We start from the raw sequence: 115,343 nt of genomic DNA on the forward strand, positions 1-115,343 counted from the left end.
CAATCCTTTGCATACCACTTCGCCAAGTGCATTGCAGACTTTTGATAGAGTGGTGGCAAATCCGCCTTTTAGCCTTGATAAGTGGGGTGAGGAAGTCGCGCAAAATGACGCGTTTTCTCGTTTCAAATTTGGGATTCCGCCAAAAAGCAAGGGAGATTATGCCTTTGTGTTGCAAATGCTTGCTTCGCTAAATGAGAGTGGCACTATGGGCGTAATCCTCCCGCACGGCGTGTTATTTCGCGGGGCAAGTGAGGGCAAAATCCGCCAAAACCTAATCGATAGCAATTTGCTTCATTGCGTAATCGGGCTACCTAGCAATCTATTTTTTGGCACGAGTATCCCCGCGTGTATTTTGATTTTTAAAAAGCAAAGGCAAGATAGAAGTGTGCTATTTATAGACGCGTCCAAAGACTACGAAAAAGGCAAAAATCAAAACAAACTCACCCCCGCCCACATAGCCAAAATCCTAGACGCTTACAAAAAACGCCAAAATATCGCCAAATACGCCCATCTAGCCACTTATGAGGAAATCAAAGCAAATGAGTATAATCTCAACATTCCGCGCTATGTGGATAGCTTTGATGAGGAGGAGATTATCGATTTGGGCGCGACAAAGGAAGAAATAGCACGACTTGAAGCGGAATTAGCACGAATCCAAAAGGAAATGAATGGCTACTTAGAGGAGCTAGGGCTGTGAGAGGGATTATCGTGTCATTGCGAGATTTTTTGTGTGCGAAGCGCGTGAAATCGTGGCAATCCACAAGGTAGCATAGGACAAAAAGCACAATAAAAAGGATAGAATTATGAAAATATATAGAAGTCAAAATCAAGCAGGACTAAATCAAAATAGCCCAAAGCGTCCTCCCCGCAAGGGAGCACCCGCTATTCATAGCGGTAAGACCTTTGGGCTTAGATTGGCAATTATAATATAAAAAACTTAAAGGAATTATGCAAAAATGAAAAATCTCATTTCACAAAACGCCGATTTCAAGCACTTCGTAGAGGAAATCAAATCCAAAATCCACTCCGCCCACGCATTCGCACTAAAAGCGGTAAATAAAGAACTCATCGCCCTTTATAGCGACATAGGCAAAATCATTGTCCAAAGGCAAGAGAAATTTGGCTGGGGCAAAAGTGTGGTGGAAAGTCTATCAAAAGAATTGCAAAGCGAGATTGAGGGATTAAGCGGATTTAGCCCTCAAAATTTATGGAATATGCGACAATACTATCTTACTTACAAAGATAATGAAATTCTCCAGACACTGTCTAGAGAAATCTCGTGGTCGCACAATGTGCTTATTTTTCAAAAATGCAAAGATGATTTGCAAAAAGAATTCTACATAAAATCCACGCTCAAATACGCTTGGAGCTATCGTATGCTAGATAATCACATAGATAATCAAACTTACGAAAAATCCCTTTTATCACAAAATAACTTCAAATCCACACTACCACAAAATCTATCCGCCAAAGCTACTCTTATCTTAAAAGATGAATATACATTTAACTTTTTGTCCCTAAATGACGAGTATAGTGAGCGTGAGCTAGAACTCGCCCTTATAAAGCAAGTGCGTGAGTTTCTCACACAAATGGGAAGTGAATACGCCTTTATGGGCAATCAATACAAGCTAGAAGCAGATGGGCAGGAGTTTTTCATCGATTTGCTTTTATATCACAGAGGGCTAAAATCTCTAATCGCCATAGAGCTAAAAATAGGCGCATTTAAGCCAGAATACGCAGGAAAGATGAACTTTTATCTATCTTTGCTAAACGACAAAGTGCGCCTAAATGACGAAAATCCCAGCATAGGCATAATCATCTGCAAAGATAAAAGTAAAACCATAGTCGAATATGCGCTAAAAAACACTACTCAACCCATAGGCGTAGCCACCTACACACTTACAAAAACTCTGCCAAAAGATTTAGCCAAGCGACTGCCTACACCAAAAGAGATAGAAAAGAAATTGCAAGGATTTTTTGATGAATGAAAAACACATAAATAAAAGTCTTTGCGAGAGCGATTCGACCAAAAAACCCCTCCCTTGCGAAGTGGAATCCCAAATAAGCCCCCTTTTGCGTGAAGCAGAATCCAAAAGCCCCCTCCCTTGCGGAGGGGGTTTGGGGGTGGGTATAATCCCGCAAGGCTACAAGCAAACAAGCATTGGCATTATCCCGCAGGATTGGGAAGTGGTGCGCTTGGGGGAAGTTTGCAGAACCACTATGAATCAAATGCGAAAATCCGTCATTGCGAGGCAGTGGCAAAGCCACAACGAAGCAATCCACAAATCAGCTAATATAGATTTGCAATGATAAATTAAGGTATTAAAATGAATCAATACTCAAAAATTAAATTTAGTGAAATTGCAAAATTAAGATATGGCAAAGAGCATAAAAATCTCAAGAATGGTGCAATTAAAGCATTTGGTAGTGGTGGAGTGATAAGATTTGTAGATTCCTATATTTATGATAAAGAATCTGTTTTGATTCCAAGAAAAGGCAGTTTAAATAATATTTTTTATAGCGACAAACCTTTTTGGGTTGTTGATACTATGTTTTACACAGAAATAAACTCGCAAAAATGCTTTCCAAAATATCTTTACTATTATTTTACAACCATTGATTTTTTGTCTTTAAATTCATCTTCGGCAATTCCTAGCTTGACAGCACAAATTATCAATGAAATCCAAATCCCCCTCCCGCCATTAAAAGAGCAGGAGAAAATCGCGCGGATTTTGGGCGTGTGGGATAGTGCGCTTACCACACTTGCAAATCTCATCAAAGCAAAGCGCAAATACAAAACCGCTCTTATGCAACGCCTCCTCACCCCACCTCGTTATACCGCCTCTTGTCATACTGAGGGCGTAGCCCGAAGTATCCAAAAAGATGATTTGCAAGGCAACGATATTTGTTTGGATTCTTCGCTTTCTACGAAAGCTCAGAATGACAAAGAGAAAAATGCCGAGAATAGCAGAGAAATAAGCTCACAAAATGACAAGGAAAATACGCATAACGACAAAAAGAAGATTCGCGAATCGTCCTTGCGTTTTGCTGGATTTGGCGATAAATGGCAAGAATTTCGACTTGGGGATTTATTAAAGGAAAAAAATATAAGAAATGCAAATAATGTAAATTTGGTTCTTAGCGTTACAAATAAGCAAGGTTTTGTAGCGCAAAAAGATTATTTTGAACAAGAAGTTGCAAGTAATGATACAAGCAATTATAAAGTAGTTTGTAGGGGTGAATTTGCATATAATCCTGCTCGTATAAATGTAGGCTCTATTGCAATGCTTGAAAATTTTGAAAATGGAATTTTAAGCCCTATGTATATTGTTTTTGAATGTTTAGAAAAAATCAATAAAGATTTTTTTAGGTATTGGTTAGAAAGCCATAATTTTAGAGGAATTTTGGGTAGATATTTATCTGGTAGCGTGAGAGAAACTTTGTCATTTAACGATATGAAAACGATGAAAATTTTTATCCCCACACTTGCCGAGCAAAAGAAAATCGCACAAGTGCTAAGCGCGTGTGATAAAGAAATAGAAACTTTAAATTTAAAGTTTGAGTGCCTAAAAGCGCAAAAAAGGGGACTTATGCAGCAACTCCTAAGCGGAAAGGTAAGGGTAAAAATATGATTACAAAGATTGCACTGCAAAATGTGGCAAGTTACAAGGAAATAGCCGTTTTAGAAACAAATAAATCTATCAATTTGATTTATGGCTTAAATGGTGCAGGAAAAACGCAAATTGCTAATTTTTTGCAAAATCAAATGGAGGAGCAAAAGAAACAAGGGTTTGAGGATTGTGCATTAGAGGGGTTAAATAATGAAAAAATTTTAGTTTATAATCAAAACTTTGTTGAAGCAAATTTTTATGCAAAAGATAAACAAAAGGGTATTTTTACTTTGGCAAAGGAAAATGTCGAAGCGGAAAAGGAATTGGAGCAAAAGCAAAAGATTTACGAAAATTTAACAAAACAATTACAGGCCAAAAATGATGAAATAGAGAAATATAATAATGATTTATTGACTGATAAAAGTAAGATTATTGATAAAGTTTGGGAAATAAAAACAAAATATCAAAGTGATTTTGAGCAGTTTTTTAAAGGACATATTGGAAGCAAAGAAGTCTTTGCTGATTATTTTATGGATACAATTTTTTCAAATAATGATTACAAGCAAGAATCGAGCGTAGCCATTGATGAACTTAAAGATACATATAAAAAGCTAAGCGATAAGAAAGTGAGCAAATTTGAACATATACCATTAGTAAATATAGATGAAATTTTGGCAGTAGAGAGGGAAAATATTTTTGGTGAAGCGATAGTTGGAAATGATGATAGTGTTTTGGCTAGTCTTATAAATCAGCTGGGCAATGCTGATTGGGTAAAGCAAGGGGAGCGATATATAGAACACTCTAATAATAAATGTCCATTTTGTCAAAATGATATTACAGATGATTTTAAGGGATATTTGAAAGAATTTTTTAATGATGAATATGAGAAAAATATTGACAGATTAAAAGAATTACAAGGAAAATATAATGAGTTATTAGGGAAAATTCCATCTATGGATACATTTTTTAGAGGAGATATTTTAGAAGCAAATAATAGCGAATTTAAACTTTTGTATGAAAATTTGATACAAAATATCAAAAACAATGTGAATGTGATTGCCGATAAAATAAGAGAACCAAAAGAGCAAAAGAATCTTATTTTATCAAAAGAAGCACTAGATAAACTCAACCAATTTTTATCAAACAAACAACAAGAAATTGAAAAAGTTAACAAAATGATAGATGATAGAAAGAATGAAATAAAAAATATGGAAAAACCATTTTGGCAAAATGTATGTTTTGAGTTTAAAGGATATGTGGAATCGTTTTATACAAATAAAGAAAAAATAGAGAAAAATAAAGCGAATCTAAACAAAGCAAAAAATGAAGTACAAGAAAAAATCAATAAGACAAATGATAATATCGTAGAGCTACAACAAAAAAGCGTAAATATAGATAGAGCAATCGAAACAATCAATGAATATTTAAGAGATCTTGGCATTGTAGATTTTTATGTCAAAAAAGATGAACAAAGCGATGATTGTGCGATTGTAAGAAGTGAAGATGATAAGCCTTGTTTTAAAACTTTGAGTGAGGGTGAAAAAACACTTATTGCTTTTCTTTATTTTTTGCAACTTTGTCAAGGCAAAGAGAGTAAAAATGAAACGGACTTTAAAAAAATCATTGTCATAGATGACCCTATTTCAAGTCTGTCTTATAATTATGTCTTTGATATAGCCCAACTTATCAAAAATATATTTTTTGAAAAAACAAAAGAATATGTCGAGCAGATTTTTATACTTACTCATCATTTATACTTTTTTCACGAACTTATAGGATACAAGGAAAGCTATAAGGACAAGATTAGAATGTTTAGAATTTACAAAGGAGAAAATAATCAGTCTTGTATAGAAACGATAGGAAAGGAAAGTGTAGTTAATGAATATGAGGCATATTGGCAGATTTTGAGAGACTATAAAAAGAATGGCGCAAACAAATATATTATCCCAAATGTGATGAGAAATATTTTGGAGTATTTTTTGGGATTTGTAAGAAAATCTAAAATTGATATAGTTAAAGAGTTGGCAGAAAGTCAAGATAGTGCGAGATATAAAGCCTTTTATAGATATATAAATCGAGAATCGCATTCTTTCATAAGTAATATAATTTATGAAAAAGATTTTGATGAAAATATATTTTTTGAGGCATTTGAAAAAGTTTTTGAGTTAATGGGGCATAAAGAGCATTATGATAAAATGATAATTCAACAAGCAGGAGAGCAAAATGCCACAGAGTAAAGAATCTCAAAGCGTAGAATTTAAGCGGATTTGGAAAGATGAGTATATCAAGTGGATAAGTGCTTTTGCTAATAGCGAGGGTGGCACACTCTATGTAGGGCGTGATGATAGTGGCGAAGTGCTAGGAATCAGCAATGCCAAAGATTTGCTAAGCACAATCCCAAATAAAGTCCAAAGTCTGCTAGGCGTAGTGCCAAGTGTGAAATTGCATAAAGAAAAAGGCAAAGAATATCTAGCCATAAGCGTGGAGCACTATCCATATCCTGTGAGCTATAAAGGAGGGTATTTTGTCCGTAGTGGCAGTAGTGTGCAGGAGCTAAAGGGCAGTGCGCTTGATAAGTTTTTGCTAACCAAACAGGGCAAAAGGTGGGATAGTGTGCCAAATGTGCATTTAAAATTTAAAGATTTGGATAGCTTGGCGTTTGGGGTGTTTAGAGATAGAGCAAGTAAGAGAAAAAGGCTAAATGATGGGTTAGTAGATGAAAGCGATGAGGGACTGATAGAGAAGCTACACTTAAAAGATGGCGAGTATTTCAAACAAGCTGCTACGCTACTTTTTGCCAAAGAACCGCAGAAATATATCACAGGAAGCACGATAAAAATAGGCTTTTTTGAGTCAAATAGTGAGCTACTCTACCAAGATATTGTCGAGGGAAATTTATTTGCACAAGTGGATAAGACAATGGAGCTGGTATTTAGCAAGTATCTTAAGGCGATGATTTCGTATGAGGGAGTGCAACGAATCGAACGCTACCCTGTGTCTGAACTAGCATTTAGAGAGGCTCTCACAAATGCGGTGGTGCATAAAGACTATGCTTTGGGCTTTGACATACAAATAAGCGTATATAATGATAGGCTTATGATATGGAATGCTGGGGATTTGCCACCGCATTGGGATATACAGACACTTTTGCAAAAGCACTCATCACAGCCATACAATCCTACGATAGCTTATCCGTTTTTCTTAGCTGGGTATATAGAATCGTGGGGAAGGGGCATAGAAAAAATCATCGATGAATCTAAGAGATTTAATGGCATTATCCCGCAATTTAGGTGGCAAAATGGGCTTTGGGTGGAATTTGTGTTTAATGAAAAAATGGATATTGGGTTGGTTGATGGGTTGGGTGATAAGTTGGGTGATAAGTTGGGTGATGTGCAAAAAAATATCATCAATCTTATGTCAAAAAACCCAAAAACTTCCATTACAGCCCTTGCAAAAGAGCTAGATATAAGCACCACAGCGATAGAAAATCATATAAAAGCACTCAAAAATCAAGGGCTTATCAAGCGAGTAGGTAATGCCAAAAGCGGACATTGGGAGATAGTGCGATGAGAAGTCAGCTAGACATCACAAGTGAAAATGCCTTGCAAAGCCAATGTATAGAGCTTTTTAAGGCTATGGGGTATGAGTATATCCCTCCACAAAAAGCACTAAGTATGCGGGGCGATGACACAAGCGAAGTGCTTTTGCGCGAGATACTAGAGGAGCGACTAGGCGCGATAAATAGCTTTGAAGTGCGCGGGGAAAGGCATAGATTTAGCCCCGCAAATATCACTAAGGCGATAAATGAGCTAAGGGCTGGGTTTGGTAGCGAACTGCTACGCATAAATGAAAAATTAAGCGATAAACTCACTCTTGGCACTAGCTTTGAGGAGAGCATAGAGGGTGTGAAAAAGAGCTTTTCACTGCGCTATATAGACTTTGAAAATCCTAGTAATAATGTATTTAGCGTGAGTGATGAATTTAGCGTTAGGCGATGCAAGAGCGATAAGATAGGCGATGATGAGAAGCATAGACGCGCTGATATAGTGCTATTTATAAACGGAATCCCGCTTGTAATCATCGAGCTAAAAAAGTCCTCACGCAGCTATGAGCTAGGCATAAAACAGCTTGAAATGTATCAAAATGAGATTCCAAGCCTTTTTGCCACTGCGCAGATATGTATAGCGGGGAGCTATGAGGCAAAATATGGCACGATAAAGACGCCACGCAAATTTTATAGCCTGTGGCGTGAGGAGGATTCTAATCTAGATTCGCAAGGTGGTTTGAATCGCGAATCTAGAGAAAATCTAAGCAAAGATTCTAATCTAGATTCGAGAGGTGATTTGCAAAGTGGGCTAAAAGAAAATTTGCAAGAGAATTTCGATTTTAGCATAAAGCGCAAAATCCACGCACTTATCCCGCATAGAATCCCCACAAAACTAGATGAGACTTTGATAGCTCTGTGCAATAGAGAGCGAATCTTGGAGCTAATGAAGCACTACATACTTTTTGATAAAGGGATAAAAAAGATTTGTCGCTATCAGCAGTTTTTTGCGATTAAGCGGATTTTGGCTCGGGTAGGGGTGCTAAGCGAGGGTAAGCGCAAAGGTGGGCTTATCTGGCACACGCAAGGTAGTGGCAAAAGCCTAACGATGATAATGCTTACAAAGCTACTCAAAAGCACATATCCGCAATGTAAGGTTATCGTGGTAAGTGATAGGGTGGATTTGGATAGGCAAATCACCAATACATTTGCAAACACGCAAATCAAAGTCGCCCAAGCCAAAAGCTCAAAAGACTTGCTAGATAAGCTAAAAGGTGGCGCAAGTGTGATAACCACACTCGTGCATAAATTTGAAAAGCTAAAATATGCTAATGGTGGTGGCAATGCAAGTGCGGATATTTTTGTGCTTGTCGATGAGTCGCACCGCACACAAAGTGGGGAGCTACACCGAGCGATGAAAAAGACTCTGCCAAATGCGTGCTATGTGGGATTTACAGGCACGCCTTTGATGAAAAGTGAGAAAAACAGCTTTGCGAAATTTGGCGGGGAAATCCACCGCTACACAATCCAAGAAGCGATAAATGATGAAGCGGTGCTACCGCTAATGTATGAAAGTAGGCTTGTAGAGCAGGATATAAGTGATAAGGACGCGCTAAATTTGCGATTTGACATCATCGCGCGAAATCTTAGTGATGAGCAAAAAGCGGATTTGCAACGCAAATGGGTGCAATTCCAAAAAATCGCTTCAAGTGAGAATCGACTATTTCTAATCGCCCAAGACATAGCACAACATTTTCACCAAAATCTGCAAGGGCAGGGCTTTAAGGCGATTTTGGCGACAAACTCCAAGTATGAAGCAATGCGCTACTATGAGATATTTGAGGAATACACCGAGCTAAAAAGCGCACCTATCATATCAAGCAATGAGCAAGAGGGATTTGAAAACGAGCGCAAAGACTTCGTAGCAAAGTCTTGGAAGCGCGTGGTAGAAAAATATGCAAGTGATGAGGAGCGATATATCAGCTATGCCAAAGATGAGTTTATCTGTGGCGATGAGGTGGAGCTACTCATAGTCGTAGATAAGCTACTTACAGGCTTTGATGCGCCACACGCAAAGGTGCTATACATTGACAAAAGCCTAAAAGAGCATAATCTACTCCAAGCCATAGCGCGGGTAAATCGCCTTTGCGAGGGCAAGGATAGTGGTATAATTATTGATTATCGTGGATTGTTAGGGGATTTGGATAAGGCTTTGAGTGATTATAATCCCTTGAATGGCTTTGATGAGGGGGATTTGACAAATGCGGTGATTGACATAAAAGAAGCACTAAATACGCTAAAACGCGCTTATGATGAGCTGACTAGGATTTTTGCGGGGGCTAATGAGGGGGACAAAGAAAGCTATATCGAGATTTTAAAAGATAGCGAGAATCGAGCGAAGTTTAGGGAGAATCTTTGTGAGTTTTCACGCGCACTTTCTATGGCACTAGGTAGTGAGCAAATCACTCAAATGCTTAGTGAGAGTAAAATCGTGCATTATAAAGCAAAGATAAGGTTTTATAACGAGCTACGCAAGGAAATCAGCATAAGGCTTTGTGAAGCGTGTGATTTTGGTGAGTTTGAAGCGCAAATGCAAAATCTGCTTGATAAATTTGTAAGTGCTAGGGGGATTAACAAACTTGGAAATATACCAAATATCTTTGATGATGACTTTGAAAAGCAAGTAACAAAGCTACTAAATAATGATGACATAAAAGCAAGGGCAGATAGTCTGCTAAGTGCGATTTCTAATGCGATAGAAGAGAAGCTAAAAACCAATCCAGCCTTTTATGCAAGTCTAGCCCACCAAATAGAATCCATACTCAAAGACTATAAAGAAAAGCGAATAAATGATGAGCAAAAGCTAAATCTAGCAAGGCAAATGCACCAAAAACTACTAAGCAAATCTATACAGCAATCCTACCCCGAAAAAATCGCACAAAAAGAAAGCCTAGTGGCTTTTTATGATAATCTCTATGAGCTTTTGAGTGGGGCATTTGAAAGTGTGCCAAAAGAGAAGTGTAGCCAAGATGAGTTTATAGAAGTGATAGAAAATCTAAGCCTAAAAGCTGATGAAATCTACACAAGGTTTTGCAAAAAACCGCAGTGGTTTGATAGCAGTGAAGTCAAAAATAGCATAGAGAGTGAGCTAGAAGACATCGTGTGGGGGATAGAGGATAGATTCGGCGTGAAAATAGAGGACTTTGGCAAAATCTGTGAAGTGCTAAGAAATATCGCGGTGGATAAGTATGCTAGCATTTTGTAGATTTTATGGACACTTTGACACAGCGCAAATGGCAAAAAGCGTAAAAATCTCTAATAAATAAATTTGATTGTCTAAGATTTGCAAGTGTTGATTGTGCTTTGATAGAAACATATCATTTTAAAAAGAGATTATCTTAAGCCTATATAAATTTTTAAGATTTTGTGAATTTTTGTTGATTGTTTTGGTAAAAAGCCTATAATCGTATATACGATTTTGTGTTTTCGCGCATTTACGCGCTAAAAAAAAGTTTGCTTTGAATACAAAACTAAGGGGTAAAAGATGCTAACTAAAAATCAAGGAAGTGGCTATAAGCAAAAGCAGCAAATGAGCAAGGGCATTGCTAGAAGCCTTGTTTTTTGGGTGTTTATTGGCATATTTTTGGGCGTGGTGTTTGGAAGTATCGGTAGCTTTTATGAGCCAAACGCACAAAATAGCGCATTTATCACATTTTTCCACGATTTTAGCATAGCAAGCAAAGCCTACACCATAGACCCCTTTATCAAAGGGCTAAAGCTCCTTATGGGACCTATCATATTCCTCACTATCATCACGGGAATCACGCGTCTAGAGGACTTAAAGACGCTAGGGAGCTTGGGACTAAAGACACTGATTTATTTTGAGGTGGTTAGCACTTTCGCGCTTGTGATTGGCGTGCTTTTTGGCGAGCTGATTAAGCCCGGACACGGAATGCACCTCAAAGTAGAATCTCTTGATTCTGGAGATGTGGCTGGATATATCGCGCAAGGAGAGGGTATGCCAAGTAGTGCGAGTGGCGAGATTTTGCACATTTTAAAAACAGCCATTCCCCACGACCCTATCACGCCATTTGTTGAGGGCAAAATCCTGCAGGTTTTGGTTATGGCGTTGTGCGTGGCAATTGTGCTAAGTTTCACAAGCCCTGCGATAAAAGAAAAGGCTTTAGGCTATCTAGAATCTATGCAGGAGACATTTTTCAAAGTCCTAACCGCGCTTATTTGGTATTCGCCATTAGCGACATTTGGGGCTATGGCATTCCTCATCGCAAAGTTTGGGTTTGCCTCCATAAGCGGTATGGCTCAATTACTTCTCACTATGGCAGCAGCGGTGCTTGTGTTTATATTTGTGATTTTGGGGTTTATCTGCCTGCTTGGCAAAATCAACATATTTAAGCTAATGCGCTTTGTGTATAGGGAGGTGCTAGTTGTGTTTGCCACAAGCTCTAGCGAGACAGCACTCGCCCCGCTTATGCGCAAGCTCGAGCACGCGGGAATCCAAAAAGCAAGCGTGGGGCTAGTGATGCCTGTGGGGTATAGCTTTAATTTGGACGCGACAAATATTTACCTAAGCCTAGCTGTGATTTTCCTCTCCCAAGCCTTTGACATTCCTATCACTATCGAGCAAACTATCACGCTCATCATAATCCTAATGATAAGCTCAAAAGGCGCGGTGGGCGTAACGGGCAGTGGGTTTATCGTGCTTGCAGGCACACTCTCTGCGCTGACTATGGGTGATGGCTCACACATTATCCCCGCTGTAACGGTGGCTGCGATTTTGGGAATCGATAAGTTTTTAAGCGAAATGCGAAGTGTGGGCAATCTCTGCGGGAATGTCGTAGCGTGCGTAATGGTGAGTATCTGGGATAAACGCGTGGATATGGAGAAGTTTAAATACGCGCTGGATAATCCTAACGAGTTTAGGGTGTTTTAAGGGAGTGGCTAGATTTTTTGGGTTTTATACAGTCAAAGTTTTTCACACAAAATCTTTTGTGCGAAATCATAAAAAGCAAAATCTGCAAGCACTTCACACACTGCAAATACACTCCAAATGCTACTAAATTTCGCGCAAAAATATCTAAGCAAACGCATAATAAGCAAGCAGGGTAGATAAAATCTATATATTTGGTTTTTGTGGGTAGAATATGCCTTTTGCTTTTCCTACAAATCTTATAAACACAGAAAAATACCCCAAAAATCAAAAAAAAGAGAAAAAATGCTTAGTGATTTTGTGAGAAAATCTGCTAGAGATTTTTCGTGCGGAGTTTTGGCTAGATTTATTAGCATAGCTAGGATTTTGCTACTATTTTTTGGCTTTGCTAGTGCGAGCTTTGGTGCGGTGGGAGAGAGGCTAGCTTGGGCAAATGGACTTACACTGCTGGGGTTTTTTGAGCAAAACCTTATCCCTATAAAACTTTACTACAATCTCCCCGCGCAAGATAAAGAGCTAACCGCAGAAGTCAAAGCAGGTGCGATATACTACACGCTTAGAAATGATGAGGGGGATTTGCTCCACGCGCTTATCCCTATAAGCAATAGCGCGCAAATCCATATCTACAAACAAAAAGATGAATTTAGGCTAGATTTTATCCCCATAGTTTCTTTCAAAAAAGAGCAGATTTTGACACTCAAGGTGCAAGTATCGCCCTACATAGACATCATAGAAGCTACCAAAGACAAAGTCCTAGCGGGCGAGTTTTCTAACATTTTTGCGAGAAGCCCTGCTACGATTATGCACAAAGATGATAAGCTCTCTATTTTGTATGAGCGAGATTATCGCTTGGGTGAGACATTTGGTAGCCCTGATATTCGCGCAAGTATGATAGAGGTGGCAAAAAAACCGCTTTTTGTGTTTCAATACACCAATGGCAACTACTATGATTCAAACGGCAAGGAAATGGCTGGATTTCACTTTATGCCACCTGTGAGCTATACGCGCATTTCTTCGCGCTTCTCACTAGGGAGGAAGCACCCTGTGCTAAAGATTGTCCGACCGCATTATGGGGTGGACTATGTGGCGAGTGCTGGCACGCCTGTGCGAGCGACAGCAGCGGGCAGGGTAGTGTTTGCAGGGGTGCGCGGAGGCTATGGCAAAGTCATAGAAATCGCCCATAACGGCGGAATCAAATCCCTATACGCACACCTAAGCTCCATAAACATACGCACAGGAGCGCAAGTAAAAGCTGGCACATTTATCGGCAAAGTCGGTTCTACGGGCTTAAGCACGGGGGCGCATTTGCACTTTGGGCTATATAAGCTAAATCAGCCAATAGACCCACTAAAGAGAATCCGCACGGTAGCAAGCGAGCTAAGTGGGAGAGAGAAAGAGAAGTTTTTGCAGCTAGCAAAGGGACTGCAAGAGAGGGTTTTGAGTGTGGCACAAAGCGTGAGGTTTGAAAATGGGGAGAACTACGAGCTATTTAGCAAGGATTTTGTAGGAGAATCTAGCGAGGCAAGCGAAATAAATGAGGAAAGTGAAGCAGGTGAGATAGCCCAAATAAGCGAGGGTGAAATATCCCAAGCAGCGCAAAAGACAGAGTAAAATAGCGCGTGAGAAATGAAAAAGCTATCTTGCAGACTTAAGCAAGTTAGCTTTGGTAGTCGTATTTTATGTGGAATTTGTGAAGCAAAATCTAGTGAGGATTCTATGTTTTATGGAGATTTGGAAGTATGAGGAGAAGTAGAAAAGCTCATTATTTTGGCAATATGAAATGGATTTTATCTAGAAAATAACGAAGCGCAAAAAGCAAAATCCATACAAATCAATGCTTTATGCAGATAAAGGCAGTGGCTATGAAGTGGCTTGCAAAATATATGAGAAAATCAAAGAAAAAAGCCAAAACCAACTTGCAAGAAAAATATAATTTTGCAAAATAAAGTGGCGCAAGAAGCGAATTTGTATCAAGCTATTTTTGGGATTTGGCTAAAGATAAAATCTACAAAATGCTTGCTAAAAATATCTATCAAAACCCACCAAAATATCCACCACCAAATTTACACAAAATGTTTCAAATCTAAAATCTTAGCTAGATTTATGCTGATTTGGCACTAGGACAAATGGCTAGCACTCGCTATAAATCGCATATAAATACACGATTTTGCTATATTTTGCCTATCCTTTTTTTGGCTTAAAATCAAAACTTTGCAAAAACTTCTGCGCACGGGGGGTTTTGGGATTTGTAAAAAATTCATTTGGGCTATCTTCTTGCTCTATTATGCCATTATCCAAAAACACGATTCTATCGCTTACCGCTTTTGCAAACCCCATTTCGTGCGTAACTATCATCATTGTTTTGCCCTCATCTGCGAGATTTAGCACGACATCTAGGACTTCGCGCACCATTTCAGGGTCTAGCGAAGCAGTGATTTCATCAAGCAATAAAATCTTTGGCTTCATACATAGTGCTCGCACAATCGCTACTCTTTGTTTTTGCCCACCGCTAAGTGTTTTGGGGTAGGCTTTTTGGTATGATTGTAGTCCTACGCGAGCTAGCAAGGCGAGCGCTTCATCTAGCACTTCTTTTTTGTCTCTTTTTTGGACTTGGATAGGGGCTAGAGAGATATTTTCCTCCACGCTCAAGTGAGGGAAAAGCTCATAGTTTTGAAATACCATACCGATTTCTTGTCGGATTTTACTCCAATTTGTTTTTGTGGATTTTGTGCTAGATTTGTCGGAGTATTTGCTAGATTTTGGGCTATTGCTCCCTTGAGTGATTAGGTGAGATTCTAAGTAGATTTTGCCCTCATCAAATGCTTCTAGCCCGTTTATGCACCTAAGCAGGCTTGACTTGCCACAGCCACTAGGTCCTAGTAGGCAAAGCACTTCTCCTTTTTGTAGCTCTAGATTTATGCCCTTTAGCACTAGGTGTTTGTCATAAGATTTTTTTAGGTTTTGTATTTTTAGAATCGGGTTTGTTTGACTCATTGATTCTCCGTATTTAGTAGCTTTTTGATTCTAGCTTCTTGGCATAGCGACTTAAGCAATAGCACAGCACAAAGTATAGACACAAAATCAAACCATATATGATAAAGGGCGATTGTGGCAATGCGCGGTTTGCTTCGATGATTTGCCTACCTACTTGCAAAATATCGCTAATGCCGATAAAAAGCACAAGAGAGGTGGTTTTTATCATTCGGGTAAAAAGATTGATAAGAGAGGGCAAAAGTCGCTTAAACGCTAGAGGAAATATGATAAAAACTTGTATCTGCAAGGTAGTGCAACCTAATGCTAGCGCACTTTGTCTATAATGGCTATCTATGCTACTAAGCGCACCTCGCACCAAATCCCCCATCTCTGCACTTCCCCAAAGGCTAAATGCCACAATCGCCACAGCATAGTTTGTGATTGATACATTTAGCATCTGTGGTAGCCCAAAATACAGCACATACAGCAATGCCAAAACAGGAATAATCCGCATAGATTCCAAATAGCACTTCATCATTAAACGCACTAGATAAAATCTACTCATCATCGCTAGCCCCACTACACTGCCTAGCACGATAGATAGTGCGATACTTACAAAAGCGATAGAGAAGCTAACCCATAGTCCAAGCCCTAGTCTATGCAGGGTAGGAAGCGTAAAAAGTGTGCTAAGTGTTTCAAACATTGTATATAACTCTTTGTGTAGCGTTACTTGGATTTATCGCCTTTAGCGATAAAATAGACATAAAAACAAGCGAAATTGTATAGTATTTGAGAGGTTTTCAAGTAAGATTTTGGATAAATTTTGTGTGCGTGAGATATGGAATGTGAGATAAGGCGTGCCACATAAGTGCAAAAGAAATTGCAAAAAATTGCAAAAAATTGCAAAAACTTACAAAAAAAGTCGCAAAACAAATTATAAGATACACATAAGAGAAATGCAAGATAAGCGTAAGATAAGTAGCAAGACTAGATTTACCCTAGTGCTTTAGTATTTCAAAAATGCTTTAGCATTTGATAAAAGGCTAGAAATCTAGCCTTTCATTTTCACTCCCTCAAAAAACTCCTTTGCATCTATGCCAAGCACGGAAGCGATTTTTAGTAAATGCTCGATATTGAAATGCTGTCCTTTGTGGTGTATCTCTGCGCAAGATACCACGCTTACGCTTTTGTGTCCTATGGCGGCGGATAGCTCAGCTTGTGTTAGTCCTGCTTGCTCTCTAGCTTTTTTGACATTTTGCCCGATAGTTTTGTGCGCGTTTTCTAGGAGTATGTCTTGGAGTGTGTCTTTGGCAGTGCGCTCTAGGGTGTGTTTTTTCAAATTCTCTCCTTGTAGTGTAGTATGGCAAAAATCTCTTAGCTTTTAGCTAAAATCTAAATCACAAAAATCTAGCTACTTATCGGCACTAATAGCTGTGGGTGTCTATCCAAAAACACCGATAACCGCTCGATTTTGGTAGAAAACCCTGCAAAAAATCTGCTTTTTGTTATGCACTCTTCAAATGGCAAAAAGTGCAAGCGCGATTGCTTGAGCTCATTTAGGTAGAATATGGGGTTTTTGTTCTCCGTCTTTATGAAGTCGATTTTTGCTTCAAAGCTCTTAGCAAGTGCTGCGTAGTCTTTTATAATGTCTTCTTGGTGGAGTGCGTCTGGGTCGAAGTCATACACTTCGATTTGCATTTTTATTTGCGCAGATATATCAAAGATGACTGAAGAGATATTTTCGCCTTTGTTCATCTGCTGATTTAGCACTACAAAGCAGGTTTTTGCTTCTTTTAGATTTTCTTTGGCACTCTTTAGCACGGGAGAGTTTGTCCTAAAAAGCGCGGCTCGATTGCTTCTTTTGCTAAAAATCTTTTCCCCTACAAATATAAGCCCGATTTTTTTCTCACTATCTATGCTAAGTCGTTGCCTAAAACTTAGATTTTGATAATCAAAGATAAGGCTAATGCTAGAATCCTTTTGACACATTTTTTTTATCTGTGAGATTGTGGCAAAATCTCTAGGGTGCAACACATTGACAAAAAGTTTTGTAGAGCGGATAGAGGAGTGCAGATATATCGCCTCATCAATCTCTTTTAGGATAGATTGGCTACTTTGCACTCTCATATCTACATACACATATATGTCGCGTCCAAATGGCGAGGGGAATTGCCCTATGTCAGATTTTATCTGCTTATAAAGATTGTTTAGGGCTTTTGGCTCTCCTGCAACAAGCATAATGTCTTGGGGCTGCACCACAAGTGAAAAAGTCGCCAAAATCAGCTCATCTTGGCGATACACACCGATGATTTTGAAGTTTTTTTGCTGTATAGAGCCGATATGCCGATAGGCAAAAAGACTTCCAAAAGGCACGCCAATCTCCATAATCTCGCCTTTGCCAAGCCCAAATCCACGCGGGATAATCGGCACATTTGGTAGTCTAGAGATGAATTGAGAAGCTACTATATTTGTCTCATCGATAAATATGGCTTTGTCATCTCGCTTTTGCAATACTTTCTCGCTAAAGCCGTTTTTTAGCGTAACGATTCTAGAATCCTTGCAGAGTTTTTTGCAGATTTTAAACACAGCTTGCTTTTCTTCTACGCTCTCGATAATGATAAAAACATTGCTAATCTCGGCTTTTGAATGCTCTATAAGCACTTGCTCTAGATGAAAAGATGAGGTGTAGTCAAACTCATAGCAGCTAAACGCGCTTGGGATTTTGGGAGGGAGGAGGCTAGAATCTTTTGTTATGACTATGTATAAGTTGTTGCTAAAGTATTTTTGCAATGTGGTTTCTAGGAAATTTTTTGCTACAATTCCATCTAAAATCAACACGACTTTTTTCAAAACTTTTATCCTTATATCTTTTGCATTTTGATAGGGTTTTGGTGGCACAAAGCAAGCGCGTGAAGCAAATGGTGCAAAGAAATGACACAAAGCAAGGCATAAATAGAGCAAAGCCTACCAAATTTACCCCAAATCCACCAAAACCTCGCATTATACCAAAAACCAAATAATACTTACAAAATCTTATTTGTTAGCTTTGTCTTAGCAAAATCTAAAAACATATTTTTAAGGAGCAAATGTAAATGTTTAGCTTGCAAGCTAGTAGTGGGAGTGCTAGGGCGGGTGTTTTGTCTCTAGCGCATTCATTAGTGCAAACGCCTGTGTTTATGCCTGTGGGGACACAGGCGTGTGTGAAGTCGCTTGATGCGCTAGATTTGCAAAATCTAGGCGCGAAAATCATCTTGGCAAACACTTATCATACTTATTTGCGACCGGGGGCGGAGGTGTTTAGCAAGTTTGGTGGGGTGCATAGTTTTAGTGGATTTGGTGGGAGTTTTTTGAGTGATTCTGGTGGATTTCAGGCATTTAGTCTAGGTGGCAATGCCAAAAAGCTAGAAAATGGCGTGGAGTTTGCCTCGCATATTGACGGAAGTAGGCATTTGTTTACTCCACAAAGTGTGCTAGATATGCAGCTAGCACTAAATAGTGATGTTATGATGGTGCTTGATGACTTAATCGCACTTCCCGCTGATAGGGATAGACTAGCCCAAAGTGTGGATACAACGACACGATGGGCAAGGCAGAGCAAAATCTACTATGAGCGCAAAAAAAGCGAGGGCAAGGCAGAGGGCAATCATATATTTGGAATCGTGCAAGGTGGGGTAAGCCAAGAGTTTCGCGCTAGGAGTGCTAGTGAGCTTGTGGAGTTAGATTTTCACGGATACGCGCTAGGTGGGCTAGCAGTAGGCGAAGAGACACAGCAAATGTATGATACGATAGAGTTTAGCACGCCACTTCTGCCACGCGATAAACCACGCTATCTTATGGGGGTCGGCACACCTGAAAACCTCATAGAAGCTATCTCGCGCGGGGTGGATATGTTTGACTGCGTGATGCCGACACGAAACGCACGAAATGGCACGCTATTTACGAGCTTTGGGAGAATCAACATAAAAAATCAGCAATACCGATTTGATGAGGGTGCGATAGATAGTGAGTGTGAGTGCTATGCGTGCAAGAGTGTGTCTAGGGCATACTTACACCACCTTTTCCGCGCAAATGAGTTAAGCTATCATCGCTTTGCTAGCTTGCACAATCTGCATTATTACCTAGAGCTAATGAGGGGAGCTAGAGAAGCGATAGTAGCGGATAAATGGAGGGAATTTAGAGCGGAATTTTATGCAAAGAGGGAGTATTTATAAAATCTAAAAAAAACTTTTGCGTGATATTGTTGTTTATAATCTTGTGCTAAAAACTTCTCAAAATTTTTAGGCTAAGGACGGATACAATGCAGTTTTCTACCACACAAAATACACAAGACGCGCAACAAAAGCACACCCAAATCGACAAAGAGGGAATCGCAAAACTTATGGATTTATTCTACGCAAAAGTGCGAAAAGATGAAAATCTAGGCAGGATTTTTGAGGGCAGAATCGGCACTGATGAGGTAAGCTGGAGCGCACACAAGCAAAAAATCGCTTCTTTTTGGGGAGGGATATTTCTAGGCGAGCAAGACTATCACGGCGCACCGCTTAAAGCACACTTGGATTTAGAGCCATTTCCTAGAGAGTTTTTTGAGATTTGGCTAGGGCTTTTTAAGGAGTCTTGCGAGTCGGTGTTTTGCCAAGAGCCTGCAGAGCAGCTGCTAGAGAGGGCGCGAGATATAGCCCAAAGATTCCAAAAAATCCTCTATGAATTTCCGCATAGTTAGCGCACTATGCTTCAATCTCATACTTATGACGCAAGCCTTAAATGTCTAAAATCGCTTAACAAAGATTGCATAAGATATTTCGCTTGGCACTTAAGTATGACAAAAACGCTTACTAAATACAATTACTTCTAATGCTTCTAGCTCCAATGTCCCCACCACTTCAATCAACCCCAAAATCAAGCCAAACACCTACGACTTGCCACCAAACCAATACACATATTTCATATTAAACGCCGTGCTTACGCCGTGAAATCTATCATTTTCACTTGCGTTGCCAAATTCATTGAAATTTGAGTAAAAAAGCCCGTTATACCCCGCACTTAGCTCGTGATTTTGCTTGAGTGTCCATATCAAGTCTAAGTCTACATTGCCATAGAGGATGGGCAGTGCGATTGTCCCTGTGCCAGCTAGCCCACCGATTTTAAACTCCCCTGTGGGCTTATTTAGCACATTGTAGCGTAGCCCTCCTATCGCACTCATTTTAAACCTTTTCCCCCATACTTTGTAGTATTTCACACTTGCAGAGACTTGAGGGAGATGCCACATTTGCATAGGGTAGTATTCATTCCCACCGAGTTTGTATTTTGCTTTTTGTAGCTTCATATCTAGTGGGCTTAGCACATCATAGCTTACTCCTAGCTCGGGAGCTATGTAGCTATTGTATTTTAGCTGATAGAAGTTTATCCCGCTTCGCAATGAAGCCCCAGCACTCCATATCAGCGGTATAGCAGAGTTAGACGTGTTTGTCTCTAGCTTAAATTTGATATTTGGCAGTGGGCTTTGCGCTTCAAATATAGGCATATCTAGCCCAGCTCTTGCATTTAGCTTGATATATGCTTCTTGTGGCTTTGTCTCAAAAGCAAAGCTTTGGAAATAAGTCGCGCCTATGTTTAGAGAGTTGTTATGCACGATAGCTTGGCTTCGTAGTAGCTCTGCATCGACATAAGCGTATTCATAGCCTAGATAGCCACCTAGTATGCCATCTCCTAGCTGTCTTTGCACGCCGCCTATCATTCCCCCCGCCCACTCTGTGGCACTAGCTATACCTAGCTCGGCATAGGAGTGTGCCGCATAAGGTAGCACAAAGGCTATGTGGTTTTTATTTCCACCATAGTCTAGAAACGCCTTATCTGTCCTAGATTTTCGCTTCGTGCTTTTATCTTGCTTCATTGCCTTGCGCATAGCAGGGGAGTAGCGATTTAGCCTAGCGGGATTATTTACATCTCTTTGGTTTCGTGCGCGGTTTAGAAATATCTCTTTGTCTTTTTGAGCATATTTGCTCAAATCACTTCTAAAGTTCTTTTTCATCAGTGAGTCTAGCGCGTTTTGGGTCATCACCGCCCTCCTCATATAGCTCATCGTGATGATACGCCATAGCGAAGCCCCATAGCTCGTAGCTATATCAGGGCTTACGCGAAATCCATTTCCCATATCGTGCAGGGCAGTGCCAAGCCCAGCGGATAGATGAGAGAAGTTTAGGTCGGTTTTGGTAGTTGAGCCTATTTGCTTTCCGCCTGTGCTATCTATGATTAGTTTGTCATAAAGGTAAGTGTTGTTTGCGTCTGTTACTCCCTCGCCTATGTTGATTCTTATCGCACCAGGTCCTACTTCGCCTACTGTGGTTATCGTATTTGCAGAGATATGCTCGGGGTAGAGGTTTGTAGAGTGAGTGTGGTTATTCCAAGTAGATGGATTGCTATTTATGGTTAGTGTGGCTTGATAGACATTTAGAGTAGTGATAGTGCCAGAGCCAGAGATATTATATAGTCCTAGCACAGAGGCGAAGTCCTCTGCATACTCTTTCCACCCTAGATTTAGCTCTCCTATCGTGCCGTTATTTGTGATTTTGCTTACAAAGGTGCTTCTATCTGTCCCAGCAAATCCACCATATATCGCCATAGCATTTACTGTCTTGCCAGAGTTTATGGTAAGCCCACCTTGATACTCTCCACTCCTCTCATCTACTCTACCTATCTGTGTGCCTCCGTGTATGCTTAAGCCTAGTGCTTTGCCATAGACATTTGCCACACCATAGCTATTATAATTTACATCTGTATCAAGCGTTAGCCCAAGGAGTGTTGAGCCATTTGCTCCGTGGCTACCCCCTGCTTCAGAATAAGGCATAAGGATTCCAAGTGGTTTATTATGAGTGCCTGTGAATGTAAAAGTCGTGTTTGGTGCATTTAAGCCATAGAATTGAAATGAATAGTCGTGTTGTGCTGTGCCTATACTGCCTAAGTTTATACTCACACTACCAGCTCCTATGGAAGTGCCACCACCGCTAGTGCCTATAAAAAAAAGCCCACTTTGTGCTGATTTCCCTGCTGTCTCTAGCTTGGACTGAAACTCACTAGCACTAAAAGAGCCTCTGCACTCTACTCTTTTGCTTGTAGCACCAGCGACAGTGCTATGCTGCAAGATGACACAATCTCCAGCTATGGCTAGCTCTAGACTAGCACTTGCTAGTGCGCTCGCCGTAAGCATAGATAGGGCTAGCTTGCGGGGGTTTGGGTTGGTGGTTTTTTTTGTCATATTGAGCGATTTTCTTGTTGTCATATTGAGCGTGAGCGAAATATCTCTATTTTGTTTTTGAGATACTTCGCTTCGCTCAGTATGACAATATTTTTCGTCATTGCGTGTTAATTTTTCGTTATTGTGTGCGTGGAGTGCGACTCTAAAAGCCCCCTCCCTTAGCACGATAGAGTTTGGCATTCTTAAAGCCCCCTCCCTTGCGGAGGGGGTTTGGGGGTGGGTGTTTTTTGCAGATTTTGCACTTAGCGCAGAATCTGCTTTTGAAATACTTGCAGAATTTGCATTGCTAGCAGTTGCTTTTTTGTCGTTTGCAGTTGCTAGCTTTGCTTGAGATTCAAGGGTAGGATTTACCCACCCCCTAGCCCCCTCCGCAAGGGAGGGGGAATAAGTGGAATCGCCACCTACAAGGGAGGTGGAACTGATTGGATTGCCACGCTCACTTCGTTCGCTCGCAAAACAAGGCGAAGCCAAAGTTTCTTTAGTAATGACGGAAGTGCCGTGTTTTAAGCGTGAGGGGGTTTGTATATGCGCGTGAGTGCTTACGCGCATAGGTTTTGTTTGCTTTTTCATTGTTTTTCCTTAAAGTATGTTTTGCGATACCTTTTGTATCGCGTATAATGCAGTGATACAAGTCATTTGATAAATAAAAAATTAAAAGTGAATGAATGGTAAAAAAATTATGCTTAAATAAAAATTAAAAATAAGACAAAAAAAAAAAAACGGTGGCTTTTTACGCGAGTTTTATCTATTTTTTCCACTTTTTTGCCAAAAATATATGATTTATTGATAAGTATTGGTGTTTATGGATTTTGTTAGTAGATATTGCTTAGTTTTTACAGCGCAAAGCGCAGTTTCTTTAGAAAACAAGCAGGGCGCAGTTTCTTTAGAAAGCCTTTGGTTTCTTTAGTAAAACAAGGCGAAACCGAAGTTTTTTAGTAATCCACGAAAAAGCATAGATTGCCACGCAAACGCTAACGCATTTGCTCGCAATGACGGGGGATACCCACCCCTTACTCCCTCCGCAAAGAGGGGGCTTATGCAGCCAAGCAACCCCCGCAAGCTAGCCCTATCCCTCCTTACAAGCACAGCAGTTGTTTGGCTTTAGGGTGTAATCAATATTTGGGATTTATCTTTTGCCGATATAATGCCGAGTTTTTGAATATCCGTATTTTGATTTGCATTTGCAAAAATTCATAAAATCTAAACATAAGGAAAATAAATGGCTTTTAGCACTTCAAGTGCGTTTTTGGGCGCGTATATGGGGGCTTTTTGTAGTGTGGGCGATTGCCCTAGAGAATACACGCGCGTAGGCATAGGCGCACAATACACCCACTTGCAAGAATCCCGCACAAAGCAGACACATAGCGACATATACGCAGGATACCTAAATCTAGAGGGAGGCATCGCTACCAAAAACAACCGCGCACAATTCGTCCTAAGCGCGAAGCTAGGTGCAGGCAAGCAAAATCCTAGCCTTTTGTCCCCGCAGTTTGTGAGGGAGGGTGTCGCGCTATTTGGCGAGATACGCCCAAAAGTGGGGGTAAATCTCGCCACCAAAAATATCCCCCTCTACCTAAATCTAGCCTATACATTTGAAGCCTACACTTCGCGCAAAAAGGGAAGCGGTGGCTACTCGTATCTGTTTCACTACATAGGTGGGGAGCTAGATGGGGCAATCCCGCTTGGCAAAAGAGTGGCTTTGCAATATAGCGTGGGGTATGATTGGCTTTTTTATGGCGGGTATGGATTTGGGAAAGACTCGGCTTTGAGTGCTTTTTCGCTAAATGGGGAGGCTTATAGCGCGAGTGTGGGGGCTAGCTATTTTTATAGCGAGCAAATGGAGTATTATCTAAAAATCATATTTAGATACCAAAATCTAGGTGCGTCAAAAATCTCTAGTGAGGGGCTAGGTATGCCAGAACTCACAAACGCGATAGGAATGCTTGAAATGGGGATTGGATTTTAGCTAGATTTTGGATTTGTTTTTGCTTTTTGATTGCGTCATATTTGTGCTTAGAGTTTGGCTTAAGAGGCGCGTATATCCGCTTCTTTGGCTATGCTAGCTTTGCTACTTTGATAAACTATAAAAAATCTATTTGGAGGTGTGTTTTGCGTATTGATTATGGATTGCCCAAGACTTCGATTAGCTCACTTCTATCTACGCAAAATGCAGTGCAAAACTCACAAAATGACATACAAAGCCAAAGTGATGTGCAAAACCAAAATGGCGAAAAATCCACGAGCCAAAGCTCCGCACAATCCACCCAAAAAACAAAACCTCCACAAAAAATCCAAAAACCTACTTTAGAGAAAATCCAAAAAGATAGCTTGCCAAAGCAGGACTTTGCAGGCTCTGCTGTGAGGGAAACCTATGGAATGGAGATTTTGGAGCTAATGAGTGATGAGGAGTATAGTGCATTTGTGCGTGCTAGTGAGGGAATGAGCGAGGGAGAGAAAGTCATCGCCGCACAATCGCTATATAGCCTAAGAGAAGACTATCAAGGGCAGGGGGCGCATAAGCGGGACAAAAACCCATACACAAAGACAAACCGCGCTTTTTCTAGGCATAATGATTTTTTGGAGCGATATAAGGCGTTTTATTATGGTGTGGAAAAAGTCGAGGTTTTGGGCTAGTGTAGTGGAAATAAGCAAAAAAAGTGGGACTTAATTGGGGGGATTTGGTGGTAAGTAGTGCGTGCTAGGATTTGCGCAGGGTTTTTGCGCTAAGGTTTTGTGATAAGGTTTTACACGGGATTTGTGCTAGGATTTCGCGCTAGTGGGGGTTGGTGTGCTAGTTGTGCTTAGTGTGCTAGTGGCGTTTAGATTTTGATGATTTCAATGTCTTTGCTTGGGAGTTTTTTAGGCTCGCTTAAGTGGCTTTGTGATGAAGTTTTTGGGCGGGAATTTTGAGATATTGTGGGGCTTGCTTGATTTGGAAATGGAAGTGCATTTGCCAAAATCTCGCTTAAAAACTGCCCTCTAAATCGTAGCCAATACGCCCTATCGCACACGATGATTAGCTGCTTTTTTATGCGACTTATGGCGACATTTAGGGCATAGCAAGCATTTGTATTGCGAGAATCAGTCAAGTGATGATGAAGCATCACAGGGGAGAAAATCACAGTGTCAAACTCCTGCCCTTGCGAGCCGTGAATCGTCCAAATACGGCGATATGACACGCCACAATCACTTAGCAATTTTTTTTGCTTGATAAAGGGCGTGATGATAGCAAAATCGCTAAAATCTATTTGTGATAAAAACGGAGATTTTTGCTTATCTAGCTCTTTTGTAAGCGTGGCGATAGCGCGGGCTTCTGTGATATTTTGCTTATCCTCTATAATCGCATTTGGGCAATCTATGTAGAAAATCTGCGTGTTTTCTTGCTTACCTTTTAAGCCATTATGATAGATATGAGAGTCCAAGATTTTGGCGAGATTGTCGCCATAGCGGTGGGTTTGGCGCAGGATACAAAAGGCGGTTTTTGCGCTATTGTTTTGGGTAAAGCATAGCGGGCTAGATTGGGATTTGCTAAAGATGGGTGCGCTTATCTCTGCGCTATGAGCGAAAAAGTCTTCTAAAAACAGCGAAGAGAGATTAAAAAGATTTGCCCAGATTTTATCCCCCTTTATCTGTGAGGTGGGCATCTCACAGATTGGCATTAGCTGCTTGTGGTCGCCAAGCAGGGTTATGGGTGTGTTTTGGGTGGTGAGGACTAGGGCTTTGATAAGTGGTGTGAAAGCGCACTCATCTAGGAAAAAATGGCAAAAATCTATACCCAAACTTGTGTGTTTTTTGATAAATCCGTCCATTGTCATACCGATGAGTAGGGCTTCTTTTAGCCGTGCTTTGGGAGTGGTGGAGCTAAAGAGAGAATCTTTTGCTTTTTTTTGCAAGACTTGTGGGTCGCACACTTCGGTGTATTTCTCCAAAAAGGTGTTGCTAGGTGTGCCAAGTCTCAAAATCTTTTCTCTATTTAGCCCTAGTGTGTCAAACTTGCTAATAAGCGCGATTAGCACTTGCTCTAGGGCGGAGTTTGTCGGGGCTAGCACGCACACGGGCAAGTCATTGTAAATGTAGTAAAGCAGTGCTTCAAAGAGAACGACTTGGGTTTTGCCACTGCCCGGTGCGCCCCAAATATAGCTAAATGGCTCGCTTAGGGCGCACATAAGCGCGGACTTTTGCTCGGCATTTAGGTAGTCTTTGGGAGTGAAGCTAGAATCTATCTCAATGTGTCGATTTTGTGCTGTGCTTGGACTTTGACTAGAGTTTGACTTTGGTGCAGGGGGATTTTGGGCAAAGGGTGTGTTTTGATTAAGTGGTGGATTTTGGGTAAGTGGCTGGGTTTTGGCAAGAGGTGGATTTTTGGCAAGAAGTGGTTTTTTGGTAGGCAGGGCAAAAGATTTTGCATTTTCAAAAAACATTTCTAAATTGCGGATTAAAAACTTCAAATCACTAAAAAGTTTTATGTCATTTTTGTGTTTTTCTATCTTTTCTAAAAGGGCGAAATCTAAGCACTCAATAGCCAAAATCCCCGTTTTTTCATCATAAAAAAGCACGCAAAAGCCCGCTTCCTCGCTAAGTGGGGTATATCTCCCGCACACATCAAGCATAAGGGAATCTGTATTGACAAATTTTGCTTTTATAAAAAATTTTATTATGGCTTCTTGTATGTTTATGCCAAGTATTTGTAGTTGCTCGCAGCCTAGATTGTGGTTTTGGAGATATTCATAGTAGATAGAAGTGGCGTTTATAAGAGCGGTTTTTGTGATTTCGTGGTTCATTTGGGGTTGTCAAAGGTTTTGCGTGGGTTTTCTTGTATGGGTTTTGTGGGATTGTAGCTTTTGTAAATTTTGTGCAAAATCTAGCGTGAAAAATCTTTAGCTATTGTTTGCTAGCATATCATCTATGCAGTAGAGTTTTGGGTTTTGCTTAGAGAGCCATAGAGCGCAGGCAAGCGCACCTTTGGCAAATGTCGCTCTGCTCGTGGCGTTGTGTGTGAATTCTAAATACTCGCCATCAAGGTAGAATCCTACCGTGTGCCTACCTGCGACATCGCCTCCGCGCAGGGAAGTTATGCTTATTTGCCCAGATTGTCTTGCACCTGCTGATACTCTATCGGTAATGAAGTTTTGGGATTTGCTTCCTCGTCCTTTGGCACAAGAGTGGGCTAGGGCTAGGGCTGTCCCGCTTGGAGCATCTTTTTTGAAGCGATGATGAATCTCGCTTATTTCTATATCTGCGCTTTGTAGCTTGCGTGCGACTTCTTCTACTACTTTGCACAAAGTCGCCACTCCTAGCGACATATTTGCCGCATAGAGAATCGGCACACGCTTGCCCAAACTCTCCATAAGCGCGAAATCCTCTTTGTCTAATCCTGTCGTGCCGATGACGCAAGCTGGGCTTTTGGACTCGCTAGAATCAGTCGCGCTTTTTAGTGCGCTTAGCAGTGAAGCTGTGCCTTGCTTGGAGCTAAAATCTATAATAACCTCGCAAGACTTGATAAGAGTGTCTAAGTCGTTGGTAACTATCGTGTTTTGCGGATTTTGCTCGCTTTGTAGATTTTGCCCATTTTGCAGAATCTGGGGGAAATCTAGCTTCTCACGCACAAAAATAACGCTTAAAGTCGCTTCAGCGCAAGCCAAAATCTCATCTATAAGTAGCCTGCCTACGCGACCTGTGCTACCTAGCAAGCCAATTTTTATTTTTCTTGTGCTTTGTGATTTATCCGCCATATATTCCCCTAAATCTTATGCAAAATTTTGTGCAAAAACTTAGTGCAAAGAGTCAAGATAAGCTATCGCACTAAGTGCCGCAGCTGCGCCATCTCCTGCTGCGCAAACTACTTGCTTGGGTGCGTTTATGCGTATATCTCCTGCGGCAAAAAGCCCTTTGACATTTGTTTTCATCGCCAAATCCACGATGATAGAGCCATTATCCTCGCTTGCGCAAAGCATAGAGCCATTATCCTGCTTTAGCACTTGAGTGTTTACCTCATAGCCTACAAAGATAAAAAGCCCAGAGAATTCTATTTCTTTTTGCTCTTTTGTCTTGGTGTTTTCTAGCACGACAGAAGTGGCTTTTTTGTCATTGCCTTTGACTTCTATGGGTGCGTAGGGGGTAAGAAACTCGATTTTGGGATTTGCCCTAGCGTGCTCTAGTGTGATAGGTGCGCCACGAAACTCATCTCGCCTATGCACTAGCGTTACTTTGGAGCACATTTTGGTAAGGTATATGGCTTCTTCTAGTGCGGTATCGCCACCACCGATTACGACTACTTCTTTGTCTTTGTGAAAAAACCCATCGCAAGTCGCACAAGTGCTTATGCCCTTGCCCCAATACTGCTCCTCGCCAGCTATGCCCATCTTTCTAGGGCGTCCACCTGTGGCGAGAATCACACTTTTTGCTTCTACTTTGCTATCCACATCGTAGTGGATTACGAAGTGTTCGCCCTCTTTTGTGATTTGCCTCACATCTGCCATTTCGCGCTTTAGCCCGAAGCGGAAGCACTGCTCTTGCCACGGCTCCATAAAGTCTAGCCCGCTTTTTATCTCTGCTACCCCGGGGTAGTTTTCTATCTCGCTACTTCCTGTGATTTGCCCACCGGGCATACCTTTTTCAAATAGGACAACATCTTTTATCCCGCCTCGTGTCGTGTATAATCCAGCAGTAAGCCCCGCAGGACCACCGCCGATAATCGCTACATTTAACATTTTTTCTCCTTTTGATTATGTTTTAGTGATTATATGTTATTAAATGCGTTGTTTGCTAAGCATTGTCTATGCCACAAGGTTTTGGGCATAAACAAAAAAAGCTAGATTCTAGCCAAAAAGCATAGAATCTAGCCCCGAAAATTTAGTTAAAGATTTAGTGCGCATTGCTAGGGGCATAAGCCCTAAGCAAGGCGTGAAAATTATAGCAATGCTTCAATCTTGCTAGCAAGCACGGCTTTGCTATGTGCTCCTACGATTTGCTCGACTACTTGTCCGTCTTTCATAAAAAATATCGTAGGAATGTTGCTTATGCCGTATTCTTCTGAAATCGCTTTTTCTTCATCGACATTGACTTTGCAAATCGCTGCTTTTCCTTCAAAATCGCTCGCAAGCTCGTCAATCACGGGTGCTAGCATACGACAAGGACCGCACCAAGGTGCCCAAAAATCTACCATAGCTACACCGCTTTTGGTTACTTGCTCAAAGTTGTCTTTTTTTAGTTCGATGTATTTTCCCATCGTTTTTCTCCTAAGTTAAAGTTATAAAATAAAGGCGTGTTTATTGTATAACCATAAAATAAACAAAAGTTCTTTATTGAAATATTTTATGTCTTTGGTGTGAGGTTGGGTGTGATTTTGCTATTTTGTGGGATTTTGGGCTACTTGTGTTTTTGATAGCGCAAAGGATACCCACCCCCAAACCCCCTCCGCTTAAGGGAGGGGGCTTTTTAAAAAACGCAAAATACAACAAACCATATAAAATCCCCACAAAATCCAACTCTACAACATTTCAAAATTCTCGCAATTTTACAGATTCTCACAAAATCCCCTCACGCTTCCCCACATTAGTATTCTGTTTTTTTTTTTTTGTAGTATCGCTTTTGCATAGAATCCGTAAAAATGCTAGAAACTGATTGCAATACTTTTTGAAGAAGGTGGTAATAGGCTAACAAACACAAAAATCCCAAAATCTAAAAAACGCATAAAAGGAGTAACGATGAAAAAATCAAATCAAATGAAAAAGATGAAAGAGACAAGAGAAATGAAAAGAGCGGCACAAATTCTATCAGTAGGGTTGTTTACGCTATGTGTGGATACTGCTTTTGCATTTGGGACATATAACCATAATGTAACGATACGAAATCAGCCAAGTTTTGGCGAGATTTTGGAAAGAGGTGCTCAAAGAATGCACGAACAAAATATGCTAAATCAGCAGTTACAAACGCAGCAACAAATGCAATTTCAAAATCAAATGTTTCAGATGCAACAACAGCAACAGATACTAAACAAACAAGAGCATTTGCAAAAGCTTAATAGCGACCCAGAATATGCCCTGAGAGATAAGCTAAACCAAAAAAGTAATGCACTAGGCAGAGTGATAAAAGAAAGTGATGAAAAGTTTGGCACACTAAACGAAAAAGAAAAAATATTAAATGAGGAGTTTGACTTATTATTTGACGAAGCAAAACCTTTGAATGATAAAGTAAAATCAATCTTTGCTAGACTAGATACATTGACGCAAAAAGAAAAGGCACTAGACACATCAAAACTTCTACCACAAGAAAAAGATGAAATCAAAAACTTTCTATCCAAGGCTGTTGAGCTAAATACCAAAAGACAAGTGATGGACAACAAATGGCAAGTGTATAATGATAAAGCTTCTTCGCTTAATGAAAACTTTACTAAAAAAGCGACAGATTTTGTAAATATGCTTCAAAAATACAGCACAGAAATGGAAAAATATCAACACAAAATAGAATATGACAATAAGGCTTATGAAGCATTTCTAAACATAGCCGAGAAAAAAGCTGAAGTAATGATAAATCTAGCTAGAGAAAAAGAGGCATATATTTTGAAACTAGAAAAACTCTATGAGGAAGCGGATAAACTTGTGGCAGAGGATATAAACTTTTGCAAAGACATTATCAAGCATAAATCATTTGTTAGAAAATATGAGAGATTTTTTAAGAAAGTGGAAAAAAGATTGGGGGTGTAGGATTGGCTAATTTTTTTAAAAAACTTTGCAAAGTAAATTATCATAACTTAAGTGAAGCTATACATCTATAAAGACTCTATTTTTGTCATATTGAGCTTTTGCAAAAAGCGAAATATCCAAAAAATGTGTTTTGTAAATATAAGCTATTTTAGATACTTCGGTTTGTGCCAAACCTGATGATTGTTTTTTTGTGGCAAGAAAACACTTTTTTAAGCAAAACTTACCCACCCCCAAACCCCCTCCGCCACAATTTTATCATTTTGGGAGGGGGCTTTTAAAGAATAAAATCCCCACTCCACTACAATTTTATCATTTGGGGAGGGGCTTTTAAAGAGACAAGCCCTTTCCACCATAATTTTACATTTGGGGAAAGCTCAATATTTAACAAGAAAGAGTGATAGCTAGGAGTGTCGCCCTCATTTCTTATTGGTAGTATTCTTTATTCAGGCATTGCTAGCACCCTTTAATAGACTATCAAGCAAGTCTAATTTTTGCGCTTCAAAGCTAAATCTAATTTCGCGTAAAACGAAATATCACACATTAAAGCGGAAGTGCATCACATCGCCGTCTTGGACAATGTAGTCTTTGCCTTCGCTTCGCATTGCTCCCGCTTCTTTTGCTTTTGCTTCGCCTCCGTATTTGATGAAGTCCTCATAAGCGATTGTTTCCGCGCGGATAAAGCCTTTTTCAAAGTCGTTGTGGATTACCCCTGCGGCTTGCGGGGCTTTGCTCCCGTTTTTTATCGTCCAAGAGCGCACTTCTTGCACGCCAGCGGTGAAGTAGCTAATAAGCCCTAGTTTGCTAAAGCCCGTGCGGATAATCTGCTCTAGACCAGACTCCGCACAGCCCAAATCGCACAAAAACTCCGCTCTCTCCTCCTCGCTTAAGCCCACCATTTCCTCTTCGATTTTGGCGCATAGCTTTATCGTCTCAAAGCCTTGCTTCGCGCCATAGTCTCGCACCTTTTTGACATACTCGCTATCCTCGCTTAGCCCACTCTCATCGACATTTGCACCGTATATGACTTCTTTGGCACTTAGGAAACGCAACTCTTTGTTTAGAGATTCACACTCGTTTGTGGTAAAGTCTGCAAAGCTCCTAGCAGGCGAGTTTGTCTCTAAATGTGCCAAAAGTTTCTTTGCACATTGCAGAATCTTCCCCGCTTCCTTGCTCGCTTTTGCCTCACGCTCTAGCTTTGCTACGCGCTTTAGCAGTGTGGCTATGTCTGCCAAAATCAGCTCTAGCTCGATGATTTCTATGTCGCCTAGCGGGTCTATGCGGTTTTCTATGTGGGTGATGTCGCTGTCCTCAAAGCAGCGCACGATATGTAAAATCATATCCGCTTCTTTTATGTTTGCTAGAAATTGGTTGCCAAGCCCCTCGCCCTTGCTCGCTCCGCGCACAAGCCCAGCTATATCGACAAACTCGATTTGGGAGTGCAAAATCCGCTGTGGATTTACGATTTTTGCTAGCTCGTTTAGGCGCGAGTCAGGCACTTCAACTATGGCTTTGTTTGGCTCAATAGTGCAAAAGGGGTAGTTCGCGCTTTGGGCGTTTTGTGCTTTTGTGAGGGCGTTGAATGTGGTGGATTTGCCTACATTTGGTAGCCCTACGATTCCAATGGATAGTCCCATTTAGTTCCTTTTGGGGTTGGATTTAGCAAGTGCATTACTAGATTTTGGCTTTTTTGAGCTTTTAGCGTTTTTTAGATTTTGTGGCGTAGTGCTCTAGGATAAACTCCACACCCATACGCACACCCGCGCCACTTGCACCATAGGGGTTTATATCCCACTCTTTTTCTACAAATGCAGGTCCAGCTATGTCGATATGTAGCCATTTGTCTTTGTATTTTTCACGGATAAATTCGCCCAAAAACATTCCCGCACTTATCGCACCTCCATAGCGCGAAGAGGCGGCGTTGTTTACATCTGCGATTTTGGATTCTATGAGCTTGGCTATGTGCCTGTTGAAAGGTAGTCTTGCTACTAGCTCTCCACTTTGTAGTGCGGCACTTTCAAAATCCTCTTTTAGTTTTTCATTGTAGCCCATTATCCCACTTGTGTATTCGCCAAGCCCTACCACACAAGCCCCTGTGAGTGTGGCAAAATCTATAAGCACGGTAGGCTCTAAATCTTGGGCATAGCTTAGGCAATCTGCTAGGACTAGTCTTCCCTCTGCGTCTGTGTTTTTTACCTCGATAGTTACTCCCTCTCGCGAGATAAGTACATCATCGGGTTTGTAAGCATTTCCACCTATCATATTTTCGCTTGCACCTAGTATCGCTTCGACTTGCACCTGCGCTCCTAGCTTAGCTATGACATTTATGATACCTAGCACTGCGCAAGCACCGCTTTTATCGGCTTTCATTGTTGTCATATAATCAGCTGGCTTTAGGCTAAGCCCACCGCTATCATAAGTAAGCCCCTTGCCGACAAGCACGACTTTGGGGAGGTTTTTGGAGCTGTCTTTTGGTGTGTAGCTTAGGTGGATAAGTCGTGGGGATTTGTTTGAAGCGCGAGATACGGCTAAAAACGCACCCATTTTTTCTTTTTTTAGGTCTTCTTTTGTGAGGATTTTGCATTTGATTCCCGCACTTTGTGCGATTTCTTGAGATTTGGTAGCGAGATATTTGGGTGTGGCGATTTGTGGGGGAGTGTTTATCAAATCACGCACGAAATTTATGCTCTCTGCTAGAATCTTGGTTTTTTTGCACTCACGCGCTGCACTTGCTATATCAAGTTTGTCGCCTTTGAGTCCCTCGCTTGAGATGATGAGGTGCTTTAGGGTGCTATCTTTCTTTTTGGACTTAAACTCACTAAAGCTATATCCTCCAAGCAATGCACCTAGCACAAAATCTTTGTTTGCTCTCTCTTTGCTACCATAAAATCCTACCTTTGCACTCTCATAAGGGTAGTGCTTCAAAGTGCGGATAGCTATCGCTCCAGCTTCGCGCAAGTCCTCATCGCTTATATCGCCATTTTTTTGCGTGTCTATGGGGATATATAGTGTTTTTTGGCTTTGTAAAAAAAACGGCGAAGTGCCATCATAGCCAAAAGATTCTAGTGCTTTGGCATTTATCCAATCGTGTTTGGGCAGCTTAGATTTTTTGACAGAATCTTTTTGGGTGCTTTTTGTGGCGTCCTTTTTGGATTCTTTTGGCACAAGCACGATAGATACTTGGGCTTTGCCCTCGCCAATCTCGGTAAATTTTTTATCGATAAATTCGACATTTGGTATTTGGTTTCCCATTTTTTCTCCTTATTTTTGGTGTTTTATTTTTTATTATGTTTTTAGCAAAATCTAAGATTTTGCGTTTTTTGTGTCTTTGCTTTGGAGTTGCTTTTGGAGTTTGTCTATTTGAGTGTCGATTTTGCGTGTGCGGGAGTTGAAAAACCACAGCACACCACCCAAAAACGCTCCTGCAAGACATATAAAAATATAGGGGTGGCTTTTAAAAACTTGCAATATTTCCAAAATCTGCTCGCCCAAAAGCCACGCTATGGTAATAGTGATAGCTGCCCATATCCAAGCACTTAGCAGGTTTATGAGCGCGAATTTTAGTGCGTTGTAGCGCGTGATGCCTATGCTGATAGGGATAATAGTGCGCATACCATACATATATCGCTGTATAAAAATGATACTCCACCCGTATTTTTGCAATAGCAAGTGGGCAAGGGCTAGCTTGCGCCTTTGTGAGATGAGCTGCTTTTGGATATAGCCTTTGTTAAATCGTCCTATGTAGAAATAGATTTGGTCTCCTGCAAAGCCTCCAAGCCCTGCGACAAAGATTGCCAAAAAGACATTTAGATGTCCTGTGTGCGCTGCAATCCCTGCAAAAATCAGTCCTAGCTCGCCCTCTAGCACACTCCAAAAAAACAAAATCACATACCCCCACTTCTCCACATAAGTATCCCATATCTCAATGATTGCTTCTTCTAGTGAAAAATCACTTTTTTGCCCATAAAAAAGTAGCACTCCTAGTGCGATTAGTGCTATAAGCGAGAGGACAATACTTTTGGTGTGTGATTTTAGTTTGCTTAGGAGATTTTGGGCTAGGGTATTCATCGTGGATTCTTTCTGTTTGGTGGTTTGGTGTTTGGCTATGGCGAGCTTGGCTTTATTATTTTTGTTCTAGCTTTGCGGGCTATAAATCAAGCAGGACAAAGCTAGGAGATTCTAGCTTAGGACTAAATTCACTTTTTAGCGCGATTAAAAAGCAGGATTCTATCACTTCGCCACCTGCTTGCTTTACAAGCTGTATGCTTGCGTTTGCTGTGCCACCTGTAGCTAGCAAATCATCTACAAGTAGCACAAGTGCTGATTTGTATTCGCTAATGCTAGTGGGAGGATATGCCTTAAAGGCATCGGTGTGGATTTCTAGTGTGTCTGTGCCGTATTCTAGGGCGTAGTCTTTTTGGTAGGTTTTGCAAGGGAGTTTGCCTTTTTTGCGGATAGGGACAAACCCAATCCCTAGCGCGTAGGCTAGCGCACTGCCAAATACAAAGCCCCTAGATTCTATGCCGACAATGTGAGTAAGCCCTCTATCTTTGTAGCGAGCGCACAAAAAATCAATAAGCTGCCTAAAGCACTCTGCATTGCCCAAAATCGTAGTAATATCACGGAACATTATGCCTTTTTTGGGGTAGTCTGGGATAGAGCGCAAGCTAGATTTTAGCTTATCTTGCAAGTCTTGTAGTAAGGGGGTCTGGGTGGTGTGTGTATTTGGCATTGCGGATTCCTTATGCAGTGGCTACAAAAGAGCTTCGATTTTGGTTTCTAAGTCTTTGATTTTGGTTTTGTATTTGTCTGTTTCTACGCGATATTGGGAGTTTCTGTGCTTTAGGGATTTGATTTCGTTGCGAAGTGAGTTCATCTCTTGGGTCAAAATATCTATGTTTCCTAGTGCGCGCTGGAGCTGGAGCTGGTGCTTTTGGATAAGGATTTCAGCTTCTTGTAGGGTTAGCTTCATCGCTGCGGCATTGCGCTCTTCTTTTTGGGCTACGGATTTATAAAACATAGTCTTAGCAATCATATATAGCACAAATAGCACAAACACCGTGCCGATAAACCATTTAATTGCCAAATCCATTTTGCTTCCTTTGCTTGCTTGTTGCTTTTATTTGTCAAAATCCTCGATTTTGGCTACGCGCTGTGAGTGCCTCCCTCCCTCAAACTCGCTTGTAAAAAACGCTTCCAAAATCGACTCTACTTCACCCTCCCCACTTAGTCTAGCACCTAGACACAGCACATTTGCGTCATTGTGCGCTCGCGTGATATGCGCCATATACGCGCTTGTGCAAAGTGCGGCGCGAATCCCTACAAAGCGATTCGCGCTTATGCTCATACCTATCCCGCTACCACACACCAAAATCCCATATTTTTTTTGATTTTCTTGCTCGCATTCTAGCATTTTTTTGCACAGCTTTTGTGCCAAATCTGCATAATCTGCGCGATTAGGACTATCTACGCCTAAGTCAATAAGCACTTCACCTTTTGCGCTAAAGTAGTCTTTGATAAACTCTTTTAGTCCAAATCCTGCGTGGTCTGAAGCGATATAGATTGTGCACTCTTGCATTGACTACCTTATCTTGCTTTATCGTCTCTAATCGTTTTAAACATTTTGGCTATCAGCCACCAAGTAGAAACATAAGCAAAATTTTAGCAGGATAAAATATAACATTTGCCAAATAAGGCACAAATAATATGCCAATGATGATAAACATACCAAATGGTGCGATTGTTTGCAAAAATCTGGCAAGTGCGATAAGCCTAAACTTTAGTGCACCAAAAAGAAGCACTTGTGAGCCATCTAGTGGTGGGATTGGTAGGAGGTTGAAAACGCATAGTATGACATTGTATTTGATAGTGGCGATGAGAAAAAATGCTATGCTTAGGAGTAAAATCCCATCTATCTCATCAAAAGCTCCACTAAAAAGTAGCAAAGAAGCAAGTAGTGCTAGGGCTAGATTGTAGCTAACTCCTGCAAGGGCGACACCACAAGCCGCGCCATATCCACGATGAGCGATGATGAGGGGGATATTTACAGGCACGGGCTTTGCCCAGCCAAATAGAAATGGAGCGTTTGTAAAAAGCAAGATAGAGGGTAAAATCACACTACCGAGCAAATCTATGTGCTTTATGGGGTTTATCGATAGTCTGTCCTCACGCTTAGCGGTGTCATCGCCATAATGATATGCCACAAGTCCGTGCATAATCTCGTGTCCTATTATCCCCACCAAAAGAGCGCATACACTTGCGGATATTTGCAAGGACTTTTCCACAGAATCAAAGGAATCAAAAAAATGAGAAAAATAAGAAAAATCCATAAAAAGCCTTTTTAGATTTTAAGTAGATTTTGTGTTTTGTGAGGTTTTGGATTTAGCGTTTTTAGATTTTGTTTTGCGTGATTGTTTTTTGTGTTTTTCTTGCGTATTTATTGTGGCGAATTTCCAAAAAGTGAATTATATCTTAAAAATGTAAGCGTGATAAGGGTAGGCAAGATTTGACAAGATTTGAAATGCCAATATTTTCAATGCTATAAGGGGTAAGAATCCTATGTGGACAAAAGCATAAAATGGCAAATTTCTTCTCACTTTTTTGTTTGTCAAATGCCATAAAATCTCGGCAAGAATTTGTAATATTTGTGCGAGATTTGTGAAAATGAGCTAAGTAAGCCAAAAACAAGCAAAATCAAATATGCTATTGCAAAAACTGCACAACTATGAAGCAACTCTAAGGGTGGTGCAAGCACTACTGCGCAGGAGCTAAAGCGCAAAAAGGTGCTTGCGTGCTTTTTACACTTAGTCTTTTTGATGCCTCATAAATGTAGGCTTATCTAAATCTATTGCTTCTATGTCGCCACCGCTTACAAGCAATAATTGACTCAAATCAAATTCATTTTGCGGTTCTTTTTTTGTAGTTGTGGCTTCCTTTGTAGAATTTGTCGCATTTGTGGCGGTTGTTGATTCGTTATGTAGGCTTGAGGTTATGGGCTTTGAAAATCCTGTGGCAATGATTGTTACGCGGACAAAATCATCTTTCTTGCCCTCATCATAGTGTGTGCCCTCAATCACTTCTGCTTCCTCATTGTTGATAGCTTCTCTTATGAATTGAGTCGCTTCATCAAGGTTTAGCAGTGGATAGTTTGGGTTTATGTCATAGCAGACTATCGCACCTTTGGCATTTGCTATGGAGAGGTTGTCAAGCAGGGGGGAGTTTATCGCGTTGCGCACGGCGTCTATGCAGGCATTATCCCCGCTTGCTTCGCCGATACTCATAAGGGCTAGTCCTTGCCCGCTTATAGTCTTTTTTATGTCGGCAAAATCCACATTTATATCATCTGCGCCATTATTTAGGATTACGCTAGATAGTCCATTTGCAGCGTTTATAAGGACTTTGTTTATGAGGGTATAGGCCTCTTTTGCACCTGTGTTTTTACTGATGACAGAGAGGATTTTTTGATTTGGCACGACTATGAAAGAATCACAGATTTTGCTAAGGGATTCTAGCCCAGATTCTGCGCGTCTTTGGCGAGGTTTGTTCTCACGCAAAAATGGCTTAGTAGCGATAAGAACTGTAAGTGAGCCAAGCTCTTTTGCGATTTTGGCTACCACAGGTGCTGCACCTGTGCCTGTGCCACCGCCAAGCCCTACACAGATGATAACCATATCAGAGCCCTCCAAACTTTTCCTAATCTCATCTCTGCTTTCTTGTGCGGCTTTTTCGCCAACTTCATCATCTGCGCCTGCACCTAGCCCTGAAGTGGTTTTTGCACCTAGCTGGATTTTTAGTGGCACAGAAGAGGCGTTTAGGGCTTGCACATCGGTATTTGCTATGATGATTTTCAAGTCTTCGTGTGCGCCTTGATTATACAAATCTGTAACCATATTTGAGCCACCACCACCTACGCCGATTATGGTGATTTTTGGTCCATTCTGAGGAGTGATTTCTTGGATTTCTTTGATGTCTATGTCTGCCATTGCGTGTCCTTTCTTAGAATAGTTTATCTGCAAAATCTGTTATGCGACTTTTTGTTTTTTCCCAAAAGCCACCTTTTTTTTGCATTCGGTATTGTTCTTGTATAGTGCGCCTTTCTTTGTCCTCAAGTAAATCCTCCTTTAAGTCCGTTAAATCCGTGCTTCTTATACTCACGCCCTCATAAGCACCATAGCCACCTTGCGGGTGAAATGAGGGGATTTCATTGACTTCTTCTAATCTCCTAGATTCTTTGTAGCAGATATTTCCTTTAGAGTCTTTTTCGTAGTTGGTGTATTTGCCCGCTCCATACCATATAAGCCCAAGAACCGCCGCATACGCTGGATTGCGCAATTCATCAAAAAGACCGGGCATCTCTATGGGCTTAGAAATGCGTGTTGGGATTTTTTGAAAAATCAACTTGCTTGCAATGTCTTTTATACCATTTAGTTGTATCATTCCGCCTGTTAGGACTATGCCCGCTCCTAGACTATCTCTAAGTCCGCTTTTTTCGATGTATTGTCTTAGTATGCCAAAAGTCTCTACTACGCGCTGTCTCATCACTTCTTGAGCTTTGTTAAGCGAGGCAAAGTGCACTCCCTCATCAGCACCCACAGATGGCACTTCTATGCGTCTATCCTCCTCATTGGATATGAGATTTCCATAAGTGATTTTGACTTCTTCAGCAGCGGCTGGCTTGGTGTTTAGCCCCATAGCTAAGTCTGTGGTTATGTTGTGCGAGCCTACGCCTAAGTAGCTATTAAACCGCATAGCATTGCCCTCGTGCACCATAATCTCACAAGTATTACCACCCATATCAATGCAGGCTACACCTAGCTCTTTTTCATCATCGCTTAGCACGCTGATAGAAGCTGCATAGCTAGAAAGCACAAGATTTTCTATCTCAACACCTGCTAGATGAATGGTTTTTTTGAGATTTTCTAGGCTGGATTTTTGTGCTATTACGATATGGACAAACACTTCTAAGCGACTACCTGTCATACCCATAGGGTCTTGGATATAGTCTTGTCCATCGAGCTTGAAGCGATAGGGCAAGACATGCAAAATCTCAAAATCTGGTGGGATTCCGGGGTGGGGAGTGTTATACACGGCGTTTGCTATTGCTTTGCCAATCTCTTTTATGGTGATTTCCCCCTCTTCTATGTTATACACGCCAGAGCTTTGCAAGCTCCTAGTGTATGCGCCCGAAACGGACACGATAGCTTTGTTTAGCATATCTGTTTCAGCTTGACTTTTGGCATAGTCTATGGCTGATTTTATCGCTTTGCTGGCTAGCTCAATATTTACGATAAGCCCTTTTCTTACACCTTGCGAGCGTTGATTACCCATACCGATGATATATGGGGTGTTGTCCTCCTTGACATCGGCTATGACGGCGCAAATCTTGCTAGAGCCTATGTCAATGCCTAATATATGTCGTCCCAATGTGTCCTCCTACCCTAAATATAACGCTTTATGGTGTATTTACTTCGCAAAAAATCTGATACGAGATTTAACACGGAATCAATTTTTCTATCGCTTGCGATTATATCTATGGCTTGAGAATCGCTAAAAGGCAATACCTTTTGGCTAGCAATGCGGAACAAAAACGCATTTTCCCCGATGATAGCGTAGCTTGGATTTTGCTTGGCTTGATAAATCGCTTGCAACAACGCCATAGAAGTGTAAAAATCAAATCCTGCTATGCTGAAATTTTGATTTTGATTTAGCTCGGTGATAGAAAATCTCACAGGGACATTCCTACCCTTAAATGTGCTAAGCCTGCTTTGTGCGAGGTTTGTTAGCTTTTGGTTTAGCTCTTTTGCTTTGTATTCTTTGGAAATTTGTGAGCGCACTTCATCATAAGGCTTTGTCTTTGGGGGATTTTTGGCAAGAATCTTTAGCGTGATGAAGTCATCTCCTAGCTCAATGGGTTTGATAGTAGTGCCTACACCGTTTGATTTTAGGGCGTTTAAAACTTCCTCGCTATATTCGCCCGAATCCTCTGAAATAACTAGTTTTTGGGCATTATCTATCACAGAATCTTTGTTTGCCTTTTTTAGATGGGCGGTGGATTTTAGTGCTTCACTCTTTGCCTGTTGCTTTTGGTAGGCACTTATGACTTGTGGCTTTATCTCATCGCTCATATTCTCGCCATTTGCGATATAGTTTTTGGCATAGAAGTCTTGCAAATCTTTGTCGGTGTAGGGCTGCTTGGCAGATTTTGTGGTAATAGCTAGGACTTCATAGCTTGGGGCGGTTTGGTAGTTTTGCGCGTTTTGTTCGTAGTATTTTTTTAGGCTTGTTTCATCTACGCTTACAGATACGCTACTTGCTGGGATAACTTCTAGCTCGACATTATCAGCTATGCCCTCTAGTGCGAAAAACAATGTTTGCTTTTCTAGTGGGGTGGCGATATTTGGGACTTCAAATTGATTTTGGGGGAGATTTGGAAATAGCAGGACAAAGATTTTTTGAGATAGCAAGTCATTGCGCACTTGCTCTTCAAATTCTCTTTTGCTTACGCGCTCTTGGGAGAGATAGTTATCATAAGATTCTAGTGAAAACTCGCCGTCTTTGTGGAAAAACTCAATGCTTTTGATGACATTCATCACTTCCTCATCGCTTATGCGAAGTCCTAGCTCTAGGGCATAGTTGCGGATAAGGGCATTTGATATGAGGTTTTCTAGGACTTGCCCTTGCAGATTGATACTTTGGGCTTGGGCTTCATCGAAGTTCCCGCCTCTTTTTTGTAGCTCCATTTGGAAAGCCTGCTGATAAGTTGTCGAAAATTCGCTTTTGCTAATAGAGATTTTGCCCACCTTTGCCACAGAATCCGCGCCAAGTGAGTAGTCCGCAGTCCCCCACATAACGCCGCCAGCACCGATGAATGCAATAGCACTTATCCAAATTGTTACAACAAGCCATTTACGATGTTTTTGCATCCACTCAATCATTTGCAAATCCTATCCCACGCCTAAAATTTGGGGCATTATAACAAAAATTGTGTAATGTATGCGAAAAATTGGGCGAAAAATTGCGATAAATAGGCGAAATCTTTATTTTTTAATCCGTGATTTTGTGAGAAAAATTTTTGCACTTAAAAAATGCACAAAAAAGCAACAAAAAGTTAAGAAATAGCAGATATGTGGATAGTCAAAGATTTTGCTAGAATCTTTACGCGCTTAAATGCTGCATAATCGCCATTTAGTCATAAAAACAACTAAATGCAGATTCTAGCAAAGGTTTTAAAGTTTGGTAGGCTTAGTCGTGGCTTTCGTGTGCGCCGATTTCGATATATATTTCGATTTCATCTTTGAGCGTTGCTTCAAAGGTGCTATCGCTTTCTATGCCGAAATCCTTGCGATTAACCTTGCCTTTTAGCTCAATGTTGATGAACTTTTTTTGCTTCATCGGGTCTTCTACGGGTCCATTTAGCTCATAGTCAAACACGACAGATTTTGTAACGCCACGAAGTGTCAAATCTGCAGTTAGCTTGTGCCCTTTGACAGATTTCATCACAAATTTACCTGTGGGGAATTTTTCGACATTTAGAAAATCTTGGCGTAAATGGTCATCGCGTTTTTGATTTTTGGTATCAATAGATTTCATTTCCATTTCGCCATTTAGCACTTTTAGTGTCCTTGATTTTTCATCAAAATCCACATTGCCATTATAAGTGCTAAAATTCCCTTTTGTCTTGTTTATCAGCATATACACTGCTTGAAATTCAAGATTTGAGCGCGCCTTATCGATTTTGTATGGTTTTGCTTCGACAAAAGAAGCACCTAGCGTGAGAAGTGAGCCAAATACGATAGCTACGCTTAGGTAAGGTTTTGCTACGCATTTGAGGTGGGTAAGGTAAGTTTGCAAGCCGTTATACAAACGATTGCAAAAGCCACTGCAAAAGTCGCTGTGAGATAGGAAGTGTGTCATTGTCCATCCTTTTAGTATTGTTGTCTCTTGGGAGTATTTAGAGATAGGCTGGATTCTAACCAATGCAAATAAATAAAGCAATAATAACTTTAGTAAAATGTATTTTATTAAGATTTTGTAGGCATACAAGGCGTTTTATGGAGAATGTTTGTGTTTTTAGGCAGATTTTTGCGTGGAGAATCTTTGTATGAGCGCGTGAGATTGTAGGGGAGAACCAAAGCCAATAACGATAAATAAAGATAAAACAAGCAGAATCTAGCCAAACTAGATTCTGCAAAATTATAAAAAAAACTCTAAAGTGAAACCTAAGTAAGCAAAATCATAAAGCTACTATAAAAGCCACTATTGTGCTTGAGCTTCGATTTGGATACTTACTTTGACTTCTTCGCCGACACTTGCATTAGAGGTGTCTTTGCCCACTTCAAAGTCTTTTCTGTTTAGTTTGCCCTCTAGCTTGATAGCAATCATTTGTTTTTTGCTGTGCTCATTTTCCACAGGTCCTTTTACCTCATAGTCAAAGACGACAGGCTTTGTTATCCCACGGATTGTTATATCTGCGGTAAGTTTTTTGCCCTTTATAGATTTCATCTCAAGTGTAGCTTTTGGGAATTTTTTGACATCAAAAAAATCTGGCTTTCTTAGATGCTCATCACGCCCTTTGTTGTTTGTATCTACACTTTTGGTGTTTATCTCGCCTTTTAGTGCAGTTAGAGTTTTTTTGGCAGGGTCAAAATCAATGCTTCCATCAAACTCATTAAACGCGCCTTTGACTTCACTAATTACCATATGTGATAGGCTAAAGCCTACGCTTGAGTGTGCTTTATCCACCGCATAAGGAGCAGCATTTGCTATGCCCATACTTAGCGCGATAACAGAGCCAAAAAGCAGTGTCTTGCTTAGTAAGCTAGAAAATCCTCTTGCATTTGCAAGTGTTTTTGTGTGTGGAATGTTTGACATTGTGTGTCCTTTGTGAAAGTAGATTTCCTTACGCGGATTTGGCATAAAGATTGGGCTAGATTCTAGCCAAAAAAGTTAATCAAATATCTAATATTTACATTTTGTGAGATTCATTTAATGCTTGTGTTGTGTGGGGCTTAAAAAGTTTTTGATATAATTTTGGGCTAGCAACCACAAATAATCATAATAAAGCGATAAAAAATGCCTACAAAAAAAACAAATAAAGCAAAGCAAAATCCACAACAAATCTCACAAAATCCACAGGATTTGGCACAAAAACTTACGCAAAATTCTTTAGATTCTGCTTCAAGCAAGGCTAGCAAAAATCTAATTCTAAGCATAGAGAGTAGCTGTGATGATAGCTCTCTAGCCCTAACTGACATAGACACTTACGCCCTCATCTATCATCGCAAAATCTCCCAAGAACGCGCGCATAATCTCTATGGTGGCGTAGTCCCAGAGATTGCTTCAAGGCTACATTGCGAGTCTTTACCACTTGTGCTAGCAGATATGAAAGCATTTTTATCAGGCGGGGGCGAAATTTCGCGCGAAAGTGATTCGTGCGAAAATGATTTGTGCGAGGATTTGCGTGGTAAGAATCCATTTGGTGCGATTAGGGCTATTGCTATCACTACGCAACCCGGACTATCTGTAAGCCTGCTTCAAGGGCTAATGATGGCAAAAACGCTATGTGCTAGCCTAAATGTCCCCATAATCAGCGTAAATCACTTAATCGGGCATTTCTACTCGCTTTTTATAGGCAAAAGCTATGCTACGATGCCGATGAGTGTGCTACTTGTATCAGGTGGGCATACACAGATTTTGGAAGCAAATCGTGCCGATGAATTTGTCGTAGTGGCAAGTAGCAAAGATGATAGTTTCGGGGAGTGCTTTGACAAAGTCGCAAAGATGCTAAATCTTGGCTATCCGGGGGGAAGTATCATAGAGCAATACGCCAAAAAACACGAAAAAATCGCAAAATCAAAAGAAGCAAATGCAAAAAACAGCTTGAATCAAGGCGATGATTTGTGCGATTTGTCCCCACTGCCTCTGCCACTAAAATCTAGCAAAGAACTAGCCTTTAGCTTTTCAGGGCTAAAAAACGCTACGAGGCTACTTATCCAGTCGTTTTTGGACTCTCACGCTAGTGGCGCAACAAGCGACACAAAATCAAGCACAAGAACAAAATCTAGCTTGGATTTTGCTTCAAGCCATACTTCAAGTCCTGCTCGCACGCTAGATAGAGAGAATATCCTTAGCGAGCGTGAGATAGCTCATATCTGTGCTTCTTTCCAAGAGGCTGCTATATCTCATATTTGCGATAAGCTCACGCGCTATTTTGTGCAAAAGCTGGAGCAAAATCAGCCTGTGCAAACGCTAGGAATCGTAGGCGGTGCAAGTGCGAATCTAGCATTGCGAAGCGCGATTTTGGATATTTGTGAGAGATATGGGGCAAATCTTATCCTAGCTCCACTTGAGTTTTGCTCTGATAATGCTGCGATGATAGGCAGAGCGGGCATAGAGGAATATCTAGCGGGGAATTTTAGCGATGTTAATTCTTTGGAGATTTCCCCGCGCAATGAATGCCCTCATCTAAAGATTATGACTTAAAAGCAGGGCAAGATTTATAGCAATATAACAAAGTTACAAAATCATTATCAGCATTTGGTAGAATTTTTAGGTGCGATAAAAATTTTTGCGCAAGAGAAAAGTTTGCGCAAAAATAAAAATTAAAAGAATTTGCACATAAAAAATTTACAAAAAAAGGAAAAAACAATGATAAAAGCAACAAAACAAGATTTTGCTAGCAAAATCGCAGATGGACTTTGTGTGATAGAGATGAGTGCGAGTTGGTGTCCTGATTGTGTGAGGATTAAGCCTATTATGGAGGATTTGGAAGCGCGCTATCCTAGCGTGCGCTTTGTGCTACTAGATTTTGATAGCAATATAGAGCTAAAAGAGGAGCTAGAGATTTATAAAATCCCTACGCTGATTTTTTATAAAAATGGCAAGGAAGTGGGCGAGCGACTTATCGAGCCAAGTAGCAAAATCCCTATCCAAAACGCACTTGAAGCATTGTGTAAGGATTAGGATTTTGGTTTTTTTGCTTTTTATGTATGTGGAAATGTTTATGGGCGAGAGATAAAAAACTACTTGTATTTTTTGGCGTGCGCAGTGCAATAAAGCGCGAGAATCAAAAAATCAAATAGATTGCTACGAATTTTACGAGCCAAATTCTCGCAATGATAGGAAATATTGTCATCTTAAGGGCGGAAATATCTTTACAAAATCAAATAGAGATATTTCGCTATCGCTCAATATGACAAGCAAATCGTCATTGCGAGGCGATTTGCAAAATCGCAGAATCAATCTACCAAAAACAAAATCCACCAAAATCTAAGCAAATCTTAAAAAAGCCTCACTTCTTGCACTCCACGCACCGAATTTATGCAAAATATTTTTTGCGCGTTTTGAATGTCTTTTAGCGTTAGAGATTTTTCGTGCAGTATTTTAGAGTTTATGAAATTATCACGCAAGACACCATTTAGCAAACCACTTTTTGTGCTTGGTGTATAAAGCACATTATTTTGCAAAATCGCTACATTGCTTCTGCTACCCTCGCACACTTCGCCCATCTCATTTAGATAGATGAAGTCAAAGACTTTGTTTTGCTTGCTCGGAATTTGCGTAAAATGCGCTCGCAAAGTGCTTTTGTGATATAGTGCGTCATTTCTAGATTCTAGTTTGTTTTTTGCGATTTTTATCGTGCGTGATTGTATCGGCTTAAAAGGCAAAGTCTCTAGCCTTACTTTGCCGTTTTTGTATAGCAAAACTCGCAAAATCTGCTTTTGATTTTCTGCATTTCTGCATTTTTGTCCTAGTGTTTTTAGCACTTTTGGTGGTAAGTTTTCCCACCCATTTTTGCAATCACAAGGACTAAAATCCATAAATTTATCTATAAAATTACTCGCATTTTTTATTAGCTCCACACTTTGTTTTTGATTACAAGATTCTAGCCCAAAAAGTCGCTCTAAATTTGCCGTATCAAACCCTAGCTCTTTTGCGCTTTTTGTGATTCTGCCTAAATGTGAAGCTAGCAAAAAAGCACGATTTTGTTTTATGAGTATTGTTTCTATAAGCGCGAAATTTTCTGTATTTTCCAAAAATTTTGATTTTAGCTCTAGTTCGGCAATTTCCTCATCACACACAGAGTCCCACACCACGCCACTTCCTACACCATATCGCCATTCTTTTTGGGATTGAAGCGCAAATAGCGTGCGAATACTTACACTAAAAGTCGCTTCTTTTTGCCCTATCACGCCTATCGCACCGCAGTAGATTTCCCGCTTTCTTTTTTCTAGCCTCTCTATGATTTGGGTGCTTGATTTTTTGGGTGCGCCACTGATACTTCCGCAGGGAAATAGTGCGCGAAAGATACTATAAAGTAGATTTTGCTTTGAGCGTTTTTGCTTAGATTTTTTGTGTGTTTTTGGAATGTCTAAAATTGTGCTTTTTTCTAATGTCGCGCTTATCTTTGAAGTCATTTGATGAAGTGTTTTGTAGGTTTTTATTTGCAGGAGTTTGTAGGATAGATTTTTGGCGATTTTATGCAAATCATTTCGCAGTAAATCCACAATCATTATATTTTCAGCGATGTTTTTTTTGTCCTTAGCTAGTGCTTTTTTGTTTGCTTTATCTTTGATTTTATCAGCGTTTCTAGGCATAGTGCCTTTCATCGGCTCGACTATGATTTTGCACTCCTTTTTGTGATGTTTGAGGGCGAAAAATAGCTCTGGGCTAAATGAGCAAATCTCTACAAAAGGCGTGTGCAAATATGCTTTATACTTGGTGTTTTGTCGTGGAGTAAGTAAGAAAAATATTTCTTTGCCATTTAGATGAGTGCTTAGTCGCATTTCTTGGGTGTAGTTGATTTGGTAAGAGTTACCATTTTTTAGCTCATTTTTTATTGCGCTAAAGTCCTTTGCATATCGCTCTTTGTCGATAGAGTGCGTAATAGTTGGCAGAAATTTGGCGTAAGAATTTTTGTGGTATTTTGCTTTTATTTCTGCTAGCTTTTTTCTTTTGGCAAAAAGTCGAAAGTGAAGCAAGGGTAGGCTAGAGTCCGCACGATAAAAGCTAGAATCCGCACTAGATTTTACACGACAATCCCTACTAAAATCCCCACTAGAATCTTTTGCTTCTATCCCGCACTCTAAATATTCTAAGATTCCAAGCTCATAGCTTACATATCCTACAAAGTAGCTATTTTTGTGCTTTTTTAGCTCATTTTCTATTTGCCTAAAGGCATTTTTTGCTTGTGATTTTTCATCACAGCAAATATCTAAAATCGGCTTGTAATATAGGTATTTCCCAAATATATAAAACTCGCCATATTTCTTTTGTATCTTTTCTAAATCTACCAAAACCACGCTCCCAAAATCTCTAAATATTTTTGCAAAAATAGAAAGAAAATTTTACTCTACTTTTTGCGTTTTGTTTGCATTTTGATACCTTGTTTAAGTGATTTTGCTTATAATGCTTTGCCACAATTTGTTTTATAAATTTGCTTTTTAAGGATACGCACAATGCAAGAAAAATCCCCCAAAAACAAAACCATAAACACCACACTTGAAGAGGGACAAGCCTTTTTTGCTCGCACCAAGCGCGTATCCACACCGCAAAAAGACATAAGCCAAATCCTAGATTCTACCATTTGTGGCGATATTTTTACCATTGCGCCATTTTTGCCACGCAAAAGTGTGGATTTGCTTATCGCTGACCCGCCTTACAATCTCACAAAATCTTTCAACGGCAAAATATTTTCAAAAAAAAAGCATAGCGAATATGAGTCCTACACAAGGCAATGGCTAGAAGCAATAAAGCCATTGCTAAAAGACACGGCTAGCGTGTATGTCTGCTGTGATTGGCGTAGTAGTCTTATCATTGGCAATGTGCTAGATGAGATTTTTACCCTTAGAAATCGTATCACTTGGCAGAGAGAAAAAGGACGCGGCGCGGCGACTAATTGGAAAAACGGCTTAGAGGATATTTGGTTTGCCACTTGTGGAGAGAGCTATACCTTTAATCTAGAATCTGTAAAAATCCGCAAAAAAGTCCTAGCCCCTTATAAAGAAAACGGCAAGCCAAAAGATTGGGTGCAAAGTGAGAGCGGCAACTATCGTGATACTTGCCCGTCAAATTTTTGGGGTGATATTACTATCCCTTTTTGGTCGATGAGTGAAAACACAGCCCACCCCACTCAAAAGCCAGAAAAGCTACTAGCTAAAATTGTGCTAGCCTCATCAAATGAGGGCGATATAGTGCTTGACCCATTTGCAGGGAGTGGTAGCACAAGCGTGGTGGCAAAAAAGCTAAAGAGACATTTTGTGGGGGTAGAGATAGAGGAGAGGTATTGCTCTTGGATAGAGCAGAGATTAGAAAATGCTAAATCTAATCCAAAGATTCAGGGCTATGAAGATGGAGTATTTTGGGAGCGCAATTCTAGGTAGTTTTGTGATTTGGTAGTTCTGCGATTTTGCTTGGCTAAGATTTTAAGCTAAAGGCATAAAAAGCATATTTAGAGGTTTGTAACCTCTTTTTTGTATATATTTTTAGGTTTGGTGGCGATTCTTGCATATCATTTAATCAAACATTTTACAATTTTGACTTTGCTTTGCCAAAGCCTTACTAAAAGTTTTGCCAAAATGACAAAACAACACAAATGATAAACACGCTACAACTTCATTGGGACTTTGCTTAAGGATACTTAAATGCCACCTAAAAAATCCACAAAATCTACCCCCGCAGAATCTAGCGCAAAATCTAACTTGCAAGATTGCCAAAAAGATACGCGAGAAGATATTGCACACACTTCGCTACATTCCCCCGCACAAGTGAGTGTATGCGGTGGTGGCGCGTGGGGAAGTGCGCTAGCTTATGCGCTATCCCATAGCACAGATGTGCATATCGCCTCAAGGCGCACACTTGCTTTGCCAAGTGATACACCTTGCCAAATCCTCCAAGTAGATTGTGCTAGTGCGCTATCATCACACTTTGTCATCATCGCCATTAGCACGCCAAACTTGCGCAAGTGGCTTAGCTTGCAGAGTAAATTTTTGCAACCAAGCACGAAATATCTTTTTGCTTCAAAGGGCATAGAGGAGGGAAGTGGAGCGTTTGTGCATACAATCGCGCTAGATTTTATCCCTAAGGAAAATCTAGCGTTTTTAAGTGGTCCTAGTTTCGCTGCTGAAGTGAGGGCTAAGCTGCCTTGTGCGCTTGCTATACACGCATATAATGATGAGGTGGCAAAGGATTTTGCTAAGTTTTTCCCTAGCTTTATCAAGCCCTACACAGGAGGAGATGTCATCGGTGCAGAGGTAAGTGGCGCGTATAAAAATGTGCTTGCAATCGCGGGCGGAATCTGTGATGAGCTAAAGCTAGGGCACAATGCAAAAGCAGCACTTCTAGCGCGAGGGCTTATTGAAATGGAGCGATTTGGGCGGTATTTTGGCGGGGAGAGCAAGACATTTTTGGGACTAGAGGGGGCGGGGGATTTGTTTTTGAGTGCTAATTCTACCCTTTCGCGCAACTATCGCGTGGGTGTGGGGCTAGCTCAAGGCAAAGATATAGATAGCATACTATGCGAGCTAGGCGAAGTCGCAGAGGGGGTTCGCACAGCTTATGCTATACAAGGCATAGCAAAAAAGCACGATATTTACACACCTATCGTAAATGAAGTGGTGGGGATACTACAAGGTAAATCCTGCAAAGAGGGAATCTTAAGCCTTATGAGTAGATAGCGGAAATCATCAATGAAATACCTAAAAATATTATGTGTGCTACTTGTATTTTGCACTCAAACCAATCTAGCACAAGAAATATCAACCCCCACAAAAGAATCCTTTCAAGAAATCTCTAAAGATTCTAGCCAAAACCTAGAATCAAGCAATGAAGCAAATAGTCAAAAAAGCCTAGAATCGTTTGTAGAATCAGCAAAGAGTGATGAAACAGACACAAAAGATAGCCTAGAATCACAAAATAAAACACAAGATTTGACACAAAATCAAATACAAACAAGCTATTCCCCCCCCCCCTCTAGCACCACACAAAACACCACATTAGCAAAACCAACTATTTTAAGCCTGCTTTATAATGCGGGGTTTGACTTTCTTTTGGATAATACCGAAAACACAAAGTTGCTTTCGTGGGATACGCGCACACGCTATGCTTTGCGACTAAGTGGCGAGATTGGGCTTGGGATTTTTGATTTTCATAGAATCTTTCTTGGTGGATATGGCTTGCAAGATATGGGGCAAAAGCGCGTTTTTAACGCAGGAGGTGGGATTTATGCCTACTATGCTTATGAGAGAGAGCATAAGATAGGCACATTTGGTGGGACATTTGGGATATTTCCTCGCAAAAAATTACTAAAAACCTATCCGCGAAGTTTTTTTAGAGATGATTTTTTGTTTTTCTCCCCTGCGAGCAATGGCGCATTGCTACAATACAGCTCGCCAAAGGGTCGCGACATAAAGGGCAGGGCAGAGATTGTGCTTGATTGGTTTGGTGGAAATCTAGCAAAAAGAGATGATGAATTTTTCTTGCTTTTTGGGAGTGAAGTTTCATTTTTTGATAGCCTAAATCTAGGGCTTGATACGCTAGTGTTTCACTTCAAAAATAGCGATGTGCTAGGCAGGGGAGAGAGTGTAGCTAATGATGTGCATTTGCTTGATAGGATTTTGTATAATGGCTATGTGGAGGTGGATTTTAGGGGGTTTGTCCCTAGCTTTAAAAGGTATTTAGACAAAGCGCAAATAGGATTTAGCGCACTTGGGCAAATAGAGCGCAAACGCAGACTAAGTGGCAATGAGCCTTTTTATATCGGTGCGGGATATGAAGCAGGGTTTAAGGCGCAGTATAAGGGATTTGGCATAGAGGAGAGTTATTATTTTGGCAAGCCACAGATGAGATATTTTGGGCAATATGGCGAGCAGCTTTATGAGGGGTTGCCTTTGTATCAAAAAGAATTTAATCGCGTGAATGCTTACTACCTCTATAAAAATAAATTTTTGCGTGCGCAAATAAGCCTTATTTTTTATACATTTGGCAGGCAGCTAGCCACACAGCAAATGCTGACTTTTAGTATAGATACAGATAAAATCACTAAGCCAAAAGTGCTAAGGTAGCTTGCTATCCAAAGTAGTTGGGACTATGGCTTTGTCATTTTTGTTTGGAAATTTTGTGAGAATCGCTAGCAAAACACTTCCAAATCCTAACACCAAAAAATACTAGCCCAAAATCTAAAAACTAACCCCAAGCAAAATGCTTCCAAAAGTGGTAGGCATATCTTGGCTTACAAACTCTTTTGTGCGAGTGATAGCACTATATGACAAAAAAAATCGCTTATAATTTAGGCTAACACCAAAGATAAATTCGCCTACGCCATTGTATATCTCAATATCCTTGCGCGGTGAAAAGGAGTTGCCTTGTAAAAATATATTGCGCACCACAGCGCGAATACCTAAGCCTACATAACCCTCTATGCTAAAGCCATAGCGATTTGGCAGTGTGCTTACAAAGCCAGAATTTATATGAGGCATAAGAGAGTTTGCAGACAAGTTGTAGCCTACCCGTGCGATTAGGTTTGCTTGTGCGTGGGATTTGGCATTGCCAGCTGCAAAACTCACTTGAGGCATAATATCAACAATATGCTTGCTTTTTTCATACACTTGTGGGATACTAAAAGAGGCGCGATAGTAAAGATTGAAAATGCCCTCGTTTTGTAGCTGTGTGTCCCAGCCTGCTAGCTTTTTTACATTTCTTGCTTCGTGGATAGTGTCTTGGGCTTGTTTAGCAAGTGCTGCTTTGCCAACTATGCCTAGTGCTACTTCAAACTGCTCTAGGATATACTTGAAGCGATTTTGAAGCATAATGCTTGTATATAAAAATCCTCCATAAGGGTGGTCGCTTTTTGGAGGGGGGTTTGAAAATCTATCTTTGGGTGCATACATTTCTTGAGATAGGCTCACTCCAAAAGAAGTAGCAAAATCAGCTTCTTCCCCCAAATATCTGCTAAGTGCCTTGGGAAAAAATGTGGGCGCGGAAATCGCGTGCATAAATGTATAAAATCCTTTGTTTGTAGGCTTTTGTAAATCTTTGGAATAAAACTTTAGTGAAATGCCAGCAGTGTAGTATTTGTCAATGTGTGGGTCAAAGTTTGAGTCGTTTTCATAGATAAGCAAAAGTGTGTGTTTAGCCCGAGTGTTTGGAGATGGAATCACTTCGTTTTGCTTGTAAGTGGAATCACTTTGCTGTGCTTTTGTGTCTAAATCTTTTTTGGGCAAATATTCTTGTAAGTCATCTTTTTGTGCTTTATCTAGCCCAAATGCACTAGAATCATTTGCGCAAGCACATACATTACTTTGATTTGGATTTTTAGCCGTGCATTTAAGTGCTTCATCTAGCAGGGCTTGATATTCATCTTTCTTGGCGTTTTTTTGCTCACCACAAAAGTGCGCACTAGATTTTGCCACACACATAGCAAGCAAAAGAGCAAAATATTTTTTCTTTCGCATTTTTTCCCCACAAAATTAGACTACACACTTAAGGCACGACTAAAACCACGCGCAAATCACATAAGCAAAAAATTATAACAAGCTAAAGGAAGCATATCGTCATTATTTTTAAGGTATTTGAAAGCATTTGGATTTTTAGGTATTTGGCTGTCTATTTTTGCTCTAGATTATAGTTTACTTCGATTTTTAGTCGGACGACTTTTTGGGGTTTGGGGAAGTTTTTGTGCGCTTCTAGCACGCTTTTTAGGGCTTGCGTGTTTAGTATATCGCCTGTGTTGGAGCGGTAGACTTTGAGGTTTTTTATCTCTCCGTTTGGCTCTAAGATAAAATCCACCCACACACTGCCTTGCATTTCGCGGATTTGGGCTAGTCTAGGGTAGTGGTGTTTTTTGCGGATTTCGGCTTGGACTTTTTGGTAGAATTCATCGCTTATCCCCTCATTGAAAGCTAGGGATTCATAAGTAGAGCCTTGAGAATCTTGGTTTGAAGTGGATTTAGATTCTAGCTCGGTTGGGATTTCTTTGCTATTTATTTCTTGGCTAGGATTTTCTTGGCTTTGCTCTTGTAGCTCTTCTAGTGGGATTGGGTGCTTGCTTTTGTGGTGTTTGTGGTGCTTTTTGTGATGTTTATGGTGTCGTTTGTGTCGGGGCTTGGTAGGGGTGGAGTAGGCTTTTTGATTGGCATTTGTGTTGATACTTGCTAGGCTCATTGTGATTTGGGCTAGTCCTATTTCTTGCAGGTTTTCACTTCTATCAAATACGCCCAAAATCCCCGCTACAAGCCCCAAGTGAAATATCACCGAGCTAGCAAACCCTATAAATGCAGGCGTTTTAATCTGCTTGCGCAGAGATAGAAAAATTTTCATGCCCTTTGTCCTTTAGTATGCCTATGATTCTCACAAAGCTATCAAATTTCGCATCTTTGTCGCTTTTGACTTCTATCATTTTGTCATCTTTGGTTTGGTTGATTATTTGCTTTATCGCGTCAAAATCCTTTTCCTCATCATCGACATAGATTTTATTATCAGCACTTATTATGATAGTTAGCCGTTTGTCATCAAGCTTTTTTTCGACTTTATCAGCTTGGGGGAGATTGATAGGGATTGCCCCTTGTGCGATAAAAGTCGATACACTTAGCACGATAGCAAGCAATACAAGCATAACATCAATAAGCGGGATAACATTTAGTCCATCTCGGCGGTGTAGTTTCATCTAGGATTCTCCTAAGGGCGGTTATTTGATAGGTGTATTTTGCTCTAGTTGCGTCAAATAGTTAGTCAAGACAAAAGCGTGAAAATATCGCAAAATCTAGGATTTTTTATATGCTTTGTAGCGATTTAGTAGCACATCTACACGGCGCAAAAGTGCGTTATACACGATAAGTGTGGGGATAGCTACTACTAGTCCTAGAGCAGTGGCTTTTAGTGCTAGGGATAGCCCTACCATTATGCTTTTTGCATCGATTCCACCGCTAACCCCCATATCATAGAAAGTTATCATAATCCCAACCACCGTGCCCAAAAGCCCGACATAAGGGGCATTTGAGTAAATGATATAAAGTGTGGTTAGGTTTTTGGTAAGCGATTCTTCAAGCGCGTCAATATCTATAAACACTCGCACATCTACGCGCCAAAAATACAGCACCCTCTCAATGCTAAACCACAATGAAAAAAAGCTCATAAGCCCTAGCACGCAAAAAATAATCGCATCAATATGCGCTCGTAAAAAGTCCATTTTGTTACCTCTCTTTTGGATTTTGTCTTTAGTTATTTTGTCTTGTTGTTTTGCTTAGTTATCTTGCTTAGATTTTGCTTGGTTTGCGCTTTTTGCCTTGCTTTTTGGATTCTAGTTTTTCTCATTTTTGGTATCAAAAAGAGAATAGCTTTTAGTATCTAGCAAATGTGAAGCGAATGTTAATGTATTTTTCCTAATGCGCAAATAAAACTTGCATAAAATTTGCTTAAAAAGCATAGCAAAGCCAAATACAGCTCCAAAAAAGCCACAAAACACTAAAAATAGCGCGAAAACTGCCAAAAGATTAGCCTTAATCACTTATAATTGCGCGTGTATTGCGCCACTATATTTCATAAATTTTACCTAGCTTATTTACGCAAAAATACCCCATAAAAGCACGATAAACACGACAATAATGCGCACAAGTCAAAAAGCCGACTAAAAGGTAGCAAAATGCCCAAAAAATCTATCAAAAGTGAAAAATCTAAAAAATCAAGCACGCAACCTAGCGATTTGGCAAGTGATTTTGCAAATGCGCAAGCTTATATAGAGCAATCTTGGGGGGAATCTGCTGATTCTAATAATCCTAAAGACGAACTATCAAAATTATCAAAACCTGCAAAATCCACAAAAAAGAAAAAATCAAGTGCCGATGAAGTGGAGGGATTGTATGATTTAGATGATTTTAGAGAAGATTTTGTGGGTGATTTTGCTAGCTCGCAAGAATCACAAACTCCTAAGGATTTTCACCAAGACTTAGAGCAAGAATTTGAAGATTTTGAGGATTTGCAAGAGTTTGAAGAAAGTCTTAGTGCTGATTCTACACAGCCGAAGTTGCCATATTTTACGAGGGTTAGCAGCTCTGTGAAAGGCTCGCATAGATTTGGCAGTGGGCATAATATCAATGTCAAAGATAGGCTAAAAAAAGGGCTAAACACCTTTATCAGCCACGAATCTTTCAGTGGTGTTTTGCTATTTTTCTGCGTGCTTTTTGCTATGGGCGTGGCAAATTCTGCATTTGCAGAGCAGTATTTTGAATTCCAAGAGCTAAAGCTAGGAGTGTTTTTTGGCGAGGGCAAAGCTGGAATGTCGATTTTGCACTTCGTAAATGATGTGGCGATGAGCTTTTTTTTCTTAATGATTGGCTTAGAAATGAAGCGCGAGATTCTCTATGGTGAGCTAGCAGGAGTGAAAAAAGTCATTTTTCCTATGCTAGCCGCACTTGGTGGAATCATCGTGCCTATTGGAATCTATCTGTTTTTTAATCACGGCACGCCATCAGCTGTGGGATTTGGCGTGGCGATGAGCACGGATACGGCATTTGCACTTGGTGCGATACTTTTTCTAGGCAAGCGTGTCCCGCTAAGTTTGAAGGTGTTTTTGGTTACGCTTGCGGTGGTTGATGATTTGGGTGCGATATTTGTCATCGTCATTTTTTATACGCAACAGCTAGATTTTGCTTGGCTTATCATTGCGCTTATTATCCTCTCTGTGCTTGTGTATTTCAATCAGCAAGATACGCGCAAAACCTCAAGCTATTTGTTTCTTGGTGTGTTACTTTGGATAGCTGTGTTTAATAGCGGAATCCACGCAACCATAGCCGCTGTGCTTCTTGCTTTTTGTATCCCGGGTCGTTCAAATGTCTCTGATAAGGCGTTGCAGGCTTTGCGAGAGGAGCTAAAAAAAATCACTCATATCACACAAAGCGGGCGAAACTTTTTTGAGACGCATAGCGATGAAAGTAGTGGATTTAGACAGACTTTGGAGAGTTTTAAAAAGTTTTTTAGCTCCAAAGAAAGCGAGCGGACATTTAACATAAAAGAGCAAAGCCAGCGCGTGCAAATCCTAGAATCTATCGCCAAATATTCTCACGCCGCGCAAAACCCGCTATTGCAGCTTCAGACGGTTTTGCACCCTCTTTGCTCTTATTTTGTCGTGCCGTTTTTTGCGTTTGTAAATGCGGGCGTAAGGGTGGATTCTAGTATAAATTTTGATTTAGACCACATATTTTTGGGCACGATTTTGGGGCTGGTGGTGGGGAAACCTATCGGGATTTTGGTGTTTTCTTTTCTTGGTGTGAAGCTAGGGGTTGCCACTAAGCCAAATGATTTGTCATTTGGGCAGATATTTGCCACAGGGTGCTTAGCGGGGATTGGCTTTACGATGTCGATATTTGTGGCAAATCTCGCTTATGACCACGAAGATGCTATCGTGCTATCTAAAATCTCTATTTTGTATGCTTCCTCGCTTGCGCTTATCATCGGGATTTGTCTTTTGTATTTCTTCACAAAGCCAAAGGAGCAAGTGCTTTTGATAGATTCTAAGATGGGCTTTGACTCTAAGCAGGATAAAGATTCTGTGCTAGATTCTGCGTTTGCCAAAGAGGGTGCAAAAAGCTATATAAAAGAATCGCCACATAAGCAAGCGTGAGATTGAAGCCATTTGGCGATATATTTCAGCATATTTTGCGCATTTTTAGTCATATTATTTTTTTTGTAGGGCGTTATTTATGAGATTGTTTGGTGGCTTTTGGTAAGTTTAGGTTGGTTTGCGTGTTGATTTTGTCCTAGCATTGATAGTGTGTATAATGAAAATTAAGAGTTTAGCTACTTCACTAGCGATAGCACAAAGCCCACACACGCCACGATAATGATACTTGCGCCACTTGACATATCAAAGACATAGCTTAGACTTAAGCCACAGATACAAAAAATCACGCTTAAAGCACAAGATAAAATCATAATCCCGCCTAAAGTGCGAGCAAATCGCTCCGCGATAAAGCAAGGAATGCTAAGCAATGCAAGGACTAAAATAAGCCCCACCACGCGCATAGCTACCACCACGCACAAAGCTATTTCACACACAAGCACAAAGTGCAAAATCCCCGTTTTCACACCCTTTAGCCTTGCAAACTCGCTATCAAAGCTAAAGGCTTCAAACTGCCGATAAAGCGCGACTATGCTAAGCACAAATATCACATCACACACCGCCATAATCCACAAATCCTCTGTGCCAATCGCCAAAATATTGCCAAATAAATAGCTCATCAAATCCCCGCCAAAATCTGTGCTTTTATCCACCAAAATGATTCCAAAAGCCATACCAAACGCCCAAATCACGGCGATGATATTATCGCTTCTATGCGGATAGAACTTGCTAAGAATCGCTAAGAGCAATGCCAAAAATAGCGCAAATCCCGCCGTGCTGACAAACATAAGCGCACCACCAAGTCCCAAGTAAAACCCAAGCCCGATACCACCAAAAGCCCCGTGCGTAATCCCTCCAGCCATCGAAAAGAGCCTATTTATCATCACAAGAGTGCCGATAATCCCACACGCGATACTTACTAGCACCGCACCCAAAACCGCATTTTGCATAAAGGCAAATGATAGAATTTCAGGCATTTGTATCCTTTGGTGGATTATTTTGTGGGCGTGATTTTGGCGCATTATGGGGATTTTGTGATTTTGGCACTTTAGATTCTAGAGAGATTGTCGGCTTTTGTAATTTTTGCGCATTTGATTTTAGTGTAGGATTTTGCAACAATGAATCACACATATTTTGCGCACATAAACCCGCACTCATTGATATAATCCTGCGATTTAGACACATAATCAAGCTAGCATATTTCCCCACCAAGTCCAAATCGTGCGAAATGGTGATAATCCCCACACCACTCTTGTGCAGCGATTCTAAAAGTTCAAAGATTTGCTCCGAGCTTTCCCTATCCACACTCGCACTTGGCTCATCTAAAATCAGCAATTTGCACCGCCCGATAAGCGCACGAGCGATAAAAACGCGTTGCCTTTGCCCTCCGCTTAAATCAGCGATTTTCTTATCCCAAAGGTTCGCCACACCGACTTTTTCTAGCACTTCAAGCGCACGAAATTTATCGCTTTTGCTATAAAAGCCAAAGATTTTCTCCCCCACAAGCCCCATTAGCACGCACTCTAAGACGCGAATAGGGAAGTTTGGATTTGCCTGTGTGCTTTGGGGGACATAGCCTATATCCTTTGTAGCGATGAAACGCGTGATAGTGTGCGGATTTGCGGGACGCAAAATGCCTAAAATTAGCTTTATAAGCGTGGATTTGCCACCGCCATTTGCCCCCGTGATAGCCAAAAACTCGCCACTATCATAGATAAGATTGATATTTTCTAGCACGAGATTTTGCGTGTGATTTTGTGTGGGATTTTGCGTAGAATCGGTAAAATCAAGCGCGGAATCTTTTGTATTATCTATGAAATTCACGCGATTTGTGCGATTGCCACCATAAGCAAAGCTAAGATTTTCTATCCTAAAAAGTTCCATACATACTCCATAAACTCCACAAAATCACTAAAAATTAGAGCACACCAGCATTGGCAAACATAAAGATTCCAAGACAGAGCATACAAATAAGCGCGAAGTATTCTAATGCGCGTGAGATAGTCTGCGAAGTCGCACTCAAGCGGACTTTATGCGCAAAAATCGCAGAGATAAACACCACCGCACTCATTCCAAGCGCAATACAAATCGCGCTTAATAGCGCACTAAAAAATCCTGCCTCAAAGCATAGCAATAGCACGATTATCATCGTAGGGCAAGGCACAATCCCCGCTGCGATTATCGCGCTCCATTGAGCAAAGTCAAATCGTTTTGCTTGGTTTTTTGGCTCATTTGACTTGTCGCTACTTGCGCTTTTTGATAGATTGCAAGTTTTGCACTCACACGCGCTAGAGTGTCGCATTTTTCTAACAAGCAAGATACAAGCTAGTAGCACAATAATCACGCTAGAAACTTGCGTAATGATGATATTTGCTTGATTTGCAAGGCTTTGAACTACAACTTTTAGCACAAAAAGCCCAAGCCCCACTAGCAAAAACGCGCTTAAAATATGCACAACCCCAACTTTTAGAGCAAAACTAAAAGCCTTTGAGTAAGAGCTTTTGTGAGAGAGAAAATATGAGCTTGTAAGGAGCTTTGCGTGTCCGGGAGCAGCTGCGTGAAACACACCATAGCCAAAACTTATCGCCACAAGAAAAAGAATGCTAAAAAAGCTTGTTTTGCCTTGCTCATCGTATATATAGGATTTTATGTTTGATAGGATTTTTGCATTTAGTGTTGCTATTTTTTGCCACAAATCACTTCTAAGGTTTTGCCAAAATGTTTGTTGTGATTGCTTGGCAAAATCGCTTGCTAGATTTTGCGTATTTGGATTTTGGCTAGAATCTAGATTTTTAGATTCTAGCCCTTTTGTTTCTTGCTCTCTAAAAATAATCACATTATCAATGGTGTTGCTTGCCCACAATCTTTCATTAAGCATAAATGTTTTTTTGTGCTGTGAAAATGTGAAATTAAAAAATCCCTCGTTGTCATTGACTTGGAAGCTAAATGTGTTGGCATTTTGCAGGGGCAACTTGATTTTGTAGCGATAGATAAGAAGTGTATCTCTTATAAACATTTCATCGCTTTGCAGTGTAAATTTCGCCCTCTCTAGCTTATCGCCTTGCTTGATAAGTGCTTTTGTAAGCTGCGCTCTAGGGAGGATATAGCTTGTTAAAGACTGCTTTATTTGTGTTATTTCGCTAGGCTCTATCACTCCATTAGCGTTTTTATCATAAGTGTGAAACATCGTTTGGTTAAATTCTTTTTCAAACTCCCATTCAAAAGCTACTATGGCATTAGGTTTTTTCCCACCTTTAGAGGTTTCATCAAAATCAATGCTTATCACATTTACAACGACATTTGGGATATATGCCATACAAAGCGCGCAAGAGTAGATTTTAGATATTGCTAGTCCAAAGCAAAAAATAAATCGCCACATTTTATTAAGTCTATTTTGCTGCGTTGCCACTTAGTTTTGTGCGATTTGGCGAGCGATTTGTAGCATTGTTTTATCCCATTCTCTGCTTAAGTGATGTAGTTCTATGACATTTGCGCTTATTTCTTTGGCAAGCGTTTTTGTGGCATTTTTGGCTAGTCCTACTTGCACAAAAATCGTGCGGATTTTTTCTTTTTTGGCTAGATTTATAATCGCTTGCAAATCCTTTGCCTTAGGCTCTTTGCCCAAAATCTCCACAGGGATTTGCACCAAATCATAACGTCTTGCAAAATAGCCTAGACTTGGGTGATAGATGATAAATTTTTTGACCTTGCTTGTGGATAAAATCTGTGAGATTTGCGCGTGCAAAGAATCTAGCTCGGCTTCAAAATCCGCTAGATTTTGCGCGTAAAATTTTGCATTTTGCGGGTAGATTTCACTTAAATGTTTTGATATATTTTTGGCGATTGCTTTAGCCAAAATTGGGTCAAGCCAAATATGTGGGTCTTTGCGCTCATTTTTGTGAGAATCGCTGCTATGCGCGTGAGAATCGTGGGAATGATGAATGTGCTTTTTATGCAAATCGTGGGCGTGATTGTGCTCGTGGGAATCGTGCAAATGCGCGTGATTGTGCTCGTGGGAATCGCGCATTTTTTCTACCCCCTCACTTATGTCTATGATTTTTACGCTACTAAATTTTTGGCGTAAAATCTCCTCTAGCTCAAGCCCGATAGTGAAATACACCGCACTTTTTTGCAAAGCCACCACTGCGCTAGGTTTAAAATCTAGACTATGCTCATCACTATTTGGCGGGATAAGTATATGTATATCTGCTGTGTCTTTAGCGATTTTCTCCACAAAGTAGGCTTGTGGTGGGATACTCACAGATATGGTAGGCTTTTGAGAGCCAAAGGCAAAGCTAGCGCATAAAATCTCGCCCAAAATCACACATAAGAACCTATAAATCACACTCATCGCTTCCTCCTAAAATCTCCACTGCATATACGCCTTGCCAAAGCTGCGATTGAGCGTGGATTCGCCCGCGTGCTTCTCTAGCATAAACACCCCTATACCGCCTATCTCAAACCCATAAGAAAACGCATATCGTAGCCCAAGCGAGAATGCGCTTTGCACCCTAGCAGAGCTCCTACTATCGCGCCCCATAGCCTCAAGCGCGAATCGCCTCTCTTTACCAAATCGCGCTCCCACAAAGCCGTAGTAAGTGTTTGTATGCGCGTCATAGGCGTTGCTTGTGTGGCTTCCGCTGTGCATAAGCCCCGGGCGAATCACGCCAAATCCCTCGCCCTCGTGCGCCTCAAAGCGCGAAGTTGTTTCGATATTGGCTATCTCAAAGACACGCGCCCCGATATGCTGAAATCCCGCGCCAAAATACACCAAATCCTTGTAGCCAAACTCCTGCTCAAGCAGGGCAAAGTAGGTATCGCCTCGATTGCTCGTATCTAGGTGTCCGTGCCCATCTTCGCCGTTGTGATTGTGCTCACCATTGCTGTGGTCGTGTCCTGCGTGGATTCTTGCGTAGTTTGAGTATAAAAACGCGCTATGAGCAATCGTCTTGCTACGCCATTTTGTGCTAGAGTGCGAGGCTAGAGTATCCGCGCCAAACCCCACATCTAGCACGAATTTCGCTCCATACACACTAAAAAAGTTGCTCAAATAATACGCATAGGGCTCAAAATGTAGCCTTGTATCTTGCGCTAGCCCAAAGGAGAGATTTACCCCGCCCGCGTAGAGATTTTCGCCCGTGTAGAGGTGCTTGTAGAAGTCAAAGTCCGAGCTAAATTCTCTAGTAATGTCTGCGTGCTCATTTACCCAGATTCCATAGATTTGCGCAGAGTGTGGAGTGCGCGCACCAAAGGGCAATGTCAGCCGTGCAAACACCCCTTGCAGCGAGTGTCCTACCCACTCTAGCTCTCTCTCAAATCGCCCTGCTAGCACCTCGACACTTAGCTTATCAAAGTCCTTTATGTAGCCTAAATATGCGTTGTTTGCGACAAAGTTTGAGTTTATGTAGGTATAAGCGTTTGCCTTGTCTGTGTAGAAGGGCGCGTAAGCCACCGCGCCAACGCCGAGTGTCAAGCCATTTAGCGCGGTGTGAGAGTGCGCAAAAGGCGTGCTTTGCAGTAGCACACTTGAGTAAAGCATCGCGTAATTATCGCGGTTTGAGTTCTCTGCTTTGCTTGCTAGGGCTGAAGATTTACCAAAAATGCCAACCCTCGCACTAAGGCTAGCAAAGTCTGAAGTGCGACTGTGACCGTGCTCGTGTAGCTCATAAGCGTGCAAATAGTGATAGCGACTTGTGAAGTGGCTCGCAGGGTGGCTGTGATTGTCGTGGTTTGAATGTGAATCTTGCGAGTTATTTAAGTCATTGGAATCGTGGGATTTGTGCGAATGGCTTAAGTCGTGTGAATCGCTTAAATCGTGGGTGTGGCTAGAGCTACCGTGCGCGTCATTTGAGCTGTGAGAGTGCAAATCGTGGCTAGAATCTCTAGAATCTAGAGAGTTTTGCGCTTGATTGATAGCTTTTGTATTTTGCACTTTTTGTGTGGCTTGTGGATTTTGGGCATTTGTCGCGTTTGGGCTGATACAGAGCGCAAAAGCACAAAGGCTTAAGTGAAGGAGTTTTTGCGTGTTTTTTGGTGTATTTGTCGGTGCGTGTTTCATTTGCGAAATCCTTTTTTTGTGATTTTTAAAATTTAAAACGCGCATTATATATATTTTTTCCTTAAATGCAACTTAGTTGCAAAACAAAAATCAAGTTGCTTAAAAAATCAAATTTTAAGTCGCTTGATTTTATGTGAGTTTATGCGAGGTTTTTGTAAAAAGTTTTGGACAAAAAGCCAAAAATAATGCAGTCAAAATGCGCTAGGATTTTGCTAGAATTTTGGTGATAAAATTGCTAAAATACAAAATCTAAAAGCCACGAATAAATGGAAATGACAAAATGACAACAGCACTAGCTAAGCACAAAAATTATACTGACCTTGAACCACATAGCGACTCATCTTTGGCAAGCACATCGCGATTAAAAACCCCAAACCTTAGCTTTGCAAATTGTGATTACAAAGAGCTTATCGCTGATATGCAAAAGCAAGGTTTGCAAGTGGATTGTATCCTAACCGACCCGCCCTATAATATTTCGCGCAAAAATAATTTTACTACAATGGGCAGGGCGGGGATAGATTTTGGCAAGTGGGATTATGGATTTAACCAAAGCGAGTGGATAAAGCAATGTGCGCCATTGCTAAAAAATGGTGGCTCAATAATTATTTTTAATGATTGGAAAAATCTATCATATCTTGTAGAGGCACTAGAATCGAGTGGCTGCGTGATAAAAGATTTGCTTCGGTGGGAAAAATCAAACCCTATGCCTAGAAATGTAAATGCGCGGTATGTTATGGATTTTGAGTGCGCTATTTGGGCGGTTAAAGGCAAAAAGCGTTGGGTGTTTAATAAGCCTAAAGACATATCTTATCTTAAAGGTGTATTTAAAGCTCCTGTGATTACGGGGGGGGGGGGGGAATAAACGCCTACACCCGACACAAAAATCCCTAAAAGTATTTGAGGATATTTTACATATCCACACTAATGAAAACAATCTTGTTTTTGACCCATTTAGTGGCTCTGCTACTACCGCAATAGCTTGTCTCAATCTTAATCGTAAATTTATCGGTTGTGAGATAGACAAAGACTACTACCAAAAAGCACATAATCGAATCGCTAATGCGCTACAAAAGGGGAGAAAATGATACTCTCCCCGCTAAATTATGTAGGCAACAAAGCAAGAATCCTAAAATCTCTCATTCCATTATTTCCACGAGACACGACAACTTTTGTAGATATATTTTGCGGTAGTGGTATCGTAGGGCTAAACGCAAAATCCAAACAGCTTATCCTAAACGACAAAGAATCACGCATTATTGACTTATTGCGCTATTTTCAGAGCAACTTGCTAGATACGATTTTGGGCGAAGTAGATAGCCTAATCGCACAATACAATCTCACGGATTCAAAATCAAAGCCCAAAGGATTTTATAAAATCCACAAAAACGAAGGCTTATCACGGCACAACAAAGAGGGGTTTTTGGCTTTGCGAAAATCCTATAATGCAAATCCAAGTGAGGCGAAATTTTTTGTGCTAATTTTGTTTGGGTTTAATCACTTTGTGCGATTTAACGCGCAAGGTGCGTATAATGTGCCTGTTGGCAAAAGTGATTTTTCGCAATTTCAGTATAAAAAGAGTGTTGCTTTTATCAAAGCATTACAAGAGAAAAATATCACATTATTAAATATGGATTTTAGAAATAGTGCGCTGTATAAGGAGGGGGATTTTTTCTACTTTGACCCGCCGTATTTGATAACACAAGCCCCTTACAATGCTTCTTGGAATGATAGCAATGAAAAAGATTTATATGAGATTTTGGATTTTCTTGATTCAAGAGATAAAAGATTTGCATTCTCAAATGTGCTTGAATCTAATGGTAAAAGTAATGATTTGCTAAAACAATGGAGCGCAAAATACCACACTACTTTTATGAAGCGCGACTATACAAATGCAAACTATCATCGCAAAAATTTAGGCACAACAAAAGAAGTGCTAATCACAAACTACACAATTATAAATCATTTTACGCAAGGCAACAACAATGCGTAAGAATACATTTAATATATTTAGCTTTGATACAACCATTAGAAACCCGCAACGCAATATCGATTTTTTGCAAATTATCGATAAGATTGATGGCAAAGTGCTAAATGAAAAAAGTTTGCTTATTTATTGGTATGAAGCCATTGGCAAAGGGATTTATAGACCGCAAAATATAAATGCTGAGATTAGAAACAAACTTTTAAAGGGCGAGAGTCTAAGTGAGAGTGAAATAAAAAGGATTATGCAAGATAATCCGCAAAAAGTGCAAAATGGTTTTGAGGGCAGAGCAATAACGCATTTTAAGGCATTGCACTCACAGCTATTGCTTATATATGATTCACAATCAAAAGTCGTGCGTATTAGTAAGTTAGGCAGAGAATTGCTAAACCACCCTTATGATGTGCAAAATATTTACACAAAAATACTGCTTGGCATTCATTTTGGCTCACCTATAAGAAAAGAAAATAATCGCGCAAGGGTGTTTCTCAATACGATTTTTGTGATAGATTTGCTGAAAAGAGAGTGGGGTAAATTAGAGAAAGAATCAAAAGGGATTTTGCGCCACGAATGCGTCTTTGTGCTTGGAATAAAAGATTGTGATTACACAAAATGCGTGAGCGAGATTCTCACATACCGCGAAATGTATGGATTAAAAGAAAATAGAGAATATATAGAAAATTATTGCGTAAGCAATGACTTAAAACATTTGAAATATGACACAATAAAAACTTATGTCGATGAAGTGTTTCGCAAATTTGCAATGAGCGGACTTATCATTGCGCGTCATAATTACTATGATTTTTCTAGCTTTGAATCCAAAAAGATAGAAGCGATTTTGCAACATTACAAAGATTATACATTTATGGAATTTAGTGATATTTATGAATATATTGATTTTGCTTACAATATTACATTGCCGTGGATAGAAAATAATGAAGTGCGCAAACAAATCGCCACACAAAAGGCAAAAGAATTGCATATATCATTGCAAGATTTAGATTTTAATGATTTAACTTTGCTAGAAAACAAACTCAATCAAACATTTTATCAACAAGCACTGAAAAGCAAAATAGAAGTAAGCCAAATAGACACACTGCTAAATGAACTGCGGATTTTAGCATCTGGGGCGCAAGAAAAATCTAGCCTTGATAATATCCCAGAGCCACTGCGCTTGGAGTATTTACTCGCCCTTATTTTAGGCAAAAAATATGGTAGCAAAAATCTAGAATCAAACCTTATCTACAATGAAAATGGCGAACCACTATCCTACGCCCCTGCGGGAAAGGCGGATTTGCTCTATGAAAATTTCTCTTTTGAAGCCACGATGATAAAAAATCGCAATCAACAGCTAAATAGCGAAACCACAAGCGTAGCACGGCATTTTTATGAATCAAAAAAGCAAAATACGCTCGAGCAACGCGCTATGCTTATCGCGCCATATATTCATTGGGATGTCGCGCTATTTTTTAAATTCTGCGCCAAAGAGTTTGATAGCAAGCTCGCTCCTATTAGCATTTCTAGCTTTATTACGCTTATAGAAAAAAGTGCGACATTTAGCGAGTTTAGCACGAATTTTGATAGGCTTTTTGTGGATAAACTTTTGCGCGATAAAACAGATGCGTATGTCGATAGTGTGAATTTTGTGAGATAGTATAAGATGGATTTTGTGTGCGAGGTGTGATAGGTAGCAATATGCCAAATTTTGCTTACATAAAATATGAAAATTTCTAGTTATCTCAAGTTTGTGGGTTTTGCAAATGTCGCTGGTAACATTAAGCGAGATTTTGTATAATTTTGGCATTTAATTTTTAAGGAATGTCGTGTCAAATTTGGCTTTAAATCCTCCTCAAACCTTGCAAACTTCACAACCCGCACTTTTTGATTTAGACACTAGCGAGTCATTAGCACAGCGCAAGGCGCGGTTTTTGCATTCACTCAAAGGCAAATCCCTCGCTTACAAACGCTACACCAAATCCCCCTTGCGCTATGGCGGTGGCAAATCCCTAGCCGTAGGGCTCATAATCGAGCATTTTCCAAATGATATAAAGCGCGTAGTAAGCCCATTTATCGGTGGTGGGAGCGTGGAGGTGGCAAGTGCGCTAGAGCTAGGCTTGGAAGTGCGGGGTTTTGATATTTTTGATATTTTGGTAAATTTTTGGCAGGTTGCAATCGCTGATTGTGGCGCACTTCACACCGAGCTAGAGAATCTAGAGCCAAGCAAAGAGGTGTATGAGAAAATCAAAAATGAGCTAAAAGCGCATTATAAAAAATTCTCGAATCTTGATAACCTAAATTTGGCGCGGGATTATTATTTTAACTTCAATCTTAGCTATGGACCGGGGTTTTTGGGGTGGATGAGCAAAATCTATGAGGACACAACGCGCTATAAAAATATGCTTAAAAAATTGCGCGATTTTGGGGCGCATAAGGGGGCGCAAAATCTAAGCGTAGAGTGCGAAAGCTTTGAAGCGGTGTTTGAGAAATACAAAGATGACTTTTTCTACTGCGACCCGCCCTATTTCCTAAGCGGGGATAGCAAAATGTTTAAGGGAATCTACCCTATGCGTAATTTCCCTATCCACCACAATGGCTTTAAACACGAGCTTTTGGCGGAATTGCTACGCACACACAAAGGGCGGTTTATACTAAGCTACAATGACTGTGAGTGGGTGCGTGAGGCGTATAAGGGCTTTAAGATTTTAGAGCCAAAGTGGCAATATACAATGGGACAGGGCGAAACGCGAATCGGCAAAAACCGCATAGAGCGCGGGGATACAGATAATATCAAACAAAGCCACGAGCTACTAATCATCAAAGAATAAAGGCGCGAAAAAATGAAAATTAGCGAAGTAAAAACGGCGTTTAAAATCGCTGATGTGGAGTTTGTGGCGGGTAGCACAAAGCTAAATTTTAATTACTTAAAAAATCTAAAGGACGAAAACGGCAAGGCATTGCCACAAAGTATTTTAACCCAAAATGTCGCAAGGGTATATCTCATCGTGGTTGATGGTGTGATAAAGAAAATCGGCGGTTCTCAAGCAAAAGGAGGCATAAAAAATACTTTGGAAATTTATCGAGACGGTGGCGTAAAAGGACGCCCAGCTATTCGTAGCTATGGTGTATGGTATTTTTTGTATTACACAATTTTAGAGGGCAAGAAAATCGAATTTTATATGATTTACCAAGAGAATTTTGAAAAGGAAATCAAAGGGCTTTTTGGGCTAAAGAATGTGAAAAACGCCTATATTTCTTACAAACTCATCGAGGAATGCTGTGTGGCGGACTATTTGGCGTGTGAAAACGGCAAACACCCTGATTGGAATGTGCAAGAGCAGGGCAAAGATTGGCCACTAGAAATCAAAAATGAACACGCCCAAATCCAAAAGAACGCACAAAGCAGAGCTAAAAAAGTCATTCGCAAAGAAGTGAAGCGATAAGGTTTTGGCAAAATTAAATATATAAGACAATTATAGGTTATCCACAATTTGCAACTTTGTTGTAAAAATTCCGCCACAAAAACGCATAAGCAAAATGCAAATTTGCTATAATGCGACTTTAGCAAAAGCCACAAATTTGCTTTAATGCCACAAGGTGCTTCTAAGCGGTGGCGCACTCACATACTAGGGGATATAAATGGATTCTGTCTCTTTGCTAAAGCAAAGCAATATCGCAATCACGGATTTACGGCTAGAAATGCTAGAGATTTTGCGCCTAAATCACAAGCCTTTGAGCTTTGATGAGTTTCACCTCAAGGCAAACAAAACCACTTTTTATCGCAATATGGAGCTATTCGAGGAGAGGGGCATAGTCATAAAGACAAACTTGGAGCGAAAGAGCTACTATGAGCTAGCCCAAGATGCCAAAGCGCACTTCATCTGCGATGTCTGCCACAAAATCACGGATTTTGCACTGCCTAAAAGCACGACACCAAATGGCAAAGTAAAAAGCCTAGTCGCACACGGAATCTGCAATGAGTGTGAGTGAAAAAACAAATATGCTACAAAGCAAGTTTAGACAAAAGTAGATAAAGCAGTAAGCCAAGATAAGTCAAATACAAAAAAAGCCAAAAAAAGATAATCACAAAAAGATAGCTAAAAATAACGCAAAATCTAAAAACCAAATTCCCCTTAAAATAACCCCCTCCAAAGCTAGTCATTTCACTTTTTATCTTACGGCATATCTTTTTATCTTGGCTATTGTTTGCAAAGACTGCTTTGCAAGATTTTGCAAAATCTTGCAGGAATTACGCAGTAGCAAGAGGCTACACTATCACGCCACCGCCTAGCACGCACTCATCATCATATACCACAAGTGCTTGTCCTTTTGCCACACCATAGACAGGCTCTTTTAGTCGTGCCAAAATCTTGTCATTATCCACTTCAAGCGTGGCGAGTGTTGGCTCGGAGCGGTAGCGGATTTTGACTTCGTATTCTTGTCCGTGGAAGTCTTTATCTAGGCTTACATTTTGAGCTTCTACCAAAATCTTTGCTAGCTCTTCTTTTTTGCCTACGATGATTTCATTTTGGCTAGGGTTTATGCCTAGCACGAAGTGTGGCTCGTGCGCACCTTTTACGCTAAATCCTTTGCGCTTGCCTATGGTGTATTGCATATATCCTTTGTGGCTTCCTACGATTTGCCCTTGAGCGTTGCGCACTATGCCTTTATTTTCGACATCAAAGTGCTTTTTTAGTATGTCTATATAGTCGCTTTCCACGAAGCAAATCTCTTGGCTTTCTTTGTATTCTTCAAGTGTGCCAAACCACGGCATAGCTTCAAACGCTTTTGGTTTGACTTCGCTTTTTAGCATATCGCCAAGTGGGAATATAAGGCGGTTTATGGCGTCTTGTGAAATCGCATAGAGAAAGTAGCTTTGGTCTTTGCTAGAATCTTTTGCTTTGGCGATTTTTTTGACACCATTTACTTCTTTTATGCGTGCATAGTGTCCTGTGGCGATTTTTTCACAGCCCATTTCCATAGCTTTTTGCAAGGCAAGTCCAAATTTCATATTTGGATTGCACATAGCGCAGGGATTTGGCGTCTCGCCTCTTTTGTAGGATTCTATGAAGTAGTTATACACCACTTCTTTAAACTCCTTTTGCGCATCGATTACCATAAAATCTATGTCTAGATTTTTGGCGACTTTTTGGCAGTTTGCGATGAAAACCTCGTGCTTTTTTTCTTTGTCGTGTAGCTTTAGGTAGATACCTAAGACATCGTGTCCTGCCTGCTTTAGTAAGTATGCCGAGTAGGAGCTATCCACTCCTCCGCTCATTAGCAACGCAACTTTCATTGTTGGTCCTTTCTAGTGGTAAATTTTGCATATTGCAAGTTGATTCCCTTTTCCTTTATTTTGGATTTAAAGGGAGGGTATTATAGCCTAAAAACATTTTGCTACGCTTAAAAAAACCTCCAAACTAGCGATTATAGATTTTTAGGACATTTTGAGGAGGTTTAGCGATTTGGAAATGTCTTTAATCAAAAATCATAGAATCTAAAAAGGCGATAAATGCACTTTATTTGGCTTGTATTTTTTATCTGTGTCGCTCCACTTTTTGGCAAATCTGCAAAATCTCAATTCTCACTGCAGATGCCCGAAGAAGTGGCAAAGATTTATTATGAGATGAAGGGCTTGGATATGAATGGTGGGAAAAATACCTCACAAAAAGAGCAAAATCCACAAAATAGTGATGACAAAAAAAGTAAAAAACAAAAAGCAAAAGAGGAAAAAAAGGCAAAAAAAGGAGCAAAAAATAAAAATATTGAGTATTTTATAGATTCCAAAAAGTCCCAAAAATCAGCGCAAACTACGCATTATTTCCCAAATGATGTCCCACCTCCCATAGAGCAGCCACCCTCTTTTGAGGAAATCATAGCTAGAAATGTGAATGAATACCCGCAAAATCAGCAGCTATGCCAAATGGGCGATAAAAAAGCCTGCTTTTTTGCGGGGCAGGCGATTTTATACACAGGAGGGGATTTGGGAAGCGCACAGCAGTATTATTGGCTATCTTGTGCGCTAGGTATGCAGCTAGCTTGTGATGAATACTCCAAAATCTCAATGAGTGTTGATATGCTCTATCGGCAGTATTTTCAGCGGTGGCAGCGCAAAGTGTGGGTGGGGGATATTATCACTAAGAAAGGCAAGTATATTGAGCTACAAAAAGTGCGCCCTGCTTATCAAATCCGCAATATGCAGCCAAGATGATAAAGCCCTACTTATAAAATCTATCGAAATTATCCAAAATACCCCTAAAGTTTTTTAAGATTTTGGGATTGAAGTGTGAGTGCGATAGCTCCAAGTGCGCAAAAAGCCATACCCAGCGTGGCACTTAGCCCAAAAGCCACCACCGCTTGAGTGTGGCTAAGAGATAATAAGCAAAAAGAAATGATACTTGTTAGGCTTGCTAGAGCTATGCCAAATACGCGCTCTTTTGGGCTAAGGCTATGATTTTGTGCGAGCAGGACATAATCAATCCCAACCGCGCTAGAAATGATAAGCCCAAAAGCTACAAAGATATTAAACCCAATCCCAAAAGCTAGCACTATGCCTAGACTTGCTAGTGTAGAAAGTAGCACCACACTCATCATCATCGCTGATTTTTTTAGCCCAAATGCAACGCTAAGTGCGATAAAAGCAAGAATATAGCCAAAAATCTTTAGCCAAATGGCGTTAAATTTTATCGCGCTAAAACTCTCGTTTATGCTTTTGGGGAAATCTATGAGCGAGGCATTGTATTTTGCTAAAATAGCTTCTAGCTCATCTGTTTGGTTTAGGGGCTTAAAATGTGGGAATGATATGTAGCTTTGTGGGTGCAAGCTAGGATTTGCAGAGATGATAAACCTAGCAAAATCACTTCCTAATCTAGTGGAGAGAATTTGCTCTAAATCAAGTGGTTGTAAAGATGCGACTTTCTCAAAAGCCTCTAGGATTTGGGATTTTTCAAAGCCTAGATTCTCATATATTCTTAAAATATCTTTATCTTTGCTTGCTTGCTTGAAAGAGTCAATGATTTCTTGCTGCTCTTTGGGGCTTAGCAGAAGTGCGCTAAGCCCATCATATCTATCTATGAAATCTTTTATGTCATTCATAAGCCTGCGCTCTAAGGCTATATTGCCAGATTCTAGGAGGATAAATTTTTGAGTGCTAGTATCGCTTATGCGGGCAAAATCTTGCAATTCCTGCAAAGAATGCTTAGGCAGGGAGGAGTATTTGGATATGTCATCTTGCGTGTCTGTGTGTAGCAAAAGCACACTAGCAAAGAGCACAACAAATGGAGCTAACCAAAAGATATATTTCCTAAAAAATGGTTTTGCTATCTTTATCAGGCTTAGAAATGGCTTTCTAAAAGCGTGCTTAGATACAAATACACTTCCTTGCAAAATCTGTGGCAACAAAAAGAAACTAGCAAAAAACGCCCCCACAAGCGCAAAAATAGAAATAACAGCGACTTGGTGCAAAAACGGCATAGGCGATAGCAAAAATAGTCCATATCCGCTTGTGGTAATAAAAAGCCCAAGCAAAAATATTCTCCTCATAGAGAAAATGCTTGATGGGCTTACCACTTTGTATCGCTCTTTGGCAAGCCAATGAATTGCAAAATCTATGATAAGCCCCACAAGGCTTGTGCTAATGACTATGCTAAGGATATGCAGATGTGCAAAAGCTAAAAGCGCACCGCTTAATCCGCACAAAAAGCTAAATCCAATCACCAAAGCTAGCCAAAATATCCGCACACTACCAAAAGCACCAAACAATAGTAAGCCAACCAAAATAAAAGATAACCCACCCATATATATGCTCTCTTTTATCCCCTCTTGTTTGCCAATCGCACTAAAAATCGCTCCACCTTGAATGAGAAGGTGTGCGCTAGATTTTTCCGCCATTTTTCTAGCTTCTAAAATAAAATCTAGTAGCACTTGCGAATTGATATTTTCAGCCAAACGCGCGCTAGCAAAGTAGTATTTTTTTTGTGTGATATTATCTAGTGCATATAGCCTCGCACTTGCTATGTCTAGCTTTAGCCCTTTGTCGTTGTCTAGCAAGCTAGAATGTCCTAAGAGATTAAAGAAATCTTGGCTTGGGCTAAGAGGACGCAAAGCAAAGCTATGGACTAACTCTTGTGCATTTTGGATAAAAAAAGCCTTATTTTTTATTTTGCTAAATGTCTCATATCTAAGCAGTGCCAATCGCAGCGGATAGAGAGTATCTAAGATATTAGAATCATCAAATTTAAGTTTGACACTAGAAAAAAGATTTGGCGGGGCGAGCGCAAAAATCTCATCAAGCAATGTATCATCATCGCTTAAAAACGAAATGTCTTTGGCAAAATTTTGCTGAATCTTTTGTAGGGCTTGCTTTTGAGTAGGGCTAAAATCTAGCTCTAGCAGTGAGTAAATATCGCTTTGGATAGAATCTATGCGAAGTGCTATGATAGCTATCATAGCACTTGTAAGGAGTGCAAAAATCGTGTATATAAAAACTTTTTTTGTGTTATGATTTTTTGCGTTATGATTTTTGGTGTGGTAATTTTTGTGCCAAAAGCCTTGTGCTAAAAATGTATATAGATTTTGCATTATTGGATTTTTATATTAGAGAAAATATTAGTCGTAATATCGCCGTTGCTTTCATATAGCACAATTTTTTCTAGCAGGCTTGGATATTTGATTTTACCTTGCAAGAGGATAGAATCAAACACTTTTGCTATAAGAGCGTTTTTGGGCTTTAGGACAAGCTGCCAAACTTCGCTACTTTGCGCGAAAGAAAAGGTAAAATATTTTTGCAATGCTTTAAAATCTACGCTTAATATTTCTAGTAGCATTTCTTGGTTATTGTTGATTGCTATCCATTTAGTTTGGTTGCTTGGAGATTTGTTTATCGGGGACTGATTTTGCGAACTTTGATTTTGCAAGATTTGATTTTGGGTGGCTTGATTTTGTGGGTTTAGCTCTTGTTGAAAGACGCCTTTTGGTGTGATTTTGATAGTGGATTTTATAGGGGAGTGTATCTCCCAAAAAAGTGTTTTTTCTTCGCTTACTTCGCCATTTTTTGCCACAAGACTAAATGTGCCAAAACTTTTTATGGTGTTGCTAAAGCCTTTTAGTTGCTTTTCTTGGGTAAATTTGCCCTGCATAGTTTTTCCGCTTAAGGATTTTTTGATATTGTCTTGCAAGTCCTCCAAGCCAAAAGCTTCTATAAAGCCCACAAAAAACCCACATAGCAAAAATACTATCCCAAAATGTTTAGTAGCGTTGATATATTGCTTCATTTTTCCCCTTAGATTTTTCTAGATTTTCTTAGATTTTGGTGTTTAGAAGTGCAAAAAATATTGTGCCAAAAATGATTTAATAGCATAGCGCGATAATGGCTTTTTGATACTTATAAAGTCTAGTTATGAAGCAAAATCTATGATAGTTTTTGTTTTTTTGCTTTTTGCAATCTTTTACACGATTTTTTCTGTGATTTTTTTTGTAATCATTACTCACTTTGTTTGCGGATTCACAAAACGCACCTTTTTTGTCAAGCCCTACACACTCCAAATCACTAAACTTAAGGTTTTCTAGCTTGATTAGGGATTCTTTTAGAGTCCAGATACGATAAAAGTAGCGCAATGGATTTGGCGAATTTGCCACAAAATCACGCTCAAAATGGCTAAAGCAAAAATCTAAATGTGGCTTAAAATCCCTACTTTTGATAATCTCCATATCAACACCTATTGGGAATCTAGCAAATGCCAAGAGGGCAATATCGCTTTTATGCGAATAGCTAGAGAAATGAGCGCATTTGATAATATTTTTTAGACTTTTTAGCAGTGCCCTAGAGAGGATAAAAGATAAGTTTTTGCTTAGATTTGGGTGGAGGCTTAAAGTAGCTTTGTCTTTTTGGCTAAGGCTATGCCTGTCATAGTGTCTCATAAGTGGGCTTAAGCCAAGTGCAAGAAAGATATGTTTTTTGTCTAAAAACTTATCTAGAGATTTTAAATGTGAGTGTGGATATAGGCTAGCACTGCTTGTATTTAGCCGATACAAAAACAAACCCTTTGGGATTTTGCGTGTTGGGATTTTGCGCAGGGCTTTGCTGCGCTTTTTGTGAGTGTGCAAAATTATCCTTTTCATAGATTTTGGGATAAAGATTTTAGTATAATATCAAAAGAATTTTAAGCCAAGCGACAAAGCAGGATAGAGAGAGGATAGAAAGCAAAAACAAGGAGTGAGAATGCAGGCAGGAAAAACACAGACAATAGAAGTAGAGGTTTTAGTCATCGGGGGTGGACCAAGTGGCAGTATATCTAGCGCACTTTTGCATAGGCAAGGCATAAAAACGCTAGTCGTAGAAAAGCAGAAATTTCCAAGATTTGTCATAGGGGAGAGTCTTCTTCCCTTTTGTAATGAAGTGCTAAAAGAGGCTGGGTTTTTAGACGCAGTGGAAGCACACTCATTTCAGTATAAAAACGGAGCAGCCTTTAGCCACAACGATGAATATCGCTATTTTGATTTTTGTGATAAAAGCACTCAAGGCTCTGGGACTACTTACCAAGTCCAAAGAGGGGATTTTGACAAGGTGCTTATTGATGAGGCGATAAAGCAAGGTGTGGAGGTAATATTTGAAGTGGAAGTGGAGGACATTTGCTTTGATGAAAATGGGGCGAGTGCGTGCTTAAGCAATGGCGAGATTGTTCGCGCTAAATTTGTGCTTGATGCAAGTGGATATGGCAGGGTGCTACCTAGAATTTTAGACTTAGAATCCCCATCAAATCTAAGTGCCAAAAGAGCGTATTTCACGCATATAGAGGATAATATCTCTGAAGTACTTTATGATAGAAACAAGATTCTTATCACTACTCACCCAAGATTTAGAGATGTTTGGTTTTGGCTCATACCATTTTCTAATGGACGAGCTAGTATCGGTGTGGTGGGTGAGCCACAAAGGCTAGAGATAGAGGGCAAAAGCGATGAGGAAATCCTAAAATCCCACACTTATGAAGCTCCGATGCTAAAGCGACTACTAGATAAAGCCAAGTGGGATACACCTGTAAGGAGTATTAGCTCGTATTCTAAAGATGTCAAGGCGTTGTTTGGGGATAGGTTTTTGCTACTTGGAAATGCAAGTGAGTTTTTGGACCCTGTGTTTAGCTCTGGGGTAAGTATCGCTATGCAAAGTGCTAGGCTAGCGGCAAACCTCGTGCCAAAAATCTTAAAAGGCGAAAATGTGGATTTGCAAGCCCAATACGCAGATGAGCTAATGATAGGGGTAAATTGCTTTAGGGCGTATGTGGAGGGCTGGTATGATGGTAGATTCCAAGATGTCATCTATGTCAAAAATCCAAATCATCACATTAAGCGACAGATTTGCTCGATTTTGGCGGGATATGCGTGGGATAAGCAAAATCCTTTTGTGATGAAGCCAAAAGAAGCATTAAGCGCATTGGAGGGGTATTGCAAGTCATAAATATTTTTTTGGTGGGATTGGCGTTTGTCTTTTGTGGCTGCGCTTTACGAGGGGGTTTTGCGGATTTTGGTGTGTTTTCACAGCGTGCATTTAGCCTTGAAGAGCAAGGCAAGATAAAAGTGCTTTATGTATCAAGCCAAGCCAAAAATCCACAAGAATCAAAAAAGTGGCAAAAATCCCAAGACAAACAAGGAAAAATCGTGTATTATTTTGCCATTTTTGATAGCTTGGGTGTGCCTAGCTTAAGCAGGAAGCTAGAAAATGGCACATTTAGCAATGTGAAGTTTCTCCCACCAAGTAAGCAATATGACAAGCTATTTTTGCAAGTGCTAGAATATGTAAAATCTAAAGATTCTATCTCATTTACTTACAAAGGCATAAAAGTAAAAGAGCTACACACACAAGCACTAGATACGCAAGAAAGAGAGGCAAGGGATTTTGAGTATACTAATGAGTAAGCCTATGCTTATTTGCTCTGCTGGAAATGACAACGCAAGCATTATATCAAGCTTAAAAAGTGGGCAAGTGCATTTGCAAAAAAACAACGACTATGGGAATAAAGAATTTATGCTAGGTGCTATCAAAAATCTACTCCCACTTCCGCCAAACACGCCTACGCATTTCAAAACACGCACAAATACGATTTTGTATAACGCGCTTTTAAATGGAGAGAATCTCATAAAAGAAGTCATAAAAATCACAGATAGTGTAGCTGTGGTGATTGGCACTACTACCACAGGCATAGAGGAAAACTACAACAATATCCCCAAAAAGCAGTATTTGCAAAGTTTTAGCTCGCTTGATAACCCCGCGCTTTTTGTCCGCTCTGTATATAATATTTGTGGGCTAAGTTTTGGGGTTTCATCAGCTTGCACTTCAGGGGCAAAAGCTATCATAGAGGGTGCAAGGCTTATAAATAGCGGGCTTTGTGAAGCTGTGATTTGCGGAGGCGTGGATAGCCTAAATACTTTGACTATAAATGGATTTGATAGTTTGGAGATTTTGAGCGCAAAGCCAACTAGGGCTTTTTGCGCTGATAGAGAGGGGATAAATATCGGCGAGGGTGCGGGAGTGTTTGTGCTGATTTCAAGTGAATGCTTGGCTAGAAATCCTCATTTAGCAGATGATTTTACTATCGCGCTAAAGGGCTATGCAAACAATAATGACGCATTTCATATCACGCAGCCACGCACAGATTTTGCTATGCAGGAGAGGCTTTTATCTGAAGTGCTACTTTGCGCCAATCTAACTCCAAGTGATATTGACTATATAAATCTGCACGGCACGGGGACAAGTGCAAATGACGCTATGGAATCTGCCACTTTTGCCTACGCGCTTAATGGTGCGCTAAAATCCATCCCCTCTAGTAGCATAAAGCCACTTATCGGGCATACGCTAGGCGCGGCAGGTGCGATAGAAGCGGGCGTGTGCGCAGAGATGATTTTGCAAAGCATTGGAAGCCTTGATGGGCAAGAAGCCCTAATCCCGCATATTTATCATAATGACTTTGATAAAAGCCTCCCACAAATCGCCCTAGTAAAGCAGGGGCAGAAAGCCAAAGTGCGTAATGCCCTTAGTGTGTCTTTTGCTTTTGGTGGGGATAATAGCGCGATAATACTAGGGCAAGCCTAGCTACAAACTTGGCTAAAATTAGGAAAATGACTTAAAAAAAAACGACTTAAATTTTGACAAGGAATCTATAAATGAATGATATTGCAAATCTTATCCCGCAATCCCTAGAAATGGTGCTTATTGATGAGCTATTGGAAGTAAGCGAGCAATCTATTTGCACAAAATCTTACATAAGGACTGATAATGCGTTTTTGCAGCAGGGTAAATTCCCTAGCTATAATGTTTTGGAGATTTTTGCCCAAAGTCTAGCACTATGGCGAACTAAGCAAGAAAATCTAAAAATAGATTCTGGCACTGCCCAAAACCACAATAAACTAGGATTTTTGCTTGGTGCTAGGGGGTTTGAGATATTTACTCCTTATGTGGCAGTAGGCGAAGCGGTGCAAGCGCGTTTGCGAGTAAGTATGCAAGATGAAAATGGGCTAGGCGTGTATGAGGGAGAGGCTTTTGTAGGTGGTAAGCTAATTGCTAAAACTTCTTTGACTGCGCTAAATCCAAATGATGAGTTTTTAGCTCAAATATTGCAAGGAGAAAAACTATGAGTGATACAAGGCAAGTGCTTATCACAGGCTCTTCGCGTGGCATAGGTGCAGGCATAGCTAGAGAACTAAAAAAGCAAGGCTATGAAGTTATCTTGCACGGCAAAAGCAAGACAGACGCACTAGATTCTCTAGCAGATGAGCTAGGTGCAAAATCTCTTATCTTTGATGTCGCTGATACAAAGGAGTGTAAGCGTGTCTTAGAATCTTATGCAAGTGAGAATCCTGCGCTTTGGGGAGTCGTGCTAAATGCTGGAATCGCTAGAGATAATACATTTGTGGGCTTAGAAGAGGAAGAGTGGAAAGGCGTGATAGATACAAATCTACATAGCTTTTATAATGTGCTTCACCCTTTGCTAATGCCTATGGCTAGGGCAAAGTGCGGGCGAGTGGTAGTCATATCCTCTGTCTCTGGTGTGATAGGCAATAGAGGGCAGAGCAACTACGCAGCAAGCAAAGCAGGGCTAATCGGTGCTGCAAAGTCTCTAAGCATAGAGCTAGCAAGTAGAAATATTTGTGTAAATGTAGTCGCCCCCGGTCTCATACGCACAGATATGACAAGTGGTAATCTCCCAAAAGAGCAGATTTTGCAAGCTATACCTGCCAAAAGATTTGGGGAGGTAGAAGATGTCGCGCCATTGGTGGCGTTTCTGCTAAGTGATGGTGCTAGCTATATCACGCGCCAAGTCATAGGCGTAAATGGAGGGCTAGCGTGAAAAAGCCAAATAGAGTATTTGTGAGTGGATATGGGATTGTAAGTGCGTTTGGCAAATCTTGGCAAAGTGTGAGAGAGAATCTGCAAAAAGGAAAAAATGCTACCAAATACATAAAAGAGTGGGAAATACACAAAGACTTGCGCTCAAAGCTAGCCGCACCCATAGAGGGCTATACTCCCCCGCCTCAATGGAGCAGGAAGCAAATGCGAAGTATGGGCACAATCTCACAATATGCCGTAGAAGCAGCGGGGCTAGCACTATCTAGCGCAGGGCTGATACAAAGCAATGGTGAGATAAATCAAAATCTGCAAAATGGCTCTATGGGCGTAGCAAGTGGCTCTAGCACGGGTAGCACTGACTCGACATTGCAGCTTGCCAAAATGTTTTTGGGACTACCCCATAGCTGCAATGCCAACACTTACATAAAGTGTATGCCACACACAACGGCTGCAAATATCGCTATTTTTTATGGACTAAAGGGGAGGATTATCCCTACTTCGTGTGCTTGTGCGAGTGGAAGTGTCGCCATAGGGCAGGCTTATGAAGCGATAAAATTTGGACTTATTGATTCTATGCTTGCAGGTGGAGCTGAAGAGCTATGCCCTAGTCAAGCCTATACTTTTGACTTTCTCTATGCCACAAGTCAAAAAAATGATATGCCCTCCCTTACTCCCGCACCATTTGATTCCAAAAGAGATGGGCTAGTCATAGGCGAGGGAGCGGGGTTTGTCGTGCTAGAGAGTGAGGATAGCCTAAAAAGGCGAGGTGGGGAAGCATTAGCTGAAGTGGTTGGGTTTGGTAGCAACTGCGATGGGGCGCATAGCACTCACCCACAAAGCGATACAATGAAGCAAGCGATGATTTTAGCCCTAAAAGATGCGGGGCTAGAGCCTAGAGAGATATGCTATGTAAATGCTCACGCCACTGCTACGCAATGGGGCGATATAGCAGAAGCGAAAGCGACAAATGAGGTGTTTGGAGAATCTATCCCTATAAGCTCGCTAAAAAGCTATCTAGGACACACACTTGGTGCGTGTGGAGGGCTAGAGAGTATTGCGTGCATAGAGATGATGAGAGAGGGAGTATTTTTCCCCACGATAAACCTAAAAGAAGTGGATAAGAATTGTGCACCTCTTTTGTATTTAAGAGAGCCAAAATCTATTAGTGGAGATTTTGTGATGAACAATAACTTTGCATTTGGTGGGGTAAATACTTCGCTTATCTTTAAGAGAGTGTGAAAATCTAAAAAAAGCAAAAAATAGTTTTTAGTGTTTTTGTAAAAATCATCATCTATTTTAAGGTAAACAGATGACAGGATTGGCGTTTGTCGATAAGCAGGGCAATAAAAAGTTACTAGGCAAACAGGCACAAAAAATGTGGCTACAAACTTTTGGGCTAGATTCTATTGATGATATTTATACACCCAAATATAGCGATGAGATAAAAAGGGCTTTGCAAGGCAAGGATATAAGGCTTACAAAGGGTAGTTTGCTAAAACTCGCACAAAAGGATAGATTGCAGTATATTCTACAAATCAAGCAAACGCTTGACAATCCAGATATAATAATATATCACGATGAAAATGTTATTTTTGCAAAAAATATAAATGAAAGGATTTTCTTTACAAGTGTAGGGAGAGAATTTGAATCAGGGCTAGTTATAATAAGCAATGCACCCAAAAAGTCAAACACTATAAGCAATAAGATAAAAAGCGGGAAAATAGTGTATCAATCTCCCAAGTTTGAACATCTCCGTTACAACCAAACTTTTACAGATGAACGCTTAATCATCAACGAGATTGACAAGAAAGATTCTATCTAAAATATATTTAAAAGTCAAACTAGAAAAATGCAGAATATACTACAAACTAGCACAAATCAAGCTAGCTAAATGCTATTTGGCGTGGTTTATAAAAGCACTTAGAGATTCTCTAAATTCACTTGGTAGATATAGGCAAGTCTCTTTTGATTCTAGCAAAATCGCCACTTGGGAAGTGTGCGCTTGGCATAGCCTAGCACCACTTATATCTACAAACCTATACCCAAGCCTAAAAAAGCATTCAAATTCTAGTAGTTCTACTTCTATGCAAAATCGTTTGTTAAACTCTATGGGTGCGATATATTTGCAATCTAGCTTGACTACGGGCAGGGCAAATCCTGCTTCTTTCATCTTTAGGTAGCTAAACCCAACTTCATCTAAAAACCTGCACCTTGCTGCTTCCATATATCGCACATAGTTTCCGTGCCACATAACACCCATAGAATCTATATCAAAAAACTCCGCAATGAAGTCGTATTTTTTGGTTATGTGTGCCATAGATTTTCTTTTAAGGTTTATTGGGGTTATTTGGCAAAATCTGCTTGCAAGGTTACTTTGACTTTTGAATGTCTTACTAGACACTCAAATTTTTCAGTGCTATTAAAAACACCTTTTATGCCTTTAGAATTTGTGTAGCCAACAATATTTACTACCTTGCTTGCTTGTAGCATATTTGCCCTATTTGCAAGGGTTGTGAGTGCTTTGGCTAATGCCATTTGACAAGAATATTCCATACTCAAAGAGTTGGCAAAAGTTCGTTTGTGTCGTTGTGTGATTTGCAGATTTTGTGAGATGATTTGTATGCCCTCCCCACTACCTAGTCCGAAAGTGAATTCTACGCTTTGAGGTAGTTTTGCTTTGACTTGCTCATTATTTAGGGCTTTTTGTAAGTTAAAATAGTGCAACTCACTCTTTGCGACAAGACAAGAAAGCATACCAAAAGTCAAAAACAATGCAATTTTTATTGCATTTTTCATTTTCACTCCTTTTTAGATTTTGCTACAAAAAAATATTTGTGATTTTTATAAATTTTACACAAGTTTTTTGTGCAAAATTACTTCGCAAATGACGCTTTAAGCGTTACTTTGACATCTAAGGCACGCACTAAGCATTCATATTCTTGTGTGCTATTGCTATTTAGGCTTACGATATTTACCGCAGAGTTACCACCCGCTTCTTGGACTTTTTGCTGGAGCTTGGCTAGGGTGATTACAAACGCTTCATCACAAGCACTTTTTATACTACTAAAATGTTTTAGAGCGTTTTTGTGATTTTCTTCAGCAAACCCTGCGATAATCTCTTTGCTTCCTAGATTTCCTAGCCCGAAGTAAAGCTCTATCTTAGGAGTTAGTCTAGCTTTTGCTTCATCGCTTTTTAGAGCGTCTGTGATGCTGTATTGTCTATATTCTTTTGAGTAGCCGTTTTTTTCTTTTTGTGCGCCTGACTTTGCTAGCATAAAAGCACTTGATAGTGCACATAGACTTGCGATAAGCACGATTTTTGCCACATTCATTTCATTCTCCTTTTAGATTTTATTGCCAAATATTTGTGTCTGCATTATAGCTTTTTTAAGACTATGTTTGGTTGCCCCAAAAATCATAAAAATTAAACCACGATTTTGGGTTTGCTATCGCTCTTTTTTGCAGAGAATCTACATATTTTTGCATAAGCTCTTTTATTTGGGCTTCTTTTGTGGATTCTCGCCCAAAAACGACAGGTGCTTGGCTTATTTGCTCTAGCTTGATTGTGTATTTGCCTTTGATTTTTTCACACCATAGCATTGAGATTTTGGCATTTAGCACCCCTGCTAGCAAAAACGCTCCTTGTGGGAAGTAAGCACTTTTGCCTAGAAAGTCAAACTTGGCATTTTTGCTATTGCTAGAGTGTGATATAGCTACTCTATCTCCCATAATACCGATATTCACGCCATTTTCTAGCAAGTCTTTTAGTCTAAAGAGAGAATCCATATCCAAATCATCTACAAGCATTATGCCTGCATTTGTGATACTATCTTGCGTAGTATTTGATTCTTTGTGGTTGCTTAGTCCTTTTAGGAGGGCGATAAAATCTTGAGCTATTTTTTCATACATCAAAATGACAAGTGGGATTCCCCCTATATTATTTCGCAATGCCCTGCAAACTTCGATATTTCCAAAATGGCTTACCACCAAAATCTGCCCTTTTTTGGATTCTTTGGAGGTTAGTAGCTCGTTTTTGATAACTTCCATATTGTGCACTTCTATGTCTTTGTGGTTGATTTTGCCTAGCCACGCAGCGATTTTGTCGCATATTGCGCTACCAAACTCATAAAAATTGCTATACACTTGATAATTTTTGTGGCAGGTTTTTGTTAGTTTTTGCGACATTTGCGCTATTTGTTTTAGTATGCTTGATTTTTTGCTAGGTTTTGGATTTTCGCTTGGATTTTTGCTCTTTTGGAAAGTGTCTAAATTCTCATAAAATCTTGCGATATTGTGCCTCTCATTTGGCGAAAATACAAAATACACTCCCGTTACAAACGCTATACATAGCTTCAAAATCGGGAGTAAAAATGGGTGATAAAAACAACCTACAAGCACGACTGTAACCTTTAGCCAAAAGCTGCTTGCGCATTCGTTTTTCTCATACCATTTTTTATTTTGCCATTTTTTATCTTGCATTTTTCTTCCCAATTTTATTTTGCAAATTCTTCACACCAAATATTGATTTGACTTATTTTTTTTTATTCATTATTGCTTGCTTTCTTTCAGCTCTATTTTGCCACTAGAGCAGATTTTGTCATTTGCATAGAGTGTGAAAACAAGCCGATTTTGACTTCTCTCTAGCTCTAGCCTAGCATTATCACAAGGGCGCAAAAAGCTAGAAAACTTCACACTTTGGATTTTGCTGATAGACTCTAGTGTAGTGTCCAAATATTCACTAGCGCAATCAAGTGCAAATCCTAGCTCTACAAATCCCGGGACAAGAGGAAAATCAGCAAAATGTCCATCGAAATAAAAACACCCCTCATCAATGTATGCTTCAAGCGTGCAGGTTTTGACTTCATTGCTTGAAATATTTTGGCTTATTAGACAAAATGTGGGGGTAATCTTTGCATTAACGCAATCTTTGAATGCTTTTAGTGTGATTTTGCCTTGCTCATTGTAGGGCAAATAAGAGCGGATATGAAAATACCGTAATGCACTCATAAGATGGGCATTAGATTGCAGTGATGATTTGATAGCGGATTTTATGCCTTTTTTGCCAGAAAGCCTAAACACTTTCTTTCCCTCATCGCTTAGCACTATTATCGCGCTTAAGCGGTTTTGCCCATCTAGCTTGCCTACACGGACATTTTCTATGAGATTGGAGCTTTTTAGGCTAGATTCTACAAAGTCAAGGCTTATGCGGGTTTCATTTAGTTTGATAATCCTATCATATCGCCCCAAAAGTGTGAATGTGCCATCACTATGGATTTTTGCGCAATCATTGCTGATAAATTCTGCATTTTCGCTTTCAAAACTATCAAGCCACGCACTAGAAATCACAAGCCTAGAGCTAGAATCTAGCTTTAGCTTCACGGGTGGAAAGGCGTGAAATGTGCTTTGTGTGCTAGATTTTGGGGTGTATTTTTGTGCTTGATAGCCTATTATGCCTGTTTCGCTACTGCCATATATCTCTACAAAGTGCTTCAAATCATCTCCAAATCGCTTCTCTAGCCCAGCTCGTGAGCGACTATCTAGTGGCGAGCCAGCGCAAAATATCACCTTTGGCGAGGGGATTTTGCTTATGTCGTCTTTTAGCACAATGTCTAGTGCGGTGGGCGAGGCAAGCAAAATCACATTTTTGTGTGTATCTAGCGCGTTTATCAAAAAGTGATGATACAAAAACTGCTCTTTTAGCACTACTCCACCGCACACAAGGGGCAAAAACACCTTAAAAGTAAGCCCAAATAAGTGCCTATGTGGAATCGCCCCGATAAAAGTCGGCATATCATCTTTGCTTTGTGTTTTTGTGTAATCATTTAGGTGGAAAAATTCTGCCAAAAACCTCGCTTCACAAAGCATTTGGTAGATATTTTTGGCGATAAATTTTGGCTCTCCGCTACTGCCTGAAGTTTGGATAAAAAATCGCGCTTTATCTAAAGGGATTTTGGGTGGGATTTCGCTTTGTGTGCCACTATCAAATGGCTTTTGTGATAGGCTTTGACTTAGCTTTTGGTTGCCACCCCCCCCCCCTCCTAGATTTTTGCTAGGTGGATTTTTATCAACTAGATTTTGACTAAAAAGCTCGCTATTTAAAAACTTGCTATCTAGTAGGAGCATATCATTTTGCGCTTTGCTTGGGGAGTTTAGCAAATAAGGCTCTTTGTGGGCTAAAATAGTGCCAAAAAGTGCGGCTATAAATTCATAAGTATCATCTAAAAAGATGCCTATTTTTGAAAATCTAGAAGTAAGCGGGGAAGCAAGCAGTATAGAAGCGATTTTGCTAGAATCTAAGCGCAAATCTTGCAAATTTTTAGTGGATTTGTCGCGTTTAGAATCTCCTTTAGAATCTCCTTTAGAATCGCTAAAAATGATTTTTTCACTAAAGTGCTTAAACATTATCTAGCCTTTTGTGCTTAGGGATAAAGTAGTAGGTGCGATATATCCACTCCATACAAAATAACAATCCCAAAGCTACATAGCAGATTCCACCACAAAACAAACTCCAATAAAGTTTTTCCTCTAGCAGAGCTAGGATAAAAGCGATAATTGAGCTAAGCCCAAAATACAAAATCCAAATCTTTGTAAGAGTGCGCGTGTAGGATATGACATATTTTGGTAGCTCGCTTTGGGTTTGCACACCGTGTGAGTGCATAGCAAATCTTGTGATAAGTGCCTCGCCTTTTAGGCTAAGTGCAAATACACATAGAAGCAAAAGATATACGCACGCAGGGTAAAAATACACTATATTAGTTTGCACCTCATCAAGCCCGATAAATCTACCAAAAACACCAAATCCGTCAAATCCACCCAAAACTTCTCTAAGAAATATAATCCCAAAAAGCAGTGCAAAAATACTGCTTAGTGTTTTGTTTGTGCTGTGGCTTTTTTGGCTTAGAAATGCTTTTATCCCCCAAGCTAGTGCCATAACCCCTGCCACAGCACAAATATTTTTGCCAAAATACACAGCAAGCGGATAGGAAATGCTTAAGCACACAAACACTACATTAAACGCGACTAGAGCGCACTTTTTGGCAAAATCTTTGTCGTTTTGCAATTTGAGTGCTTTCATAGCCTCTTTTAGTGGGCTTAAAAAAGAAAATCTGTGAATTTTTGGCATTTTTTAGAATCTTTATGATTCTTTGTTTGTGCTAAGTGTCTTGTAGACAATGTCTATGATGTCTTGGAGGGTTTGGACTTCTTTGAAATCAGGTGCTTCCATACGATAGCCCGTTTTTTTGCGGATAAAGTCAAGCAAATCAATCGCATCAATGCTATCAATCTCTAAATCGTGGTAGATTTTCGCCTCTGGCGTGATTTTTTCTTCTTTGATTTCAAAAAGCTCAATTAACGCGCCTTTTAGCACTTCAAAGATTTCTTGTTTTTCCATTTATACTCCTTGTTTATGATTTGGCTTAGGCTTTTGCTTGTTCGGTAATGTATTTACTAAGAGTTGCCACGCTATAAAAAATCTCTTTTAGATTCCCTTGCTTGCTATCTAGCTTTAGTCCGTATTGCTTTTGGATAGCAAGTCCTAGCTCTAGCGCATCTACGCTATCAAGTCCCAAGCCGTTATCCTCTGTGCCAAAAAGTGGCATATCATCGCCAATATCACTAGATTTCATATCGGGTAGATTTAGACTTGTGATGATGAGGTTTTTTAGCTCTTCTTTTAATTGATTTAATTCATTTTGGGATTGATTTTGTGGTTTGTCGGTTTGCATTCTCTCTCCTTAAGTTGTGTTTGTAAGCGTGCTGTGAAGTTGCTTGGTTAGCATTCATTTAGTGGTGCGTATAGATTCCCTAGATATTCGTGCAGTGCGCGAACCCTTAGAGAATCGCTTTTGTCTTTTGCAAAATCATCTAAGATGATTTGACTTTCTAGCGAAATCTCGTAGTGTAGTGTTTGAGCTGGCGTATTATACCATTTTGAATCTTTTTGTAGGCTTTTTGGGTGCATTTTGATAAAAATTGCGCTTAAAGATTTCGCGCCGTGTATCGCTATGTAGCTGGCAGCTTTGTGGAAAGAAATTTTATCTTTTGTGCGAGTGCCCTCTGGGAAAATCAGCAGGGATTCCCCGCTTTTTAGAGATTCTATGCTTTTTTGCAGTAGTTCTTCATTAGCTGTGTTTAGGATATAGCCACTTGCTTTTATCGCTCCAAAAAGAAAGATATTTTTGCTTAGAGAGGCTTTGACTACGCAGTTTATATGCGGAATATTTGCAAGTAATAAGACAACATCAAGTAGTGATGGGTGATTTGCGATGATGATTTGACTAGGCTTGGCAGAGGAGATTTTATCAATCGTGGTTTTTGATTTATTTTTGGATTCTATCATTGATTTTTTTGTGGATTTTTCTACTGATTTTTTTGCTGATTCTTGCGCAAATTTTTCTGCTGATTCTACTACTGATTCGTTTGCTTTGAAGCTATAACTTACCCTTTTTGCAAGGCGCATAATCCACAAAAACAAAGCCCACGCATAGCGCACCAAATCGCGACTAAAATACTGCACTTTTTTGTAGCGATGAAGTCTAAGGGCGATGATTGGGATAAAGATGAGATTCCCACTAGCACAGATAATCCCAAAAACCACAAATCCAAAGCAAGCAAAAAGCAAAGCAAGTATTTTTTTACAAATTATTTTTGCTTGTTTTGTGATTTTGTTTTGTGGATTTGGGTGGTTATTTAGCATTTTGTAGCTCTATGTGCCATTTAAATGAATCGTTGTCAATGCTATAAGAAATGTTTTTGGGGGCGTCTTTTTTTGATAGAGTGTTTGTAGCTGCTAGTAAATCTAGCTCGCTTAAAATGATTTCTAAGTCATTTGGGCTTGGTGCTTTGGTGTGAGGTTTGTTTATCTCTAGTGTGGCGTAAAATGCTTTTTTATCCGTATCGCTATCTGTCTTGTGGGGCTGATTTGGCAAACTCACAAGGGCGGCTAGCAGTAAAAAGTCTGGCACATTTTTTTGTGGATTTTGTTTATTTGGGGCGTTTTTTGGGAGGGTGTTTGGGCTTTGCGCTTTGTATGCTAGATATTCACGCGCAAGCCCCTCATAGTAGCTTAGCACAAGCACTTTGTTTGTGTGCTCTGCGTTTTTATTGGCAGATTCTTTATTTATAGCTTCTTTATATGTGATTTCTTGCAATCGCACATAAGCGTTTATCATTGCGTATTCTAGGCTAGGATTTGCCGAGATTGCGCTTATTTCGGCGTTGTTGTTGTGGGCTATGGCGAGCAGTGCTGGGGTGGAATTTAGCACAGACATAGAAAAGCTGGTGGGGGATAGTAGGTAGCTATCTTGCAGGCTTAGTAGCATACTAAAGCAACGATTTATCTCGCCCAAAGTGGAGCTAAACACGATAGGGATAGAGCCTAGATTCCATTCATTTATTTTTGGCTGAAGTAGGCTAAAAACACATTTGCTAGCATTGCTAAGTCGCCTGCGCTCTAGAGGCGATAGATGAGAGAGGGCAAAATCTGCCTTGTAAGATTGAAGTTGGGCAAAATCTAGTGTATTTTGATTTTGTGATTTTTGTGATGCGATGAGAGAGGGCAAATCGACATTTGGCGAGATGATAGCTGATATATCATTGATAATGAAGTGTAGCTTATTCATTTTACTCCCAAATGTTTTAGAGATTTTGGCTAGGATTATAACATACATTTTTTCATTTTCTATGCTATAATACCCGCTTATGTGCGCTTGCTTGGTGTTTGTAGTGCTAGTTGTGGCATTTAGCCCAAAAATCCAAAATCGCATATAAATTTTGCTAGTCTTTTTAGGATAAACCTACTTGGGATAAGCCTACATAAGCGCACTTCGCGCTTATAATCAAAGACAAAACATAGGGGTAAAAAATGTTTGATTTTCTCTTAGTGCTTGTAACATTTGGCGTATTTGTTGGCATATTTATGTGGAACAACAGCGATAGTCAGCTCAAATGAGATTTTCTAAATATTGCCTAACTTAAAAAATATCTTTTTATGATAGCTTTCACAAATGGCTTTGTAGGCTAGGTAAGCTAAGAATCAATACTTCTAATATTTTTCAAAATAAGCACTCAAGTAGCACATTCGCACAAGATATTTCGCACAAAATCTAAGGACTTAAATGCTACCACACTTCTCCAAAATCCAGCGGTTTATCATTCGGTGGAAATCCCGCTCTTTGGGACCTGATATAGATTCGATTATCACGGTGCTAAGTGTGCTTATCTATATGGGCAAATCTGACAAAAAAGAAGACAATATGGATAAGCAGCTAGGCATAGCAAAGCATATCCTCTATGATAGGCTAAAGCTAGGTGGAATCGCTAGCTTTGTCCTAGAGCGCGTCATCGTGGAGGTGGGGGAGTTTATCGATGATGAGGGTAAATATATCCGCGCACGAGAAAAAGCCTTTGATGAGTTTGTCCAAAATATACAGCTTTATAGCTTTGCCCTAGATATGCTAGAGGGCGAGGAAAACGCCTCAAAACTTGAAATGCTCCGCTCTGTGATACAAAAATCCTATGATGAAACATATAGCCTAAAAAAAGAAAGCAAGCGAATCTTGCAAGTGCAGGAATCGCGCTTTTTGCACTGATATTTGGCTAGTCAAGCTAGAATCCTTATGGAATCTTTAAGGAATATAAAATGCTTGCAAACCCCACATACAAAAGATGCGCACAAAGAGTGAGTGCCAAACTTTGAGCGCAAACTTCAGCAAAACCTTATAGGAGCGTATAAATGAGCACCGTATTTAGCAAAATCATCAAAGGCGAAATCCCTTGCAATAAAGTCTATGAAAACGATGAGTTTTTGGCGTTTTATGACATTGCACCAAAGGCAAAAGTGCATATCCTAGCTATCCCAAAAAAGGAACTAAAAGATTTCAATGAAATAGATGCTACGCTTATGGGCAAGATGAGTGAGTTTATCCTAGAAGTCGTAGAAAGAGTCGGCATAAAATCTAGTGGCTATCGTCTAATCACAAACATAGGCAAAGACAGCGGACAAGAAGTCCCGCACTTGCATTTTCACATTTTAGGTGGAGAGCGACTTGGTGGGAATTTTGCCTAAGCCCATCTAAAATATCGCAAAATACTAGCAAATCTACAAAATTAAACAAAATCTAAAGCTACCCCAAAGATAGCAAAAAGCCAAAATCTACCAAAATCCATAAATAGAAATAGGAAACTAAACAATGCAAACCCTCCAAAACAAAGCCAAAATCCTCATTGAAGCATTGCCATATATTCAGCGATTTGGTGGCAAAATCATCGTCATCAAATACGGCGGGAGTGCTATGGAAGATGAAAATCTAAAAAAAAGTGTGGTGCTTGATATTGCACTGCTAAAATCCATAGGCTTTAAGCCTGTCATCATTCACGGCGGTGGCAAAGACATAAGCAAGTGGATAAATAAGCTAGGTGGGGAAGCGAGGTTTGAGGAGGGATTCCGCGTAACTGATGAGAATGCGCTACAAGTGGCTGAAATGGTGCTAAACTACATAAACAAATCTTTGGTGGGCTATATGGGGAGCTTTGGCGTGAGGGCGGTGGGGATAAGTGGCAAAGACGGAGGCACGCTAAAGGCGAGCAAAAAGCTCATAAATGGCAAGGATATAGGGTTTGTCGGTAGCGTAGAATCTGTGGATACCAAGCTTATCACAAGCCTAATTGAAAATGACTTTGTCCCTGTGATATGCCCTGTGAGTGCTGATGAGAAAGGGCAGGGGTATAATATCAATGCTGATGACGCGGCTTGTGCCATAGCTCAAGGGCTAAATGCAGAAAAGCTAGTGTTTTTAAGCGATATAGAGGGAATATATAAAGACTTTAGCGACAAATCAAGCCTAATCACAATCCTTAAAATAAGTGAGGCAAAAAACCTCCTAAAAAGTGAGGGCGTGAGCGGAGGCATACTGCCTAAGCTACAAAACTGCATAGAAGCCATAGAAAATGGCGTATCGCGCGTGCATATCATCGATGGCAGGATACAGCACTGCTTGCTATTAGAGTTTTTCACTGATAGAGGTATAGGCACGGCGATTTTGCGCGACTAGCTTTTGTGTGGTTAATTTTGTGTGATAAATCCGCACGCAAAAATAGTAAACACAAAAAACCAACAATCCCAAAAAACAAAAATCAAGGAAAAAACGATGAGCTATAAAACACCAAAACAACCCAGCAAAGCAAAAAAAGATTCTAGTATCTCTCAAGCCCAAAAAAGTGCTATTTTGCCCATATACTCGCGACAAGAAGTTGTGTTTTGCTATGGTAAGGGCGTGTATCTCTATGATACGCAAGGAAAAAAGTATCTAGACTTTGGTGCAGGCATAGCGGTAAATGCACTAGGATACGCGCACAAAGACTTCACAAATGCTCTAAAAAAGCAAGCCCAAAAATTACTACACATTTCCAATCTCTACTACAACACCTCTGCGATAAAAGCTGCAAATAAGCTAGCAAAAGCCTCAAACCTATCAAAAGTGTTTTTTACAAATAGTGGTGCAGAAGCCATAGAAGGTGCGCTAAAAGTGGCAAAAAAATACGCTTATAACAAAGGCATATCCCACCCCAAAATCATCGCTTTTAAAAACTCCTTTCACGGACGCACTTTGGGTGCGCTATCTGTTACAGGAAATGAGAGTTATCAAAAGCCCTTCAAGCCTTTGCTAGATTGGGTAGAGTTCGCTGAATTTAACGACATAAAAAGTGTAGAAAAAATCATCGCTAAACAGGATTTAAAAAAAGATTCCAAAGTATGCGCAATAATCCTAGAGCCCGTGCAAGGCGAGAGTGGAATCCTCCCTGCCAAAGCGAAGTTTTTGCGTGAGTTGCGACATATTTGCAAGGGCAAAGATATATTGCTTATCCTTGATGAAATCCAATGTGGTATGGCAAGAAGTGGCACTATGTTTGCCTACCAGCAATACGGCATAATGCCAGATATTCTTACCACTGCAAAAGCACTAGGCTGTGGTGTGCCTGTGGGGGCGTTTGTCCTAAGCGAAAAAGTCGCGCAAAATTCGCTTACAAAAGGCGAGCACGGAAGCACTTATGGGGGCAATCCTTTTGCTTGCGCGGCGGTTTGCAAGGTGTTTGATATTTTTGAGAAAGAGGGGATTTTGGAGCGGGTAAATCAAAACGCAGTGCTACTAAAAGACGCGCTAGAATCGCTAAAATTTGACTTCATAAAAGAAGTGCGAAGTGTCGGGCTACTCGCAGGTATGGAGCTAGATGAAAGCGTGAAAATAAGCCAAGTGATAGAATCCGCTCGCAAAAAAGGGCTAATCATCTTGCCCGCAGGCAAAAACACCCTGCGCTTTGCCCCACCGCTAATCATCAAGCCAAAGCATATCAAGCAAATGCAAAAAATCCTAGAATCCGCCCTAAAGGAATTTGCTTAAATTTGCATAAACTTACCTAAAGTCTTTTGGCACAAAATCTAATCGTGCCAAAATCTAAAAAACTTGCTTAAAATCCAAAAATCACGCTAAAAAAAAACGGCTAAAAAATTACAAAAGACTATCCACGCAAAACTATCTAGCAGGACTATAAAATGCACAAATGTCATAAATAAAAAGCGCGTGGCATTTATCAAAAATAATGAAAATATACATAATAATAAACTAAAAAATGGCTATAATAGATTTTATTTCACTAAAATCTTGTCTCAAGGATAGGGCTATGAAAATCCAAAAATTACCCCCAAAATCTCTCACCCCCCCCCCCTCTAAGCCTTTCTAATATAAAAATGCCAAATACAAAAATACCAAAATCTTTATTTGCACTTTTTCAGAGTGTCTTTTGTGCTCCAAAGTCTTGGACAAAATCTGCTATTAAGTTTTTTGATAGAATTTGTGCTCTAGCTTTTGCTTCTTTCGTATTTTGTGGCACTGCTTGCCTTGCTGAAGTAAGTGGTGGGTTTGTCGGAGCGTATTACGGTTATGGCGAGTTTAGGCAAGTATCTAGTGGCACTTTTGGCTTGGGTGGTGTGCCTATCGCCACAGGAGCGACAACGATAAAGGCTGATAGCTTTAGCACGGGGGTTAGCTTAGGCTACAAGCATTTTTTCAATCCTTATTTGGGGCTACGACTTTATGGAGAGATTAGCGTATATGTGCCAGAGTTTAGGTTTGAGGGAGAGGTAGAGGACACTACGCTTATAAATTATGGAGCAAATTTAGATTTGCTAGTGAATTTTATCGCAAAGCCAGAGATAGATTTTGGGATTTTCGTAGGTGGTGGTGTGGGGGCAAATACTTATGTAGCTAAGGAAATAGAGCAGCTTAAAAAAGATATTAGAGAGTATGGCTTGGGATTTAGGGTAAATGATACAAGGCTTGATGTCGCACTAAATGCGGGCGTGCGATTTCACTTCGCTAGGAGGCACGGCATAGAGCTAGGTAGCAGAGTGCCTTTCTACCCCGCTGTGGTGCTAAATGAGAATCTTTATGAAGCAGGTGCGAGTATAAATCTAAAGATTGAATATGTGCATATATACAATGTCTTTGTGCGATATACTTTTAGGTTTTAGTAGATTTTATGGAATCTAGCTTCTTAAGCGCGATTAAGTCGCTTTGTGAAAAAACTTCGCTTGCAAATTTTTGTAAAAAATATCGCAAAAATTCCACACAAAATCTTGCAAAATTCTTGCAAACTTTTGCACAACTTCACACAAACAAAGCAAAAAACTAAATCAAACCCACCAAACTAAAATCTATACCCAACCGTGGCATTTGCGCCATAGAAGTATAGGCTTTGCCCAAGTGTTTTAGATATGCTTTGCGTGCTGATTAGTGATTGGATAGAGGCTTCTACGCCTAGAGTTACGCCATTTGTGAAGTCTTTTTGGAAGCCAAGTGCCCCTCTTACCTTGTGGCTATGAGGTGTGCCAAAGCTAATAAAATCCCCACTAGGATATGCAAAATCTATGGATTTTTGGGAGCTAAAGGCTAGGTATTCATACTCGATTTTGCCTAGCAAAACTCCTTTTTTGGATTCTGCTGTATTTGCAGTGCGCTCTCCACCAAATGCCCTTTCTCTTAAGCGTAGTTGCGCTTCTAGTCCCACGATAAGCCCTAAATGATAGGCTTTGTAGCCCTGTGTCTTTAGCGCGATAGAGGTGCTTTGTGGCGTGTTTGATTGCTCACTAGATTCTGCAAAGCTAGGGAGTATATTGACACTTTGATGAAGTCCAAGATATGGAGTGGCTATGAAGTTTGATAGACGCACTACCTCATAGCCCACACTAGAATCTAGCGCGACTTGATAGAGGCTTAGACTAGATTTTAGGCTAGGATTTCCCCACAGAAGTGTGGTATCTACTTCTCTACTTGAGTCTATAAATGTCATAAATCCACCAAGCCCTACTTTTAGCCCAAATCTGCTATCTCTAGTGAGTGGTGTGAAAAATATCGCCTCTGCTCCTGCGGTGTGAGAAGTAAGGCTTGAGCCGTAAGAAAGAAGCGTGCTTGTGGCATTATCTTTTATCGCGCTATAAATGTATCCTGCCTCTATCTCAAGTGAAGAGCTGCCAAAATAGCTTGCAAAGTCTTTTGCATACCCAAGTCTAACTCCTCCTCCTCCTCCAGATATTTTGCTACTAGATTGCAAAATCCCTCCTATGAAGCCTATTTCTAGCGAGTTTGTTTTGATTTTGCTTGTGTGGCTTGTGTAGGATATGGGATAGGATAGGTTTGATTTTAGTATGCTTATAAGGCTAAATGGTGCGGATAGGAGCGTGAATGCGCTTTGGTTTAGCAAATCCGCGCTTTGAGTTAGGCGAGGTGAAGTCGCGCCATTTGTAGTGTAGATTTGACTTCCTAGTGCGTTTAGGGTGGATTTTTGGTTTGGCTCTAGCGAGGAAGTGAAGCTAGCGATTTTGGCTGTGTCTAGATTTACGGTTAGGGTTTTATTTTGGTTTTGCAGGCTTGAAGTGGCAAATTCTGTATTGCCATTGATAAGAGAGATATTGCTCCCTGTTTTAAGAGTGCCTGTGATAAACTGATGAGTTCCTCCGCTTGCGCCTTGTGCGTCAATGATGATTTGTCCAGAGTTGGTTACATTTCCTTGAATTTTACCCATCACTCCATTTAGCGCACCGATTGTAAGCGTGCTACCTGATTTGTTTTGCACTCCACCTGTGGCACTCAAAGTCCCACCGTAGATTCCTATACTAGAACTTTGCCCATCTTTTGGCTCGCTTATAAGCTGTCCTGTGATAGTGATTGTTCCGCCATAATTTGTGATATTGCCACCACCGCAACCGCTGACTTGACACACTATATTTGAATTTTCTTGTCCGCCATTATATACGCTACCACCGATTGTAATCGTTCCGCCATTATTTGTGATATTTGCCACACTTGAGGGACTAGCACCAGCTAATGCAACTTTTTGCCCTATGTTGTATATACTTGTATTGCGTATGGATATATCGCCACCATTATTGGTAATGCTACCATAATTTCGTGCACTACTTGCCGTAATTGAAATCGTGGCGTTTTGCGCACTCATACTTCCACGATTTGTAAAGCCTTTGCCCTCAATGCTAAGATTTCCACCATTTGTAACGCGTATATTTGTATTAAAAAGCGTAGCAAAATCGCCATTTTTAAAACTAAGCGAGCCACTATTGATAGTTAGCGAATTTCCAAGATTGAATGATTCAAATCCTTGCATAATGAGATTTGAATGTGGATTGATAGTCATTGTGCCTATAAAAAATGGCTTGTCTTTGCGTTGACTTGCGGGATTTGGTGGTAATGTTGCATTAAGCGTTAGCGTGGAATCTGTATCGCCATTTGTAGAATATGTAAAACTATATGAATAATCGCCAAAGACACATTCCCAATAACTACTGCAATTCATTACTGCATTATGCGTTTGCGATTCGCCACCATTTAGCGTAATAGAGCTAGGCAGTCTGCCTATATAATCAAACGCGTAAACACTGCTTCCCCCCCCCCCAACAAAAAAGGTATAAAACCACAAAGATATTAGCGCATTTTTGGCAAAGGCTAGGTGGGTTTTTGTAGGTATCATAGTGCTTCACGCTATATGCTTCCATAAATCTATGTTTTTTAAAATTTAGGCTTTTTGGGGACTACCAAATCACTGCGAACTTCAATAGTGGTGTGGACATTTCCGCGTGGATTAAATTCTGCGGTGAGCTTTATCCACTTGGGTTTTAGCTTGGATTTTAGTGTGGAGTAGATTTCGTTTATGCTTGCTTCGTGGCTTATGTGGCGCGACATAAAGGAGTTTATGTAGAGTTTGATAGCTTTTAGCTCTACAAGCCATTTATCAGGGATATACTCTAGTCGCAAAGTAGCAAAATCAGGGTAGCCACTGCGCGGGCAAAGGCAACAAAATTCTGGCAAAGTGATTTTGATAATATAGTCGTTTGGTGCGGTGTTTTGCCATAGCTCTAAGTCTTTTTGCACGGTAAAATTTTGGATTTGCTTCTCTCCGTATCGATTTGACTGCTTGGTGGATTTTGCATTTTTGATTGGGGATTTGTTTGTGGGTTTGTTTTGAGTTTTGCTTGGATTTTTGGGTGGCATTTGATTTCCTTAAGTCTTGTGAGTTTGCTTTGTGGGTATTTGCCTTTTGTGAGTGTTTATTTTGCAAGTATTTTGTGCTTTTTGTAAGGTGGGTTTATTTTGGGAATTATAGCACGCGTGATGAAATATTTGATTTGTCAAAAGCGATTTTCGTGCATAGATTTTGCTAGATTTGGGAGGCAAGGGTAGTGCTAGAGGATTTTAGCGATTGCACCATAGTGCTACACTTTTGGCACTACACTTTGTGCGTTTTGCGGATATTGCGGATATTTGGGTGTATTTGTGCAAAAAGCAAGTGGTAAGGCAAATCTAAAATCTAACAATCAGCCTTGCATTTAGCGTGTAGTTTTGCTGTCGTTTGGCATTTGCAGAAATACTAAATCCATCTTGATTGACGCCGAAAAAATTATCAAACACGACAGCAGAATGCACAGACTTGATGAAAGGGAGCTGCCCAGCAAACTCAAAACCAAATCGCCCCATATCCACTCGTAATCCTGCGTTTAGTGCAAGGTTTACATTGCCTATACCAAAATCCTTACTTGGCGTGCCAGAGAGGTTTAGCAGTCCTGTGTATAGCCCTGCAAACACACCAAATCTGTATGATTTCTCATTTTTTTGGGTGGCGATTAAGTTGGCTAGTATATCAAGTCCTATGCCGTGTCTAGCCCATATCGTTTGGGCTGGATTGGTGGGGAATTTGCTATGAGAAATGTTTATATCGCCATAATACCTTAGCCCCACATACTTGCCAAAAAAGTGGCTACCACCTAGCATAAGCCCGTAATTAAGCCCGCTAGCTTTTTTTGTGGGGTTTTGAGTGCCGTCTACTTTTTCTTGCATTTGGGATTGAAGCCCACCTACTTCAAGCCCTAAGAAAAAGTTGTTTTTTGATAGATTTCTGCGTGTTTGTTTTGCTTGTATTTTGGCTTGCTTTTTTTCTTGCTTTTGGGCGTATTTTTGAGATTTTGTTAGATTTTTGGTGGTTTGTTTATCTGTTTGCTCATCTGCAGAGGCTCTATTTGCACTTTGCATTTTTAGGGCTTCTATTTCTTTTTGGAGTTGCAAGATTTGCAAATCTTTTTCTTGCGCTTCTGTCTGAGAAGCGGCTGAAGTGTTGCCTTGTGCTAATGCTAGGCTAGATGATAAAATCACTGTGCTTATTGTTGCACCTATCGTTGTTTTTATCAAGGTAGTAGAAAGGCATTTCATAATGTGTCCTTTTAATTTTTGATTTTGCTTATTGTATGGTTGGGGGGCAGGTTTGATTGGAATGTCTTGCGTAAAAACACTAAAAACACATAATTGTAGCGCGTTTTTTTTTTTTTTTTGTTAAACAAGGTGTGGGTTTTGTGTTTTTGGTGCTTTTATTGATTTGAGTAGTTTGGCGATGATTTGCTAAAACGGTTAAGAAATAGCACAATCCAAAGCAGAATCAAAAAAAGTATAAAATCTTGGCGAGATAAAAAGAGTGGATAAACGCAAAAAAGATGAAAAATCGTGCTAGTGGGATTCTAGGAATTTTTTGGCAGCTTTTATGTGGAGGATTTGGGATTTGACTTGGTTTTGTTGAGATTCTAGCATTGTTATGATTTGGGCTAGAATCTCTTTTGTCTCCTCTAGCTCCTCTAGGCTATATTTTGCTAGCTCTTCTTGGCTAGGGAGATTATCTACCGCTATGCCTGCTTTGGCAGAGTCTTTGGAGATAAGCGCGATTTTTAGCTCATTAAGCCAATTCATTTGGGTGGATTTCCCTCCACGCTTCAAGTAGTCCTTTTACGACATTTACGACAATGTCTACTTTTTCGGGGTTGTTTTCGACATTGGCTTGGGTTAGGAGTTTGATTTGATGAGTGTATAGCCCTGTGAGATAGACTGCTACTTCGCCTCCGCGCTCATAGTCAAGCACATTTAGTAGCTCTGTGAAAATATCAGTTACGCGGTTTATGTAGTAGATTTTTTTCTCAATGTCGCCATTTTCCATATTTACTTTGATTTGTCCAGCGAAGCGCAAGATTCCCTCATAGAGCATTTCTATGAGCTTAGCAGGGGATTCCACAGAGATTTCGTTTTGTTGGTAGAGGGCGTAGGCGTTACTTCTCATTTGAGTGTCCTTTAGATTCTAAATTCTACAAAGCTATTTTCTAGCGATAGATTGGTCTATCATCATTTGCACCGAGCCAAAAGCGTTTTTTGTCTTTGCTATTTGACTATCATAGGCAGCAAACCGACTTGCCATCGCTTCATACTTGCTATCAAGTAGCTCATTTGCACTTTTTTTGTCTTTTTGCAATTTTTTTGCATCGCGCTCTAGTGATGAGCTGTATGATTCAAGCCTTGAATTACTACCATCGACTAAATCCCCCAAAAATTTATCGATTTTGACAAAAACTCCGTCAATATGGACATCTTCGCCTTTGTAGTTTTTTTTCTCATAGCCGTAGAAAAACTCCTCTGTTTCTTGCGGCTGGCTTGACACTTGGGATTTTAGAGTGGATTCATCTAGGAGCATTACGCCTTTGTCATTTAGCGAGATTCCATAGTTCATCAAACTTCGTAGCTTGGAGTTTACTAACTCCGAGTAGGAAATCTCTCTATTTAGCGCGGTGCGGATAGAGCGAATGTCGCTTACGCCATTAAAAATCCCTGCGATTTTGCTATCCTCATCAAAGCGAGTGCTTTCATCTAGCTTTGGCACAAGCTCATTATAGGCTTTGACAAAGTCTTTTACTTGCTCGATGATAGCTTCATCATCGCGCCCTATGCTGATAATAGCTGGCTTGCCCTCTTCGGTGGTGGATTTTAGGGTGAGAGAAACACCATTTATGACATCATTTATCTCATTGCTTGGCCGAGATACTCGCGCTCCGTTGTAGGAGATTTCCGCGTCTTGTGCTTTTTGGACATTTCTCACTTTGAAAAGCGACTCTTGCAGTTTGGAGTAGTTTTGTATCGTCCCTGCACGCAATCCCGTATCCTCTAATGCTTGCTTATCTGCTGGGGTGTTTGTGCTGATTTTGATTTCGCCTACTTCGGAGTATAGCTCTAGATGTCCTTGTCCATCGGTTTTAGCGTGCATTCCTGCGATATTTTCTATCGCTTCGGCAATGATTTTGGCATTTTGCTCGCTAGTGTTTTTTTCTTTTGTCATTTTTGCCAAATCAAGCGGAACCGTGCCTATGGTAATCGTGCCACTTAGCTTGCCCGCTTTTACGGCGTTGCTTGCTTGGTATATGGGGTCATCGCCTGTTTTTGTTTGTCTAAACCCTAGCTCGCGTGCTTTTGTCCCCTCGACTTCTATCTCATTGCCACGCAAGTCATTGATGATAAGTCCCTTGCCGTCTTTGTCAAGCCCTATGTGGATTTGGCTATCTAGCAAATCTTTTAGCTCACTATTTTGTGCGATTGCTTCTTTTATCGCCTCTTTTAGCGCGAGGGTAGAATCCCCCAAGCCGTCAGTCTTTAGCTTCACGCTTACAGATTGGGTTTCTCCTTTTTTGTCCTTTAGCTTTAGTGTCAAATCCCCATCTTGCAAATCAAGGACATTGCTAGAAATGTTTTCGGTGCGGAGGATAGAGCCAAAGTAGATTCTGCTTTCATCGCCCATTCCTTTGGAATTCATCATTAGTTGATATGGCTTAGAGCCACCTGTTTTCATCACTGTGCCGATGACTTCGCCATTTGTCTCATCAGTGATTGCTTGGGCTACATCGCCTACTGACATACCGCTTACTATGTCGATAGTGTAGGTTCTGCCTTTGGTGTAGAAGCTTAGTTTGACATCGCTATCGCTAAATACGCTATCTCGGCTTTCAAATTTCCCACCTACTTCGTTTATGTCGCCTTGTGCGAGGCTATGGACATCGATTTTTATGTCTTGTGGTGGGACACCGCTTGATACGCTTGCTTTTATGGCGTCATTGTTGATTTCTGTGCTTCGCCCTAGATAGCTTGAGTAGTCGCCTAGTGTCCTAGCAGGAGCGCGGAGCGCGGATATGAGGGTTTGGATTTCAGTTAGGGTTTTTTGCTTTTCGACATTTTCTTCCATTTTGCGCTCTATGGGCTTTACCATAGCTTTTTCATCAGCTTCTCTTAGCTTATCAATGACTTCATAGCTCAAAATCCCGCTTCCAGCACCCAGAGAGTTTATTTTGCCGATTGCCATTTTAGCTCCTTATCGTTCTTTTGTGGGTATTGTGTTTGGCTTTTGGTTGGTGGCTACTTGCGTTTGCTTTATTTGTAGCTACCAAAACCGTTGCAAAACTGTCGCAAAACACTGCAAAATCACTGCGTTTCCAAGCAAAATCTACGCCAAGTTTGCGCTTCGCGCTTCTGCTTGTGATACTACTTGCGCATTTTGTAGTTGCACTTCCGCACTTCTACATTTTTTCTGGCGAAGTTTTGCCTCTAGCGAAGTTTTGCAAAATTTATTTTTTGTGTATGAGCTATTATCGACTTATTGCAGGATTGTTTTTAGTTTTGTGTGCTAGATTGTGGTTTGGGGGCTAAGATAGTAGCGCAAAATGGGCTAAAATAGAGAGCTAAAAGCAATCAATAAAAATCAAGCAGGAATTTTTGGAGTATTTTAAAATGTATGTGTGGTATTAGAAATCGTGCAAGAATCAAAAATTAAGGGAATTTTAGTGGTGTTGCAAAGAATCATAGAAGAATCAAAAAGCTAGATTTTAATAAGGATTTGTAAAATCTAGCTTTGATTTTTGTAAAAGATTCATATCTATCTTAGTCTGTGAATATGTTTTACTAGCTATTTGTCCCGCTAGCTATTTGCCTTGCTAGAAAATAGCTCTTGCTAGCTTGTTTTATCAAAGATAAGTCCTAGCGTTTCATTCATTTTGCGTGCAAGCTCTATGGCATCTCTGCTAGGGATTTCGCGGATAATCTTGCCACTATTTGGTTCTTTTACCGTTACTACAAGCCCTCGAATATCCTCGCTGTAACTGAAATTTATATCCGTGCCAATATCACGCATTTTTTTATTCATTTCTTTGCTAAGATTGACTAAATCTTGTTTGGTTTGCGCCGAATCTTGCTCTTGTGTGGCTTTGCGTTTTTCATCTTGCGTTGCGTTTGAAGCGCGTAGATTTGAAGCTCGCACGGTATCCATTCCTCGTGCTTCTCCTGCAGAACTAGCCATATTATAAAGAGTGTCTCTAATAGTAGAGACTTGCGCTGTATTAACCTCTGCCATAATGACCTCCTTGTGATTTTGGTTAGGTTGAACACCAAATATCGACTATTTATAAAAAATTTTTATTTGCTTTTGTTTATTTGCTTTTTGAGATGACTTCTAGTGGGTCAATATGCTTATCCTTTTGGGTTATTTCTAGTCCTAGTCGTTGGGATACTCTGCCTATGGTGTAGCCTTTTTTTACGATAAATCCGGGCTTGACTGTCGGGGCGATTTTGTCAAGCTGGGAATATATGGTAAATATTTCATTGCCGTGCTCAATAACCACGACTTTTTTTAGCATAGAAGAGACTTCTTTGGCAAAGACTACTTTCCCTTCAAAGATATTTTGCACCACAGCATTTGGCACTTTTGATATGAGTGTTATGGATTGGTTGAATACTTTTAGATTATAGACAGGGTCGTTATATTGCCCGAAAGTTTGCTCTACGGTGTAATACTCTAGTGGCGAGATAGTTTTTGGTCCCGTGTATTTCATCACAGGGACATCTTTGTAGCTATTTGCCACTTGCAAGATTTTGGGTGCTTCTTTTGTAGGTGGCGCAGGGGTTTGCGCTTGTGGGGTAGTGGCTTGCTGGGATTTTGCTTGCTTTTCTCTCTCTAGTCGTTCTTTTTCTTGCCTCTCTTTTTCGGCAGCAATGGCTTTTTGTCGTTCTTTTTCGATTTCTTTTTGGGTTTTGGCTTTTATTATGTTTAGCTCTTGGAGGATATTATCAAGCCCATCTCTTTCTTTGCTGATTTGGAGTAGTCTTTCGTTGTAATCATTTAGCTCGGCTTGAAGTTTTTCATTTAGTAGATTTTGCTCATTTATCATTCTTTGGAGTTGTTCTTTGCGATTTTGCTGCGTGCCGATTAGATGAGTGATTTCATCGATATTTTTGGTAATTGAGCCGATTTGCTCGGCGATTTTGCCTTGCTTTTCGCTTAAGCCTACGATTTTTTCTTTTGTCTGCTTAGTGAGAATCTCAAAAATATCCTCAAGTATGACATCATCTGGAGAAATCACGCTTTGTTTGTCAAGCACAAGCTGAAATGTCAAGTCTTTTATGATTAGGTTTGCGATATAAAATTGGATTTTTGATTTTTCTTCTTCGAGTGTTCTTAGAGCTTTTCGTAAGCCATCTAGTCGTCTTTCTTGGGTTTGGTTTTGGCTTTGATTTTGGGTTATGTTTTTTTGGATAAATGTGATTTGTTCGCGTAGTTTTGTGATTTGTCGTTTGCGCTCGTTTATGGTGTTGCCAAGAGTGGTTAGACGATTTGAGATTTTGCGCTCTTCTTGGGCTTTTTGCTGAAGTTTTGCTTTGTTGTCTTGTATGTCTTTTTCAATGTCTTTTATGCTTTTTGTGTTTGCGCTAAGTGGGCTTAGTCCCACTAGCAAAGCGCACGCGCCAAGTGAAAGAAGCACACTGCCAAATGCGCTAGATACGATTTGCAATCGCTTTGGCTTGTGCGCTAGGCTAGATTTTGCCATTATGCACGCCTTTGGAGTAGTATCGCCACGATTACGGAGGAAAGGCACACAAGCAGTGAAGTAAATAGCAAAATCATAAAATCAATCGCAAATCTAAACATTTCTTTTTGTAGCTCTAGTGCTTGGACGATACTTTCTGCCATAGAGGTGTTTGCGCCATACAAAAACACAATGATAATCACACAAGTAGAGATAAGCGCGTCATAGATAGCATTTCTAAAGAAAAAGCGGTTTTTTAGCCAAAATCCCGCACCCATATAGCCCATAATCTCTATGCGTCTATGATGCTCAAAATGCCAAATGCGAATCTGGTCTATCATCAGTAGTAGGCTTAGTATCGCTATAAGCACTGCAAAAAGCTGTGTGCTAAACTTGACTAGAAATAGCAAGCGATAGGTTTGGTTGTGTGTCTTGCTGAAAGATTCTGCTTTGATTATGCTTGGAATCTTTGCAAGGGTGGATTCGATTTTTTCTAGTCGCTTGAGGTTGGGGAAAGACTCTAGCTTAAGGTTGTAGTATAGGGATAGTTGTTTTTTGACATTTTCGTAGTCTTCGTTGTTCATATTGGTGCGGATTTTATCTAGCACAAAACTTGGGTCGATAGGCTCTATTGACATAGCTTCAGGGATATTTTGCTTGATAAAATCCAAACTTAGCTTTTGCTTGCTTGCGATGACTATGGAGTAGTTTTGAGAGAGTTTGTCCTCTTTTGTCTCCACAGCACGAGAGACAATCAAAAAGCACTCAAATGCAAAAAGTAGTGCCACCAAAGGTAGAATCAAAAAGAAATGTTGCTTAATGTTGCTCATAGATTGCATTCCTTTCTCCATCGATTATCAAATGACGATAGTTGATATTTATCCGCACAGGCACGCGGTGAGTAACCACCATAATTGTCATCTCTAATTGCTCATTTGCGCTCTTTAGCAAGCTCCAAATCATATCGCTTGAGAAGTCATCAAGATTGCCTGTGGGTTCATCGGCAAGAATAAGGCTAGGGCGATGTGCAATAGCGCGAGCCATAGCTACTCTTTGCTGCTCGCCACCGCTTAGCTCTAGGGGGCATTTGTTTGCTTTGTGAAGCAGTCCTATGTGGGTTAGGAGTTTTTCTGTTTGGGTGTGGATAGCGTCTTTTTTGTAGCCATTTATGTGCATAGGTAGAGCGATATTTTTCTCCACGCTCCATTCTTCGATTAGCTTGTAGTCTTGAAACACAATTCCTATGCGCTGTCGCAAGCGAGCGATTGCGCGTTGATTGTGCTTGGATAGGTTTATATCAAGCACAGATAGATTTCCGCCCATAGCTAGTAGTCCACCATAAAGCGAGCTAAGAAGCGTGCTTTTGCCACTTCCGCTTGGACCAGAGACAAATACAAAATCTTTGTGGTGGATTTCAAAATTTGCATTTACGATGACAGGCTCTTCGCGCTGATAGCCTAGTGTTAGATTTTCTGCTTTGATTATGCTCATAGTTTCTCCAATAACGCGATAAATCTTTTGTGTGCCTCTGTCGTGGCTTTCGTAGGGAGTGGAGGCTCTTTGAGATAGTAGGAATCTACTTGCTTGTGATACATCTCAAATACGACTACGCAGCTCATAGGCTGGGCAAAATCCCCCATACGCACGATAAAAGCAAGCCTTGCAAAATCTTTGGATTTTTGGCTAGCAAAAATATCGCTGATATGCAAAAATCCATTTGCAAATACCTGCTTATGATTGATTAAGCTACTTAGTTTTGGCTGTTTTGTCAAAATGGATTTTACCAAGTTTTTGTCAAAAAGAAAATGTGATTTTAAAAGAATTGCACGATTTTTGCGCAAAGATTGCACTTTTAGCGTAAAAATATTTTTGTTTTGTCTAAGCCAGCGTGCTTGGTATTTGCTGATGATTTGGCTAGATAGTGCTTGGGTAGAATCTTTTGAGTTAGATTTTTGGCTAGATTTTGGGTTGTATTCTATCGTGGCAGTGGGGTTTGTTTCGCCATTATTAGCAAAATCGTTTTTTTCAAAATCTTGTGGTGTTTGAATGCTAGATTCTATCGTCATTTTCTGTGTCATTTTTCGCGCTATTTTTGTGGTGCTTTGCTTTTTTTTATTTGGTGTGGGTTGTGGATTTTGGAGGTTTTTGGATATGCTAAGTGCGTCTTTGAAGTAGATTTCATCATCAGTTTTTAGCTCCAAAATCCCACCCTTTTTTAGCACGCGAAGTGCTAGGGCTAAAAAATGCTCGCTAAAAACGCGGCGAGAGGGTGAGTCATTCCACGGCACAGGGAAGTGCAAAAATATGCAATTTAGGCTATTTGAGGGCAATATTTCTAAAAGCACCCTTGCATCAAAATGTAAGATAAAAAGATTTTGCAAATTTGAAATGGCGATGTTTTTTAGCACCTGCTCAATAGATGGGGTATGCACCTCAAGTCCTATGAATATGTCATTTGGATTTTGCTTGGCAAGGTGGAGGATATGTCGTCCGCTACCAAAGCCGATTTCTAGGAATATTTTGGGAGATTTTGCGGGGAGTTTGGCAGGAGATTTTGTCGTGGTTTTGGTAGTTGTTTTATCAGGCTTGGATTTGGGCGTGGCAGAATCCAAACTTATCTCAAATGCGCTAAAAACACGCTCTAGTAGCTCCTTTGGCGAGAGCAAAAAAGCTAGGGAGTGATTGCTAGTTGGGTGTGAAGCGTGCGAAGTGTGTGGGCTAGGGTGGTGTAAGTTTAGGTTTTGCAAATTTTGATTGTGTGGATTTGAGTTGCGTAAATTTTGCAGACTTAAATTGTGTGGGTTTAGATTATGTGAGATGACTTCATAGTCTTGGCTTATGACTTCAAGTGCGGTTTTTAGCGTTGCCACAGGTGTGGGGCGCGTGATTTTTAGCCCATTTATCAGCAAATCATTACTCCGCACTATTTCTTGGAGGAAAAATATATTTTTGTCAAATTTTATGGGGATAAGGGCTAGATTTTGGGATTTTAGGCTTTGGAGTTTGGGATAGATTTTTAGATTTTGGGTGTTGGCAAGTGATGCAAGTGGGGTAAGCGAGGTGGTGGCAAGCGATTTGTTTTTAACCGTATCGCTTTGGTTAAGCGTGTTTATTGCACGAAGCAGGGCGCACTCTTGGCTTAAGTTTATTTGGTTTTTGGCTTTTTGTGCGAGAAAATGTGGCATTTATAGTGTGCTTTTGCTACTCTATCATTAGTAGCACTTCTTTGCTTGGGACAGATTCATTGCCATCGCTATCAAGCGATACGACTTGGTAGGTGTATTTTTTGCCTTTTTGCATTTCTTTGTCGGTAAATACATTTTGCGTGGTGTTGCTAAATCGTAGCTGGGTGGATTTTTTGCCATTTTCGCGCCGATAGATTGAGTATGCTTTGACGCGCTCCAAATTTATCACTTCCCACTCAATCACTGCCTTGCCATCTTCTATGGTGGCTTTTAGGATTGTGGGGGAGGGCAGTGGGGGGAGGGTAGAGCCTAGTGTAGCAGATGAGGGGGGATTGCTTGCTACGCCGTCTTTATCAATAGCGATGACTTTGTAGAATCTCTTTAGCCCCTCTTTATTTTGCTTTTCATTTTGGTTTTGTTTGTCGTTTTGCCAAAAGGTTTGATTTTTTTGGAGTTTTTCTACATTTTCGGTGTAGGTGGTTTTGCGCGTTTTTGCGATAGATTTGTAAGGAGTGTCCTCATTGCTTGTGGCATAGATTTCATAGGTTTTTGCTCCCGGGATTGCCTCCCAAGTGAGTGTGATTTCTTTTGCTTTGTCGTTGCTTGCTTGGAGGGTTTCTACCATTGGTGGTTTTGCACGGGTTTTGCCTAGTGCTACTTCGCTAGGGAGGGATTTTATGCTATTTATGTCTTGGGCGATGATACGGTAGGAGTATTGTGCTTCATCATCAAGATTTTCATCAAAATATTCTACAAGCAAGCGATTTTTTACTGTGGCTATGTTTAGGAATTTTCCCTTTGGGCTTTGCCTTTGGATAATGTAGCGCACAATGCTTGGATTTGGGTGAGGACTCCAAATAAGTTTTACTTGCTTTGCGTTGTTTTGGGAAGCGATGACTTTTTCGACAGGGTCGATAAAAGAGGTTTTTATCACAATAGAAGCGGATTTTTTTGAAGTGGCGTTATTGTGTCCTAGAGTTGCGATTTGGAAAGAATACTCCGTCTGTGGCAGGAGGGAATCTAGCACAAAGTGTGTGGCGTTTGGATTTTTTATGGTGGCGATTTTTTTGGTGGTGGAATTTTGGTTGTTTTGGTAAAGCACAAATCCCTTGATATTGGTATTTTCTAGCAGTTCCCACTCAAATGCTATGGAGCTGACATCTGCAATGAAGCGCACTTTGTGAGCGGGGATTGTGGGGAGATTTTCATCGATTTTTTCTTCTTTGTTTAGGAAGCTAAAAGTTTGGGTTTTGTTGGCACAGCCGCTAAGCGATAAAATCAGCAAAAACGCCATAAAAAATAATATTGCAAAGTTTGCTTTCTTGAGATTGCTTGCTGGAGTTTTTGGAGGGTTTTGCATAGAGTGTGAGCTATGTGGTGCTTTTGTGATATGTGGTAGTGTATTCATCGTCAAACAAGCCCAAAATATTGGGGATTTTAATCGCTTCATCAAACTGCCTTTTTCCGAAAATTTTTAGGCAAAATTGTAGCATATCATCAAAAACACTCGCACAAAAAGCGTGGTATTTTTGGGTGTGTGCTAAATCTTTTGCATTTGCAAAATCCACAGAATCTGTGGTGCTAGAATTGATAAGATTTGCAGGCATATATAGCAAGTATGCGTGCAAAAACACGCGCGGGGCAAATGTCTTTGAATGCTCTAAAAGCAATGCCCTAGATTCTTTTTTCATTGACTCTAGGCTAAAGCCATAGGTTGTGTCATAGAGAATGTGGCGATTTAGCTTTTCTAGGTGGGTGCGGATTTGATGAGTGCGCCCTGTGTAGAGCTTGGCAGCTATGAGGGTTATACCATTTGCTTGATTGCTTAGCAGGGGAGCAAATTCACTTTTGGCATAGCGAGCACTTTGGAGTAGATTTTGTGGTGCGTTATGAAAGCTATCTATGTTTGCCATTTTTAGGCGGTTTTTGGGGTGGCGAGCGATTTTGGATTCTATGATTACACGCTCTTTTAGGGGGGAATCTATGAGGGCTAGATAGTATCGCCCGATATTTTTTGCCTTTAGCTCACTGCTTAAAATCGCGTGTGAAGCGTTGTTTTTGGCAATGATGATAGCTCCGCTTGTTTGTTTATCTAGTCTGTGGACTATGCCAGCTCTTTGTTCTCCTGCAAGGTTTGATAGCATTATGTTGTTTTCTTTTAGCCAATCCACAAGGGTTGGCTCTTTTAGGCTTGGTGCGCTATGGACGCACAAAAATGGTGTCTTGCTAAGAATCATAAAATCACTATTTTCATAAATTCGCTCAATGTGAATATTTTGGTGTTGGCTTGATTTTGGGCGTGGCTTTGTGGCACTTGGGTTTGCGGCATTTGAGAGAGTAAAATCAGTGGATTTTGCGCTCTCACCTATGGAATCTATGGTGCTAAAATCTGTGGTAGCACAATCAGGGGTAGAATCTTGCTTTTTTATGTGGATTTTGTCGTTTTCTTTTAGGAGGATTCCCCCTTTTTTGCAGGGTTTATTATTTAGACTGACAAGCCCTTTTTTGATTAGATTTAGGACTTGTGATTTGCTTGTGTTTAGGGATTTTGTGAGGTATTCATCAAGGCGGATTTTATCGCTTTTATCTATTTCATCACTGATTTTATCTTTGTTTTGAGCTATCTTAGTGTGTGTAGTTGCTTTAGAATCTAGCTCATTTTGTAGAAATATTTGCATATTTTTATCCTTAAAAACGCATTTATTAAGTCTTTTTGTTGTTTTAGATTTTGCGCGCATTATAGCAATTTTTGGGGTATTTTTACGCAAAGTCGCTATAATGTCGCCTTTTTGGCAGCGCATATTTTGTAGGATATATTTTGCGCTAATTTCGGCGATATATTTCGGAGAAAAAATGCTACTAAACATACAAAATCTAACGAAATTTTATGGCACAAAACTCGCGCTTGATAGCGTATCTCTAAACTTGCAAGAGGGCAAGATAGTGGGGCTTTTGGGTCCAAATGGCAGTGGAAAAACCACGCTTATAAAAGTGCTTTTGGGGCTGCTAAAGCAATATAGCGGGGAGGTGAAGTTTTGTGATAAGCCAATCGATGATATGGCAAAGGCGCATATTGCGTATTTGCCTGATAAAAACCATATCCCATTGCATTGGAATCTAAAATGGGCTTTTGAGTTTTTTGGTGATTTTTTTGACGATTTTGACTATGAGCGGGCGGGGGATTTGAGTGAAAGGCTAAAGCTAGATACAAAATCTAAGATAAAGACTTTTTCAAAAGGAGGTAGAGAAAAAGTCGCTCTGCTTTTGACACTTGCAAGAAAGGCTAGGCTTTATATATTTGATGAGCCAATAGCAGGAGTAGACCCTGTGGCTCGAGAAGAGGTGTTTTCTCTCATAATGAGGTATTGCAAAAATAGCCAAGATACTTCACTAGAATCTTTGCCAAGTAACCCAAATGAGCCAAATGGCTCAAATGGACATATTAGTGCGAAATCTGGCAAAGACTACAATCCCTCCGTGCTTATTGCTACGCATCTTATCTATGATGTCGAGCAGATTTTAGATGAGGCGATATTTTTGTCTTATGGTAAGGTTTTGGCACACAAGTCTGTGGCTGATTTTACGCGAAATGGGCGTGAAAATCCTATCAATTTAGAGCAGGCTTTTAAAGAGGCTTTTTAGAGTGTTTTAAAAGCGCGTTTGAAGGTGTGTTGATAGCGCAGAAATCTCATAAAATATTTGTAGATTTTATATGTTTAAGGAGTGTTGCAAATGAGGAATCTACTAAAGTATGAAATCAAAGAGGGGTTTTTCCCATACTTGGTTATGGGGGTGGTGTTTTGTGTGGCTGTGGTGGGGATTGTAGTGATGATAAAACTTGGAAATGGGCAATATATTTTTACTTCTCCTAGCGATTTGCTTTTTGTCGCAGTATTTGGTGAGATTTGCTGGTTTTTGCTGATTTTTAGCGTGGTTGGATTTGGCGTGGTGCAAGTGATAAATATCATAAATGCTTTTGGAAAGAATCTTTTTGGTGTGTATGGGTATTTGCTTTTTTGTCTGCCTTTGGGGGTTGATAGGATTTTGCTATCAAAGGTGCTTGGGTGCTTTATTTTAATCGGTGCTAGTTTTGTGTATTGTGCTGTGCTTGGATTTGGTGCGTTTGTGTATATTTCAGATTTTAGGTTGCTAGGAGCAGTTGGCGAATTTTTTGAGCGACTTAGTCGTGTGGATTTGGGGGTTAGTATGGCATTTTTTGCTATACATTTGTCGTATTATCTTTGCAAGATTCTTGAGTTTTTGTTGCAGATTTTGCTTACTTTGGCGGTGCTTAATTTTTTGCGCGTTTCAAGTTTTCGCTCTGGGGTTGGGATTGGCATTTTTATAGGGATTTCTATTATGACAAGTATCATAGGGGCTTCGTGCAATGAGGTTTTAAGCATCATAGGGATTTTGCCTTTAAGCACTTCAATGAATGGTTTTTGGGATTCTTTTTCACTATTTTCTATCCAAAGGGATAATTTTTTAGACTTTATGAAAGATTCTCTTAGAATCTCGCTTGTGATTTATAATATTTTTTCTTATATTGTTACGAGTTTGGCTTATTATTTGCTTGCTAGATATTTGATTGTGAGAAAACTTGAGCTTGAGTGATTCTTATTTTGATATTTTGGCTGATATTTTGGGTGGTTGTGTAAAATTTTGGAGGAAATTTAAAAAAGTGCAAGGCTACAAAACAAAGCAAAAAAGGGCTAATTTTTGTGATTTTGCGTGCTAATGTTTTGCCTAATTTTTTAGATTGCAAGCAAAGTTTTGTGTGCTTTAGGGCTTTTGGAGTGCAAAAATTACTCTAAAATGCCTAAAAACCTTGACAACAAAAAAGCAAAAGTGCTATAATCCCTCGCAATGCCGATTCTTTATGGTTGGAATCGACCAAATTCCTAAGTCAAGGATATTTATTATGAAACAAATGCTTAAGGAACTAGGCTTGAGGGTGGGGACTGCCTTTTTTGCCGCAGGGTTGGTGTTTGCTTCGCAATCTTTTGCTGCGACAGATGATGATGACGAAGATGATGAAGAAGAGTATGATGAAGAGGAAGATGAAGAAGTAGATGAGGACGAAAGCCCAAGCACCACAAGTGTGCCTGCTTCTAGTCCTAGAGGTTCGGGAGCGGCTAGGAGTGGTTTGCCCGCTGATTTTCCTAAGGAAAACGAGATTATAGAAATTGAGGTGGTGGGCATAGGAGTTGCCCCTGCTGATTGTTGCACGCCTGCGCAGGCTGTGGCTATGGCGAAGCGTTCGGCGATAGTTGATGGCTATCGGCAGCTCGGCGAACAAATGTATGGTATCAAAATCAGCTCAACTGATACGGTGCATAATATGGTGCTTAAAAATTCTCGTGTCAAAACGCGTGTAAATGCTGTGATACGCGGAGCACAAGTGCGAGATAGCGCGTGCAAAGAGGGGATATGCCAAGTCAATATGGAGCTAAAGCTAGATAGTCGCGTGTGGTCTAGGATTTTTGGATTTTAGGTAGCTTTTTTTGGTGGGGGGTGCAGGAAGCGTTTTTAGTAGTCTTTTTGTGTTTGTGGCTTTTAAAAAAGTCATCTTTACATTTGAAGAGATTCTTTTTCAAAGTAAATATTCTAGTAAAACCGCTTTATGACACATTCTAGTGCATTTTGATATTTTAGCTTTTTTTGTAGCGAAAAAGCATAGAGTGGTTTTCGCATTTTCTTTGGTATATGTGCCTTTCTAGCAAACTCTCTAAAATCTTTTGGCAATGCTTCTGCCCCACTTGTCTCATCTATCACGCTCATAAGGATATACATTTTTGATTCAGTGTCCAAAGAATCGCTTACAAAAATGCTAGTAATATTCTCTAACATAAAGCCATTTGTTTTTTTGCTAGATTTGATTAGATGATTTTTTGTGGTGTGGTTTTTTGCCATATTCGTTGTCTTGCTTTGCCTGCCCACTTCGCAGGAAAACCCACAGCGCACAATCTCTTCTCTTTGGCTAAAAGACAGCACATAGCCACATTGCTTGGCTAGCATATCTATGCAGTGAAGTGCTTCAAGCGTGTTTTTTGCGCTTACCACCCAAAATCCTCCAAAATCTTTGATTTCCCCACTATATAGCGCGTTTTTTTCGCCCTCAAGGATAGCAAAGCTTTTTTGCAATCCTTTGCCAAAGCACTCCACAAATTCATTTGCAAATCGCATACGCACAAAGTTGCGCTTATAGCTGCTATCTGTATTGCTAGAATCCTCAAAAAATTTTAGTCCTAGCTCTTTGCAAAATTCTAAAATCTCGCTCTTTTTTAGCAAAAGCATCGGACGGATAATAGCATAGCTTACTTCCTTTTTCACGAGCCCTTTTTGTCGTTTTTCTAGACTTTCAAACCCTAGCATAGTGCCAAGCCCAGCTCCCTTGCCAAGCTGCATAAGTAGCCACTCAACCCTATCATTAAAATGATGAGCCAAAAGCAGATTTTCATACCCCAAACGCGCTATAATCTCTTCAAAAAATTCATAGCGAAATTCCCGCGCATTTGCTTCAAAGTTTGACTTGATTTTGGGACATTTTTTTACAAAGCATTGTTTGTGGTATGTTTTTGCCAATGCTAGGGCATACTTTACTTCAGCTTTGCTTTGCTCCCTCACGCCATAATCTATGATAGCTATATCAAATTCTACACGATTTTTAAGTAGCAAAAAAAATAACGCCACAGAATCAGGACCACCCGAAAAAGCAAGGAGGTTTTTGCAAGATTTTGGACTTTTCTCATTGCTTGATTTTTTGTTTTTTTTTGTGGGGTTTTTTGCGCTTATTTCTTGTGATTTTTGCTTTAGCGTGTCTATGTGGGCGAGCTTGGATATTATTTTATTTAGCATACTTGAGTGTTTCTCCATAAGTGTTTTGAAAGTGCTTTTAATTGGCTTTTGCGTGATTATTCCGACTTTGTGGCAAATCGACAAAGAGTAAAACTACAAAAATCAAGCAAACAAAAAAGATTCCAAGCATTTTATTTGAGCCAATACTTGCAAAAGCCCTAAAATCTCGCAAAATCTTAAATCAAGCCCCTACAAAATAAACCATAACTTTTATTCACTTCGTAGGACTTTTGCTTAATATTTCTTTGATATAATCCACTCTATCCAAACACATACCAAGCACAAAGGAGCGTGCAAGATGATACTACAAGGCAAAAAGGGACTAATCGTAGGTGTGGCAAACAACAAATCCATAGCCTATGGCATAGCAAAAGCCTGCCACGAGCAAGGCGCACAAATGGCTTTCACTTATCTAAACGAAGCATTGCAAAAGCGAGTAGAGCCTATCGCACAGGAGTTTGGCTCAAATTGTGTTTTAGAGCTAGATGTAAATAACCAAACTCATTTAGATTCTCTAGCACATAAGCTAAAATCTAGCTTTGGCGAGATAGATTTCCTTGTCCACGCTGTGGCGTATGCTCCCAAAGAAGCATTAGAAGACGCGTTTATCAACACCACAAGAGAAGCCTTTGACATTGCGCTTGGCACTTCGGTGTATTCACTACTATCGCTTACTCGTGCTTGCTTACCTGTGCTAAAGGATAATGCCTCTGTTCTCACACTTAGCTATCTTGGTGGAGTGAAATATGTCCCTCACTATAATGTGATGGGCGTGGCAAAAGCCGCGCTAGAATCTAGCGTGCGCTATCTTGCGCGTGATTTGGGCGCACGCGGAATCCGCGTAAACGCTATCTCTGCAGGTCCTATCAAAACCCTTGCAGCAAGTGGTATAGGGGATTTTAGAATGATACTCAAATATAACGAAATCAATGCTCCGCTAAAGCGCAATGTCAGCACGCAAGATGTTGGTAATTCTGCTATGTATTTGCTAAGTGATTTGGCAAATGGTGTAACGGGCGAAATCCACTATGTCGATGCGGGATACAACATAATGGGTATGGGAGATGT

The 115,343-nt window shown here is 40.3% G+C and carries 104 protein-coding genes and 1 pseudogene (2 of these 105 running past the window's edge); 46 read left to right on the forward strand and 59 right to left on the reverse strand.

Annotated features, from left to right (window positions below; genetic code table 11):
* From HMPREF2086_RS01740 to HMPREF2086_RS01785, 11 genes are all read left to right on the forward strand, one after another.
* A protein-coding gene (locus tag HMPREF2086_RS01740; RefSeq protein ID WP_023927001.1) for a type I restriction-modification system subunit M crosses the window boundary here: on the forward strand, positions 1–697 show its 3' portion. Its footprint begins 809 nt before the window's first position; the window shows 697 of its 1,506 coding nt (coding positions 810–1,506); its start codon lies off the left edge, out of view; its stop codon occupies positions 695–697.
* A gap of 106 nt (positions 698–803) precedes the next feature.
* A complete protein-coding gene (locus HMPREF2086_RS12285) occupies positions 804–932 on the forward strand; it encodes a hypothetical protein (protein ID WP_023927002.1) in 129 nt (42 codons plus the stop codon).
* Between the two features lie 24 nt (positions 933–956).
* On the forward strand, positions 957–1,988 hold the full coding sequence (locus tag HMPREF2086_RS01745; RefSeq protein WP_023927003.1) for a PDDEXK nuclease domain-containing protein: 1,032 nt from the start codon (positions 957–959) through the stop codon (positions 1,986–1,988).
* Positions 1,981–2,310: a hypothetical protein gene (locus tag HMPREF2086_RS01750; protein ID WP_023927004.1), complete on the forward strand. Its 330-nt coding sequence runs from the start codon at positions 1,981–1,983 to the stop codon at positions 2,308–2,310. Before HMPREF2086_RS01745 ends, HMPREF2086_RS01750 begins: the two co-directional genes overlap by 8 nt.
* Positions 2,311–2,327: 17 nt before the next feature.
* Positions 2,328–3,632, forward strand: coding sequence for a restriction endonuclease subunit S (locus HMPREF2086_RS11335; RefSeq protein WP_023927005.1), 1,305 nt, complete (start codon positions 2,328–2,330; stop codon positions 3,630–3,632).
* Complete coding sequence (locus HMPREF2086_RS01765) at positions 3,629–5,848, forward strand: AAA family ATPase (protein ID WP_023927006.1); 2,220 nt, start codon at positions 3,629–3,631, stop codon at positions 5,846–5,848. The genes HMPREF2086_RS11335 and HMPREF2086_RS01765 overlap by 4 nt, the downstream gene beginning before the upstream one ends.
* Complete coding sequence (locus HMPREF2086_RS01770) at positions 5,835–7,181, forward strand: ATP-binding protein (RefSeq protein WP_023927007.1); 1,347 nt, start codon at positions 5,835–5,837, stop codon at positions 7,179–7,181. Before HMPREF2086_RS01765 ends, HMPREF2086_RS01770 begins: the two co-directional genes overlap by 14 nt.
* Positions 7,178–10,420, forward strand: a complete 3,243-nt coding sequence (locus HMPREF2086_RS01775) for a type I restriction endonuclease subunit R (protein ID WP_023927008.1) — start codon at positions 7,178–7,180, stop codon at positions 10,418–10,420. The genes HMPREF2086_RS01770 and HMPREF2086_RS01775 overlap by 4 nt, the downstream gene beginning before the upstream one ends.
* Positions 10,421–10,744: 324 nt before the next feature.
* Positions 10,745–12,106, forward strand: a complete 1,362-nt coding sequence (locus HMPREF2086_RS01780; protein WP_232219087.1) for a cation:dicarboxylate symporter family transporter — start codon at positions 10,745–10,747, stop codon at positions 12,104–12,106.
* Positions 12,107–12,123: 17 nt separating this feature from the next.
* Entirely contained in the window at positions 12,124–12,282 is a 159-nt protein-coding gene (locus HMPREF2086_RS11340; RefSeq protein ID WP_156921302.1) for a hypothetical protein, read from the forward strand.
* 106 nt (positions 12,283–12,388) lie between these two features.
* Complete coding sequence (locus HMPREF2086_RS01785) at positions 12,389–13,714, forward strand: peptidoglycan DD-metalloendopeptidase family protein (RefSeq protein WP_023927010.1); 1,326 nt, start codon at positions 12,389–12,391, stop codon at positions 13,712–13,714.
* 570 nt (positions 13,715–14,284) lie between these two features.
* Here HMPREF2086_RS01785 and HMPREF2086_RS01795 read toward each other — a convergent pair.
* From HMPREF2086_RS01795 to HMPREF2086_RS01810, 4 genes are all read right to left on the reverse strand, one after another.
* Positions 14,285–15,097, reverse strand: coding sequence for an amino acid ABC transporter ATP-binding protein (locus tag HMPREF2086_RS01795; RefSeq protein WP_023927011.1), 813 nt, complete (start codon positions 15,095–15,097; stop codon positions 14,285–14,287).
* Between the two features lie 13 nt (positions 15,098–15,110).
* A complete protein-coding gene (locus HMPREF2086_RS01800; protein ID WP_023927012.1) occupies positions 15,111–15,779 on the reverse strand; it encodes an amino acid ABC transporter permease in 669 nt (222 codons plus the stop codon).
* A gap of 348 nt (positions 15,780–16,127) precedes the next feature.
* Entirely contained in the window at positions 16,128–16,415 is a 288-nt protein-coding gene (locus tag HMPREF2086_RS01805; protein ID WP_023927013.1) for a helix-turn-helix domain-containing protein, read from the reverse strand.
* Positions 16,416–16,483: 68 nt separating this feature from the next.
* Positions 16,484–17,926 carry a COG3400 family protein gene (locus HMPREF2086_RS01810; protein WP_023927014.1) on the reverse strand — a complete coding sequence of 481 codons (1,443 nt, stop codon included), beginning with the start codon at positions 17,924–17,926 and terminating at the stop codon, positions 16,484–16,486.
* A gap of 41 nt (positions 17,927–17,967) precedes the next feature.
* On the opposite strand from HMPREF2086_RS01810, the gene HMPREF2086_RS12290 reads away from it, so the two are divergent.
* The 3 genes from HMPREF2086_RS12290 to HMPREF2086_RS01820 all read left to right on the forward strand — a co-directional run bounded on the left by HMPREF2086_RS12290 (position 17,968) and on the right by HMPREF2086_RS01820 (position 19,796).
* The gene (locus HMPREF2086_RS12290; RefSeq protein WP_267902063.1) at positions 17,968–18,096 is read left to right on the forward strand and encodes a hypothetical protein; all 129 of its coding nucleotides are present in this window, start codon (positions 17,968–17,970) and stop codon (positions 18,094–18,096) included.
* 72 nt (positions 18,097–18,168) lie between these two features.
* On the forward strand, positions 18,169–19,287 hold the full coding sequence (gene tgt, locus HMPREF2086_RS01815) for a tRNA guanosine(34) transglycosylase Tgt (protein WP_023927015.1): 1,119 nt from the start codon (positions 18,169–18,171) through the stop codon (positions 19,285–19,287).
* An 86-nt stretch (positions 19,288–19,373) separates the two neighbouring features.
* Positions 19,374–19,796: a group III truncated hemoglobin gene (locus HMPREF2086_RS01820; RefSeq protein ID WP_023927016.1), complete on the forward strand. Its 423-nt coding sequence runs from the start codon at positions 19,374–19,376 to the stop codon at positions 19,794–19,796.
* A 189-nt stretch (positions 19,797–19,985) separates the two neighbouring features.
* On the opposite strand, the gene HMPREF2086_RS01825 is transcribed toward HMPREF2086_RS01820, so the two are convergent.
* Complete coding sequence (locus HMPREF2086_RS01825) at positions 19,986–22,898, reverse strand: hypothetical protein (RefSeq protein ID WP_023927017.1); 2,913 nt, start codon at positions 22,896–22,898, stop codon at positions 19,986–19,988.
* A 649-nt stretch (positions 22,899–23,547) separates the two neighbouring features.
* Between HMPREF2086_RS01825 and HMPREF2086_RS10580 the strand changes: the two genes are divergently transcribed.
* The gene (locus HMPREF2086_RS10580; protein ID WP_023927018.1) at positions 23,548–24,294 is read left to right on the forward strand and encodes a hypothetical protein; all 747 of its coding nucleotides are present in this window, start codon (positions 23,548–23,550) and stop codon (positions 24,292–24,294) included.
* Between the two features lie 26 nt (positions 24,295–24,320).
* The gene (locus HMPREF2086_RS10585; protein WP_148374456.1) at positions 24,321–24,962 is read left to right on the forward strand and encodes an HP1233 family protein; all 642 of its coding nucleotides are present in this window, start codon (positions 24,321–24,323) and stop codon (positions 24,960–24,962) included.
* Between the two features lie 185 nt (positions 24,963–25,147).
* Here the strand turns inward: HMPREF2086_RS10585 and HMPREF2086_RS01840 are convergent, their stop codons facing one another.
* From HMPREF2086_RS01840 to trxA, 4 genes are all read right to left on the reverse strand, one after another.
* Positions 25,148–27,109 (reverse strand): AAA domain-containing protein, encoded by a 1,962-nt coding sequence (locus HMPREF2086_RS01840; RefSeq protein ID WP_023927020.1) that lies wholly within the window; start codon positions 27,107–27,109, stop codon positions 25,148–25,150.
* A 96-nt stretch (positions 27,110–27,205) separates the two neighbouring features.
* Complete coding sequence (dapB, locus tag HMPREF2086_RS01845) at positions 27,206–28,060, reverse strand: 4-hydroxy-tetrahydrodipicolinate reductase (protein WP_023927021.1); 855 nt, start codon at positions 28,058–28,060, stop codon at positions 27,206–27,208.
* A 39-nt stretch (positions 28,061–28,099) separates the two neighbouring features.
* A complete protein-coding gene (gene trxB / locus HMPREF2086_RS01850) occupies positions 28,100–29,038 on the reverse strand; it encodes a thioredoxin-disulfide reductase (protein ID WP_023927022.1) in 939 nt (312 codons plus the stop codon).
* Between the two features lie 200 nt (positions 29,039–29,238).
* Positions 29,239–29,556, reverse strand: coding sequence for a thioredoxin (gene trxA / locus HMPREF2086_RS01855; RefSeq protein ID WP_023927023.1), 318 nt, complete (start codon positions 29,554–29,556; stop codon positions 29,239–29,241).
* A 478-nt stretch (positions 29,557–30,034) separates the two neighbouring features.
* Between trxA and HMPREF2086_RS01865 the strand changes: the two genes are divergently transcribed.
* Complete coding sequence (locus HMPREF2086_RS01865) at positions 30,035–31,033, forward strand: hypothetical protein (protein WP_023927025.1); 999 nt, start codon at positions 30,035–30,037, stop codon at positions 31,031–31,033.
* A 533-nt stretch (positions 31,034–31,566) separates the two neighbouring features.
* Here the strand turns inward: HMPREF2086_RS01865 and ychF are convergent.
* From ychF to HMPREF2086_RS01925, 12 genes are all read right to left on the reverse strand, one after another.
* Positions 31,567–32,667 (reverse strand): redox-regulated ATPase YchF, encoded by a 1,101-nt coding sequence (gene ychF / locus HMPREF2086_RS01870; protein ID WP_023927026.1) that lies wholly within the window; start codon positions 32,665–32,667, stop codon positions 31,567–31,569.
* Between the two features lie 61 nt (positions 32,668–32,728).
* Positions 32,729–34,282, reverse strand: coding sequence for a leucyl aminopeptidase (locus HMPREF2086_RS01875; RefSeq protein ID WP_023927027.1), 1,554 nt, complete (start codon positions 34,280–34,282; stop codon positions 32,729–32,731).
* 51 nt (positions 34,283–34,333) lie between these two features.
* On the reverse strand, positions 34,334–35,098 hold the full coding sequence (locus HMPREF2086_RS01880; RefSeq protein ID WP_023927028.1) for a DedA family protein: 765 nt from the start codon (positions 35,096–35,098) through the stop codon (positions 34,334–34,336).
* A gap of 79 nt (positions 35,099–35,177) precedes the next feature.
* Positions 35,178–35,762, reverse strand: coding sequence for an adenine phosphoribosyltransferase (apt, locus tag HMPREF2086_RS01885; protein WP_023927030.1), 585 nt, complete (start codon positions 35,760–35,762; stop codon positions 35,178–35,180).
* Positions 35,763–35,783: 21 nt separating this feature from the next.
* Complete coding sequence (locus tag HMPREF2086_RS01890) at positions 35,784–36,122, reverse strand: hypothetical protein (RefSeq protein WP_023927031.1); 339 nt, start codon at positions 36,120–36,122, stop codon at positions 35,784–35,786.
* A 27-nt stretch (positions 36,123–36,149) separates the two neighbouring features.
* Positions 36,150–36,608 (reverse strand): ribose 5-phosphate isomerase B, encoded by a 459-nt coding sequence (rpiB, locus tag HMPREF2086_RS01895; RefSeq protein ID WP_023927033.1) that lies wholly within the window; start codon positions 36,606–36,608, stop codon positions 36,150–36,152.
* Positions 36,609–36,660: 52 nt separating this feature from the next.
* Positions 36,661–37,359: a site-2 protease family protein gene (locus HMPREF2086_RS01900; protein WP_023927035.1), complete on the reverse strand. Its 699-nt coding sequence runs from the start codon at positions 37,357–37,359 to the stop codon at positions 36,661–36,663.
* A gap of 474 nt (positions 37,360–37,833) precedes the next feature.
* A complete protein-coding gene (ftsZ, locus tag HMPREF2086_RS01905; protein WP_023927036.1) occupies positions 37,834–39,012 on the reverse strand; it encodes a cell division protein FtsZ in 1,179 nt (392 codons plus the stop codon).
* Between the two features lie 13 nt (positions 39,013–39,025).
* On the reverse strand, positions 39,026–40,453 hold the full coding sequence (ftsA, locus tag HMPREF2086_RS01910) for a cell division protein FtsA (RefSeq protein WP_023927038.1): 1,428 nt from the start codon (positions 40,451–40,453) through the stop codon (positions 39,026–39,028).
* Positions 40,454–40,467: 14 nt separating this feature from the next.
* Positions 40,468–41,964, reverse strand: a complete 1,497-nt coding sequence (locus HMPREF2086_RS01915) for a peptidylprolyl isomerase (RefSeq protein ID WP_023927040.1) — start codon at positions 41,962–41,964, stop codon at positions 40,468–40,470.
* Positions 41,965–42,271: 307 nt separating this feature from the next.
* Positions 42,272–42,943 carry a YceI family protein gene (locus HMPREF2086_RS01920; RefSeq protein WP_023927042.1) on the reverse strand — a complete coding sequence of 224 codons (672 nt, stop codon included), beginning with the start codon at positions 42,941–42,943 and terminating at the stop codon, positions 42,272–42,274.
* Positions 42,944–43,285: 342 nt separating this feature from the next.
* On the reverse strand, positions 43,286–43,900 hold the full coding sequence (locus HMPREF2086_RS01925; protein WP_023927044.1) for a YceI family protein: 615 nt from the start codon (positions 43,898–43,900) through the stop codon (positions 43,286–43,288).
* A gap of 201 nt (positions 43,901–44,101) precedes the next feature.
* Here HMPREF2086_RS01925 and tsaD point away from each other — a divergent pair, with 201 nt between their 5' ends.
* Positions 44,102–45,511: a tRNA (adenosine(37)-N6)-threonylcarbamoyltransferase complex transferase subunit TsaD gene (tsaD, locus tag HMPREF2086_RS01930; protein WP_023927046.1), complete on the forward strand. Its 1,410-nt coding sequence runs from the start codon at positions 44,102–44,104 to the stop codon at positions 45,509–45,511.
* A gap of 165 nt (positions 45,512–45,676) precedes the next feature.
* Complete coding sequence (locus tag HMPREF2086_RS01935; protein WP_023927048.1) at positions 45,677–45,991, forward strand: thioredoxin family protein; 315 nt, start codon at positions 45,677–45,679, stop codon at positions 45,989–45,991.
* Between the two features lie 317 nt (positions 45,992–46,308).
* On the opposite strand, the gene HMPREF2086_RS01940 is transcribed toward HMPREF2086_RS01935, so the two are convergent.
* Positions 46,309–48,324 (reverse strand): chorismate-binding protein, encoded by a 2,016-nt coding sequence (locus tag HMPREF2086_RS01940; RefSeq protein ID WP_023927049.1) that lies wholly within the window; start codon positions 48,322–48,324, stop codon positions 46,309–46,311.
* A gap of 162 nt (positions 48,325–48,486) precedes the next feature.
* Here HMPREF2086_RS01940 and HMPREF2086_RS01945 point away from each other — a divergent pair, with 162 nt between their 5' ends.
* The 3 genes from HMPREF2086_RS01945 to HMPREF2086_RS01955 all read left to right on the forward strand — a co-directional run bounded on the left by HMPREF2086_RS01945 (position 48,487) and on the right by HMPREF2086_RS01955 (position 52,089).
* On the forward strand, positions 48,487–49,410 hold the full coding sequence (locus HMPREF2086_RS01945) for a DNA-methyltransferase (RefSeq protein ID WP_023927051.1): 924 nt from the start codon (positions 48,487–48,489) through the stop codon (positions 49,408–49,410).
* A gap of 261 nt (positions 49,411–49,671) precedes the next feature.
* Positions 49,672–50,703, forward strand: coding sequence for an NAD(P)H-dependent glycerol-3-phosphate dehydrogenase (locus HMPREF2086_RS01950; RefSeq protein ID WP_023927053.1), 1,032 nt, complete (start codon positions 49,672–49,674; stop codon positions 50,701–50,703).
* Positions 50,704–50,715: 12 nt separating this feature from the next.
* The gene (locus HMPREF2086_RS01955; protein WP_023927055.1) at positions 50,716–52,089 is read left to right on the forward strand and encodes a hypothetical protein; all 1,374 of its coding nucleotides are present in this window, start codon (positions 50,716–50,718) and stop codon (positions 52,087–52,089) included.
* A 114-nt stretch (positions 52,090–52,203) separates the two neighbouring features.
* On the opposite strand, the gene HMPREF2086_RS01960 is transcribed toward HMPREF2086_RS01955, so the two are convergent.
* From HMPREF2086_RS01960 to exbB, 4 genes are all read right to left on the reverse strand, one after another.
* Positions 52,204–53,478 (reverse strand): lipid A deacylase LpxR family protein, encoded by a 1,275-nt coding sequence (locus tag HMPREF2086_RS01960; RefSeq protein WP_034560252.1) that lies wholly within the window; start codon positions 53,476–53,478, stop codon positions 52,204–52,206.
* 151 nt (positions 53,479–53,629) lie between these two features.
* Complete coding sequence (locus tag HMPREF2086_RS10590; protein ID WP_023927057.1) at positions 53,630–54,343, reverse strand: energy transducer TonB; 714 nt, start codon at positions 54,341–54,343, stop codon at positions 53,630–53,632.
* Positions 54,309–54,689 (reverse strand): TonB system transport protein ExbD, encoded by a 381-nt coding sequence (exbD, locus tag HMPREF2086_RS01970; protein ID WP_023927058.1) that lies wholly within the window; start codon positions 54,687–54,689, stop codon positions 54,309–54,311. Before exbD ends, HMPREF2086_RS10590 begins: the two co-directional genes overlap by 35 nt.
* A gap of 96 nt (positions 54,690–54,785) precedes the next feature.
* Positions 54,786–55,211 (reverse strand): TonB-system energizer ExbB, encoded by a 426-nt coding sequence (gene exbB, locus HMPREF2086_RS01975; protein ID WP_023927059.1) that lies wholly within the window; start codon positions 55,209–55,211, stop codon positions 54,786–54,788.
* A gap of 453 nt (positions 55,212–55,664) precedes the next feature.
* Here exbB and nhaA point away from each other — a divergent pair, with 453 nt between their 5' ends.
* Positions 55,665–57,641 carry a Na+/H+ antiporter NhaA gene (gene nhaA, locus HMPREF2086_RS01985; protein ID WP_023927060.1) on the forward strand — a complete coding sequence of 659 codons (1,977 nt, stop codon included), beginning with the start codon at positions 55,665–55,667 and terminating at the stop codon, positions 57,639–57,641.
* A 176-nt stretch (positions 57,642–57,817) separates the two neighbouring features.
* Here the strand turns inward: nhaA and HMPREF2086_RS01990 are convergent, their stop codons facing one another.
* The 5 genes from HMPREF2086_RS01990 to HMPREF2086_RS02010 are packed head-to-tail and all read right to left on the reverse strand — an operon-like array spanning position 57,818 to position 63,696.
* Positions 57,818–58,615, reverse strand: coding sequence for a metal ABC transporter permease (locus tag HMPREF2086_RS01990; protein ID WP_023927061.1), 798 nt, complete (start codon positions 58,613–58,615; stop codon positions 57,818–57,820).
* Entirely contained in the window at positions 58,608–59,522 is a 915-nt protein-coding gene (locus HMPREF2086_RS01995; protein ID WP_023927062.1) for a metal ABC transporter ATP-binding protein, read from the reverse strand. Before HMPREF2086_RS01995 ends, HMPREF2086_RS01990 begins: the two co-directional genes overlap by 8 nt.
* A 34-nt stretch (positions 59,523–59,556) precedes the next feature.
* Positions 59,557–61,017, reverse strand: a complete 1,461-nt coding sequence (locus HMPREF2086_RS02000) for a nickel/cobalt transporter (protein ID WP_023927063.1) — start codon at positions 61,015–61,017, stop codon at positions 59,557–59,559.
* Positions 61,018–61,047: 30 nt separating this feature from the next.
* On the reverse strand, positions 61,048–61,989 hold the full coding sequence (locus tag HMPREF2086_RS02005; RefSeq protein WP_023927064.1) for a metal ABC transporter solute-binding protein, Zn/Mn family: 942 nt from the start codon (positions 61,987–61,989) through the stop codon (positions 61,048–61,050).
* 9 nt (positions 61,990–61,998) lie between these two features.
* The gene (locus HMPREF2086_RS02010) at positions 61,999–63,696 is read right to left on the reverse strand and encodes a hypothetical protein (protein ID WP_023927065.1); all 1,698 of its coding nucleotides are present in this window, start codon (positions 63,694–63,696) and stop codon (positions 61,999–62,001) included.
* A 418-nt stretch (positions 63,697–64,114) separates the two neighbouring features.
* Between HMPREF2086_RS02010 and HMPREF2086_RS02015 the strand changes: the two are divergent.
* The 6 genes and pseudogenes from HMPREF2086_RS02015 (at position 64,115) to HMPREF2086_RS02040 (ending at position 69,664) form a co-directional block, all read left to right on the forward strand.
* Positions 64,115–64,781, forward strand: a pseudogene (locus tag HMPREF2086_RS02015) (DNA-methyltransferase).
* Positions 64,778–65,686 (forward strand): Dam family site-specific DNA-(adenine-N6)-methyltransferase, encoded by a 909-nt coding sequence (locus tag HMPREF2086_RS02020; RefSeq protein WP_023927067.1) that lies wholly within the window; start codon positions 64,778–64,780, stop codon positions 65,684–65,686. The pseudogene HMPREF2086_RS02015 and the gene HMPREF2086_RS02020 overlap by 4 nt, the downstream one beginning before the upstream one ends.
* On the forward strand, positions 65,679–67,331 hold the full coding sequence (locus tag HMPREF2086_RS02025; protein WP_023927068.1) for a hypothetical protein: 1,653 nt from the start codon (positions 65,679–65,681) through the stop codon (positions 67,329–67,331). Before HMPREF2086_RS02020 ends, HMPREF2086_RS02025 begins: the two co-directional genes overlap by 8 nt.
* Positions 67,332–67,533: 202 nt before the next feature.
* Complete coding sequence (locus tag HMPREF2086_RS02030; RefSeq protein ID WP_051397636.1) at positions 67,534–68,502, forward strand: DNA adenine methylase; 969 nt, start codon at positions 67,534–67,536, stop codon at positions 68,500–68,502.
* A gap of 12 nt (positions 68,503–68,514) precedes the next feature.
* Complete coding sequence (locus HMPREF2086_RS02035) at positions 68,515–69,117, forward strand: GIY-YIG nuclease family protein (protein ID WP_023927070.1); 603 nt, start codon at positions 68,515–68,517, stop codon at positions 69,115–69,117.
* A 196-nt stretch (positions 69,118–69,313) separates the two neighbouring features.
* Positions 69,314–69,664, forward strand: a complete 351-nt coding sequence (locus tag HMPREF2086_RS02040) for a Fur family transcriptional regulator (protein WP_023927071.1) — start codon at positions 69,314–69,316, stop codon at positions 69,662–69,664.
* Positions 69,665–69,941: 277 nt separating this feature from the next.
* Here the strand turns inward: HMPREF2086_RS02040 and mnmA are convergent, their stop codons facing one another.
* Positions 69,942–70,970 carry a tRNA 2-thiouridine(34) synthase MnmA gene (gene mnmA, locus HMPREF2086_RS02045; RefSeq protein WP_023927072.1) on the reverse strand — a complete coding sequence of 343 codons (1,029 nt, stop codon included), beginning with the start codon at positions 70,968–70,970 and terminating at the stop codon, positions 69,942–69,944.
* Between the two features lie 216 nt (positions 70,971–71,186).
* Between mnmA and HMPREF2086_RS02050 the strand changes: the two genes are divergently transcribed.
* The gene (locus tag HMPREF2086_RS02050) at positions 71,187–71,885 is read left to right on the forward strand and encodes a hypothetical protein (protein ID WP_023927073.1); all 699 of its coding nucleotides are present in this window, start codon (positions 71,187–71,189) and stop codon (positions 71,883–71,885) included.
* A 44-nt stretch (positions 71,886–71,929) separates the two neighbouring features.
* Here HMPREF2086_RS02050 and HMPREF2086_RS02055 read toward each other — a convergent pair whose 3' ends face one another.
* The 3 genes from HMPREF2086_RS02055 to HMPREF2086_RS02065 form a co-directional block, all read right to left on the reverse strand.
* Complete coding sequence (locus HMPREF2086_RS02055) at positions 71,930–74,254, reverse strand: MMPL family transporter (RefSeq protein WP_023927074.1); 2,325 nt, start codon at positions 74,252–74,254, stop codon at positions 71,930–71,932.
* Positions 74,254–74,946 carry a LolA family protein gene (locus tag HMPREF2086_RS02060; protein ID WP_023927075.1) on the reverse strand — a complete coding sequence of 231 codons (693 nt, stop codon included), beginning with the start codon at positions 74,944–74,946 and terminating at the stop codon, positions 74,254–74,256. The genes HMPREF2086_RS02055 and HMPREF2086_RS02060 overlap by 1 nt, the downstream gene beginning before the upstream one ends.
* Positions 74,947–75,022: 76 nt before the next feature.
* Positions 75,023–75,778, reverse strand: coding sequence for a 4'-phosphopantetheinyl transferase family protein (locus HMPREF2086_RS02065; protein ID WP_023927076.1), 756 nt, complete (start codon positions 75,776–75,778; stop codon positions 75,023–75,025).
* A gap of 115 nt (positions 75,779–75,893) precedes the next feature.
* On the opposite strand from HMPREF2086_RS02065, the gene HMPREF2086_RS02070 reads away from it, so the two are divergent.
* From HMPREF2086_RS02070 to HMPREF2086_RS02100, 7 genes are all read left to right on the forward strand, one after another.
* Positions 75,894–77,126 carry an NAD(P)/FAD-dependent oxidoreductase gene (locus HMPREF2086_RS02070; protein ID WP_023927077.1) on the forward strand — a complete coding sequence of 411 codons (1,233 nt, stop codon included), beginning with the start codon at positions 75,894–75,896 and terminating at the stop codon, positions 77,124–77,126.
* Entirely contained in the window at positions 77,114–77,584 is a 471-nt protein-coding gene (locus HMPREF2086_RS02075) for a hypothetical protein (RefSeq protein ID WP_023927078.1), read from the forward strand. The genes HMPREF2086_RS02070 and HMPREF2086_RS02075 overlap by 13 nt, the downstream gene beginning before the upstream one ends.
* Positions 77,577–78,758, forward strand: coding sequence for a beta-ketoacyl synthase N-terminal-like domain-containing protein (locus HMPREF2086_RS02080; RefSeq protein ID WP_023927079.1), 1,182 nt, complete (start codon positions 77,577–77,579; stop codon positions 78,756–78,758). Before HMPREF2086_RS02075 ends, HMPREF2086_RS02080 begins: the two co-directional genes overlap by 8 nt.
* A gap of 71 nt (positions 78,759–78,829) precedes the next feature.
* Positions 78,830–79,300 carry a hotdog family protein gene (locus tag HMPREF2086_RS02085; protein WP_023927080.1) on the forward strand — a complete coding sequence of 157 codons (471 nt, stop codon included), beginning with the start codon at positions 78,830–78,832 and terminating at the stop codon, positions 79,298–79,300.
* The gene (gene fabG, locus HMPREF2086_RS02090; protein WP_023927081.1) at positions 79,297–80,013 is read left to right on the forward strand and encodes a 3-oxoacyl-ACP reductase FabG; all 717 of its coding nucleotides are present in this window, start codon (positions 79,297–79,299) and stop codon (positions 80,011–80,013) included. The genes HMPREF2086_RS02085 and fabG overlap by 4 nt, the downstream gene beginning before the upstream one ends.
* Positions 80,010–81,251: a beta-ketoacyl-ACP synthase gene (locus HMPREF2086_RS02095; RefSeq protein ID WP_023927082.1), complete on the forward strand. Its 1,242-nt coding sequence runs from the start codon at positions 80,010–80,012 to the stop codon at positions 81,249–81,251. Before fabG ends, HMPREF2086_RS02095 begins: the two co-directional genes overlap by 4 nt.
* Positions 81,252–81,321: 70 nt before the next feature.
* The gene (locus tag HMPREF2086_RS02100; RefSeq protein WP_023927083.1) at positions 81,322–81,834 is read left to right on the forward strand and encodes a PBECR2 nuclease fold domain-containing protein; all 513 of its coding nucleotides are present in this window, start codon (positions 81,322–81,324) and stop codon (positions 81,832–81,834) included.
* Between the two features lie 72 nt (positions 81,835–81,906).
* Here the strand turns inward: HMPREF2086_RS02100 and HMPREF2086_RS02105 are convergent, their stop codons facing one another.
* The 10 genes from HMPREF2086_RS02105 to HMPREF2086_RS10600 all read right to left on the reverse strand — a co-directional run bounded on the left by HMPREF2086_RS02105 (position 81,907) and on the right by HMPREF2086_RS10600 (position 89,779).
* Entirely contained in the window at positions 81,907–82,329 is a 423-nt protein-coding gene (locus tag HMPREF2086_RS02105) for an acyl-CoA thioesterase (protein ID WP_023927084.1), read from the reverse strand.
* A 26-nt stretch (positions 82,330–82,355) separates the two neighbouring features.
* Positions 82,356–82,808 carry a hypothetical protein gene (locus HMPREF2086_RS02110; protein ID WP_023927085.1) on the reverse strand — a complete coding sequence of 151 codons (453 nt, stop codon included), beginning with the start codon at positions 82,806–82,808 and terminating at the stop codon, positions 82,356–82,358.
* Positions 82,809–82,885: 77 nt separating this feature from the next.
* Positions 82,886–83,344 (reverse strand): hypothetical protein, encoded by a 459-nt coding sequence (locus HMPREF2086_RS02115; protein WP_023927086.1) that lies wholly within the window; start codon positions 83,342–83,344, stop codon positions 82,886–82,888.
* Between the two features lie 61 nt (positions 83,345–83,405).
* The gene (locus tag HMPREF2086_RS02120) at positions 83,406–84,491 is read right to left on the reverse strand and encodes a hypothetical protein (protein ID WP_023927087.1); all 1,086 of its coding nucleotides are present in this window, start codon (positions 84,489–84,491) and stop codon (positions 83,406–83,408) included.
* Between the two features lie 69 nt (positions 84,492–84,560).
* A complete protein-coding gene (locus HMPREF2086_RS02125; RefSeq protein ID WP_023927088.1) occupies positions 84,561–86,414 on the reverse strand; it encodes an ApeI family dehydratase in 1,854 nt (617 codons plus the stop codon).
* Positions 86,407–87,135, reverse strand: a complete 729-nt coding sequence (locus HMPREF2086_RS10595; RefSeq protein ID WP_023927089.1) for a COG4648 family protein — start codon at positions 87,133–87,135, stop codon at positions 86,407–86,409. The genes HMPREF2086_RS02125 and HMPREF2086_RS10595 overlap by 8 nt, the downstream gene beginning before the upstream one ends.
* A gap of 12 nt (positions 87,136–87,147) precedes the next feature.
* Positions 87,148–87,405 carry an acyl carrier protein gene (locus HMPREF2086_RS02135; protein WP_023927090.1) on the reverse strand — a complete coding sequence of 86 codons (258 nt, stop codon included), beginning with the start codon at positions 87,403–87,405 and terminating at the stop codon, positions 87,148–87,150.
* 25 nt (positions 87,406–87,430) lie between these two features.
* A complete protein-coding gene (locus HMPREF2086_RS02140; protein ID WP_023927091.1) occupies positions 87,431–87,739 on the reverse strand; it encodes a phosphopantetheine-binding protein in 309 nt (102 codons plus the stop codon).
* A gap of 47 nt (positions 87,740–87,786) precedes the next feature.
* The gene (locus HMPREF2086_RS02145) at positions 87,787–88,710 is read right to left on the reverse strand and encodes a lysophospholipid acyltransferase family protein (protein WP_023927092.1); all 924 of its coding nucleotides are present in this window, start codon (positions 88,708–88,710) and stop codon (positions 87,787–87,789) included.
* Positions 88,700–89,779, reverse strand: coding sequence for a beta-ketoacyl synthase chain length factor (locus HMPREF2086_RS10600; protein ID WP_023927093.1), 1,080 nt, complete (start codon positions 89,777–89,779; stop codon positions 88,700–88,702). Before HMPREF2086_RS10600 ends, HMPREF2086_RS02145 begins: the two co-directional genes overlap by 11 nt.
* Before the next feature lie 351 nt (positions 89,780–90,130).
* Here HMPREF2086_RS10600 and HMPREF2086_RS02155 point away from each other — a divergent pair, with 351 nt between their 5' ends.
* The 5 genes from HMPREF2086_RS02155 (at position 90,131) to HMPREF2086_RS10605 (ending at position 94,542) form a co-directional block, all read left to right on the forward strand.
* Positions 90,131–90,604: a hypothetical protein gene (locus HMPREF2086_RS02155; protein WP_023927094.1), complete on the forward strand. Its 474-nt coding sequence runs from the start codon at positions 90,131–90,133 to the stop codon at positions 90,602–90,604.
* Between the two features lie 143 nt (positions 90,605–90,747).
* Entirely contained in the window at positions 90,748–91,080 is a 333-nt protein-coding gene (locus HMPREF2086_RS02160) for a histidine triad nucleotide-binding protein (RefSeq protein WP_023927095.1), read from the forward strand.
* A 124-nt stretch (positions 91,081–91,204) separates the two neighbouring features.
* Positions 91,205–92,065, forward strand: coding sequence for an acetylglutamate kinase (argB, locus tag HMPREF2086_RS02165; protein ID WP_023927096.1), 861 nt, complete (start codon positions 91,205–91,207; stop codon positions 92,063–92,065).
* 147 nt (positions 92,066–92,212) lie between these two features.
* The gene (locus HMPREF2086_RS02170) at positions 92,213–93,412 is read left to right on the forward strand and encodes an aspartate aminotransferase family protein (protein WP_034560738.1); all 1,200 of its coding nucleotides are present in this window, start codon (positions 92,213–92,215) and stop codon (positions 93,410–93,412) included.
* Positions 93,413–93,759: 347 nt separating this feature from the next.
* The gene (locus HMPREF2086_RS10605; RefSeq protein WP_023927098.1) at positions 93,760–94,542 is read left to right on the forward strand and encodes an outer membrane beta-barrel protein; all 783 of its coding nucleotides are present in this window, start codon (positions 93,760–93,762) and stop codon (positions 94,540–94,542) included.
* 176 nt (positions 94,543–94,718) lie between these two features.
* On the opposite strand, the gene HMPREF2086_RS02180 is transcribed toward HMPREF2086_RS10605, so the two are convergent.
* The 13 genes from HMPREF2086_RS02180 to HMPREF2086_RS02245 all read right to left on the reverse strand — a co-directional run bounded on the left by HMPREF2086_RS02180 (position 94,719) and on the right by HMPREF2086_RS02245 (position 110,095).
* Entirely contained in the window at positions 94,719–97,052 is a 2,334-nt protein-coding gene (locus tag HMPREF2086_RS02180) for an autotransporter outer membrane beta-barrel domain-containing protein (protein WP_023927099.1), read from the reverse strand.
* A gap of 38 nt (positions 97,053–97,090) precedes the next feature.
* Positions 97,091–97,573, reverse strand: a complete 483-nt coding sequence (gene queF / locus HMPREF2086_RS02185; protein WP_023927100.1) for a preQ(1) synthase — start codon at positions 97,571–97,573, stop codon at positions 97,091–97,093.
* 309 nt (positions 97,574–97,882) lie between these two features.
* Positions 97,883–98,785, reverse strand: coding sequence for an outer membrane beta-barrel protein (locus HMPREF2086_RS02190; protein ID WP_023927101.1), 903 nt, complete (start codon positions 98,783–98,785; stop codon positions 97,883–97,885).
* A gap of 291 nt (positions 98,786–99,076) precedes the next feature.
* A complete protein-coding gene (locus tag HMPREF2086_RS02195) occupies positions 99,077–99,313 on the reverse strand; it encodes a hypothetical protein (protein ID WP_023927102.1) in 237 nt (78 codons plus the stop codon).
* Positions 99,300–99,677 carry a flagellar export chaperone FliS gene (fliS, locus tag HMPREF2086_RS02200; RefSeq protein WP_023927103.1) on the reverse strand — a complete coding sequence of 126 codons (378 nt, stop codon included), beginning with the start codon at positions 99,675–99,677 and terminating at the stop codon, positions 99,300–99,302. The genes HMPREF2086_RS02195 and fliS overlap by 14 nt, the downstream gene beginning before the upstream one ends.
* A 33-nt stretch (positions 99,678–99,710) precedes the next feature.
* The gene (fliD, locus tag HMPREF2086_RS02205) at positions 99,711–101,738 is read right to left on the reverse strand and encodes a flagellar filament capping protein FliD (protein WP_023927104.1); all 2,028 of its coding nucleotides are present in this window, start codon (positions 101,736–101,738) and stop codon (positions 99,711–99,713) included.
* A gap of 645 nt (positions 101,739–102,383) precedes the next feature.
* On the reverse strand, positions 102,384–102,782 hold the full coding sequence (locus HMPREF2086_RS02215; RefSeq protein WP_023927105.1) for a flagellar protein FlaG: 399 nt from the start codon (positions 102,780–102,782) through the stop codon (positions 102,384–102,386).
* 76 nt (positions 102,783–102,858) lie between these two features.
* The gene (locus HMPREF2086_RS02220; protein WP_023927106.1) at positions 102,859–104,253 is read right to left on the reverse strand and encodes a murein hydrolase activator EnvC family protein; all 1,395 of its coding nucleotides are present in this window, start codon (positions 104,251–104,253) and stop codon (positions 102,859–102,861) included.
* Positions 104,253–105,062, reverse strand: a complete 810-nt coding sequence (locus HMPREF2086_RS02225) for a cell division FtsX domain-containing protein (protein ID WP_023927107.1) — start codon at positions 105,060–105,062, stop codon at positions 104,253–104,255. The genes HMPREF2086_RS02220 and HMPREF2086_RS02225 overlap by 1 nt, the downstream gene beginning before the upstream one ends.
* Positions 105,049–105,723 carry a cell division ATP-binding protein FtsE gene (locus HMPREF2086_RS02230; protein WP_023927108.1) on the reverse strand — a complete coding sequence of 225 codons (675 nt, stop codon included), beginning with the start codon at positions 105,721–105,723 and terminating at the stop codon, positions 105,049–105,051. The genes HMPREF2086_RS02225 and HMPREF2086_RS02230 overlap by 14 nt, the downstream gene beginning before the upstream one ends.
* Positions 105,720–107,417: a tRNA (guanosine(46)-N7)-methyltransferase TrmB gene (gene trmB / locus HMPREF2086_RS10610; protein WP_023927109.1), complete on the reverse strand. Its 1,698-nt coding sequence runs from the start codon at positions 107,415–107,417 to the stop codon at positions 105,720–105,722. Before trmB ends, HMPREF2086_RS02230 begins: the two co-directional genes overlap by 4 nt.
* Positions 107,418–107,433: 16 nt before the next feature.
* The gene (locus HMPREF2086_RS02240; protein WP_051397592.1) at positions 107,434–108,867 is read right to left on the reverse strand and encodes a fibronectin type III domain-containing protein; all 1,434 of its coding nucleotides are present in this window, start codon (positions 108,865–108,867) and stop codon (positions 107,434–107,436) included.
* The gene (locus tag HMPREF2086_RS02245) at positions 108,788–110,095 is read right to left on the reverse strand and encodes an RluA family pseudouridine synthase (protein ID WP_023927111.1); all 1,308 of its coding nucleotides are present in this window, start codon (positions 110,093–110,095) and stop codon (positions 108,788–108,790) included. The genes HMPREF2086_RS02240 and HMPREF2086_RS02245 overlap by 80 nt, the downstream gene beginning before the upstream one ends.
* 175 nt (positions 110,096–110,270) lie before the next feature.
* Here HMPREF2086_RS02245 and HMPREF2086_RS02250 point away from each other — a divergent pair, with 175 nt between their 5' ends.
* The 3 genes from HMPREF2086_RS02250 to HMPREF2086_RS12450 all read left to right on the forward strand — a co-directional run bounded on the left by HMPREF2086_RS02250 (position 110,271) and on the right by HMPREF2086_RS12450 (position 112,911).
* Positions 110,271–111,059 (forward strand): ABC transporter ATP-binding protein, encoded by a 789-nt coding sequence (locus tag HMPREF2086_RS02250; protein ID WP_023927112.1) that lies wholly within the window; start codon positions 110,271–110,273, stop codon positions 111,057–111,059.
* Between the two features lie 90 nt (positions 111,060–111,149).
* A complete protein-coding gene (locus tag HMPREF2086_RS02255) occupies positions 111,150–112,031 on the forward strand; it encodes a hypothetical protein (protein WP_023927113.1) in 882 nt (293 codons plus the stop codon).
* Positions 112,032–112,338: 307 nt separating this feature from the next.
* Positions 112,339–112,911 (forward strand): LPP20 family lipoprotein, encoded by a 573-nt coding sequence (locus HMPREF2086_RS12450; RefSeq protein WP_023927114.1) that lies wholly within the window; start codon positions 112,339–112,341, stop codon positions 112,909–112,911.
* 113 nt (positions 112,912–113,024) lie between these two features.
* Here HMPREF2086_RS12450 and tilS read toward each other — a convergent pair whose 3' ends face one another.
* Positions 113,025–114,275: a tRNA lysidine(34) synthetase TilS gene (tilS, locus tag HMPREF2086_RS02265; protein ID WP_023927115.1), complete on the reverse strand. Its 1,251-nt coding sequence runs from the start codon at positions 114,273–114,275 to the stop codon at positions 113,025–113,027.
* A 298-nt stretch (positions 114,276–114,573) separates the two neighbouring features.
* Between tilS and fabI the strand changes: the two genes are divergently transcribed.
* Positions 114,574–115,343 carry the 5' portion of an enoyl-ACP reductase FabI gene (fabI, locus tag HMPREF2086_RS02270; protein WP_023927116.1) on the forward strand. It continues 58 nt past the right edge of the window, so only the first 770 of its 828 coding nucleotides appear in the window; its start codon is at positions 114,574–114,576; the stop codon falls past the right edge of the window.

Origin of the sequence: Helicobacter macacae MIT 99-5501 (assembly GCF_000507845.1) — a bacterium.
Taxonomy (GTDB): Bacteria; Campylobacterota; Campylobacteria; order Campylobacterales; family Helicobacteraceae; genus Helicobacter_B; species Helicobacter_B macacae.

What these genes read in the sequence shown, in the direction of transcription:
- HMPREF2086_RS02020 (WP_023927067.1), top strand. Translation starts at nt 64,778, where the DNA reads ATGATACTCTCCCCGCTAAATTATGTAGGCAACAAAGCAAGAATCCTA.
- nhaA (WP_023927060.1), top strand. Translation starts at nt 55,665, where the DNA reads ATGCCCAAAAAATCTATCAAAAGTGAAAAATCTAAAAAATCAAGCACG.
- fliD (WP_023927104.1), bottom strand. Translation starts at nt 101,738, where the DNA reads ATGGCAATCGGCAAAATAAACTCTCTGGGTGCTGGAAGCGGGATTTTG.
- HMPREF2086_RS02025 (WP_023927068.1), top strand. Translation starts at nt 65,679, where the DNA reads ATGCGTAAGAATACATTTAATATATTTAGCTTTGATACAACCATTAGA.
- HMPREF2086_RS10595 (WP_023927089.1), bottom strand. Translation starts at nt 87,135, where the DNA reads ATGCCAAAAATTCACAGATTTTCTTTTTTAAGCCCACTAAAAGAGGCT.
- HMPREF2086_RS02110 (WP_023927085.1), bottom strand. Translation starts at nt 82,808, where the DNA reads ATGAAAAATGCAATAAAAATTGCATTGTTTTTGACTTTTGGTATGCTT.
- HMPREF2086_RS02215 (WP_023927105.1), bottom strand. Translation starts at nt 102,782, where the DNA reads ATGGCAGAGGTTAATACAGCGCAAGTCTCTACTATTAGAGACACTCTT.
- HMPREF2086_RS01995 (WP_023927062.1), bottom strand. Translation starts at nt 59,522, where the DNA reads ATGGAACTTTTTAGGATAGAAAATCTTAGCTTTGCTTATGGTGGCAAT.
- HMPREF2086_RS01795 (WP_023927011.1), bottom strand. Translation starts at nt 15,097, where the DNA reads ATGAGTCAAACAAACCCGATTCTAAAAATACAAAACCTAAAAAAATCT.
- HMPREF2086_RS02115 (WP_023927086.1), bottom strand. Translation starts at nt 83,344, where the DNA reads ATGAATGTGGCAAAAATCGTGCTTATCGCAAGTCTATGTGCACTATCA.
- fabG (WP_023927081.1), top strand. Translation starts at nt 79,297, where the DNA reads ATGAGTGATACAAGGCAAGTGCTTATCACAGGCTCTTCGCGTGGCATA.
- HMPREF2086_RS02140 (WP_023927091.1), bottom strand. Translation starts at nt 87,739, where the DNA reads ATGCAAACCGACAAACCACAAAATCAATCCCAAAATGAATTAAATCAA.
- HMPREF2086_RS02005 (WP_023927064.1), bottom strand. Translation starts at nt 61,989, where the DNA reads ATGAGTGTGATTTATAGGTTCTTATGTGTGATTTTGGGCGAGATTTTA.
- HMPREF2086_RS02220 (WP_023927106.1), bottom strand. Translation starts at nt 104,253, where the DNA reads ATGGCAAAATCTAGCCTAGCGCACAAGCCAAAGCGATTGCAAATCGTA.
- HMPREF2086_RS10590 (WP_023927057.1), bottom strand. Translation starts at nt 54,343, where the DNA reads ATGAAAATTTTTCTATCTCTGCGCAAGCAGATTAAAACGCCTGCATTT.
- HMPREF2086_RS01950 (WP_023927053.1), top strand. Translation starts at nt 49,672, where the DNA reads ATGCCACCTAAAAAATCCACAAAATCTACCCCCGCAGAATCTAGCGCA.
- HMPREF2086_RS01745 (WP_023927003.1), top strand. Translation starts at nt 957, where the DNA reads ATGAAAAATCTCATTTCACAAAACGCCGATTTCAAGCACTTCGTAGAG.
- mnmA (WP_023927072.1), bottom strand. Translation starts at nt 70,970, where the DNA reads ATGAAAGTTGCGTTGCTAATGAGCGGAGGAGTGGATAGCTCCTACTCG.
- exbB (WP_023927059.1), bottom strand. Translation starts at nt 55,211, where the DNA reads ATGGACTTTTTACGAGCGCATATTGATGCGATTATTTTTTGCGTGCTA.
- HMPREF2086_RS02240 (WP_051397592.1), bottom strand. Translation starts at nt 108,867, where the DNA reads ATGAAGCGATTAAAATCCCCAATATTTTGGGCTTGTTTGACGATGAAT.
- dapB (WP_023927021.1), bottom strand. Translation starts at nt 28,060, where the DNA reads ATGGCGGATAAATCACAAAGCACAAGAAAAATAAAAATTGGCTTGCTA.
- HMPREF2086_RS01915 (WP_023927040.1), bottom strand. Translation starts at nt 41,964, where the DNA reads ATGATTGAGTGGATGCAAAAACATCGTAAATGGCTTGTTGTAACAATT.
- HMPREF2086_RS02145 (WP_023927092.1), bottom strand. Translation starts at nt 88,710, where the DNA reads ATGCTAAATAACCACCCAAATCCACAAAACAAAATCACAAAACAAGCA.
- HMPREF2086_RS02060 (WP_023927075.1), bottom strand. Translation starts at nt 74,946, where the DNA reads ATGAAGCAATATATCAACGCTACTAAACATTTTGGGATAGTATTTTTG.
- HMPREF2086_RS02160 (WP_023927095.1), top strand. Translation starts at nt 90,748, where the DNA reads ATGAGCACCGTATTTAGCAAAATCATCAAAGGCGAAATCCCTTGCAAT.
- HMPREF2086_RS01920 (WP_023927042.1), bottom strand. Translation starts at nt 42,943, where the DNA reads ATGACACACTTCCTATCTCACAGCGACTTTTGCAGTGGCTTTTGCAAT.
- HMPREF2086_RS02255 (WP_023927113.1), top strand. Translation starts at nt 111,150, where the DNA reads ATGAGGAATCTACTAAAGTATGAAATCAAAGAGGGGTTTTTCCCATAC.
- HMPREF2086_RS02105 (WP_023927084.1), bottom strand. Translation starts at nt 82,329, where the DNA reads ATGGCACACATAACCAAAAAATACGACTTCATTGCGGAGTTTTTTGAT.
- fliS (WP_023927103.1), bottom strand. Translation starts at nt 99,677, where the DNA reads ATGAGAAGTAACGCCTACGCCCTCTACCAACAAAACGAAATCTCTGTG.
- HMPREF2086_RS02010 (WP_023927065.1), bottom strand. Translation starts at nt 63,696, where the DNA reads ATGAAACACGCACCGACAAATACACCAAAAAACACGCAAAAACTCCTT.
- HMPREF2086_RS02180 (WP_023927099.1), bottom strand. Translation starts at nt 97,052, where the DNA reads ATGATACCTACAAAAACCCACCTAGCCTTTGCCAAAAATGCGCTAATA.
- HMPREF2086_RS01750 (WP_023927004.1), top strand. Translation starts at nt 1,981, where the DNA reads ATGAATGAAAAACACATAAATAAAAGTCTTTGCGAGAGCGATTCGACC.
- trmB (WP_023927109.1), bottom strand. Translation starts at nt 107,417, where the DNA reads ATGCCACATTTTCTCGCACAAAAAGCCAAAAACCAAATAAACTTAAGC.
- trxB (WP_023927022.1), bottom strand. Translation starts at nt 29,038, where the DNA reads ATGTTAAATGTAGCGATTATCGGCGGTGGTCCTGCGGGGCTTACTGCT.
- HMPREF2086_RS02125 (WP_023927088.1), bottom strand. Translation starts at nt 86,414, where the DNA reads ATGTTTAAGCACTTTAGTGAAAAAATCATTTTTAGCGATTCTAAAGGA.
- HMPREF2086_RS01785 (WP_023927010.1), top strand. Translation starts at nt 12,389, where the DNA reads ATGCTTAGTGATTTTGTGAGAAAATCTGCTAGAGATTTTTCGTGCGGA.
- HMPREF2086_RS01900 (WP_023927035.1), bottom strand. Translation starts at nt 37,359, where the DNA reads ATGGATTTTTCTTATTTTTCTCATTTTTTTGATTCCTTTGATTCTGTG.
- HMPREF2086_RS01800 (WP_023927012.1), bottom strand. Translation starts at nt 15,779, where the DNA reads ATGTTTGAAACACTTAGCACACTTTTTACGCTTCCTACCCTGCATAGA.
- HMPREF2086_RS01865 (WP_023927025.1), top strand. Translation starts at nt 30,035, where the DNA reads ATGAAAAAATCAAATCAAATGAAAAAGATGAAAGAGACAAGAGAAATG.
- HMPREF2086_RS01890 (WP_023927031.1), bottom strand. Translation starts at nt 36,122, where the DNA reads ATGGATTTGGCAATTAAATGGTTTATCGGCACGGTGTTTGTGCTATTT.
- HMPREF2086_RS02085 (WP_023927080.1), top strand. Translation starts at nt 78,830, where the DNA reads ATGAATGATATTGCAAATCTTATCCCGCAATCCCTAGAAATGGTGCTT.
- HMPREF2086_RS10580 (WP_023927018.1), top strand. Translation starts at nt 23,548, where the DNA reads ATGGCTTTTAGCACTTCAAGTGCGTTTTTGGGCGCGTATATGGGGGCT.
- trxA (WP_023927023.1), bottom strand. Translation starts at nt 29,556, where the DNA reads ATGGGAAAATACATCGAACTAAAAAAAGACAACTTTGAGCAAGTAACC.
- HMPREF2086_RS02190 (WP_023927101.1), bottom strand. Translation starts at nt 98,785, where the DNA reads ATGAAATGCCTTTCTACTACCTTGATAAAAACAACGATAGGTGCAACA.
- HMPREF2086_RS02225 (WP_023927107.1), bottom strand. Translation starts at nt 105,062, where the DNA reads ATGAGCAACATTAAGCAACATTTCTTTTTGATTCTACCTTTGGTGGCA.
- HMPREF2086_RS01955 (WP_023927055.1), top strand. Translation starts at nt 50,716, where the DNA reads ATGAAATACCTAAAAATATTATGTGTGCTACTTGTATTTTGCACTCAA.
- tgt (WP_023927015.1), top strand. Translation starts at nt 18,169, where the DNA reads ATGTTTAGCTTGCAAGCTAGTAGTGGGAGTGCTAGGGCGGGTGTTTTG.
- HMPREF2086_RS12450 (WP_023927114.1), top strand. Translation starts at nt 112,339, where the DNA reads ATGAAACAAATGCTTAAGGAACTAGGCTTGAGGGTGGGGACTGCCTTT.
- HMPREF2086_RS02245 (WP_023927111.1), bottom strand. Translation starts at nt 110,095, where the DNA reads ATGCAAATATTTCTACAAAATGAGCTAGATTCTAAAGCAACTACACAC.
- HMPREF2086_RS02120 (WP_023927087.1), bottom strand. Translation starts at nt 84,491, where the DNA reads ATGCAAGATAAAAAATGGCAAAATAAAAAATGGTATGAGAAAAACGAA.
- HMPREF2086_RS02055 (WP_023927074.1), bottom strand. Translation starts at nt 74,254, where the DNA reads ATGCAAAATCTATATACATTTTTAGCACAAGGCTTTTGGCACAAAAAT.
- tilS (WP_023927115.1), bottom strand. Translation starts at nt 114,275, where the DNA reads ATGCTAAATAAAATAATATCCAAGCTCGCCCACATAGACACGCTAAAG.
- HMPREF2086_RS02230 (WP_023927108.1), bottom strand. Translation starts at nt 105,723, where the DNA reads ATGAGCATAATCAAAGCAGAAAATCTAACACTAGGCTATCAGCGCGAA.
- HMPREF2086_RS02195 (WP_023927102.1), bottom strand. Translation starts at nt 99,313, where the DNA reads ATGAATTGGCTTAATGAGCTAAAAATCGCGCTTATCTCCAAAGACTCT.
- ychF (WP_023927026.1), bottom strand. Translation starts at nt 32,667, where the DNA reads ATGGGACTATCCATTGGAATCGTAGGGCTACCAAATGTAGGCAAATCC.
- HMPREF2086_RS01990 (WP_023927061.1), bottom strand. Translation starts at nt 58,615, where the DNA reads ATGCCTGAAATTCTATCATTTGCCTTTATGCAAAATGCGGTTTTGGGT.
- HMPREF2086_RS02155 (WP_023927094.1), top strand. Translation starts at nt 90,131, where the DNA reads ATGCTACCACACTTCTCCAAAATCCAGCGGTTTATCATTCGGTGGAAA.
- ftsZ (WP_023927036.1), bottom strand. Translation starts at nt 39,012, where the DNA reads ATGGCAGACATAGACATCAAAGAAATCCAAGAAATCACTCCTCAGAAT.
- rpiB (WP_023927033.1), bottom strand. Translation starts at nt 36,608, where the DNA reads ATGCAAGAGTGCACAATCTATATCGCTTCAGACCACGCAGGATTTGGA.
- HMPREF2086_RS01840 (WP_023927020.1), bottom strand. Translation starts at nt 27,109, where the DNA reads ATGAACCACGAAATCACAAAAACCGCTCTTATAAACGCCACTTCTATC.
- HMPREF2086_RS02050 (WP_023927073.1), top strand. Translation starts at nt 71,187, where the DNA reads ATGCACTTTATTTGGCTTGTATTTTTTATCTGTGTCGCTCCACTTTTT.
- HMPREF2086_RS02040 (WP_023927071.1), top strand. Translation starts at nt 69,314, where the DNA reads ATGGATTCTGTCTCTTTGCTAAAGCAAAGCAATATCGCAATCACGGAT.
- HMPREF2086_RS02035 (WP_023927070.1), top strand. Translation starts at nt 68,515, where the DNA reads ATGAAAATTAGCGAAGTAAAAACGGCGTTTAAAATCGCTGATGTGGAG.
- HMPREF2086_RS01765 (WP_023927006.1), top strand. Translation starts at nt 3,629, where the DNA reads ATGATTACAAAGATTGCACTGCAAAATGTGGCAAGTTACAAGGAAATA.
- HMPREF2086_RS01820 (WP_023927016.1), top strand. Translation starts at nt 19,374, where the DNA reads ATGCAGTTTTCTACCACACAAAATACACAAGACGCGCAACAAAAGCAC.
- HMPREF2086_RS01960 (WP_034560252.1), bottom strand. Translation starts at nt 53,478, where the DNA reads ATGCGAAAGAAAAAATATTTTGCTCTTTTGCTTGCTATGTGTGTGGCA.
- HMPREF2086_RS01770 (WP_023927007.1), top strand. Translation starts at nt 5,835, where the DNA reads ATGCCACAGAGTAAAGAATCTCAAAGCGTAGAATTTAAGCGGATTTGG.
- HMPREF2086_RS12285 (WP_023927002.1), top strand. Translation starts at nt 804, where the DNA reads ATGAAAATATATAGAAGTCAAAATCAAGCAGGACTAAATCAAAATAGC.
- HMPREF2086_RS01945 (WP_023927051.1), top strand. Translation starts at nt 48,487, where the DNA reads ATGCAAGAAAAATCCCCCAAAAACAAAACCATAAACACCACACTTGAA.
- HMPREF2086_RS02135 (WP_023927090.1), bottom strand. Translation starts at nt 87,405, where the DNA reads ATGGAAAAACAAGAAATCTTTGAAGTGCTAAAAGGCGCGTTAATTGAG.
- HMPREF2086_RS01775 (WP_023927008.1), top strand. Translation starts at nt 7,178, where the DNA reads ATGAGAAGTCAGCTAGACATCACAAGTGAAAATGCCTTGCAAAGCCAA.
- HMPREF2086_RS01925 (WP_023927044.1), bottom strand. Translation starts at nt 43,900, where the DNA reads ATGTCAAACATTCCACACACAAAAACACTTGCAAATGCAAGAGGATTT.
- apt (WP_023927030.1), bottom strand. Translation starts at nt 35,762, where the DNA reads ATGCCAAATACACACACCACCCAGACCCCCTTACTACAAGACTTGCAA.
- HMPREF2086_RS10605 (WP_023927098.1), top strand. Translation starts at nt 93,760, where the DNA reads ATGCCAAATACAAAAATACCAAAATCTTTATTTGCACTTTTTCAGAGT.
- HMPREF2086_RS01880 (WP_023927028.1), bottom strand. Translation starts at nt 35,098, where the DNA reads ATGAATACCCTAGCCCAAAATCTCCTAAGCAAACTAAAATCACACACC.
- HMPREF2086_RS01825 (WP_023927017.1), bottom strand. Translation starts at nt 22,898, where the DNA reads ATGAAAAAGCAAACAAAACCTATGCGCGTAAGCACTCACGCGCATATA.
- HMPREF2086_RS02080 (WP_023927079.1), top strand. Translation starts at nt 77,577, where the DNA reads ATGAGTAAGCCTATGCTTATTTGCTCTGCTGGAAATGACAACGCAAGC.
- argB (WP_023927096.1), top strand. Translation starts at nt 91,205, where the DNA reads ATGCAAACCCTCCAAAACAAAGCCAAAATCCTCATTGAAGCATTGCCA.
- HMPREF2086_RS01875 (WP_023927027.1), bottom strand. Translation starts at nt 34,282, where the DNA reads ATGGGAAACCAAATACCAAATGTCGAATTTATCGATAAAAAATTTACC.
- HMPREF2086_RS02250 (WP_023927112.1), top strand. Translation starts at nt 110,271, where the DNA reads ATGCTACTAAACATACAAAATCTAACGAAATTTTATGGCACAAAACTC.
- HMPREF2086_RS01935 (WP_023927048.1), top strand. Translation starts at nt 45,677, where the DNA reads ATGATAAAAGCAACAAAACAAGATTTTGCTAGCAAAATCGCAGATGGA.
- HMPREF2086_RS02070 (WP_023927077.1), top strand. Translation starts at nt 75,894, where the DNA reads ATGCAGGCAGGAAAAACACAGACAATAGAAGTAGAGGTTTTAGTCATC.
- HMPREF2086_RS02100 (WP_023927083.1), top strand. Translation starts at nt 81,322, where the DNA reads ATGACAGGATTGGCGTTTGTCGATAAGCAGGGCAATAAAAAGTTACTA.
- HMPREF2086_RS11335 (WP_023927005.1), top strand. Translation starts at nt 2,328, where the DNA reads ATGAATCAATACTCAAAAATTAAATTTAGTGAAATTGCAAAATTAAGA.
- queF (WP_023927100.1), bottom strand. Translation starts at nt 97,573, where the DNA reads ATGCCACCCAAAAATCCAAGCAAAACTCAAAACAAACCCACAAACAAA.
- exbD (WP_023927058.1), bottom strand. Translation starts at nt 54,689, where the DNA reads ATGAAACTACACCGCCGAGATGGACTAAATGTTATCCCGCTTATTGAT.
- HMPREF2086_RS01780 (WP_232219087.1), top strand. Translation starts at nt 10,745, where the DNA reads ATGAGCAAGGGCATTGCTAGAAGCCTTGTTTTTTGGGTGTTTATTGGC.
- HMPREF2086_RS02000 (WP_023927063.1), bottom strand. Translation starts at nt 61,017, where the DNA reads ATGTGGCGATTTATTTTTTGCTTTGGACTAGCAATATCTAAAATCTAC.
- tsaD (WP_023927046.1), top strand. Translation starts at nt 44,102, where the DNA reads ATGCCTACAAAAAAAACAAATAAAGCAAAGCAAAATCCACAACAAATC.
- HMPREF2086_RS10600 (WP_023927093.1), bottom strand. Translation starts at nt 89,779, where the DNA reads ATGCGATTTTGGATTTTTGGGCTAAATGCCACAACTAGCACTACAAAC.